At 71.6% G+C, this 103,959-nt stretch carries 81 protein-coding genes and 1 riboswitch; of the genes, 41 read left to right on the top strand and 40 right to left on the bottom strand.

What is annotated here, in order from left to right; genetic code table 11:
• Positions 1 to 197 precede the first annotated feature (197 nt).
• The 8 genes from ACGFQ9_RS36025 to ACGFQ9_RS35990 form a co-directional block, all read right to left on the bottom strand.
• A complete protein-coding gene (locus tag ACGFQ9_RS36025) occupies positions 198 to 1,007 on the bottom strand; it encodes an NmrA family NAD(P)-binding protein (RefSeq protein ID WP_393579872.1) in 810 nt (269 codons plus the stop codon).
• A gap of 164 nt (positions 1,008 to 1,171) precedes the next feature.
• Positions 1,172 to 2,581, bottom strand: a complete 1,410-nt coding sequence (locus tag ACGFQ9_RS36020) for a nucleobase:cation symporter-2 family protein (RefSeq protein WP_393579870.1) — start codon at positions 2,579 to 2,581, stop codon at positions 1,172 to 1,174.
• 342 nt (positions 2,582 to 2,923) lie between these two features.
• Entirely contained in the window at positions 2,924 to 4,327 is a 1,404-nt protein-coding gene (locus tag ACGFQ9_RS36015; RefSeq protein WP_393579868.1) for an 8-oxoguanine deaminase, read from the bottom strand.
• 211 nt (positions 4,328 to 4,538) lie between these two features.
• Positions 4,539 to 5,462: a factor-independent urate hydroxylase gene (gene pucL / locus ACGFQ9_RS36010; protein WP_393579866.1), complete on the bottom strand. Its 924-nt coding sequence runs from the start codon at positions 5,460 to 5,462 to the stop codon at positions 4,539 to 4,541.
• A 5-nt stretch (positions 5,463 to 5,467) separates the two neighbouring features.
• Positions 5,468 to 5,857: a hydroxyisourate hydrolase gene (uraH, locus tag ACGFQ9_RS36005; protein ID WP_393579865.1), complete on the bottom strand. Its 390-nt coding sequence runs from the start codon at positions 5,855 to 5,857 to the stop codon at positions 5,468 to 5,470.
• Between the two features lie 7 nt (positions 5,858 to 5,864).
• Positions 5,865 to 6,371, bottom strand: a complete 507-nt coding sequence (uraD, locus tag ACGFQ9_RS36000) for a 2-oxo-4-hydroxy-4-carboxy-5-ureidoimidazoline decarboxylase (protein WP_393579863.1) — start codon at positions 6,369 to 6,371, stop codon at positions 5,865 to 5,867.
• A gap of 176 nt (positions 6,372 to 6,547) precedes the next feature.
• Positions 6,548 to 6,931, bottom strand: coding sequence for a helix-turn-helix domain-containing protein (locus ACGFQ9_RS35995; protein WP_393579862.1), 384 nt, complete (start codon positions 6,929 to 6,931; stop codon positions 6,548 to 6,550).
• Positions 6,928 to 7,179: a thiamine-binding protein gene (locus ACGFQ9_RS35990; protein ID WP_393579860.1), complete on the bottom strand. Its 252-nt coding sequence runs from the start codon at positions 7,177 to 7,179 to the stop codon at positions 6,928 to 6,930. The genes ACGFQ9_RS35995 and ACGFQ9_RS35990 overlap by 4 nt, the downstream gene beginning before the upstream one ends.
• A gap of 125 nt (positions 7,180 to 7,304) precedes the next feature.
• On the opposite strand from ACGFQ9_RS35990, the gene ACGFQ9_RS35985 reads away from it, so the two are divergent.
• The 4 genes from ACGFQ9_RS35985 (at position 7,305) to ACGFQ9_RS35970 (ending at position 12,446) form a co-directional block, all read left to right on the top strand.
• Positions 7,305 to 8,138, top strand: a complete 834-nt coding sequence (locus ACGFQ9_RS35985; RefSeq protein WP_393579859.1) for a TIM barrel protein — start codon at positions 7,305 to 7,307, stop codon at positions 8,136 to 8,138.
• A gap of 74 nt (positions 8,139 to 8,212) precedes the next feature.
• Positions 8,213 to 9,103: a 2-hydroxy-3-oxopropionate reductase gene (locus tag ACGFQ9_RS35980; RefSeq protein WP_393579858.1), complete on the top strand. Its 891-nt coding sequence runs from the start codon at positions 8,213 to 8,215 to the stop codon at positions 9,101 to 9,103.
• A 244-nt stretch (positions 9,104 to 9,347) separates the two neighbouring features.
• The gene (locus ACGFQ9_RS35975) at positions 9,348 to 10,805 is read left to right on the top strand and encodes a catalase (RefSeq protein WP_393579857.1); all 1,458 of its coding nucleotides are present in this window, start codon (positions 9,348 to 9,350) and stop codon (positions 10,803 to 10,805) included.
• 471 nt (positions 10,806 to 11,276) lie between these two features.
• A complete protein-coding gene (locus tag ACGFQ9_RS35970) occupies positions 11,277 to 12,446 on the top strand; it encodes an MFS transporter (RefSeq protein WP_393579856.1) in 1,170 nt (389 codons plus the stop codon).
• Positions 12,447 to 12,462: 16 nt separating this feature from the next.
• On the opposite strand, the gene ACGFQ9_RS35965 is transcribed toward ACGFQ9_RS35970, so the two are convergent.
• Entirely contained in the window at positions 12,463 to 13,035 is a 573-nt protein-coding gene (locus ACGFQ9_RS35965) for a hypothetical protein (protein ID WP_393579855.1), read from the bottom strand.
• A gap of 383 nt (positions 13,036 to 13,418) precedes the next feature.
• A complete protein-coding gene (gene gcl / locus ACGFQ9_RS35960; RefSeq protein ID WP_393579853.1) occupies positions 13,419 to 15,206 on the bottom strand; it encodes a glyoxylate carboligase in 1,788 nt (595 codons plus the stop codon).
• Between the two features lie 263 nt (positions 15,207 to 15,469).
• Here gcl and ACGFQ9_RS35955 point away from each other — a divergent pair, with 263 nt between their 5' ends.
• Positions 15,470 to 16,204: a hypothetical protein gene (locus ACGFQ9_RS35955; protein ID WP_393579852.1), complete on the top strand. Its 735-nt coding sequence runs from the start codon at positions 15,470 to 15,472 to the stop codon at positions 16,202 to 16,204.
• Between the two features lie 166 nt (positions 16,205 to 16,370).
• On the top strand, positions 16,371 to 16,862 hold the full coding sequence (locus ACGFQ9_RS35950) for a glutathione peroxidase (RefSeq protein WP_393579850.1): 492 nt from the start codon (positions 16,371 to 16,373) through the stop codon (positions 16,860 to 16,862).
• Between the two features lie 96 nt (positions 16,863 to 16,958).
• On the opposite strand, the gene ACGFQ9_RS35945 is transcribed toward ACGFQ9_RS35950, so the two are convergent.
• Positions 16,959 to 18,500, bottom strand: a complete 1,542-nt coding sequence (locus ACGFQ9_RS35945; RefSeq protein ID WP_393579849.1) for an AMP-binding protein — start codon at positions 18,498 to 18,500, stop codon at positions 16,959 to 16,961.
• Between the two features lie 116 nt (positions 18,501 to 18,616).
• The gene (locus ACGFQ9_RS35940; protein WP_393579847.1) at positions 18,617 to 19,786 is read right to left on the bottom strand and encodes a winged helix DNA-binding domain-containing protein; all 1,170 of its coding nucleotides are present in this window, start codon (positions 19,784 to 19,786) and stop codon (positions 18,617 to 18,619) included.
• Between the two features lie 147 nt (positions 19,787 to 19,933).
• Here ACGFQ9_RS35940 and ACGFQ9_RS35935 point away from each other — a divergent pair, with 147 nt between their 5' ends.
• The 5 genes from ACGFQ9_RS35935 (at position 19,934) to ACGFQ9_RS35915 (ending at position 29,582) form a co-directional block, all read left to right on the top strand.
• Positions 19,934 to 21,082, top strand: coding sequence for a magnesium and cobalt transport protein CorA (locus ACGFQ9_RS35935; RefSeq protein WP_393579846.1), 1,149 nt, complete (start codon positions 19,934 to 19,936; stop codon positions 21,080 to 21,082).
• Between the two features lie 26 nt (positions 21,083 to 21,108).
• Positions 21,109 to 21,507 (top strand): hypothetical protein, encoded by a 399-nt coding sequence (locus ACGFQ9_RS35930; RefSeq protein WP_393579845.1) that lies wholly within the window; start codon positions 21,109 to 21,111, stop codon positions 21,505 to 21,507.
• A gap of 526 nt (positions 21,508 to 22,033) precedes the next feature.
• Positions 22,034 to 27,343, top strand: coding sequence for a sacsin N-terminal ATP-binding-like domain-containing protein (locus ACGFQ9_RS35925; RefSeq protein ID WP_393579844.1), 5,310 nt, complete (start codon positions 22,034 to 22,036; stop codon positions 27,341 to 27,343).
• 735 nt (positions 27,344 to 28,078) lie between these two features.
• The gene (locus tag ACGFQ9_RS35920; RefSeq protein WP_393579842.1) at positions 28,079 to 28,678 is read left to right on the top strand and encodes a DUF488 family protein; all 600 of its coding nucleotides are present in this window, start codon (positions 28,079 to 28,081) and stop codon (positions 28,676 to 28,678) included.
• Positions 28,679 to 28,793: 115 nt separating this feature from the next.
• Positions 28,794 to 29,582 (top strand): hypothetical protein, encoded by a 789-nt coding sequence (locus tag ACGFQ9_RS35915; protein ID WP_393579879.1) that lies wholly within the window; start codon positions 28,794 to 28,796, stop codon positions 29,580 to 29,582.
• Positions 29,583 to 30,352: 770 nt separating this feature from the next.
• On the opposite strand, the gene ACGFQ9_RS35910 is transcribed toward ACGFQ9_RS35915, so the two are convergent.
• The gene (locus ACGFQ9_RS35910; protein ID WP_393579841.1) at positions 30,353 to 31,258 is read right to left on the bottom strand and encodes a LysR family transcriptional regulator; all 906 of its coding nucleotides are present in this window, start codon (positions 31,256 to 31,258) and stop codon (positions 30,353 to 30,355) included.
• 139 nt (positions 31,259 to 31,397) lie between these two features.
• On the opposite strand from ACGFQ9_RS35910, the gene ACGFQ9_RS35905 reads away from it, so the two are divergent.
• Positions 31,398 to 32,228: a 3'(2'),5'-bisphosphate nucleotidase CysQ gene (locus tag ACGFQ9_RS35905; protein ID WP_393579840.1), complete on the top strand. Its 831-nt coding sequence runs from the start codon at positions 31,398 to 31,400 to the stop codon at positions 32,226 to 32,228.
• Between the two features lie 44 nt (positions 32,229 to 32,272).
• Positions 32,273 to 32,869 carry an NADPH-dependent F420 reductase gene (locus ACGFQ9_RS35900; protein ID WP_393579839.1) on the top strand — a complete coding sequence of 199 codons (597 nt, stop codon included), beginning with the start codon at positions 32,273 to 32,275 and terminating at the stop codon, positions 32,867 to 32,869.
• A 105-nt stretch (positions 32,870 to 32,974) separates the two neighbouring features.
• On the opposite strand, the gene ACGFQ9_RS35895 is transcribed toward ACGFQ9_RS35900, so the two are convergent.
• Together ACGFQ9_RS35895 and ACGFQ9_RS35890 are read right to left on the bottom strand one after the other, a co-directional pair.
• A complete protein-coding gene (locus ACGFQ9_RS35895) occupies positions 32,975 to 34,363 on the bottom strand; it encodes an 8-oxoguanine deaminase (RefSeq protein WP_393579837.1) in 1,389 nt (462 codons plus the stop codon).
• A gap of 193 nt (positions 34,364 to 34,556) precedes the next feature.
• On the bottom strand, positions 34,557 to 35,294 hold the full coding sequence (locus ACGFQ9_RS35890) for a helix-turn-helix domain-containing protein (protein ID WP_393579836.1): 738 nt from the start codon (positions 35,292 to 35,294) through the stop codon (positions 34,557 to 34,559).
• Positions 35,295 to 35,696: 402 nt separating this feature from the next.
• Here ACGFQ9_RS35890 and ACGFQ9_RS35885 point away from each other — a divergent pair, with 402 nt between their 5' ends.
• On the top strand, positions 35,697 to 35,837 hold the full coding sequence (locus ACGFQ9_RS35885; RefSeq protein WP_393579834.1) for a hypothetical protein: 141 nt from the start codon (positions 35,697 to 35,699) through the stop codon (positions 35,835 to 35,837).
• Positions 35,838 to 36,080: 243 nt separating this feature from the next.
• On the opposite strand, the gene ACGFQ9_RS35880 is transcribed toward ACGFQ9_RS35885, so the two are convergent.
• Both ACGFQ9_RS35880 and ACGFQ9_RS35875 read right to left on the bottom strand, forming a co-directional pair.
• Positions 36,081 to 36,593 carry an ATP-binding protein gene (locus ACGFQ9_RS35880; RefSeq protein WP_393579833.1) on the bottom strand — a complete coding sequence of 171 codons (513 nt, stop codon included), beginning with the start codon at positions 36,591 to 36,593 and terminating at the stop codon, positions 36,081 to 36,083.
• Positions 36,594 to 36,890: 297 nt separating this feature from the next.
• On the bottom strand, positions 36,891 to 37,484 hold the full coding sequence (locus ACGFQ9_RS35875; RefSeq protein ID WP_393579832.1) for a class IV adenylate cyclase: 594 nt from the start codon (positions 37,482 to 37,484) through the stop codon (positions 36,891 to 36,893).
• 195 nt (positions 37,485 to 37,679) lie between these two features.
• Between ACGFQ9_RS35875 and ACGFQ9_RS35870 the strand changes: the two genes are divergently transcribed.
• The 5 genes from ACGFQ9_RS35870 to ACGFQ9_RS35850 all read left to right on the top strand — a co-directional run bounded on the left by ACGFQ9_RS35870 (position 37,680) and on the right by ACGFQ9_RS35850 (position 43,820).
• The gene (locus tag ACGFQ9_RS35870) at positions 37,680 to 39,821 is read left to right on the top strand and encodes an MMPL family transporter (protein ID WP_393579878.1); all 2,142 of its coding nucleotides are present in this window, start codon (positions 37,680 to 37,682) and stop codon (positions 39,819 to 39,821) included.
• A 100-nt stretch (positions 39,822 to 39,921) separates the two neighbouring features.
• The gene (locus ACGFQ9_RS35865; RefSeq protein WP_393579831.1) at positions 39,922 to 40,608 is read left to right on the top strand and encodes a histidine phosphatase family protein; all 687 of its coding nucleotides are present in this window, start codon (positions 39,922 to 39,924) and stop codon (positions 40,606 to 40,608) included.
• The gene (locus tag ACGFQ9_RS35860) at positions 40,605 to 41,573 is read left to right on the top strand and encodes a tellurite resistance/C4-dicarboxylate transporter family protein (protein WP_393579830.1); all 969 of its coding nucleotides are present in this window, start codon (positions 40,605 to 40,607) and stop codon (positions 41,571 to 41,573) included. Before ACGFQ9_RS35865 ends, ACGFQ9_RS35860 begins: the two co-directional genes overlap by 4 nt.
• Before the next feature lie 122 nt (positions 41,574 to 41,695).
• Positions 41,696 to 42,589 carry a RimK family alpha-L-glutamate ligase gene (locus ACGFQ9_RS35855; protein WP_393579829.1) on the top strand — a complete coding sequence of 298 codons (894 nt, stop codon included), beginning with the start codon at positions 41,696 to 41,698 and terminating at the stop codon, positions 42,587 to 42,589.
• A gap of 52 nt (positions 42,590 to 42,641) precedes the next feature.
• Positions 42,642 to 43,820, top strand: coding sequence for a RimK family alpha-L-glutamate ligase (locus ACGFQ9_RS35850; RefSeq protein WP_393579828.1), 1,179 nt, complete (start codon positions 42,642 to 42,644; stop codon positions 43,818 to 43,820).
• 164 nt (positions 43,821 to 43,984) lie between these two features.
• Here ACGFQ9_RS35850 and ACGFQ9_RS35845 read toward each other — a convergent pair whose 3' ends face one another.
• Positions 43,985 to 44,425: a hypothetical protein gene (locus ACGFQ9_RS35845; RefSeq protein ID WP_393579827.1), complete on the bottom strand. Its 441-nt coding sequence runs from the start codon at positions 44,423 to 44,425 to the stop codon at positions 43,985 to 43,987.
• A 301-nt stretch (positions 44,426 to 44,726) separates the two neighbouring features.
• Here ACGFQ9_RS35845 and ACGFQ9_RS35840 point away from each other — a divergent pair, with 301 nt between their 5' ends.
• Positions 44,727 to 45,155 (top strand): protein-tyrosine phosphatase family protein, encoded by a 429-nt coding sequence (locus tag ACGFQ9_RS35840; RefSeq protein WP_393579826.1) that lies wholly within the window; start codon positions 44,727 to 44,729, stop codon positions 45,153 to 45,155.
• Positions 45,156 to 45,243: 88 nt separating this feature from the next.
• On the opposite strand, the gene ACGFQ9_RS35835 is transcribed toward ACGFQ9_RS35840, so the two are convergent.
• Positions 45,244 to 46,161, bottom strand: a complete 918-nt coding sequence (locus ACGFQ9_RS35835) for an oxidoreductase (RefSeq protein WP_393579824.1) — start codon at positions 46,159 to 46,161, stop codon at positions 45,244 to 45,246.
• Positions 46,162 to 46,454: 293 nt separating this feature from the next.
• On the opposite strand from ACGFQ9_RS35835, the gene cbiE reads away from it, so the two are divergent.
• From cbiE to ACGFQ9_RS35815, 4 genes are read left to right on the top strand one after another with little or no spacing between them, the layout of a single operon-like run.
• Entirely contained in the window at positions 46,455 to 47,714 is a 1,260-nt protein-coding gene (gene cbiE / locus ACGFQ9_RS35830) for a precorrin-6y C5,15-methyltransferase (decarboxylating) subunit CbiE (RefSeq protein WP_393579876.1), read from the top strand.
• 4 nt (positions 47,715 to 47,718) lie between these two features.
• Positions 47,719 to 48,468: a precorrin-4 C(11)-methyltransferase gene (cobM, locus tag ACGFQ9_RS35825; protein WP_393579823.1), complete on the top strand. Its 750-nt coding sequence runs from the start codon at positions 47,719 to 47,721 to the stop codon at positions 48,466 to 48,468.
• The gene (locus ACGFQ9_RS35820; RefSeq protein WP_393579821.1) at positions 48,458 to 49,291 is read left to right on the top strand and encodes a cobalt-precorrin-6A reductase; all 834 of its coding nucleotides are present in this window, start codon (positions 48,458 to 48,460) and stop codon (positions 49,289 to 49,291) included. Before cobM ends, ACGFQ9_RS35820 begins: the two co-directional genes overlap by 11 nt.
• A 21-nt stretch (positions 49,292 to 49,312) precedes the next feature.
• On the top strand, positions 49,313 to 49,999 hold the full coding sequence (locus tag ACGFQ9_RS35815; RefSeq protein ID WP_393579820.1) for a hypothetical protein: 687 nt from the start codon (positions 49,313 to 49,315) through the stop codon (positions 49,997 to 49,999).
• Between the two features lie 526 nt (positions 50,000 to 50,525).
• On the opposite strand, the gene ACGFQ9_RS35810 is transcribed toward ACGFQ9_RS35815, so the two are convergent.
• On the bottom strand, positions 50,526 to 51,272 hold the full coding sequence (locus ACGFQ9_RS35810; protein ID WP_393579819.1) for a hypothetical protein: 747 nt from the start codon (positions 51,270 to 51,272) through the stop codon (positions 50,526 to 50,528).
• Between the two features lie 781 nt (positions 51,273 to 52,053).
• Here ACGFQ9_RS35810 and ACGFQ9_RS35805 point away from each other — a divergent pair.
• Positions 52,054 to 52,413 (top strand): DUF6204 family protein, encoded by a 360-nt coding sequence (locus ACGFQ9_RS35805; RefSeq protein WP_393579817.1) that lies wholly within the window; start codon positions 52,054 to 52,056, stop codon positions 52,411 to 52,413.
• Between the two features lie 117 nt (positions 52,414 to 52,530).
• Here ACGFQ9_RS35805 and ACGFQ9_RS35800 read toward each other — a convergent pair whose 3' ends face one another.
• From ACGFQ9_RS35800 to ACGFQ9_RS35790, 3 genes are read right to left on the bottom strand one after another with little or no spacing between them, the layout of a single operon-like run.
• Complete coding sequence (locus ACGFQ9_RS35800) at positions 52,531 to 54,042, bottom strand: precorrin-2 C(20)-methyltransferase (protein WP_393579815.1); 1,512 nt, start codon at positions 54,040 to 54,042, stop codon at positions 52,531 to 52,533.
• Positions 54,039 to 54,686: a precorrin-8X methylmutase gene (locus tag ACGFQ9_RS35795; protein ID WP_393579813.1), complete on the bottom strand. Its 648-nt coding sequence runs from the start codon at positions 54,684 to 54,686 to the stop codon at positions 54,039 to 54,041. Before ACGFQ9_RS35795 ends, ACGFQ9_RS35800 begins: the two co-directional genes overlap by 4 nt.
• On the bottom strand, positions 54,683 to 56,083 hold the full coding sequence (locus ACGFQ9_RS35790; protein WP_393579812.1) for a cobalamin biosynthesis protein CobG: 1,401 nt from the start codon (positions 56,081 to 56,083) through the stop codon (positions 54,683 to 54,685). Before ACGFQ9_RS35790 ends, ACGFQ9_RS35795 begins: the two co-directional genes overlap by 4 nt.
• A 634-nt stretch (positions 56,084 to 56,717) precedes the next feature.
• A riboswitch (cobalamin riboswitch) is annotated at positions 56,718 to 56,791 on the top strand.
• A gap of 52 nt (positions 56,792 to 56,843) precedes the next feature.
• On the opposite strand from ACGFQ9_RS35790, the gene cobN reads away from it, so the two are divergent.
• Complete coding sequence (gene cobN / locus ACGFQ9_RS35785) at positions 56,844 to 60,509, top strand: cobaltochelatase subunit CobN (RefSeq protein WP_393579810.1); 3,666 nt, start codon at positions 56,844 to 56,846, stop codon at positions 60,507 to 60,509.
• Between the two features lie 142 nt (positions 60,510 to 60,651).
• Here the strand turns inward: cobN and ACGFQ9_RS35780 are convergent, their stop codons facing one another.
• The 3 genes from ACGFQ9_RS35780 to ACGFQ9_RS35770 all read right to left on the bottom strand — a co-directional run bounded on the left by ACGFQ9_RS35780 (position 60,652) and on the right by ACGFQ9_RS35770 (position 64,452).
• Positions 60,652 to 61,914, bottom strand: a complete 1,263-nt coding sequence (locus tag ACGFQ9_RS35780) for an NAD(P)/FAD-dependent oxidoreductase (RefSeq protein ID WP_393579808.1) — start codon at positions 61,912 to 61,914, stop codon at positions 60,652 to 60,654.
• Positions 61,915 to 62,227: 313 nt separating this feature from the next.
• Positions 62,228 to 63,058 (bottom strand): ammonia-dependent NAD(+) synthetase, encoded by an 831-nt coding sequence (gene nadE / locus ACGFQ9_RS35775; protein ID WP_393579807.1) that lies wholly within the window; start codon positions 63,056 to 63,058, stop codon positions 62,228 to 62,230.
• A 203-nt stretch (positions 63,059 to 63,261) separates the two neighbouring features.
• Positions 63,262 to 64,452, bottom strand: a complete 1,191-nt coding sequence (locus ACGFQ9_RS35770; protein WP_393579805.1) for an MFS transporter — start codon at positions 64,450 to 64,452, stop codon at positions 63,262 to 63,264.
• 192 nt (positions 64,453 to 64,644) lie between these two features.
• Here ACGFQ9_RS35770 and ACGFQ9_RS35765 point away from each other — a divergent pair, with 192 nt between their 5' ends.
• A complete protein-coding gene (locus tag ACGFQ9_RS35765; protein ID WP_393579804.1) occupies positions 64,645 to 66,873 on the top strand; it encodes a germacradienol/geosmin synthase in 2,229 nt (742 codons plus the stop codon).
• A 115-nt stretch (positions 66,874 to 66,988) separates the two neighbouring features.
• A complete protein-coding gene (locus ACGFQ9_RS35760) occupies positions 66,989 to 68,374 on the top strand; it encodes a S28 family serine protease (RefSeq protein ID WP_393579802.1) in 1,386 nt (461 codons plus the stop codon).
• 52 nt (positions 68,375 to 68,426) lie between these two features.
• On the opposite strand, the gene ACGFQ9_RS35755 is transcribed toward ACGFQ9_RS35760, so the two are convergent.
• The 6 genes from ACGFQ9_RS35755 to ACGFQ9_RS35730 all read right to left on the bottom strand — a co-directional run bounded on the left by ACGFQ9_RS35755 (position 68,427) and on the right by ACGFQ9_RS35730 (position 76,761).
• Complete coding sequence (locus ACGFQ9_RS35755; RefSeq protein WP_393579801.1) at positions 68,427 to 69,704, bottom strand: YncE family protein; 1,278 nt, start codon at positions 69,702 to 69,704, stop codon at positions 68,427 to 68,429.
• Positions 69,705 to 69,892: 188 nt separating this feature from the next.
• Positions 69,893 to 71,059: an XdhC family protein gene (locus tag ACGFQ9_RS35750; protein WP_393579799.1), complete on the bottom strand. Its 1,167-nt coding sequence runs from the start codon at positions 71,057 to 71,059 to the stop codon at positions 69,893 to 69,895.
• Between the two features lie 66 nt (positions 71,060 to 71,125).
• A complete protein-coding gene (locus ACGFQ9_RS35745; RefSeq protein WP_393579797.1) occupies positions 71,126 to 72,589 on the bottom strand; it encodes an NCS2 family permease in 1,464 nt (487 codons plus the stop codon).
• Between the two features lie 271 nt (positions 72,590 to 72,860).
• Positions 72,861 to 75,260, bottom strand: a complete 2,400-nt coding sequence (locus tag ACGFQ9_RS35740; RefSeq protein ID WP_393579795.1) for a xanthine dehydrogenase family protein molybdopterin-binding subunit — start codon at positions 75,258 to 75,260, stop codon at positions 72,861 to 72,863.
• Positions 75,261 to 75,262: 2 nt separating this feature from the next.
• The gene (locus ACGFQ9_RS35735) at positions 75,263 to 75,865 is read right to left on the bottom strand and encodes a (2Fe-2S)-binding protein (protein ID WP_393579793.1); all 603 of its coding nucleotides are present in this window, start codon (positions 75,863 to 75,865) and stop codon (positions 75,263 to 75,265) included.
• Between the two features lie 2 nt (positions 75,866 to 75,867).
• On the bottom strand, positions 75,868 to 76,761 hold the full coding sequence (locus ACGFQ9_RS35730; RefSeq protein ID WP_393579791.1) for an FAD binding domain-containing protein: 894 nt from the start codon (positions 76,759 to 76,761) through the stop codon (positions 75,868 to 75,870).
• A gap of 249 nt (positions 76,762 to 77,010) precedes the next feature.
• Between ACGFQ9_RS35730 and ACGFQ9_RS35725 the strand changes: the two genes are divergently transcribed.
• Entirely contained in the window at positions 77,011 to 78,714 is a 1,704-nt protein-coding gene (locus ACGFQ9_RS35725; protein WP_393579789.1) for a PucR family transcriptional regulator, read from the top strand.
• Between the two features lie 194 nt (positions 78,715 to 78,908).
• On the top strand, positions 78,909 to 79,670 hold the full coding sequence (locus tag ACGFQ9_RS35720; RefSeq protein ID WP_393579788.1) for a hypothetical protein: 762 nt from the start codon (positions 78,909 to 78,911) through the stop codon (positions 79,668 to 79,670).
• A gap of 103 nt (positions 79,671 to 79,773) precedes the next feature.
• Here ACGFQ9_RS35720 and ACGFQ9_RS35715 read toward each other — a convergent pair whose 3' ends face one another.
• The gene (locus ACGFQ9_RS35715; protein ID WP_393579786.1) at positions 79,774 to 80,442 is read right to left on the bottom strand and encodes a GntR family transcriptional regulator; all 669 of its coding nucleotides are present in this window, start codon (positions 80,440 to 80,442) and stop codon (positions 79,774 to 79,776) included.
• A 387-nt stretch (positions 80,443 to 80,829) separates the two neighbouring features.
• On the opposite strand from ACGFQ9_RS35715, the gene ACGFQ9_RS35710 reads away from it, so the two are divergent.
• Positions 80,830 to 81,882 carry a DUF2637 domain-containing protein gene (locus ACGFQ9_RS35710; RefSeq protein ID WP_393579785.1) on the top strand — a complete coding sequence of 351 codons (1,053 nt, stop codon included), beginning with the start codon at positions 80,830 to 80,832 and terminating at the stop codon, positions 81,880 to 81,882.
• A gap of 12 nt (positions 81,883 to 81,894) precedes the next feature.
• On the opposite strand, the gene ACGFQ9_RS35705 is transcribed toward ACGFQ9_RS35710, so the two are convergent.
• The 3 genes from ACGFQ9_RS35705 to ACGFQ9_RS35695 all read right to left on the bottom strand — a co-directional run bounded on the left by ACGFQ9_RS35705 (position 81,895) and on the right by ACGFQ9_RS35695 (position 85,975).
• Entirely contained in the window at positions 81,895 to 82,272 is a 378-nt protein-coding gene (locus ACGFQ9_RS35705; protein ID WP_393579783.1) for an ATP-binding protein, read from the bottom strand.
• Positions 82,273 to 82,882: 610 nt separating this feature from the next.
• Positions 82,883 to 84,004 (bottom strand): ABC transporter substrate-binding protein, encoded by a 1,122-nt coding sequence (locus ACGFQ9_RS35700; RefSeq protein WP_393579781.1) that lies wholly within the window; start codon positions 84,002 to 84,004, stop codon positions 82,883 to 82,885.
• Between the two features lie 111 nt (positions 84,005 to 84,115).
• Entirely contained in the window at positions 84,116 to 85,975 is a 1,860-nt protein-coding gene (locus ACGFQ9_RS35695) for a protein phosphatase 2C domain-containing protein (protein ID WP_393579780.1), read from the bottom strand.
• Positions 85,976 to 86,383: 408 nt separating this feature from the next.
• Here ACGFQ9_RS35695 and ACGFQ9_RS35690 point away from each other — a divergent pair, with 408 nt between their 5' ends.
• Together ACGFQ9_RS35690 and ACGFQ9_RS35685 are read left to right on the top strand one after the other, a co-directional pair.
• Entirely contained in the window at positions 86,384 to 87,367 is a 984-nt protein-coding gene (locus ACGFQ9_RS35690; RefSeq protein WP_393579875.1) for a helix-turn-helix domain-containing protein, read from the top strand.
• A 494-nt stretch (positions 87,368 to 87,861) separates the two neighbouring features.
• Positions 87,862 to 89,334 carry a DUF2252 domain-containing protein gene (locus tag ACGFQ9_RS35685; RefSeq protein WP_393579779.1) on the top strand — a complete coding sequence of 491 codons (1,473 nt, stop codon included), beginning with the start codon at positions 87,862 to 87,864 and terminating at the stop codon, positions 89,332 to 89,334.
• 124 nt (positions 89,335 to 89,458) lie between these two features.
• Here ACGFQ9_RS35685 and rsgA read toward each other — a convergent pair whose 3' ends face one another.
• Positions 89,459 to 90,568 (bottom strand): ribosome small subunit-dependent GTPase A, encoded by a 1,110-nt coding sequence (rsgA, locus tag ACGFQ9_RS35680; RefSeq protein ID WP_393579874.1) that lies wholly within the window; start codon positions 90,566 to 90,568, stop codon positions 89,459 to 89,461.
• 595 nt (positions 90,569 to 91,163) lie between these two features.
• On the opposite strand from rsgA, the gene ACGFQ9_RS35675 reads away from it, so the two are divergent.
• From ACGFQ9_RS35675 to ACGFQ9_RS35655, 5 genes are all read left to right on the top strand, one after another.
• A complete protein-coding gene (locus tag ACGFQ9_RS35675; RefSeq protein WP_393579778.1) occupies positions 91,164 to 93,653 on the top strand; it encodes a nitrate- and nitrite sensing domain-containing protein in 2,490 nt (829 codons plus the stop codon).
• On the top strand, positions 93,650 to 94,075 hold the full coding sequence (locus ACGFQ9_RS35670; RefSeq protein ID WP_365115285.1) for a roadblock/LC7 domain-containing protein: 426 nt from the start codon (positions 93,650 to 93,652) through the stop codon (positions 94,073 to 94,075). The genes ACGFQ9_RS35675 and ACGFQ9_RS35670 overlap by 4 nt, the downstream gene beginning before the upstream one ends.
• Positions 94,072 to 94,413: a DUF742 domain-containing protein gene (locus tag ACGFQ9_RS35665; protein WP_393579776.1), complete on the top strand. Its 342-nt coding sequence runs from the start codon at positions 94,072 to 94,074 to the stop codon at positions 94,411 to 94,413. Before ACGFQ9_RS35670 ends, ACGFQ9_RS35665 begins: the two co-directional genes overlap by 4 nt.
• On the top strand, positions 94,397 to 94,999 hold the full coding sequence (locus ACGFQ9_RS35660) for an ATP/GTP-binding protein (protein WP_393579774.1): 603 nt from the start codon (positions 94,397 to 94,399) through the stop codon (positions 94,997 to 94,999). The genes ACGFQ9_RS35665 and ACGFQ9_RS35660 overlap by 17 nt, the downstream gene beginning before the upstream one ends.
• Before the next feature lie 166 nt (positions 95,000 to 95,165).
• On the top strand, positions 95,166 to 95,603 hold the full coding sequence (locus tag ACGFQ9_RS35655) for a VOC family protein (RefSeq protein WP_393579772.1): 438 nt from the start codon (positions 95,166 to 95,168) through the stop codon (positions 95,601 to 95,603).
• Here the strand turns inward: ACGFQ9_RS35655 and ACGFQ9_RS35650 are convergent.
• The 3 genes from ACGFQ9_RS35650 to ACGFQ9_RS35640 form a co-directional block, all read right to left on the bottom strand.
• A complete protein-coding gene (locus ACGFQ9_RS35650; RefSeq protein ID WP_393579771.1) occupies positions 95,498 to 96,295 on the bottom strand; it encodes a helix-turn-helix domain-containing protein in 798 nt (265 codons plus the stop codon). The two genes, ACGFQ9_RS35655 and ACGFQ9_RS35650, sit on opposite strands and share 106 nt — an antisense overlap.
• A 54-nt stretch (positions 96,296 to 96,349) precedes the next feature.
• On the bottom strand, positions 96,350 to 97,585 hold the full coding sequence (locus ACGFQ9_RS35645; RefSeq protein ID WP_393579769.1) for a glycosyltransferase: 1,236 nt from the start codon (positions 97,583 to 97,585) through the stop codon (positions 96,350 to 96,352).
• 197 nt (positions 97,586 to 97,782) lie between these two features.
• Complete coding sequence (locus ACGFQ9_RS35640; protein ID WP_393579767.1) at positions 97,783 to 98,955, bottom strand: YihY/virulence factor BrkB family protein; 1,173 nt, start codon at positions 98,953 to 98,955, stop codon at positions 97,783 to 97,785.
• A gap of 17 nt (positions 98,956 to 98,972) precedes the next feature.
• Between ACGFQ9_RS35640 and ACGFQ9_RS35635 the strand changes: the two genes are divergently transcribed.
• The 3 genes from ACGFQ9_RS35635 (at position 98,973) to ACGFQ9_RS35625 (ending at position 102,926) form a co-directional block, all read left to right on the top strand.
• Positions 98,973 to 100,619, top strand: a complete 1,647-nt coding sequence (locus ACGFQ9_RS35635) for an acyl-CoA dehydrogenase family protein (RefSeq protein ID WP_393579766.1) — start codon at positions 98,973 to 98,975, stop codon at positions 100,617 to 100,619.
• A 440-nt stretch (positions 100,620 to 101,059) separates the two neighbouring features.
• On the top strand, positions 101,060 to 102,328 hold the full coding sequence (locus tag ACGFQ9_RS35630; RefSeq protein WP_393579764.1) for a GAF domain-containing protein: 1,269 nt from the start codon (positions 101,060 to 101,062) through the stop codon (positions 102,326 to 102,328).
• Between the two features lie 4 nt (positions 102,329 to 102,332).
• Positions 102,333 to 102,926, top strand: coding sequence for a GNAT family N-acetyltransferase (locus ACGFQ9_RS35625; RefSeq protein ID WP_393579762.1), 594 nt, complete (start codon positions 102,333 to 102,335; stop codon positions 102,924 to 102,926).
• The last annotated feature ends 1,033 nt before the right edge of the window (positions 102,927 to 103,959 follow it).

Here is a 103,959-nt window from a genome sequence, read left to right as displayed (position 1 = left end):
CATCGCCGGAGGCGACGCGACAACGTCGCGCCCTTGACGCCGACGGCCGGCACGGAAAGACAATCAGGACTGACGGGCAGCCCCCGGGCACCCCCATGACGCCGACCCAGCGAAGCCCCGGCACACCCCCACCCCCACCCCGCCCCACCGACCGGTCCCCCAAACCGGTCCCCAGGCGGAAGCCCCCCAGCGCCCGCCTAGCGGAAGCGGTCCGCGTGCTCGGTGGCCCACTGCGCGAACGTGCGTGCCGGGCGCCCGGTTACCCGTTCGACCGTGTCGACGACGGTCGTGGAGTCAGCGCTGGGAGCGGCGTACCAGCCGACGACGTACTCGGCGTCCGCCCGGGACACCCCTGTGGCGATCAGCCTGTCGAGGGCCTGTTCGTGTGTGATCGGGACGAAGGCGATGTCGCGGCCGGTCGTCCGTGCAAGGACCGCGATCCGTTCGCGCGGGGTCAGCGGTTCGGGCCCGGTGAGGTTGTAGGCGCGGCCCGCGTGACCGTCGTCGAGCAGCGCGGCGGCCGCCACCGCCGCTATGTCCGCCTCGTGGACGAGCGCGCTGGGAAAGTCGTACGGCTCGCGCACGACGCCCTCGGTCCGCACCGACTCGGCCCAGGTCAGCGTGTTGGACATGAACTCCTGCGGTTCAAGGCGGGTCCACTCCACCCCCGAGTCCGCCACGGCCTGCTCGACCGGTCCCACGAAGCCGCCCCACAGCACGGTGATGCGCCGCACCCCCGCGTCGACCGCCCGCCGCACCAGCTCGGGTCCGACTTCGGCGAGCCCCGCCGTGACCGTGATGTGCAGCCGGGTGGCACCGGCGAGAGCGGCATCGAGCCCCTCCGGTTCCGTGTGTGTCCCGGCCAACACCTCCACCCCGGCGGGTAAGCCGCCCGCGGCCGTGGCCGGATTCCGGGTCAGCGCCCGGACGGGCTCTCCCCGTCGGACCAGCTCCGCCACGACGTGCCGCCCGGTGTTCCCGGTGGCCCCTGTCACGAGTGTCGTCACAGTGATCTCCTTCCGTCCCCACGGACGCTAAAAGATCAACCGAACTTGAGGTCAAGCCCCTTCAGCCGCTTCCTCCGCGCATACGGATACGGCGGTACGCACGCCACGCCCGCAGTGGGTGACGTACGTACCGCCGTACGGTCTCGGCGCGCCCGCGGCGCGACTCAGTGAGCGGGCACCGCCTCGGGCACCGACTCGGACGCGGCCGCGTCCTCCCGGCTCCGGCGGCTGCCCACATGGTTGAACGCCAGGTTGAGCAGGATGGCTACCACGCACCCGGTGCTGATGCCCGAGTCGAGCACGACCAGCAGGTCCTCGGGGAAGGCGTGGTAGAAGTCGGGCGCGGCGATCGGGATCAGGCCGACGCCCACCGAGGCGGCCACGATCAGGGCGTTCTCGCCCTTCTCCATCGCGGCGGCGGCCAGGGTCTGGATGCCGCTGGCCGCGACCGAGCCGAAGAGGACGATCCCGGCACCGCCCAGCACCGGCAGCGGGACCAGGGCGATGACGGAAGCGGCCACCGGGCACAGGCCCAGCAGGATCAGGATGCCGCCGCCCGCCGCGACCACGAACCGGCTCCGCACCTTGGTCATCGCCACCAGCCCGATGTTCTGGGCGAAGGCGCTGCACATGAAGCCGTTGAACACGGGGCTGAGCGCGCTGCCGAGCGCGTCGGCGCGCAGGCCGCCCTCGATGGTCTTCTCGTCCGCGGGACGGCCCACGATCCGGCCGAGGGCGAGGATGTCGGCGGTGGACTCGGTCATGCAGACGAGCATGACGATGCACATGGAGATGATCGCGGCGACCTGGAACTGCGGGGCACCGAAGTGGAACGGCGTCGGGAAGCCGACGACGTCCGCGTCACGGATCGCGTCGAAGTTCGTCATGCCCAGCGGCAGGGCGATGAGCGTGCCGGCGACGAGGCCGAGCAGGATCGCTATCTGCTGCAGGAAGCCGCGCAGGAACCTGCGCATCAGCAGCACGATGGCGAGGGTGAGCGCCGCCATCCCGATGTTCCGCATGGAGCCGTGGTCGGCTGCGTGGGCGTTGCCGCCCTGGGACCAGTTGAAGGCCACCGGGAGCAGGGACACGCCGATCAGCAGGATGACCGTGCCGGTGACCACGGGCGGGAAGAAGCGGACGAGCTTCCCGAAGTAGGGGGCTGCGAAGAAGCCGAGCAGGCCGGCGACGATGATCGCGCCGAAGATGACGGGGATGGCGTTGTCGCCTTCCCCCTTCCCGATGGCGATCATCGGGGTCACGCCGGCGAAGGAGACGCCGTTGACGAAGGGGAGCTTGGCCCCGATCCGCCAGAAGCCGAGGGTCTGGAGGAGGGTTGCGAGTCCGGCGGTGAAGAGGGAGGCCCCCATCAGGAAGGCCGTCTCCTTCGCGGAGAGGCCGACGGCCGGACCGACGATCATGGGGGGTGCGACCACACCCGCGTACATGGCGGCGACGTGCTGGAGACCGCTGGTGAACATCTTCAGCGGCGGCAGGGTCTCGTCGACCGGATGCCTCTCCGCCGGTGGTGCCGACGCGGTGGTTTGCTTGTGGAACCTGGGTTGTGCGGCCACGGATGGCTTCCTCCGGTCGGTTAACACGTCAGCAGGTGACGCGGGTGTCAAGGAGGTGATGCGGGTGATTCAGGTGAAAGCGAGTGATGCAGGTGATGCAGGTACAGCAGCGGGCGGAGGGACGGCGGATCCTCGTGCCCTGACGTCGGATCCCGGCCTCTCGATCTGTTCGGGGCATGCCAAACACCCACACACAGCCGACAGCGTGTCCCCGCTTCACCGCCCCCGGTTCATGCCGCCTTGGAGAACTGCGGCGGCATGAACCGGGAACAGCTGTCCCGGACCCCGCTCGGGTCCGGAACCACCGGCCGGGGGCCGTCCCCCCCGGCCGGATTCTCGTGATCAGCCCTGCGCGGAGATCCGCGCGAGACGCCGGGCTTCTTCGCGGGTGGACACGGCGATGGCGTCCTCGTCCGCGGTGATCAGGCGGTTGTTCTCCACGATCTGCTTGCCGTTGACGAACGAGGCCGTCACCGGGGCCGCCGCACCGAAGACCAGAGCGGTCACGGGGTCGGCGATCGAGGAGTGCAGGAAGGTGGAGAGGTTCCAGAGCACCAGGTCGGCGAGCTTGCCGACCTCGAGCGAGCCGATGTTGTCGGCCCGGCCGAGGACCTGGGCGCCGCCGTAGGTGCCGAGGCGCAGGGCCTGGCGGGCGTTGAGCGCGGCCTCGCGGTGCACCGGGTTCAGGCGGTTGATCAGCAGCGCGTTGCGCAGCTCGGTGTGCAGCTCACCGGACTCGTTGGAGGCGGTGCCGTCCACGCCGAGGCCGACCGGGACACCGGCGGCGAGCATGTCCGGGACGCGGGCGATGCCGGCGGCCAGACGGGCGTTGGAGGACGGGCAGTGCGCGACACCGGTCTTCGTACGGGCGAAGGCGGCGATGTCGGAGTCGTTCATGTGGACGCTGTGCGCCATCCACACGTCCTCGCCGAGCCAGCCGGTCGACTCGAAGTAGTCGGTCGGGCCCATGCCGAAGAGCTCGTGGCAGAACTTCTCTTCCTCGACGGTCTCGCTGCCGTGGGTGTGCATGCGCACACCGAGGCGGCGGGCCAGCTCGGCGCCCTGCTTCAGCAGCTCGGTGGAGACCGAGAAGGGCGAGCACGGGGCGACGGCGACCTGGGTCATCGAGTCGAAGGAGGCGTCGTGGAACTTCTTGACGGTCGCCTCGGTGTCGGCCAGGGCACCCTCGAGGGTCTCGACGGCGTGGTCCGGCGGCAGGCCGCCGTCCTTCACGCTGCGGTCCATGGAGCCGCGGGCCAGGGTGAAGCGGACGCCCATCTCGGACGCGGCGCGGATGATCGCGCCGGAGAGGTCGCCGGCACCCTTGGGGAACACGTAGTGGTGGTCCATCGCGGTGGTGACACCGCCACGGGCCATGGCGGCCAGGGAGCCCTGGGCCGCGGAGTAGGCCATCTGCTCGTCGATGCGCGCCCAGGTCGGGTACAAGGCGACGAGCCAGTTGAAGAGGTTGTGGTCGGTGGCGAGGCCACGCGTGATCCACTGGTAGAAGTGGTGGTGCGTGTTGACCAGACCGGGGGTCACGAGGTGCCCGGTCCCGTCGATCCGACGGACCACGTTCTGGAGGTTCTCGGGGGCGCTGCCCGCACCGATGGCCTCGATCTTGTTGCCGGCGATCACGACGTGACCCGAGGCGTACTCGGTGTCGTGGGCGTCGACGGTGGCGATCGCGCAGTTCTCGATGATGATGCGCTCGACCGTGCTGTCAGGGGTTGCCGATGCAGCCATGGGGGCTTCCTCGTGCTTTCAGTGGCGGTGCGGGCACGGCAGGGCCCAGGAATTTGAGTACCGGAGCCGGGGGCCTTGACAGCTGACAGTACTGTCGCCCCGTGTGATACGCCGGGTGCCGATATACAGGAAGTCGGTGCGTGGGGGGCTACCCCGCCCCGGGGCCACTGCGGAGCCCCGGGACGCGGCGGGACCTTCCTCTATCGGGTGTTTAGAGGTTGGTCAGGTCCACCGGGATGCGCGCGTCGGCGCCGTCGCGGAGGATGGTGGCCTCGATCAGACCGTACGGACGGTCCGCGGCGAAGTACACCTCGTTGTCGTTCTTGAGGCCGAACGGCTCAAGGTCGACAAGGAAGTGGTGCTTGTTCGGGAGCGAGAAGCGGACCTCGTCGATCTCCGAACGGTGGTTGATGATGCGCGAACCCATCTGGTACAGGGTCTGCTGCAGCGACAGGGAGTAGGTCTCCGCGAAGGCCTCGAGCATGTGCTTCTTGGTGGCCTCGTAGGACTTCTCCCAGTTCGGCATGCGCTGCTCGTCGTCGGTCCAGTTGAACCGCCAGCGGCCCGACACCTGGGTGGCCAGGATGCGGTCGTACGCCTCCTGCAGGGTCGTGTACTTGTCCTTCACGTAGCCCCAGAACTCCGAGTTCGTGGAGTTCATGACGATCAGGTCCTTGAGGCCGGAGATGACCTCCCAGTTCTGGCCGTCGTACGTGATCTGGGTGACGCGGGTCTCCTGGCCCTTGCGGACGAAGGAGTGCTTCACCTCGTCGGCGCCGATGAACTTCGAGTTGGCGTCCGAGGTGGCGATCCGCTCCCAGGAGTACTCCTCGATGCGGATGCGCGCCCGGTGGATCGGCTCCTGGCTGTTGACGAACCAGCGGGCCAGGTGGATGCCGAACTGCTCGGCGGACTCGATGCCGTACTCCTTGGCGAACGCGTACACCGTGTTCTTGGTGGTGTCGGTCGGCAGGCAGTTGGCGTTCGAGCCGGACAGGTGGACGTCGGACATGTCGCCGGAGAGGGCGACCGAGACGTTCAGGTCCTTGATGTGGTGGGTGTCGCCGTCCCGCGTGATCTTGACGACGCGGTTCTCAGCTTTGCCGTACTGGTTCTGCCCGAGAATCGTGGTCATGTCTGCTAGCTCCCTCGGTAAACGGAGTAGCCGAACGGGTTGAGCAGCAGCGGTACGTGGTAGTGCTCGCCCGGGTTGACCGCAAACGTGATGGTCACCTCGGGGAAGAACGCACCGCTGTCCCTTACGCGGGGGGCGTCCTGCTGCGCCTCGGCTTGCTTCTTGGAAAAGTACGCCTCGGTCTCGAAGTCGAGACGTACGTGGGTGGTGCCCTCCGGCAGTGCCGGCAGGTCCTTGCAGCGCCCGTCCGCATCGGTGGCGGAGCCGCCCAGGGCCGCCCACTCCGCGTCGAAGCCGCTACGGGCCGACAGGGTGATGGCGACGCCCTCGGCGGGGCGGCCGATGCTGGTGTCCAGGATGTGGGTGGACACCGACGCGGTGGTCTCAGTGCTCATCTGCTGTTCACTCTCCTTCTGCGAGTCGGGTCAGACGGATCCGGTTGATCTTGACGAGCTCTCCGCGGGCGATCTCCCGCTCGACCTCGGCAGTGTTCTCGATCCGGACCTTGACCGCGTCCCGCATCTGCTCACCGGTGGCGCCGGTGGCGCAGATCAGGAAGACGTGGCCGAACTTCTCCTGGTAGGCGAGGTTCAGCTCGAGCAGTTCGGACTTCAGCTCCTCGGAGGCCCCGGCCATGCCGCGCTGCTCACGCGCGGAGGTCGGGTCGCCCGGCTTCGGCCGGCCGATCGGCGGGTGACCCGCCATCGCCTCTTCCAGGTCCGCGGTGGTGAGCTCGGCCATGGCGGCGTCGCTCGCGGCGAACAGGGATTCGGCGTCGGCGTACGGGCGCTGGGCGAGCAGCTTGCTGCCCCATGCCGCGCTGGCGCACACCTCGTGCAGCTCGGCCGTGGCCGCTGCGTCGTCCAAGGTGTTGAACCGGGTGAGACCCGGGGTCGTGCTCGAAGTCACGGGAAGCCTCCGTGGCCGTGTCACCGGCCTTGTTGCATTGACGGGCTGGGAGTAATTAACGCCCTCCGACAACACGGCGTCAACACTTTGTTGAAACTTCCGGTACACAAAAGCCGCCGCCCGGTTGAATCGGGCGGCGGCTCGTCACTCTAGGTGAATCGCGGGTGACTTTCAGGTCACCCGCGGGTGCTCTTGTTCGGGTTTTCCCGGTTCAAGTAGTTGTAGACCGTGAACCGGCTCACACCGAGGGCCCCTGCCACGGTCTCGACCCCGTGCCGCACGGAGAAGGCGCCGCGCGCCTCCAGTATCCGCACGACGTCCTGCTTGGACTTCCGGTCCAGCTGCGCCAGCGGCATGCCGTGCCGGCGCTCCAGCGCCGCCAGGATGTGCTCCAGCGAGTCCGACAGCTGCGGCAGGCGTACGGCCAGCAGGTCCTCGCCCTCCCAGGACAGGACCACGTCGTCGGGCTGCGCCTGGGAGGGGTCCATCAGCTCCCCGCCCATCGCGTCGACGAGCGGCTTGACGGCGGCGACGAACGGGTGGTCGCGGGGCTCGGTCATGCGCTGTCCTCCGCGACCACGTTGACCTGCAGCGAGACCCGGGTGGCCCCCGCCCGCAGGGAGTCGCGCAGCATCGCGGACACCGCGTCCAGCAGCGCGTCCGCCTCCCCCTCGGCGGTGTTGCCGAACGGGCCGACGTCCACCTCGTCCAGTTGGGCCTTGCGGAGGACCTCGCGAGCGGCCACCGCGTGGGCGGGCGCCTCGTCGAGATCGAAAGGCTCGGTCGTGAACTCCACTCTCAATCGCACGCCGTCAAGCTACCCCGACGTACGGAATTCGCGGGAGTCCCCACTTGACAAGTGCGCCGCCCGGCTTGCAACCTTCCATCAAGCAGAAAGTAACTTCCGCAATACGGAAGGAGCGCATACCCCTCATGGGATACACGGACCAGCGCTTCGATGTGAACCTTTCGATCCTCTACACGGAACTCCCGCTCCTGGAGCGTCCCGCGGCCGCCGCCGCGGCGGGCTTCACCGCGGTCGAGCTGTGGTGGCCCTGGATCGAGACCCCCACCCCCGCTCAGGAGGAGCTCGACGCCCTCAAGAAGGCTCTTGAGGACGCCGGCACTCAGCTGGTGGGCCTGAACTTCTACGCGGGTCAGCTCCCCGGCCCGGACCGCGGTGCGGTCTCGGTGCCCGGTGAGGAGTCGGACCGCTTCCGCGCCAACATCGAGGTTGCGGCGGACTTCGCCGCCTCGGTGGGCTGCAAGGCGCTGAACGCCCTCTACGGCAACCGCGTCGAAGGTGTGGACCCGGCCGTCCAGGACGAGCTCGCCCTGGAGAACCTGGTCATCGCGGCCCGCGCCGCGGACCGCGTCGGCGCGATCCTGCTGATCGAGACGCTGAACAAGCCCGAGTCGCCGCTCTACCCGCTGGTGAGCGCCCCGTCCGCGATCGAGGTCGTGGACAAGGTGAACGAGGCGACCGGTCTGGGGAACGCCAAGTTCCTGCTCGACCTGTACCACCTGGCGATGAACGATGAGGACCTCTCCGAGGTCATCGAAAAGTACGCCGCCAAGACCGGCCACGTCCAGATCGCGGACAAGCCGGGCCGGGGTGCCCCGGGCACGGGTGAGCTGCCCCTCGAGGACCTCCTCGACCAGCTCAAGAAGGCCGGTTACCAGGGCTACGTCGGCCTGGAGTACAAGGCCGCCGACGCCGCAGCGTCCTTCGACTGGCTGCCGGCCGAGGCCCGCGCCGCCAAGTAAGAGGACGAAGTCCGGGCGAACGCCCAGGCACCCGTCGCACTTTTCGTACAAAGCATCAAGAGAAGGACCTCATCATGAGCAACCTCCCCAAGATCGCGTGGATCGGTCTCGGCATCATGGGCTCCCCCATGTCCGAGAACCTGCTGAAGGCCGGCTACTCGGTCACCGGCTTCACCCTTGAGCAGGACAAGCTGGACCGCCTGGCCGCCGCCGGCGGCACCGCGGCCGGCTCGATCGCCGAGGCCGTCGCCGACGCCGACGTCATCATCACGATGGTGCCCGCCTCCCCGCAGGTCGAGGCCATCAACTACGGCCCCGCCGGCATCCTGGAGAACGCCAAGTCCGGCGCGCTCATCATCGACATGTCGTCGATCACCCCGCAGACCTCCGTCGACCTGGCGAAGAACGCCGCCGAGAAGGGCATCCGCGTCATCGACGCCCCGGTGTCCGGCGGCGAGGCCGGCGCCATCGAGGCCGTCCTCTCCATCATGGTGGGTGGCGAGCAGGCCGACTTCGACGCGGCCCTCCCGATCCTCGAGACCCTCGGCAAGGTCATCGTCCTGTGTGGCCCGCACGGCTCCGGCCAGACGGTCAAGGCTGCCAACCAGCTCATCGTCGCGGTCAACATCCAGGCGTGCGCCGAGGCCGTCGTCTTCCTCGAGAAGTCCGGCGTGAACCTCGAGGCGGCCCTGGACGTCCTCAACGGCGGTCTGGCCGGCTCCACCGTCCTGACCCGCAAGAAGGACAACTTCCTGAACCGCGACTTCAAGCCCGGTTTCCGGATCGACCTGCACCACAAGGACATGGGCATCGTCACCGACGCCGCCCGCAACGTCGGTGCGGCCCTCCCGGTCGGCGCGGTCGTCGCCCAGCTGGTCGCCTCGCTGCGCGCCCAGGGTGACGGCGGCCTGGACCACTCGGCCCTGCTGCGCGCCGTCGAGCGCCTCTCCGGCTCGCAGGTCTGAGCGGTCCGAGCGGCCTGAGCGGGCCCACCGGGCCCGCCGCCCCTCCCCGTAAGGGGAACTGAGTTTCCGGATGGTGCCGGCGCTGACACCTGTCCTGTCGCGCCCAGGCGTCGGCACCGTCCGGATCACCTCTTCTCTTCATCTTTCTTCAACAAACTGTTGACGTCGAGTTCGAGCCGAAACTAGGCTCCTCCGCATGGCGGAAAAGGCTTTCCGTCAGCAGTTACCCGCACGGAAGGTCACCATGTCGAAGCGCGTGCTTACGACCGAGTCCGGCGCTCCGGTCGCCGACAACCAGAACTCCGCCACCGCCGGCGTCGGTGGCCCGCTCCTGATCCAGGACCAGCAGCTCCTGGAGAAGCTGGCCCGCTTCAACCGTGAGCGCATCCCGGAGCGTGTCGTGCACGCCCGCGGCTCCGCCGCCTACGGTTACTTCGAGGTGACCGACGACGTCACGCAGTGGACGTCCGCCAAGTTCCTCTCCGAGGTCGGCAAGAAGACCGAGACCTTCCTGCGCTTCTCCACCGTCGCCGACTCCCTCGGTGGCGCGGACGCCGTCCGCGACCCGCGCGGCTTCGCGCTGAAGTTCTACACCGAGGACGGCAACTACGACCTCGTCGGCAACAACACCCCGGTGTTCTTCATCAAGGACCCGATCAAGTTCCCCGACTTCATCCACTCCCAGAAGCGCGACCCCTTCACGGGCAAGCAGGAGGCGGACAACGTCTGGGACTTCTGGGCGCACGCCCCCGAGGCGACGCACCAGATCACCTGGCTGATGGGTGACCGCGGCATCCCGGCCTCCTACCGCCACATGAACGGCTACGGCTCCCACACCTACCAGTGGACCAACGCCGAGGGCGAGGCCTTCTTCGTCAAGTACCACTTCAAGACGAACCAGGGCATCCGCTCCCTCTCCGGCGAGCAGGCCGCCGAGATCGTCGGCAAGGACGCGAACTCGCACCAGACCGACCTGCTGCAGGCCATCGAGCGCGGTGTGAACCCGAGCTGGACCCTGTACGTCCAGGTCATGCCGGCCGCCGAGGCCGCGGACTACCGCTTCAACCCGTTCGACCTCACCAAGGTGTGGCCGCACGCCGACTACCCGCTGCAGCGCGTGGGCCGTCTGGTCCTCGACCGCAACCCGGAGAACGTCTTCGCCGAGGTCGAGCAGTCCGCCTTCTCCCCGAACAACTTCGTCCCGGGCATCACCGCCTCTCCGGACAAGATGCTCCAGGGCCGCCTGTTCGCCTACGCCGACGCCCAGCGCTACCGCCTCGGTGTGAACCACACCCTGCTGCCGGTCAACGCCCCGAAGGCGACCACCGCGCAGAACTACGGCCGCGACGGCGCCATGGCGCTGCGCAACGGCTCGCGCCACGACAAGAACTACGAGCCCAACTCGTACCAGGGTCCGGCCGAGACCGGTCTGGCGCTCGGTGCCCCGAAGGCCGTCTCCGGCTACACCGGCACCCACGCCGCCCCGGCGCACACCAAGGACGACGACTTCTTCCAGGCCGGTGAGCTCTACCGCCTGATGTCGGAGGCCGAGAAGGAGCGCCTGGTGGCGAACATCGCCGGCGGCCTGTCCCAGGTGTCCCGCGAGGACATCATCGAGAAGAACCTGGCTCACTTCCACGCCGCCGACGCCGACTACGGCAAGCGCGTCGAGGAGGCCGTCCGCGCCCTGCGCGACGCCTGAGCCAGTCCCAAGAACGCGCCGGGGGCCTGACGGGAGGTCAGGCCTCGGGTGCCACCCGCTGCCGCGGACCCGGATGAGGGGTGGTTCACGGCAATGGGAGGACGAGGACCGCGGTGGCGTCGAGCCAGTGCGGTGGTAAAGGCCCAGCGGCCCGTCTCTTGACCTGAGGGAGACGAAGCCAAGGTGTCCTGTCGGCGCCACCGCGGTCCCAGCCGTACATCCTGTCCTCTATATACAGGGGCCACGCACAGAAGCCCCTTTGTATGAGGACGGGAACACATACCCCGCCCGGCGGAGCGAACGTCCTGTCGCGCCAGCCTCGCCCCGTCGGGCGGCAACACCTCCCGATCCAGCGCCGAGTCACGGACGGTCCCGTGACTCGGCGCTTTTCTCGTGGCGGGTCCGTATGCCTAAAATGCACCTGCCTGCCTTCGGAGTCCGCCACACCGCGGCCCTCCGGAGGCTTTTTTCATGCCTTCTTCCCCTCATGACTCCTCGTACCGGTCCCTGCTCCGCAACAGGGAGTTCACCGGCCTCTACGCGAGCTTCACGCTGACGGTGGCCGCCGGCACCCTGTCCGGCTTCGCGCTGGGCACCCTCGTCAGCCGGCAGACCCGTTCCCCGTTCCTGACCGCCGTGAGCATGTACGGCGCCACCTTCGCGACCGTGCTCGGCGCCCTGACCCTGATGTCGGTGGCGGACGGGAAGCGCCCCCGGCGGACCCTCCTCGCGCTCCAGGGCCTCTCCCTGGCCGGTGTCGCCGCCCAGGCCGTGCCCGGGCTGCCGCTGACCGCCAGGTTCGCCCTGCTGCTGCTCCTGGGGTTCTTCCAGTCCCTGGCCACCGGCACCCGGATGGGGCTGCTCACCGAGGCCGTACCGGCCTCCGCGTACGTCCCGGCCCGCTCGCTGATGAACGTCACCTCGGGCGGCACGGCGGTGCTCGGCTTCGCCGCGGGCGCCGTACTGCTGGCGCGGACGGGCCCGGAGCAGGTCTTCGCCGTGTCCGCGGCCCTGACGGCGGCAGCCCTGGCCGTGGTGGCGGCCACCGTCCGGGAGCGCACCGTCCGGCCGGCCCACCGACCCGGGCTGCGGCAGACCCGGCGCACCAACGCCGAGCTCTTCGCCCACCCCGCCAGGCGGGTCCTGCTGCTGAACCTGTGGGTGCCGAACGGCCTGGTCGTCGGCTGTGAGGCCCTGTTCCTCTCCTACGCCCCCGAGCACGCCGGCACCCTCCTGGCCGCGGCCTCGGCCGGCATGCTCCTCGGAGACCTGGCCGTGGGACGGCTGCTCACCGCCGATCAGCGCCGCCGCTGCACCTTCGCCCTGCGACTGCTGCTCTCCGTCCCCTTCCTGCTCTTCGCCCTGCACCCGCCCGTGCCGGTGCTCACGGCCGCGGTGTTCCTGTCCTCCGTCGGGTTCGCGGCCACCCTCCCGCTCCAGGAGCAGCTGCTCTCGCTGACCCCCGAGGCCGTACGGGGGCAGGTCCAGGGCGTCGAGTCGGCCGGCCGGATGACCTGGCAGGGGATCGGCGCGGCGCTGGCCGGCGGCCTGGCCCAGTGGACCGGTCCGGGCACCGCCGTCACCGTCCTCGCCGCGGTGTCCGTCACCGTCACCCTCCTGGCCCGGCGCGGGGCCGCGTGACGGCCACCGGGGGCGTTCAGCGCCGAACCGTCACACCGAGCAGGTACGAGGCGGAAGCGGTCGAGGTCGCCGACCGCACCTCGCGGACCGTCACCCACGCATGGCTGCCGTCCCAGGCCAGCAGGCAGAAACTCACCCCGGGCCGGATGTCCCGGGCGTTCAGCGTGGTGATGTAGGCCCCGGCGGTGCGGCAGGTCTCCACCGAGGCCTCCTGCGCACCGTCCATCACCGTCAGCCGGCTGCGGTTGGTCTGCAGGTCACCGCTCGCTGTGAACTCGATCCCCAGCGGGCTGCCCGAGTCCCCGTGCACCACCGCCTTGCCGTCCCTGATGTCCAGGTACCTGTTCACCGGCAGCAGCACGGAGTTCTCGCCGCCCGCCCCCGAGGCCGGCGGAGCGCTCGCGCCGTCCGACGGCGTGGTCGCGGCGCCTGACGGGGTGGTCGTGGACTGCGGGGGCGGGCTCACGGGTGCGCTGCTCGCGGTCCCGGAGGAGGACGGCGTCCCCTTCCCGGCCTTCCCGTCCGAGTCGTCCCATACCCCCAGCAGGAAGGTGATCACGGCCACGAGGGTGCCCAGCACACCTGCCACCGCGGAGATCCAGCCCGCCCGCTCCGAGCTGCTGCGCCGCCTCCGCCTGCGGCCCCTGCCCTGGCCGGGGGCTCCCCCCGTGCCCGCAGGGTCGGGACGAGTGTCCGCCTCCCGTGTGTCCGCCGCGCCCGGAGTCCCGGATTCCGGGCGGCTCACCGGCCCGTCCGTGCCCCCGCCGCCCCCTGACGTACCGGGTACCGATGTGTCCGTCATGGCCCCCCTGCCCCGCTCGTGATGCGTCCGTCAGCGGGCCCCCTACCCCGGAAACCGGGGCGGCCACACGCGACTGCCCCCGCCCCTCCGGGTGGAGGGACGGGGGCAGTCGGTGGTGCGGTGCCGCGGCCGCGTCGGCGGCCGGGCGATCAGACCTTCGGGGGCCTGGATCAGACCTTGAGGGTCTTGATGGCGGTCGGGGCGTGGCCCGGCTCGGTCGCGAGCTCTTCGAACTCGGTGACGTCGCTCATGTCGACCGTCTTGCTCATGGCGATGTTGGTGATGCGCTCCAGGATCGCCTCGACGACGACCGGGACCTGGTGCTCGGCGGCCAGCTTCTTGGCCTGCTCGAACGCCTCGCCCAGCTTCTCCGGGTCGGTGACGCGGATCGCCTTGACGCCCAGGCCCTCGGCGACCTTGACGTGGTCGACGCCGTAGACGCCGATCTCCGGGGTGTTGATGTTCTCGAACTCGAGGTTGACCTCGAAGTTGATGCCGAGACCACCCTGCGCCTGACGGATCAGACCCAGGTAGGCGTTGTTCACGAGGACGTGGACGTAGGGGACCTTGTGCTGGGCGGCGACCGCCAGCTCCTCGATCATGAACTGGAAGTCGTAGTCGCCGGACAGGGCGACGACCGGGACGTCCGGCTGCGCGGTGGCGGCACCGATGGCGGCCGGGATGGTCCAGCCGAGCGGGCCGGCCTGGCCGCAGTTGACCCAGTGGCGCGGCTTGTAGACGTGCAGGAACTGCGCGGCCGCGATCTGGGAGAGACCAATGGTGGTGACGTAGCGGGTCTCCGGGCCGAACGCCTTGTTCATCTCCTCGTAGACGCGCTGCGGCTTCATGGGGATGTTCTCGAAGTGCGTACGGCGCTGCAGGGTGGCCTTGCGCTCCTGCGCCGAGGCGGCCCAGGCGGAGAAGTCGGGGAGCTTGCCCGCGGCCTTCCACTCCTTGGCGATCTCGATGAAGAGCTCCAGGGCGACCTTGGCGTCGGAGGCGATGCCGTAGTCGGGGGCGAAGATCTTGCCGAGCTGGGTGGGCTCGATGTCGACGTGGACGAACTTGCGGCCCTTGGTGTACGCGTCCAGGTTGTAACCGGTGTGACGGTTGGCCCAGCGGTTGCCGATACCGATGACGGTGTCCGACTCGAGGAACGTCGCGTTACCGTAGCGGTGGGCGGTCTGCACACCGACCATGCCGGCGGCCAGCTCGTGGTCGTCCGGGATGGTGCCCCAGCCCATCAGGGTGGAGATGACCGGGATGTTCGTCAGCTCGGCGAACTCGACCAGCAGGTCGGAGGCGTCGGCGTTGATGATGCCGCCACCGGCGACGATCAGCGGACGCTCGGCCTCGAGCAGGAAGCTCAGGGCCTTCTCGGCCTGGGCGCGGGTCGCGGACGGCTTGTAGACCGGCAGCGGCTCGTAGGTCTCCGGGTCGAACTCGATCTCGGTCAGCTGGACGTCGATCGGCAGGTCGATGAGGACCGGGCCGGGACGGCCGGAGCGCATCAGGTGGAAGGCCTGCTGGAAGACGCCCGGGACCTGGGCGGCCTCGAGGACCGTGGTGGCGGCCTTGGTGACCGGCTTGGCGATCGTGGCGATGTCGACGGCCTGGAAGTCCTCCTTGTGGAGCTTCGAGACCGGGGCCTGGCCGGTGATGCACAGGATCGGGATCGAGTCCGCGATCGCGGAGTACAGGCCGGTGATCATGTCGGTGCCGGCCGGGCCGGAGGTACCGATGCAGACACCGATGTTGCCCGCCTGGGCACGGGTGTAGCCCTCGGCCATGTGCGAGGCGCCTTCGACGTGGCGCGCGAGCGTGTGCGCGATGCCGCCCACGTTCTTGAGCTCACGGTAGAAGGGGTTGATCGCCGCGCCGGGCACGCCGAACGCTTGGTCAATTCCCTCGCGCTTGAGGATCTCCACAGCCGCGGCAGCGGCGGTCATACGGGGCATCGGTACTCCTGCGGTCAGGCTGTTTTTCCGGGGGTTTCCGTAATCCGGAAGTTTTGTTCTGCTATACGAAACAAGCTAAGGGGCCCCCTCCCCACACGTCAAGGCGCGAAGGCACCTCGGAACCCACCAAATGCCGCCTTTCGCTCCGTGACTTGCACGAAAACCCGGGCTCTGCCACCCGGACGGCCACTGGTGGTGGAGCATGGACCTACGCACAGCGACGGTCCGGTACCGTCCGGGATCTGGGAGGGGTGCGAGCACGGATGGCGGAAGCGGTCCCGGTGCGCTGCCCGGCATGTCTGCGCGAGAACGGGTACACCGCGCCGGTCTTCCCGTGCGCCTGCGGGAGCCCGGTGGTCCCTCCGCTGGACCTCACCCGCGGCGCCCAGCCGCTGACGCACCGCACCTGGGTCGACACCTGGGTGGCGATCCGCTGCGGGAACTGCGGCCGGGAGAGCGAATGGCCGGCGCCGGAGGTGGGCTGCGGCGGATGCGGGACGGTCGCCCTGCTGCCCGTCCAGCCGCTGCGGGCCGACGTGACCGTCGCGGAGTCCGGTGCGCCCGGCCCGGCCGCCCCTCCGCCGCCCGGGACGCCGTCCGTGCCGGTGCCGCGGCCGGCGTTCCGGCCGGTCACCATCCGTACGGCCCGCGACGCGGTCGCCACGGCCGCGCTCTACCTGCGCTGGCTCGGCTTCCGCGACGTACGGCAGCCGGACGCGCGGCCGCTGCCCTCGGCGGCGGTCGACCTGCGGGCGCCCGGGCTCGTCGCCCAGGTGGACCCGACGACCTCCCCGACCGGTCTGCGGGCGGTGGAGTGCGTCTGGCTGAACGGCCTGACGCACTCGGCGGCCAGCGTGTACTTCGCCCTGGCCGGCTATACGGACGAGGCGCGGGCCCGCGCGGACGAGCTGGGCATACCGCTGTTCGTCATGGACCTCACCGGGATGCCGCAGCCGGTGAACGACCCTGCGGACGTGCTGTACGCGACGGGGGCGTGAGGCGGTCGGGCACGTGGGGCGGGCGGGCCCGGCGGGCACAGGGGGCCCGGCGGGCACAGGGGGCCCGGCGGGCACAGGGGGCCGGCGCGACCACCGGGCATGATCGCCTATGGTTCGGGGGAATTCCCCCCGGCCGCCCGGCCGCTTCTTCTGCCGAGGAGACGTCTTGAGCACCCTGTACGACATCCCGCTGGTCACCCTGGACGACGAGCCGACCACCCTGGCGCCGTACAAGGGGAAGGTGATCCTGCTCGTCAACACCGCCTCGCAGTGCGGGCTCACCCCGCAGTACTCGGGTCTGGCGCGGCTGCAGTTCAAGTACGCCGAGAAGGGCTTCACGGTGATCGGCGTCCCGTGCAACCAGTTCGGCGAGCAGGAGCCGGGCACGGCCGAGGACATCCAGACCTTCTGCGCCGCCGGCTTCGGCGTCACCTTCCCGATGCTGGAGAAGTCCGAGGTCAACGGCGAGAACCGGCACCCGCTGTTCCAGGAGCTCGTGAAGACCCCGGACGCCGACGGCGAGGCCGGTGACATCAAGTGGAACTTCGAGAAGTTCCTGATCTCGCCGGCGGGCGAGGTCGTGGGGCGCTTCCGCCCGACCACCGAGCCGGAGTCCGCCGAGGTCATCGCCGCGATCGAGGCGCACCTTCCGGGCTGAGTGCCCCACCGGCGGTCGGCCCCCACCGGCGGTCGGCGCCCATGGGCGTCCGGACCGCCGGTGACCCCGGTAGCCCCCGTAGCCCGAGTGCCCGGCTCAGTTCACCTGCCGGTCCCGCCCGGACCAGTACGGCTCGCGGAGCCTGAACTTCTGGATCTTGCCGGTGGCGGTGCGCGGGATGGTCTCGCGGAACTCGACCGTGGTCGGCGCCTTGTAGCCGGCCATGCGCGCCTTGCAGTGCGCGATGATGTCGGCCTCCTCGGCCTTCACGCCCTCGACCAGGACGACCAGGGCCTTGACCGTCTCCCCCCACTTCTCGTGCGGGACTCCGATGACGGCGACCTCGGCGACCGCCGGATGGCTGAAGATGGTGTCCTCCACCTCGATCGAGGAGACGTTCTCGCCTCCGGTGATGATCACGTCCTTCTTCCGGTCGGAGATCGTCAGGTGCCCGTCGGCCTCGTCGACCGTGCCGCCGTCTCCGGTGTGGAACCAGCCGTCCACCATGGCCTCCGCCGTCTCCTCGGGCTTGTCCCAGTACCCGTCGAGCACCACGTTCGAGCGGGCCAGGACCTCACCCGAGGCGGAGACCTTCATCTTGACCCCGAGCGCCGGCAGCCCGGCCCGGGACAGCCTGCGCGCCCGGTCCTCCGCCGGCAGCGCGGCGTCGGCCGGCCGGGTCCGGTTGAAGGTCAGCAGCGGGGAGGTCTCGGTCAGGCCGTAGATCTGGGTGAACTCCCAGCCCAGCTCCTCCTCCACCCGCTGGATCATCCGGCTCGGCGGCGGGGCCCCCGCACAGACGATCCGCACCCGGTCGCGGCCCGGGACCGCTCCCTCCCAGGACCCGGCCGCGGCCAGCACCGCGTTCCACACCGCGGGGGCACCGCACATCAGCGTGACCCCGTGCTCCTCGACCCGGCGCAGGATCTCGGCGCCGTCGACCTTGCGCAGCACCACCTGCTTCACGCCCAGGCCGGCCATCACGTAGGGCATGCCCCAGCCGTTGCAGTGGAACATCGGCAGGGTGTGCAGGTAGACGTCGCGTTCCCACACGCGGGTGTGCAGGCCGAAGGTCAGCCCGTTGACCCAGATGTTGCGGTGGGTCAGCTGCACCCCCTTCGGGCGGGCCGTGGTCCCCGAGGTGTAGTTGATCGTCGCGGTGGCGTCCTCGTCCGGGCGGGCCCAGGGGCGCGGCTCCACCCCGAAGCGCATCAGCCCGGACTCGGTCCCCTCGCCGAGCACGAACCGGTGGCGGGCGCCGATTCCGGAGAGGGCCGGTTCGAGCTCGGGGTCGACGAGGAGGACCGAGGCGCCGGACTGCCGGACCACGTACTCCACTTCCTGCGGACTGAGGCGGAAGTTGACGGGTACGCAGATCCGCCCGCTCATCGGCACCGCGAACAGCAGCTCCAGCAGTCGCGCCGAGTTGTGGCTGACCACCGCCACCCGTTCGCCCTCGCCGACCCCCAGGGCGTCCAGGCCCGCCTGCCAGGCCCGGACCCGCTCGCCCAGCCGTCCGTAGGTGGCCGCCGGTACCGGCGGTGCCGGCTGGTCGGGTTCGTCGATCACCCCCGGGCTCGACGCGAAGCCGAGCTCGGCCCGGTCCAGGAAGTCGGCAACAGTCATGGGTACCCGCATACGTGTCTCTCCTGAGTCCGGAGCGATGAGAACGGCGGAACAGCCGGAACCATCGTGCCCAACGGGACGCACGCGTCACCAGTGCCGCGTCAGTCAGCCCGGCATTGACGGGAACGTCAGCGGGCGACGGTCCCGAACCGGACGGCGGTCCGCCCCGCACCGGTCATGCCGGCGAGCAGCGCCTCCCCCTCGGCAACGATCTCCTCGGCCCGTCCCCTCCCCGCCCGCTCGAACAACTCCACGGTGAGCTCGGCCCGCCCGTCCCCCGCCGGCTCCTCGTCGAGCCGCCACAGCCCGGCCAGGAATCCGTCGACGAGCAGCGTGCAGTAGGCCTGGTTGCCCTTCCACATACGCCCCTTGTGGCCGGCGGGTACGACGCGGGTGCGGTCGGCGTGGGAGAGGAGCAGGTTGTCGAACTCGGGCAGGAAACGCGGTGGGGCCGGAGTGTCCTCGTCGGGCCGCGGCGCGCCGGGCAGGTCGAACAGCTCGGTGCCGGCCTCGTCACGGAAGGAGACGAGCCGCGGCCGCAGCCGTTCGAAGACCTCCTTCAGCCGGGTGATCCCCGCCCAGGTCTGCATGTCCTTGACGGAAGCGGGCCCGAAGGCATTCAGATACCGCAGCACGACACCCTCGACACCCTCGACACCCTCGACAGCCCCTACAACCCCGACAGCCCCCTCCTCCCTGCCCTCTGTCGCTACGGTGGCCTCCCCCAGCCACTGCTCCAGTGGCGCCAGCCGGACCTGGCCGCTACGCCCCCACAGGCCCCGCGGTGTCACCTGGACCAGCGGCAGCCGGCAGCGGGCGGCGACCGAAAGGGCCTGCGGATCGGCCTCGGGCCAGTGCACGGCCAGCGCCGCGCGGATCTCCGCCATGGTCCGCGGCCGCTCGCCGACCAGCTCCCGCGCGATCACGGCCAGCCGGTCCAGGTCGACACCGACAAGCCCCTTCCGAAAGTAGGCGACCTCCCGGTCCCGGGCCGGCTGGACCAGGGCCCGGAGGGCCACCGCGTCCTCGGCGGTGTGGGTGTGGATGGTGGAACGCATGGTGACCATGCGCACCACCTGCCGGGACTCCATCAGCCCGGAGAGCTGCTCGGGCCGGAAGCCGTCGAGCCGGGCGTGCAGCTGGAAGTACGGCGGCTTCACGTTCTGCGCCTGGAGCCCGACGAGATGGGCCACGGCATCACGGGCGGACATCCCGGACCTCCGCAGGAGCAGCTGCCGGGCGAGGGTGGCGCGGTTCAGCGCGCGGGGACCGAGTACCGGATTCGTCCTGGAGGCCATACCCGAAACGCTACCGACCATTGCGGTCGGCATCTGTCCTCAATGCCCGGAATCCCGGAAAGCCTGCCGCCCCCCGGCCCCGTATCCTGCTGCTGCGTACAGCAAGGCAGAACGAGGGAGATCCCGCAGGGAAGGAACCGGGCAGCAATGTCGGAGCGCCGAGAGCACCGCCCCGCGACGCCGAACGGAAAGCGGACGGCGTGGCGCCGCCCCGCGCCCCCCGCTGCCACACCCCCGGCACCGTCGGCCGAGACCTCGCCCGCCGATCCCGACCTCACCAGCGTGATCGACTCCGCCGTCTACCGCGACGGCCGGCGGGTCGCCTCCCCCACCACCCTCGCGGAGACCTTCCGCGTGCTCCGCGAAACCCGGGGCGGTATGGCCTGGATCGGCCTGCACCGCCCCACCGAGCCGGAACTCCACTCCCTCGCGGGCGAGTTCGACCTCCACCCGCTGGCCGTCGAGGACGCCCTGGAGGCCCACCAGCGCCCCAAGCTGGAACGCTACGGCGACACCCTGTTCGTCGTCCTCCGCGCCGCCCGCTATCTGGACGCCCCTGAGGAGGTCGAGTTCGGCGAACTCCACGTGTTCCTCGGCCCGGACTTCCTCATCACGGTCCGGCACGGCGCCGCCCCGGACCTCTCCGCGGTCCGCCGCCGCATGGAGGATTCCCCGGACCTCCTCTCCCTGGGCCCGGAGGCCGTCCTCTACGCCATCCTCGACGCGGTGGTGGACGGCTACGCCCCGGTCGTCGCGGGCGTCCAGAACGACATGGACGAGATCGAGACCGAGGTCTTCCGCGGCGACCCCGAGGTATCCCGCCGCATCTACGAACTCTCCCGCGAGATGGTCGAGTTCCAACGCGCCACCCGCCCCCTGGTCGGCATGCTCCACGGCCTGATGGCCGGCTTCGCCAAGTACGGCACGGACGAGGAACTCCAGCGCTACCTCCGCGACGTGGCCGACCACGTCACCCACACCAGCGAACGCGTGGACGGCTTCCGCCAGGCCCTCACCGAAATCCTCACGGTCAACGCCACCCTCGTCTCCCAACAGCAGAACGCCGAAATGCGCGCCCTGGCCGAAGCCGGCTTCGAACAGAACGAAGAAATCAAGAAGATCTCTGCCTGGGCAGCCATCCTGTTTGCACCCACCTTGGTGGGAACGATCTACGGCATGAACTTCGCGACCATGCCGGAGCTGAAGTGGGCGGCCGGCTACCCCTTCGCGATCCTGCTGATGGCGGCGGTCTGCGTGAGCCTGTACGTGATCTTCAAGAAGCGCGACTGGCTATAGCCAGTACGTCAGGATGATTGACCAACTTGGCTATCGCGAACGTCCAGAAGTGCCCTGCCGAGCCCCCCGCCGGAACCTCTGGCGCGCACCTGCTTGGGGCCGGCCATTTCGCGTTCGTGGAAGGTCTCGACAACACCAGCTGGTTGGACCGCACCTTGCGCACCGTGACGATCAACCCGGACATCGCGTTTCCTGGCAGGGTCGCCGCCCGGGCTGCGAAAGCCCCTGGCCACCCCGCTGCCCGGAAAATCCTGCCGACCCTCGTTGACAGCCTTGTGCACGCCGCGGATTACCGGATGGCTGGCGTCGTCCAACAGGCTCAGGCCGTTCTGGAAGCCTCCGAAGCGGGCAGCGAAGGCCGCGCCGACCTCGGGCAGGCACTCGCCCGGCACGCCGACGACGTTGAGGCCGCCACCGCGGAGTGACAACCTCACCGTGTCGTGGGCCTGGGGTGATCCCGTGGGTACTGGAATGATGTTGGGCTGGTGACCGGGTGTCTCTTCGATGGCGGGCATCGTTGTGTCCGTCGTTCGGGGGAAGACCGAGGGCCGGTCCCTCCTGCTGGTACCGGCCCCGCTGTTTGGTATTCCGCGTGCCAACGCAGGTGGTGCCGGTGTTCCAGTACAGCATGCTGGTGCAGCCAGTAGCCGTCCCAGACCGACCTCCTCGAAGAACTCGCTGGCGTCCGCCGCCTCGATCTCGACAAGCTGCGTGACCGTGAGGTCCTGGGTACGCGCCCCACACCCGCCCTCCCGGCCGAAGCGCCACCCGGCCGACCGTCTCACTCCCTCTCCTCGGCGACACTGACGCCGCCGAACGCCCAACCAACATCAGTCGACCGTGCGGTGCTTCCGTCCCGCAGCCCAGAATGCGGATATCTCCAATGATGTGATCCGCAATCAGCTTTGATGGCACCACCGGGTTCAGCGCCCGGCAGGTACACACAGGGATGTGCCTGGGGGAACGAGGGGAACAGCCATCACAACGACGCACGACACCGCGGGCGGCGACTTCCGAGACATCGTGATCGCACTTACGCGACGGCGGATCGAGATCTACCAGAGCGCTGGCGAGGAGTGGCGGTTCGCCGAAAGTCTGAAGTCCGTCAGCGAGGACACCGCCCAAGAGTACGAGGGGCGCACTGTGCTCGAACTCGTCCAGAACGGGCACGACGCACTCGGCGGTGACCGTCCGGGGCGCATCTCCGTCCTAGCAGTCTCCGAGGAGACCGGCGGCGTCCTGTACGTCGCCAACGAAGGTGCCGCCTTCGGCGAGAAGAACTTCCGTGCCATCACCGAGGTAGCTCTATCGAGCAAGACAGCAGGCGAGGGAATCGGGAACAAGGGGCTCGGATTCCGTAGTGTGCTGCAGCTGACGGACTGGCCAGAGATCTATTCGAAGGCCTCCCCAAGCTCCCCGGTCTTCGACGGCTACTGCTTCCGGTTCGCGCGCCCCGAGGACGTCCACGCCCTGGTAAAGGATCCGGCTCTCGCGTCCCGGGTGATCGAAGACATCTCTCCCCTCGCGCTGCCCGTGCCGGCCGACGTCACGGATCCCCTACTCAAGGAGCTGGCAGCGGAGGGGTTCTCTACGGTTGTACGCCTGCCGCTGCGGGACACACACTCATGGGAACTCGCCGTCGCACAGATGAGCGACATGGTGGACGGCGAGGCGCCCCTCCTGCTCTTCCTCGACCGGGTGGCCGCACTGGTCGTAGAGGTTCGCGACGACTCCCCGGATGCATTCACACACGTCCTGTCGCGTTCTGAGCGTACCTCGGGGCTCGTCGCGACCCACGACACCGACTGGGTCACGGAAGTCGACCTCGCCGGGGCCGGCCGCTACCTGTTGGCGCGCCGCTCTCTGGAGGCCGCCGCCCTGCGCGATGCGGTCAGCCGCAGTGTACGAGCCCGGCAGATCGACTCCGCCTGGGAGAACTGGAACGCTGAAGCGTGGGTAGCAGTGGCCCTCCGGCTGGACACCCAAATTCCGCACGGCCGCATGTACACGTTCCTCCCCATGGCCGCTGCCGTCCGGTCCCCCTTCCCCGGTCATGTCCACGCCCCCTTCTTCACAAAACTGGCACGACTCGACATCAGCGAGTCGGTGGCCCTCAACGACCACCTCCTCACGCAGGTCGCAGCCCTGACGGTGGAACTGAGCCGGCGCATTCGCTCGGAGGCACCGCACCTTGTAGCCGCCGACCTCGTCGTAGACCTCGTCAGTTGGGACGTGCCGCACCGGCTGAACGCAGCTCTGGACGGGAAGCTCGACACCGAACCGGTCGTCCCGCTGCACGGTCAGGTGGCCTGGGGTTCCCTCAGGGATTCCTATGCGTGGCCGGAGGGAAAGCGCCCCTGGCGGGTACTGACCGCAGACGCACTCGCCGAGGCAGGGGCGCCCCTGCTCGGCACCTCTGTCGGCCCCGTCCGCCAAACGCGACTCGACAAGCTGTGCAGGACACTCCTGTCCACACCGTTCCGGGCACCGGCACAGCTGACGGCCGAATGGGTGGAACGCGTGGCCACGACGCTGCCGCGCGAGGACGAGATGACCGCCGGCCCTCTGTGGGGCGACTTCTACGGCGACATCGCCGTCGCCTTCGCGAGGGATCCGGAAGCCCTCCGCGGACGCCGCATCCTTCTCGATCAGAGCATGCGACTGCGAAGCACCCTCAACGGCGTGACCGACTCGCCCCAGAAGGGCGAGATCGTCTTCTTCTACCCCGACACGACAGGCGGCAACTCCGCGACCCAGGTCCCCAGCGACCTGAAGGCTCTGCGGCGTCGCATCGCCTTCACCCACCCGGCGATCGCCTGGGACGTCCTCGGGCGCGACTTCCTTCAGCGCCACCGGCTCGTGCGCCACTACGAGTCGGACCGGGTTTTCGACGCGTTGCAGGACCTACTGTCCGAGCATATTTCCGATGCGCTCAGCCGCGATGTGCTCACGTTCGCCTTCCGGCAGTACCCGGTCCTCACCGAGGCCCAGAGAAAGCGGCTGCCCCGTATTCCCTTCCGGGTCCCGCTGGCCACCAACGTCTGGGGCAAGGCGGTGCAGTGCTCGTTCCCGCCCACCTGGGGCACTGAGGGAGCGTTGAAGTTCGACAGCTTCCTCAACGAAGGAGGCACCCGGATTCCTGCCCTGGCCTCTCAGAGGGACTCGTGGATCAGCGGGCCGGATGACTGGCCCATTCCCCTCCAGGACAGGACCAGCTGGGTCGAGTTCCTCAAGGCCTTGGGTGTGTGCGACGGCCTTCGGCCGACCCGCGTGGGCGAGAGGATCAAGCCTTGCTACGGCAACGACCTGGGGCCCTCGCGCCTCGCGGTCCGGTTTGGACTGGGGGACCGCGTCGCCGCCGCCTGGGTCGCCGACGTCCAAACACGATGGACCAGGTTCGCCCACCCATGGACGCCCTACGAGTTCACGCGGGCACCTGTCCATCTCACTGGGGGAAGCGAGGCCGCCGCGCTGACCGATGCCGCACGGCGTGAGTTTGCAGAACTGCTCATCCACGGGCTCCGCACCTGGGGTCAAGAGATGTTTTCATTCTCCGTACACAGGCCCACGTATTCCTTCAAGGACGAAAACGTGTGGCCGACTCCTCTCGCCTCATTCCTCCGGGACCTGGACTGGCTCCCGGTCGAGCACTCGAGCGGCCCCGTCTTCACAGCTCCCCGCCAGGCGTGGTTCAGCACCGACGGTGAACTCCCCGCCTTCATCCCCGCGCTGCCGTTGTCGATTCGACGGCTCCTCGCCGACAAGGTGGTCGCCGAGCGCCTTCTCCATCTCGGCCTGCGCAGATGGGACGATCCGCAGCACGCAGGGGCGGCGGTGCGTCAGCTCGGGGTCGTGCTCGGCAAGGGCGAAGTCCCCGAATACCTCAGTGTCTCCTTCAAGCGCCACTATGAGCGGGCTTGGTCACAGGTTGCCCAGACGGGAGTCTGGCCATGGGCACCCGGAGAGGACGTCCAGCTGGCCGTTAGCCGGACCAACGCCCTGGGCACCCTGATGTCCTCCGCCGCCTCCGTTGGTGTAGACACTCTCTACGTCCGCGACCAGGAGGACCCCCTCAAGGAGGCGCTCATCGAGCTGGCGGGTCACCCCGTCCTCGTCGCCCCCGCGGAACACGGTGGGGTGATCGTCCAGATGGCCGAACGAAACAAGCTCAGGGTGGAGCGCACGTCTGCCACCCACGTTCAGGTCAGGCACAGCGACGGCGTCCCGATCACCCCCGCCGGAGAGGCTGCTGCACTCGTCCAAGGCAGGGAATGGCTGGTCACCGTCGTCGCACTCGCGATGGAACTGAAGTCCGGAGCATTCGTACGACGCAGCGAACGGGGCGTACGCGCCGCACTCGAGCGGCTACGCACCATCCGCGTCGTTCAGGCCGACGATGTGGAGATTGCCATTGCAGGTACCCCGACCGAACCCCCGTCGACCACCCGGGCGCTTCCGCTGCCTGACGAAGACCACCCCACCGTGGTGGTCTGGAGGAGTACCGAGGGCTGGGACGAGCTCCAAGCGGCGACGCCCGCCGTCGCCCAACTCCTCGGCCGCCCCTGGCTGCAGGACGCCCTCGAGCTCATCCTGGTGAAACTTGAGCGGTACTTCAACGGCCACCTGCCCAGCCAGATCGACGACAGTGCCCTCGCCCATGCCCTGGACACGACCGAGGCGAAGGTCACCGAGATCAGGCGCCACCTCACTGACGACGTGCAGGAAGCCATACGGCTGATCCGTCCCGTGCTGGCCTGCGTCGCTGCTTCCAGCTGGGACGAGGAGGCAGAGCACCTGCTGGCTCGCGCCGCGAACGACTCCGAACTCCGAACGATCGTCGAACGGTACGCACCAGACCTGCCCATCCCGTCGGACGACCTCGTCGCTCTGGCCCGCACCTCCACCACGCCCGCCGAACTCCGCGACGAACTGCGCCTCGATTTCAGGCAGTTCAACACCGCACTCGCCATGCTCGGCCCCGGATACTCCCCCTACACCTACCCAGAACGCCACGAACAGGCCTTCGGTGACTTCGTACGCGCCCACACCGACGCACTTGTCGAACGATTGCGCGAGCGCTATGCCGTCATAGTCGAGGAGGACGGCGACTTCTCTCCCTACGTGGCGGCCCGCGGGCTCCATAGCCTCAGCCCAGACAGGGACTGGCTGGACCTTTACATGACTCCGCCGCTCGAGGTGATGCGCGCCAAGGCACAGGAGTGGCTACGCAGGCACGGTGCCGAAGACGACTTGGACAGGCCGGGACTCCTCCAACCCCTTGGTGTGCTTCGCGAGCTCAACGCTGCGGCGATCTCCGCTCTCGTGGGGCGACTGATCCCGCTCGTCCACGCGTGGTGTCATCAGCATGGTGTCGAGGCTCCCGCCGGGTGGCGCAACGCCGTACTAATGGAGTCCAAGAACGGCATCGACAAGACCGGACTGAGCGACCTGGTGGAGCTGAACGAGGAACGGCTTCTCGATGCCGTGCAACACGCAGTCGGGTGGCCGGACGGCATGCCGAAGACTACGGAACTTGCCCGATTGGGCCTGACCCAGGCGCATCTGGCCCACGCGACCAAGCGGACCCAGGGCTCTGGCGGTCCGAGCAGCATTCCGCCGCGCACGATCACCATCGGGGACGACGAGGTCACAGTGGGACGCGACCATCTCTCCGTCATCGCGGACCTCGCGGCAAGGACGATCGGCGAGACCTTCCTAGCCCAGAGTGGCAGGGTGCGCCTGGACTCCGTGGTCGACGTGCCACGACCGCGCACCGGCCAGGGTTCCCGGAAGCCGCGCATTGTCGTGGCAAAGATGACTCAGACCAACGAGGACCAGCGATCGGCCATCGGCCTCGTCGGAGAAGTGGCGGCCCGCGCATGGCTCCAGCGCCGGTATGGCAACGTGCGCTGGACATCCGGGTACGCCGCGGTCCTCAACGGCGCTGGCGAAGCGTCCGACGCCCTTGGGTACGACTTCGAAGTCGAGTGGCGCGACACGAGCCGGTTCTTCGAGGTGAAGGCCCTCAGCGAACCCGCCGCCGATCGAGTTGAGTTCGAGTTCGGACCCTCCGAGCTGGAAACAGCCCGCCGCCACGCGCGTGGAAGTCGCTACCGCATTCTGCTCATCACCTCCGCCCTCGCCCCCTTGGACCGCAGGGTCTTCGAGCTGCCGAACCCCTTCTCCGCACAGGGCCGTGACCGGTTCAGGATCGCGAGCCGAGGGTTGCGCTACCAGTGCTCCCCGCTGGGAGGGGGTTAGACCGAATCCTGTGGAGGACTACGCCGTCTCCTGGCAGTCGGGCAACACAGGTAACCTCCTCAGCTCTCAGATGTTGGCGGCACGCCTGCACCGTGCCGCCCGTTTCTGGCGCCGTAACGAGCTAGCGAGGCGCACCCTCGAACACCGTGCCAAGCACCGCATCGACTGCCGCGCGGCCCTTGCCTCCGGCCTCGGGCATGAGACGGGCGTACCCCATGCCCGTTATCACGAGGCCCCGGCGGCACAGACAGCGCCAAGTGCGCGCACCGATGTTGGGGTTCTGGAGCCGCGCAGCATTGTCTGGCGGCTGTCACCCTCACAACCACGCAACTTGCCAACGGATTAGATGCTTCAAGGCCGACGGTTTAACGTGTCAGACAGTCAGCGGCAGACCCTTCCTAGACGCGTCAAGGCGCAGCAAGTCACCCAGCAGAATGTCCCAGGCTCCTGCCGGAAACCCCGGCGGCGGTCGTGGGACCTCCCCGGCACCTACGTGCACTCGCGGGGCGACTGGCAGTCGGAGGAGAGCTCGGCGGTCGGGGATCGCCGCTGTTACGGACCCCTCCTTCCCTCAGTTGCCCACCGATCGAGGTGCAGCTGGCCGACACCATGGAAGCGCCTGGCGTGGGGACGTTAGGATCACGGCCTCCTTCGCGAGCCGCTCACGGCTCCATCCTCTGGCCTCTCGGTGGGCGCGTAATTGCTCGGCCAGGTTCCGGGCCCTGTCGTGATCCGGTGTGTACTCAAGAGACGGCGCAGCCATGGGCCGGCGTCCAGCCGAGAACCCTCGCCCGGGTAGAGAGCGGCGGCGCGATCCAGCCAGGTTTCTTCACCATCGGCGCCTTGGCCGCGGCCCTGGAAGTCTCCCTGGACGACCTCTTCTGTCCGCCCAGACTCGCACCTGGACTGTGGTCCGCCGGCTACGAAGGTCGGGACATCAGTTCCTTCGTCGCCTCCCTCGTCGAGAGCCGAATCGACGTCGTGGCCGACGTCCGGCTGACCCCGATCAGCCGCAAGGCAGGCTTCAGCAAGACCCGCCTCGGACACGCACTCGCCGAGGCTGGCATCGAGTACACACACTTCCGCGCCCTGGGGAACCCCAAGGACAACAGGGCACCATTCTGGGATGGCCGCCTCAGCGTGGGCCGGGCCCGCTTCCGCAGCCTGCTGCGGTCAGACGCTGCCCAGGCGGACCTGGACCACCTGACCGAGCGGGCGAGTCGTTGCCGCGTAGCCGTGCTGTGCTTCGAACAGGACGAAAGCCGCTGCCACCGCCATGTGGTGCTGACTGCGATCCGCAAGCGCATCGACGTAACTGTGATGCCGTTGGCCTGACTTCGCCCCTCCGCCCTACACGCACCCTTGCCCAAGGCGACGGCCTCCCGTCCAATCTGACGAAGTGTTGGGCGAAGGGGGCGCCGTGACCGGAGCATGGCAGCGCGCACGCATCATGATCACTGTCAAGACCTATCCCGAACTGTCCACCAAGTACCGGGAGACCAGCTGCGTCGCCGGCATACGACTGGACCAGGATGAACCACAGCACGTACGGCTCTTCCCGATCCCCTTCCGGCTGCTGGCTGAGGAAGCACAGTTCGCCAAGTACTCGGTCGTCGAGGTCGACGTCCGGACACATCAGGGCGACCGACGCCCGGAGAGCCTGCGTCCGAACCTCGACACGCTTAAGGTGCTCGACCGGATACCGCCCTCCCCCGGCTGGCGGCAGCGGTACGCACGCGTGGAGCCGCTGGTCGCACCCTCACTATGCGCCATCAAACGAGACCAGGAGACGAACCGGACCTCACTCGGCGTCTTCCGTCCGGCTGAGATCACAGGCTTCCGGCTCGCCCCCGCTGAGCCTTGGCCCGCCTCCAAAACCGCCATGGCCGATCAGATGGACCTTCTGGACCAGGGCCTCCGACACCTGGAGTGGGTCCCCTTGGAATTCCGCTACCGTTTCCGCTACGCGGACGATAACTGCCCCAGCCACGACATGGCCCTCAGGGACTGGGAGACTGGCGAGTCCTACCGGAAGTTCCTACGCAAGTACGGTGAGGCCGACGTCCTCGAGAAGCTACGTGAGTGCTGGTACGAGCGCATGGTGACGCCGAAGCGCGCCGTACACCTCTTCGTCGGCAACATCGCCGCCCATCCCAGGACCTTCATGCTGCTCGGCCTCTTCTACCCCGAACGATCGGTGGTCGCGGGCGGGATCCAGGAGGGCTTGTTCTCCCTGTAACGAGCTGTCGCACCCAACCGCGAGCACCGCCGGAGCAAGCCGCGGCCTGGCCTGCTCCTACCCCGCTGCCACTACGTCGCATAGCCTGTCATGACGCGCAGCTCACGGTCCCGACCAGCGGCGATCCCCCTTCCGGGGCGGCCTCCACTGGGGAGAATGAAGCCCTGTTGGGGAGCGGTTGGGGAGGATCGACCGCATCAACCGGACGTACGGAGAAGGGGCCAGAAAGGCGGATCATCGCAGGTCAGAGCACCTAATCAGTCGGTTTCCGCAGGTCAGCAGCTTGAAGGCTAGGACTTCAAGAAGATCTCGGCCTGGGCCGCCAGCCCTTCGCGATCCTGCTGATGGCGGCGGTCTGCGTGAGCCTGTACGTCATCTTCAAGAAGCGCGACTGGCTATAGCCGGCCCAGCGTCCTCGCTCCCGTGAACGCCAAGAACCGTCAGACCTCCTGCGGAGAATCAGGTCAGCCCGGAAGACCAGCATCGCCACGAGACCACTCACTTGCGCGATGCGGTCTCAGCTCCGTCCTTGGAAGGCGTCTTGGGAGCGACCCTCACGAGTTCCAATCTCGGCTCCTCCGCCGGCGCCCTCACCGGGCGCCTTGTCGGTGTCGGTGAAGTTCGTGGCGGCGATCCACTCGGCAGGTGGTCTTGCCGGAGAGGCCGCCCCCGGTGGGTGGCCGGCTGCGTGCTCAGGGAGTGACCCGGCCGGGCTGTGGGGTGAGCCTGGAGTGTGGACGGGTCCCGGTGAAGCGGCCGTGCGGCGTCGGCTATGACGCTCCGCATGTGGCCAGTGCGGTTCGCGCCAGTGCGCGCAGCCAGGTGTGGGCGTGGTCGGTGTCGTAGCGCTGGTGCCATGACAGGTACACCGGTGCCGAGGGGAGTTCGAGCGGCAGGGGGAGTACGGCCAGGCCCAGGCCGGCGGCCGCGGTGCGTGTGGTGATCTCGGGGACGGTGATCAGGAGGTCGGTGCCGCGCGCGAACTCCAGCGCGGCTGCTTCCGTGGGGGCGGCCGCCACCACGCGGCGGGTGAGGCCGAGCCGAGTGAGGGCGTCGTCGACGGCGTTGCTGAGGTTTCCGCGTCGCGAGACGGTGACGTGTTCGGCGGCGGCGTACTGCTGTGCGGTGACGGTTCGGGCGCGGGTGAGGGGGTGTCCCTGCCTCACGACGGCGACGAGGCGGGTCTCGCCCACGTGCTCGGCGCGGATGTCGGGTGCGCTCGGGCGATTGGCGTTCGCCTCCAGATCGACCTCGCCGCGTCGCAGTTCGGGGGTGTCGGTGCTCGATTCCGCGACGAAGCGCAGTCGCACGCCGGGCGCCTGTCCGCGTACGGCCGCGAGCAGTGCGGGGCCGCTGAGGGCGACCAGGGAATCGTGCCAGCGGAGTGTGAAGGTGCGTTCCAGCGTTGCCGGATCGAGTTCACGGCTCGGTGCCAGCACACCCCGGACCTGGTGCAGCAGCTCGTGCACCTGTTCCCGGACGGCGATCGCATAGGGCGTCGGGGTCATGGTGCGGCCGGTGCGCACCAGGATCTGGTCCCCGGTGGTGCGCCGGATACGGCCCAGACTCCGGCTCATCGCGGGGGCGGTGACGTGCAGGCGTGCGGCCGCCCCGGCCACGCTGCCTTCCTCCAGCAGCGCGTCGAGCGCGGTGAGCAGATTCAAATCCAATTGCATGGGAGTAATCCCAGCCGTGCTTGACATGCATTTGATGTTAATGGAGGGGGTGCGTAGCGTCGTCACCACGGCGCAGGACGGAGCGCACGGCCTGGCCGAAATCCTCTTCATCACCCCTTGCTCAGACGGGAGTTCCACCATGTCCGAAACGCTTCAGAGCACTGACGTCACCGTCACCGTCCCCGTCTCCGACGCCGACCTGCTCGACCAGACCGCGGCCGCCGTGCGTAAGGCCGGTTCGGCACTGCGCGAGCGGTTCGGCGAGGTGGTCCCCTACCAGACCCGCGAAGAGCTGATGAGTGCGCTCGCCGCCAACGACGACACGGCCCTCGGCATCCTGCGCCCCCGCCTCACGAGCCTGCGCCCGGACGCCGGATGGGTGGAGGACGAGCTGGACGGCGGGGCGCTGCCGTCCGGCGAGTGGTGGGTCGTGGATCCGGCCGAGGGCAACGTCAACCACCTGCACGCCCTGCCCGAATGGGCGGTGACGGCCACCCTCGTGCGCGACAACCAGCCGGTGCTCACCGCGGTCCACCTGCCGCTGACCGGCCAGACCTACACCGCGCTCACCGGCGCGGGCGCCCACCTCGACGGCCGGCCCCTGCACGTCTCCCGGACCGCGGACCTCGGCCTGAGCGTCGTGGCCACCAGCCAGGCCCGGCCCGACGAGGACGAGAACGTCGTCCGGCGCGTCGGCTCCTCGATCACCGCGATGCTCTTCGGCGCACTCGTCGTCCGCGTCGCCGTGCCCGCGACCCTGCACCTGCTGAACGTGGCCGCCGGCCGGCTCGACGCCTTCTGGCAGTTCGCCGGCGCCCGCGCGGACCTGCTGCCCGGCGCGCTCCTCGTCACCGAGGCCGGCGGACGGATCTCCGACGCCGAGGGCCGCCCCTGGACCCCGAAGAGCGCCGGCTTCCTGGCCGCCGCACCCGGCGTCCACACCCAGGCCGTCGCCACCCTTTCACGCTGACCGAACACCACCCACCCGCACACACGACAAGGGACCACACCCTCATGACCGCCATCGCAGTACTCGGAAACGGCCGTGTCGGCGGCAAGCTGGCCGCCGCCCTCACCCGCGCGGGGCACGAGGTGACCGTCGCGGACCGCACACCGGGCGCCGCCGCCGACGCCGCCCGACGCGCCCGGATCGTCATCAACGCCACCCCGGGCGCCGGCTCCCTGGAACGGCTCGCCGCCCTGCGCGACGAACTGCGCGGCACCCTCCTCGTCGACGTCTCCAACGCCACCACCGACGGGCCGGACGGCCTGCCCGCCGACCTGCTCTACCCCGGCTCGAGCCTCGCCGAGCAACTCCACGAAGCACTCCCGGAAACACATGTCGTCAAGACCCTCAACACCATGCTCTTCCCGGTGATGACCGCCCCGGCCGCGCTCACCCAGACGCCCACCGTGTACCTCTCCGGCGAGGACCCCGGGGCCAAGCGGACCGTCCGCGAACTCCTCACCGACCTCGGCTGGCACGACGAATGGATCACCGACCTCGGCGGGATCCGGACCGCCCGAGCAACGGAGGCCGCGATCCTGTTCGTACCCCACGTGATCCGCTCCAGCGGATTCGCCCCCTTCGCGATCTCGATCACCCGCTGACCGGACCCCGCACCCCAAGCTCCGGCAGGCCCGGGCCCTCGTACTCACCGGATTCTCCCCAGCCGCGGCCGTCCCCGAAGGAACATCGCCGCTGGTTGATGCGGTTCAGCCCAGGGCGGCGGTACGGGCGAGGCGCTGGGCCTCGTGCCGGGTGGAGCGCGCGATCGCGTCCTCGTCGGCGGTCAGCAACCGCCCGTTCTCGACGATCTGACGCCCGTTCACGAACGACGCGGTGACCGGGGCCGCGGCGCCGAAGACGAGGGCCGTGACCGGGTCGGCGATGGAGGCGTGGGCGAGGGTGTCCAGCTTCCACAGCACCAGGTCGGCGAGCTTGCCGGGCTCCAGGGAGCCGGTCTGGTCGGCGCGGCCGAGGACCTGGGCACCGCCGTAGGTGCCCAGACGCAGGGCCTGGCGGGCGTTGAGAGCGGCCTCGCGGTGGGCTCCGAGACGGTTGATGAGCAGCGCGTTGCGCAGTTCGGTGTGGAGCTCGCCCGACTCGTTGGAGGCGGTGCCGTCGACGCCGAGGCCGACCGGCACGCCCGCCGTGAGCATGTCGGGGACGCGGGCGATACCGGCGGCGAGCCGTGCGTTGGACGAGGGGCAGTGGGCGACGCCCGTCCCCGTACGGGCGAAGGCGGCGATGTCGGAGTCGTTCATGTGGACGCAGTGGGCCATCCACACGTCCTCACCGAGCCAGCCCGTCGACTCGAAGTAGTCGGTGGGACCCATGCCGAACAGTTCGTGGCAGAACTTCTCCTCCTCCATGGTCTCCGAGCCGTGGGTGTGCATCCGCACCCCGAGGCGGCGGGCGAGTTCGGCGCCCTGGCGGAGCAGTTCGGTGGAGACGGAGAAGGGGGAACAGGGGGCGACCGCGATCTGGGTCATCGAGTCGAAGGAGGCGTCGTGGTGCTTCCTGACGGTCTCCTCGGTGGCGGCGAGGGCATCGTCCAGCGTCTCGACGGCGAAGTCCGGCGGCAGGCCGCCGTCCTTCTCGCTGCGGTCCATGGAGCCGCGCGCGAGGGTGAAGCGGACGCCCATGTCGCGGGCGGCGCCGATGATGGCGCCGGACAGGTCACCGGAGCCGTGCGGAAAGACGTAGTGGTGGTCCATCGCGGTGGTGACGCCGCCACGGGCCATCATCGCGAGGGAGCCCTGGGCCGCCGCGTACACCATCTCCTCATCGATGCGCGCCCAGGTGGGGTAGAGGGCGACGAGCCAGTTGAAGAGGTTGTGGTCGGTCGCGAGGCCGCGGGTGATCCACTGGTAGAAGTGATGGTGGGTGTTGATCAGGCCCGGGGTGACGAGGTGGCCGGTGGCGTCGATGCGCCGCACCACGTCCGTGAGACCTTCAGGAGCCTTGCCCAGGCCGACCGACTCGATCCTGTTGCCCGCGATGACGACGTGGCCCGAGGCGTACTCGGTGTCCAGGGCGTCGACGGTCGCGATCGCACAGTTCTCGATCACGGTGCGCCGGGCTGCTGACGATGGTGCCATGACGGTGTGTCCTTCTTCTTCGGATGTTCGGATATGACGGGAGGGCACGGCAGGCCCCCGGGAGCAGGTGAGTACCGCGGCCGGTCGGGCACGGGTGCCGAGAGAGTGAAGGTGTGTGTGGGCGGACGAGCCGTCCGCCCGGACCCGCCGAAGCGGGATGCCGGCCCGGTCAGCGGCTCACAGGCCGGTCAGGTCACCGGGATGCGGACCCACGGCCTGACAGCACGGGGAGAGCGGCGACGTCGGCGTGGCCCACCAACTCCCAGAAGTGCTCCGGCAAGCGGGTCAGCCATCGGGCGCGTTCGTCGGCGATCTCCCGCAGTCTTGCCTCTGCGCTGCCGGCCACCACATGGCCCATGTAGCGCTCGGTGATCCGCGTGTACTCCTGGCGCAGCACTCCCAGCGCGTACTGGACCCGTCGCTTGTCGACCTCGGCGAGTTCCGCGAGTGGCGCGAGCCGGCTCTTCCAACGGCTCTCCACGGCCTGCGCCAGCAGTCGGATGACTTCGGCGATCCGGCCGATGGTCTCCCGCAGGTGTTCGGGAGTCGTCCCCAATGCCCATGCCAGGGCCCGGGTCTGGCGCTCTTCGCCGTGCCGGCGCCGTTCTGTCTCCGCCCTGGCGTACGCGTGGATCTCCATCCCGATCCGGTGGGCCAGCCGTTCCCGGGTGAGCTGCCTGGGCAGGCGGTGGTGCCCAAGTGTCCTGGGACGTAGGGACATCAGCACGGGGGTCGGACACCACAGTACGTCGGCGAGGGCGAAGAGCTCGGTCTCCGACGGCACTCTTGTGCCCAGCTCCCATGCCTTCACCCGCTGCGGGCGAAGCCATACTCCCAACTGGGTCATTTCGGTTGCCACTTGTTCGCGGGTCATCCCCATCCGCAGGCGCGCCGCGCGGGCCTCGGCGGGAGAGAAGGGGGGTGTGGACATGCGGGGGTCACCTCAGTGGGGCCTCGCAGAGCCACGGAGGCTCCGCGGAACGGCGGTCTGGTCGAATCCGGTCGGCGGACGGTGCGGTTCCCCGGTCTCCCTCGACGTCCGCGAGGCCTTCCCGGTCGACGGCATCCAGCTCCGTGCGATCGGTGAGCCGGAACAAGAGGTTCGACAGGATGGCGGTCGGACCGCCGGGAGTGATGCCACTGCCCAGCACCGCCGGGACCGGCGGGGGCACGTGGCGAAATGCCGGGGAGTTGCTGACCGAAGTCAGCTCACGTCCTTCACCTGCTCGGGGGCCGCGATCGGCTCTGCTCCCCGTGGCCGGCCGGCTTCAGCGGCCCGGGCGCGGTCGAGACATCGCGCTCGTGGCCTATGTGGTTGAAGAGCAGATTCAGCGTGACCGCCACCAGGCAGCCCGCCGAGATACCCGAACTCGACACGGTCGCGAGCCGCTCGGGAAGGGCCTGGCAGAAGCGCGGGAAGGCGGTCGGAAAGATCCCGACCAGGCGGCAGCACCTCGTCTACGGGATGACGTGACGTCTTGGACTCGACTGACATCTGGCGTTCCACCTGCTGGCCCTCCACATCCGGCTGTGGCTTCGGGCCCGGGAACGCCGACCGAGCTGTGAGACGAGCGCGGTGACGCTGGGACGACCCTGGCGGACGACGGCCGTCGTCCACCTGCCGGAGCTGAGGTGACAGGTCCGACCCATGAGGGGATCCATGATGCGGAATCGAATTTCCGCGTTGAACGGAATGTAGAAAGCGCCCCGCGCCTCGTCAATCCCTCCCGCGCGATCGATGCGCGTGAGCCTCAAATCTGGAGCTTCCTCCAATTGCGAGTCGATCCGAAGCGCCGCCGGCCGCGCCCGCCGACGCCCGACTCGGCCGGAGACAGGCCCACACCCTCTTGCCCCGCCCGCCCCCACCCGGCCCATACGCCCACCGATCGGCCAGGACGGCCACCAGGCCAATCCCGCGGCCGGATTCAGCCAATGCCCCGGATTCGCGTGGTGCGGGTGAGTCGGGGGAATCATCCTCGACCTCGATGACGAGAACGCCTGACGGCTGCCACCTCAGGCGCAGGCGGACGGACTCGTCTTCCGCCCCGGGTACCGCGCGGCCATGGAGGACGGCATTGGTGGTCAGCTCACTGCAGATCAGGACGGCATCGTCCTTGAGATCGGCACAACCCCACGCGTCGAGATTGGCGGCGGCGAAGCGGCGGGCCGCACCGGCGGCTCTCTCATCGCTGCGGATCTCGACGCAGGCGGACACTGCCCGGTGATGCATCTGTCGGCCCTCCACACACCTGACGGTGGCTTCGGGCCCGGGAGCGCCGACCGAAATGCGGTGAGCATCGTGACGCTGGGACGACCCTGCCGGGCGGCGGAATCGTCGCCCGACCGACGGATCCTGCAAGAACAGGTCCGCCCCATGTTTCCGCTGGATGGAATCAAGATTCCATAAGCGGCCTACCAAAAATGTAGGAACTCCGCCTCCATTCGTCAACAGCCACCCGTCGATCGACCCGTGCAGATGGCTTTCCGGAGGTTCCTCCAGGTTCCCGCGAACCAGCCCCGATCGCCTTCAGGTGCCGGCACCGGCCTCCGCCCCTGGGGTTCGGCCGGCCTTCTCGGCGTCCGGGAAGAGGAGGGCGGGTTCGGCGAGGATGTCGCGGCCGGCCTCGCTCTTGTAGATCTCGTCCACGCTGCCGAACCGGGCTTCGGCGTAGTCGAGTTCGAGCAGGGCGGCGGCCCGGCGGACCGAGGCCTCGTCCGGGCCCTCGATCTCCAGGAAGGTGGGGAGGTCCGGCCAGGTGTCGAAATCGAAGGCGACTTCGCCCAGGTGCCACTCCTCGCGGTAGTTCTCCTGGTAGCGGACCTCACGCAGTCCGAGCCTCCGGAGGATGTCCGCCATGGCGTTCGGGTCGGCGATCTCGGTCTCGATCTCGGTGGTGCCGTCGATCGCGGTGGAGTCGGTGACCTGCTTGAGCGTGAGCGTGGACCGGGTGCCCTCGTCCCGCAGGCGGAGCCAGGCACCGTCGTCCAGGTGGTCGTTCTCGAAGATCCTGCGGGTGAGGAGGGTGCGGGGGAACGCCTGGACGGCGCCCAGCCCGGTGAGCCTGTCCTGGAGGCCGGCGACGTCGACGGCCAGGAACTTCGCCTCGTACTCGTGTTTCATCAGTCCTTCTTCCCTTGTCGGTGAACGGAGGGGCACGGCCGGCCGGATGTGAGACGTGGGTCACAGTTCGGGAAGTGGTGTCACACTCCGCGGGCCTGCGGCCTCTGCGCTGTGAACGCATCCACAACGGGAGGTCCTCCGATGTACCACCCTCCGGCCGACGCCCAAGCAGACTCGGCCACGCAGAAGTTCACCATGGTGCGCAGGCTGGCTGCCCTGCCCGCGGGCAGGGTGACGAAATGGGTCGTCCTCGCCCTCTGGGTGGCGCTGTTGGTTCCGGCCCTGCTGCTGGCCGGCAAGCTCGGCGAGGTGGAGGAGAACGACAGTTCCGCCTGGCTGCCCGGCAACGCCGAGTCGACGAAGGTGGTCGAACGGGCCCAGCGCTTCCTGCCCGCGGACACCCTCCCCGCGATCGTGGTCTACGACCGGCCCGAGGGCATCACCGATGCCGACATGGCCAAGGCCCGGGCGGACGCCGCGGCCTTCGGCCGGATCGGGAACGTCGTGGGGCAGCCGCAGGGACCGGTGAAGTCCCAGGACGGCAAGGCCATGCAGACCGTGGTCCAGATACGCAAGGACCGGACGGGCTGGGAGGGGATCGGCGAGGTCGTCGACGCGATGGGCAAGGTCGGCGCCGGTGAGCCGGCCGGTGCGGGCGGCGGCACGGACGGGCTCGGGTTCCACGTCACCGGGCCGGCCGGGAACGCCTCCGACGCCATCGACGCCTTTGCCGGCGGGGGCGGGCTGACGGCGATCACCGCGGCCGTCGTGGTCGTGATCCTGCTCGTCACCTACCGCAGCCCGGTGCTGCCCCTGCTGCCGCTGCTGACCGCGGGCGGTGCCCTGGTCACGTCGGAAGCGGTGATCTACCTGCTGGCGAAGCACGCCGGACTCACCGTCAACAAGCAGACGGGCTTCGTCCTGACAGTGCTGGTGTTCGGCGCCGCCACCGACTACGCGCTCCTGCTCGTCTCGCGGTACCGGGAGGAGCTGCGGCGGCACGAGGACCGGCACGAAGCGATGGCGGAGGCCCTGTACCGCTCCGGTCCCGCGATCGTCGCGAGTGCGGCGACCGTCGCGGTCAGCCTGGTGCTGCTGATGCTCGCCACCCTCAACTCCACTCAGGGGCTGGGCCCGGCCTGCGCCGTCGGCGTGCTCGTCGGACTGCTCGCCATGGTCACCCTGATGCCGGCCCTGCTCGTCGTCTGCGGCCGTTGGATCTTCTGGCCGGTGAAGCCGTCGTACGGATCGGCCGGCGCGGACGGGGGCGGCGTCTGGGCACGGGTCGGCACGGCCGTCGCCGCCCGGCCGCGGGCCGTGTGGATCGGCACCGCGCTGGTGCTCGGGGTCATGGCGACCGGGGTGTTCGGGCTCACGGCCGACGGGCTCTCCAGCAAGGACCAGTTCACGACGAAGCCGCAGTCGGCCGTCGGCGAGGAGATCCAGTCCCGCCACTTCCCGGCCGGGTCCGGCGACCCCGTGCACGTCGTGGCCGGAGCCGCCGCGGCGGACCGGGTGAGGACCGTGCTGTCCGCCGTACCGGGGGTCGCCGGCGTCTCGGTGCCGGTGGTCAAGGACGGCGAGGCGCTCATGCTCGCGGAGCTGAAGGACACTCCCGGCAGCACGGGCGCCATGCGCACCGTGGAGGCCGCGCGGACCGCGGTGCACGGGATCGAGGGGGCGCGAGCCCAGGTCGGCGGGAACACGGCGGTCATCCTCGACACCCAGGAGGCGGCCGCCCGCGACTCCAGGGTGATCATCCCGTTGGTCCTGCTCGTGGTGTTCCTCGTCCTCGCGCTGCTGCTGCGGGCGATCGTCGCGCCACTGCTGCTGATGGCCACGGTCGTGCTGTCCTTCGGGGCGGCCATCGGCGTGAGCAGCGTGGTGTTCGAGCACGTATTCGGCTTCGCCGGGGCGGAAGCGTCGTTCCCGCTCCTGACGTTCGTGTTCCTGGTCGCCCTGGGCATCGACTACAACATCTTCCTGGTCACGCGGGTGCGTGAGATGACCCTCGTGCACGGCACGCGGCAGGGTGCGCTGCTGGGCCTGTCCGCCACGGGCGGTGTGATCACCTCGGCGGGTCTGGTGCTGGCCGGCACCTTCGCGGCGATGGCCTCGCTGCCGCTGGTGTTCGCGGCCGAGCTCGGGTTCGCGGTGGCGTTCGGCGTACTGCTGGACACGATGGTCGTCCGCTCGGTGCTGGTCACCGCGCTGACGCTGGACGTGGGGCGCTGGATGTGGTGGCCGAGCAGGCTGTTCAGGCGCCATGACGACCACCTGCCGCCAGCCGGCGAAGCCGGCGCCGACCGGGACCTCACCCCCGTCCGGGCCGTATGACATCCATCCGGGCCGTATGACCCCCCAGTTCGTCCGACTGCCCCACCCGTCCCGGTCTGTCGGCCGGGTCGGGCCGGGGCACGGCCGTTAGCGTGGGGCCATGGGTGATCTCCTGCTGGTCCGGCACGGTGAGACCGAGTGGAGCGCCGCCGGGCGGCACACCGGACGGACCGACCTGCCGCTGACGGCCCGCGGGGAGGCCCAGGCCAGGGCGCTGGCGCCGTACTTCGCGGGCCGCGACCTCGCGTTCGTACTGATCAGCCCCTTGCAGCGGGCCCGGCGGACGGCCGAACTCGCCGGACTGCACCCCACGCAGGCCGACGAGGACCTGTGTGAATGGGACTACGGCGGCTACGAGGGGCTGACCACGGCCGGGATCCGGGAGTCCCGGCCGGACTGGTCGCTGTGGCGGGACGGGGTGCCCGCGCAGGCGGACGGCCGCCCCGGGGAATCCGCCGAGGACGTGGGGCGTCGCGCCGACCGCGTGCTGCGGCGGATCGGCCCGGCGCAGGCGGTGCCCGGCTCGGCGGACGGGGTCCTGGTGGCACACGCCCACCTGCTGCGCGTGCTCACCGCCCGCTACCTGGGGCTGCCGCCGGAAGACGGACGTCTGTTCCTGCTCGCCACGGCCACGGTCGGGCGGCTGTCGACCGAGCACGGGCTGCCCGTGATCGCCGGATGGAACCAACAGGTCGCCCCCGGGCCGGGAAAGGGAACGGCGACGGGAACAGGGACCGGGACGGGAACGGGGACGGGGACGGGCAATGCCGTCGGGAAGCCCGAGTGAGCGCGCCCGGCCCGTACCTATGGGCGGACGTCCCTCCGGTGGCCGGTTCCGTGGTGATGGCCACGGGCATCATCTCGATCGGTCTGCACCTCATCGGCCACGAGGCCTCCTCCGTGGTCGTCTTCGCCCTCGCCGTGCTGGTCTGGGTCCTGCTGGCCATCGGCTTCGTATCCCTGCTGCTCCAGGACCGGCGCAGCTGGCGGGCCCGGGCGGACACCCCGCCCGCGCTCACCTCGGTCGCGGCCACCTGTGTGCTCGGCGTCCGCTTCGAGCTGCTGGGGGCGGCCCCGGTGGCCGTGGCCCTGCTCGTGTTCGCCGCCGCCGTGTGGCCGGTGCTGCTGACGACCGTACTGCGGCACCTCGGGCGGCGGATGCCCGGCGGGGTGTTCCTCGTCTGCGTGGCGACCCAGGCCCTGGTGGTGCTGTCCGCCGTGCTCGCGCCCGGGTTCGGAGACTGGCTCGCGCGGGCGGGGCTGGTGCTGCTCCTGCTGGGTCTGGCCCTGTACGGGAACGCCCTGGCGCGCTTCGACCTCCGGCAGGTGCTGACCGGGGCGGGCGACCAGTGGGTGGCGGGCGGGGCCGTGGCCATCTCGGCCCTGGCCGGCTCCAAGCTGCTCGCCTCGGGGGTGTGGTCGGGTACCGCGTACACCGCGCTGCGGACGGTCACCCTCGTGCTCCTCTGGGTGTCCCTGGCCTGGTACGCCGTACTGGCGTGCGGTGAGGCCGTACGGCCCCGGCTGGACTACGACGTACGCCGCTGGGCCACGGTGTTCCCGATGGGCATGACGGCCGTCGCCTGCCTGTCGACGGCGGACGCGGCGGGAGTGTCCTGGCCGAAGGGGCTCGGGCAGGTGCTGTTGTGGGTCTCCTGCGCCGCCTGGCTCGCCGCCGCGTACGGCCTCGTCCGGTCCCGCCGGAACCGCACTGCCCCGGCGGCGGCCGACCGGACGCGTCCCGGCACCTGAGCCGGGACGGCGGCCCGGCGGGGGTAGCGGGCGGAGCGTAGGGCAGGTCGTGACATCCTGTGACGTATCAGCGCGCCGGAACAGGACGGCGGTGTCCGGGGGTTCGGCGGGACGGGATGGTCATGAAGCTCTGCTTCCTGGTGGAAGAGCACTACCGCCACGACGGCATGCCGGTCGAGGTGATCGGGCGGCTCAGGGAGTGGGGACACCGGGTCGACATCGTCCGGCCCGGCGGGTCGCTGCTGCACATGACGGGCGCGGTGAACGCCGGCAGCCATGACGCGTGGGTCCTCAAGACCGTGTCCGGCGGGCCCGGGCTCAGCCTGCTGGAAGCCGCCGCGGCGGCCGGGGTCACCACGATCAACGACGCCCGGGCGATACGCGGCGTACGGGACAAGGCCGTTGCGGCCGCCGTCGCCCGCGACCGGGGTCTGCCGGTGCCGCCGACGTACGCGGCGGCCGATCCGGCGCTGCTGGCGGAGATACCCGCCTCGCAGTACCCGCTGGTGGTCAAGCCCGCCGAGGGCAGCTCGGGCCGCGACGTACGCCTGGTGCCTTCGCCGGACCGGCTGCGCGAGCTCCCGGCCGGTCTGACGGGAGGTCCGACGGGCGGTGGGGGGCTGCTCATCGCCCAGCCGTACGTGCCCAATTCGGGCATCGACCTGAAGGTGTACTGCATCGCGGGCGAGGTGCACGCGACCGAGCGCCGCTCCCCGCTCCACCCCGACCATCCGGTCCGGGAACGCCGGGTGCCGGTTTCGGCGGAGATCGTCGACCTCGCGCACCGGGTCGGCCGGGTGCACGGGCTGGATCTGTACGGTCTCGACGTGCTGCTGGGCCCGGACGGGCCGGTCGTGGTCGATGTGAACGACTTCCCGAGCTTCCGCCAGGTGCCGGACGCGGCGGGCAAGGTGGCCCGGGCCGTACTCGGGCTGGCAGCGCGGGTGCCCCCGGTCCGGCCGCCGGAGCAGCGCGTCCCGGCCGGCGGTCCGGTGCGAGAGGTGGCGGGGGCGTGAGCGGCGGCAACCGCGGCCTCGGCGGCGACCGGGGCACGGGCGGCGACCGGCCATGAGGACCATCGGGCTGATCACGGCCGACCCGGAGCACCCCCTGCTCGCCGCCACCTCCGCGCTGCTCGGCGGGGCGCACCGGGTGACGGTGCTGCACCCTGAGCAGGACCCCGCCGACGTCCCGGGGCCGCTCGCCGACGTCTACCTGCTCAAGGCCCGGACGTCCGGCGCGCTCGCGCTGGCCCACTCGCTGGAGCTGCGCGGGTCCGTGGTCCTCAACTCGGCCGAGGCGACCCGGCTGTGCCAGGACCGTACGGCCATGGCGGACACGGCGCTCGCCGCCGGACTGCCGTTCGCACCGACGCTGGCCGCCGGTCCGCTGGGCCGGCTGGCGGCCGGGGACGGGCCGGTGGCGACCGGCCCCGTGGTCGTCAAGAGCCGGTACAGCCGGAAGCACGACCTGGTCGCCCGGGTCGTCGACGGGACGGAGCTGCGTGAACTGGCCGCGGCCTGGCCGGACGAGCCGGTCATCCTCCAGGACCTGGCCCCCGGCACCGGGTGGGACCACAAGCTGTGGGCGGTCGGCGACACGTACTTCGCGGCCCTGCGCCGCTCCGAGCTCTCCCCCGGCGGCCGCGGCCCCACCCTGTCGCTGGCCCTCGCCGACCTCCCGCCGGGCTGGCTGGACCTCGTCCGGACGGTCGGCGAGACGTTCGCCCTGGACGTGTTCGGGGTGGACGTCATCGACACGGGCGGCGGCCGCCCGCTCATCGTGGACATCAACGCCTTCCCCGGCATCCGCCACCAGCCCGGCGCCCCGGAGTCCCTGGCCGCACTCGCCCTCCGCAGCGCGCGCCCGGAGACCTTCTCCCCCCGGCAGCGGCTGATCGGCTCGCTGGCCGCCCTCGCGGCCGATGCGACTGTCCAGCAGGCATGGCTCACGCAATACGACGTGCCGACGGACGAACTCGCGCTCGAGTTCGACGACGCGCTGTCGACGGCGACCTGGCCGGCAGCGGACGGGCGACGGCTCGCCGAGCCCGTCATGGCCCGGCTGGGGGAGATCGGCGATCTCCTGACCGGGATGGGCGGGCCCGGGGATGCGGACCCCTGGACCGCGCAGGCCCTTGCCTCGGACGGCGGCTGGCAGCAGGTCCGCGACCTGAGCCGGCGGCTTCTGCACGAGCTGACCGGAAGGTGGGATCACCCGATGCCGAAGATCACCGTGCTCCGCTAGGTCGATGGACTGCGAGGCGCCGAGCCCAGGCGTGGAGATCGTCGGCCGTCCCGGGCTGCTCGACGGAGCACGGCCGGCCCACTGGTCCCGCGGTGCCCGCAAAGGCACCGGAACTCCCCTCAGGGTGTCGCCCGCATGCGGGTGACACCCCCTCGTCGTGCGTCCTACATGGAGGAGTCGTCGAACGGGTTGATCATCACGGTGGATGCCTCGCAGCTCGCGATCGCGCCGCTGCTGGCGCCGATCTTGCAGACCTCGAAGTAGGCGTTGTCGATCCAGCCGGCCTCCAAGTACGTGGTCCACGAGGCGGTCGTCTGGCCGCTGGGCACGGTCCGCATCTTCCAGACCTTGTGGCCGGCTTCACCGTTGGTGATGAGGCGGATGCCGATGACGTAGCCGTCGGTCGCACGGTCCTGGGCGGTGATCTGGATCGGGTCGAGACGGTAGGGGTTGATCTTCCAGCCGATGACCATCCGCCCGTAGTACCAGTTGGTCGAGACCGTCGCCTCGGTACCGGACGCCGCGGCCGCGGGGCCCGCGAGGAGCGGAGTGACGATCGCGGCCAGGGCCGCGGCGGTGACGACGAGGCTGCTCTTGAGGCGCAAGGATCCCCCAGGGAGAATGTGTTGGCTGGAAATGCCTACTCTAGCTCGAATCCGACCGTGCCTGACCGTGCCTCAGTTTGCGTCATCCACAGTGCCGTTCGGCCCTCCGCGGGCTCCTCGCGGGTAATCGGCACGCAGGCCCGAACAAGCGTGTGACTGCCTGCCGAGGCGTTCCCGAGGTCTGCCGGCCGGGTACCGCGACCGCCGCTGAACCCAGGCGTCTTCGACCCCGCCGTGCGCAAGTCGTGCGCAGCAAGTCGTGCGCGTCAAGACGAAGGCCGCCCGACCGTACGCTCGCACCGTGACCACGACATGGGAACCCACGATGGCGGGCGTGCTGCGACTTCCCTCAGGCCGGCTCGTCCGCGGCCGGGGATTGAGCCGGCCGCTCCCGCAAGGCCCGCAGCCCGCCTTCGCGCTCTATCTGCTGGGCCACCGGCCACCGCCGGTCACCTGGGAAAGCCTCTGGCTCCGCTGGCCCGACTTCTGGCTGCCGTCCGACCGCGCCACGACCGCCGACGCGCTGCGCGAGGCGTGGACACGCGCCGAGGCCGAACGCGTCGAGATCGCCTGCGCCGGTGGACACGGACGGACCGGCACCGCGCTGGCATGCCTTGCCGTCCTTGACGGGGTACCCAAGCGTGAGGCTGTCGCCTACGTCCGGGAGCACTACGCTCCACGCGCCGTCGAGACCCCTTGGCAGCGCCGCTTCGTCTCCCGCTTCCATTAGCGGCATCACCCATCAGCCACAAGCACAAGACGCTTCACCCACCCGGTGAACCTGCTCCCGGCCCCTCCGTCGACCACTCGGCGGCAGGTCAAGCAGCCGGGAGCGCAGGGAAGTCGTAGGCGACGCCAGTGAGACGTTCGGACGCCTCCCACAGGCGGGCGGCGGACACGTCGTCCAGGGTCCACCTGGCGCGCCGGGAGCGGACCGGGGCGCCGCGCCAGCCGAAGCGGGGGCCGATGAACTCGTCGGGGCGGACTCCGGGCGCGGTGGCGGCGTAGAGGGTGGGCAGGGCGCCGGCGGAGGCGGGCTGCGCGACGATCCGGTTGGCGAGCTCCATGATGCGTTCGGCCGAGCGCCGGCCCTCCTGCCGGGGGCCCGCGGTCTGGAGGTTGGTGGCCGCGTAGCCGGGGTGGGCGGAGGCCGCGACCATCCCGGACCCTGTGGCCGCCAGCCGGCGGGCCAGCTCGTGGACGAACAGCAGGTTGGCCGTCTTGGAGCGGCCGTACGCGACCCAGCGCCGGTAGTGGCGTTCGCTGTTGAGGTCGGAGTGGTCGAGGTCGGCGATCGCGTGGAAGCTGCTGGAGACGGAGACGACGCGGGCCGAAGGGGCGGCCAGCAGCCTGGGCAGCAGCAGGCCGGTGAGGGCGAAGTGGCCGAGGTGGTTGACGCCGAACTGGGTCTCGAACCCGTCGGCGGTCCGGCCGTACGGCAGGGCCATCACGCCCGCGTTGTTCACGAGCAGGTCGAGACGGTCGCCGTGCCGCTCGGCGTAGGCCGCGGCGAAGGTGCGGACCGAACCGAGGTCCGCGAGGTCCAGGGGCATGAAGTCGACCTCGGCGGCGGGGAGCCTGCGCCGGATCAGGGCCTCGGCGGCCCTGCCGCGCTCCGCACTGCGGCAGGCCAGCACCACCTGCGCCCCGTGCCGGGCCAGCTCGCCGGCGGTCACCAGTCCGATCCCGCTGTTGGCCCCGGTGACCACCGCGATGCGCCCCGTCTGGTCCGGCATGTCCACTGCGCTCCAGCCCGCCACGGCGGTTCCTCCTCGTGTCCGTGCGCCGGTGTCCCAGTGTGTCCCGTCGCCGTGCCCTTGCCCGCGCCACCCAAAGCGTTACCGATGGTAACTCCGGTGGCCCGGGGAGATCCGCCACCCGAACGGTAGAGTGCGGATCCGCCCCCCGTCCGGCCGGACCGTCCCCGAGGAACCGCGCAGTGAGCTCCGCACCACCCCCCATACCCGAGACGGACGAGACGGTTCCGACGACCGAGACGGTGGAGACGGCCGTGTCGGCCGTGTCGGCTGTGACGGTCGTCGGCATCGGAGCGGACGGCTGGGCCGGGCTGACCGCCGCCGCCCGCGACGCGCTGACCGGAGCCGAGGTCCTGATCGGCGGAGCCCGCCAGCTGGTGATGGCACCGACGAGGGCGTGCCCCGGCGAACGGGTGTCCTGGCCGAGTCCGCTGCGTCCCGCCGTGCCGAGGCTGCTGGCGCAGTACGCCGGCCGCCGGATCGTGGTCCTGGCCAGCGGCGACCCCATGTTCTACGGCATCGGCCGCGCCCTCTCCGAGGAGATCGGCCCGGACCGCCTGCGGATCCTGCCCCACCCGTCCTCCGTGTCGTACGCCTGCGCCCGGCTGGGCTGGCCCGTGGAGGACACCGAGGTGGTGACCGTGGTCGGCCGCCCCCTGGCCCGGCTGGCGGCCGCGCTGCACCAGGGGCGGCGGGTGCTGGTGCTGAGCGCGGGCTCCGGCTCCCCCGGCGAGATCGCCGCTCTGCTCCGTGAGCGGGGCTTCGGGCCGAGCCGGATGCGGGTCCTGGAACAGCTGGGCTCCGAGGACGAAGCCGCGTACGAGGGCACCGCCGACGCCTGGCCGCACCCGCCCGGCGACCCGCTGAACGTCGTCGCCGTGGACTGCCGCCGCGCCCCCGGCGCACTGCGGCTCGGCGCCACGCCCGGCCTGCCGGACGGCGCGTACGAGCACGACGGCCAGCTGACCAAGCGCCACGTACGGGCCGCGACCCTGTGCGCGCTGGCGCCCGCGCCCGGCGAACTGCTCTGGGACGTCGGCGGCGGCTCCGGCTCCATCGGCATCGAGTGGATGCGCACCCACCCGTCCTGCCGGGCCGTCTCCGTGGAACGCTCCCCCGAGCGGGCGGCCCGGATCACCCGGAACGCAGCCGCCCTCGGTGTTCCCGGCCTGCGCGTGGTCACCGGCGCGGCCCCCGAGGCGCTCGCCGGACTCCCCGCTCCCGACGCGGTGTTCATCGGCGGCGGGCTGACCGCGCCCGGACTGCTGGACGCCGTGTGGGCGGCCCTGCCGGCCGGCGGCCGGCTGGTGGCCAACACGGTCACCCTCGAATCGGAGGCCCTGCTCGCACGCTGGTACCGCGAACACGGCGGTGAGCTGGTGAAGCTCGCCGTCTCGCACGCGACGGCGGTCGGGGGCTTCACCGGCTGGCGGCAGGCGATGCCGGTCACCCAGTGGTCCGTCACCAAGGGCGCGGCGGGCGGCGAGGACGCCCCCGTCACCACCGCCCAGGTCACCAAGGAAGGCGTCTGACGACATGACCGTGTACTTCATCGGAGCCGGCCCGGGCGCCGCCGACCTGATCACGGTGCGTGGCGCACGCAGGCTCGCCGCGAGCCCGGTCTGCCTGTACGCGGGCAGCCTGGTACCGCGCGAGCTGCTGGCCGAGTGCCCGGAGGACGCGCGCCTGGTGGACACCTCGCAGCTGAACCTCGACCAGATCATCGCCGAGATGACGGCCGCGCACGAGGCCGGACAGGACGTGGCCCGGCTGCACTCCGGCGACCCGTCGGTGTTCAGCGCGGTCGCGGAGCAGATGCGACGGCTCGACGCGGCCGGGATCCCGTACGAAGTGGTGCCGGGTGTACCGGCGTTCGCGGCGGCGGCCGCCGCGCTCAAGCGCGAGCTGACGGTTCCGACGGTCGGCCAGACCGTCATCCTCACCCGCATCGCCCAGCAGGCCACGCCCATGCCGGAGGGCGAGGACCTGGCCACCCTGGGCCGCAGCGGCGCACTGCTGGTGCTGCACCTGGCGACCCGGTACGCGGAGCGGGTGGTCGAGGAACTGCTGCCGCACTACGGGGCGGACTGCCCGGCAGCGGTGGTGGCGATGGCGTCACGCCCGGACGAGCTGATCCTGCGCGGCACGCTGGCCGACATCGCCGGTCAGGTGAAGGCGGCCGGGCTGGTGCGGACGGCGGTCATCATCGTGGGCCGCACGCTGGGCGCGGAACAGTTCCGCGACAGCCACCTGTACTCGCCGGAGCGCGATCGGCATGTCTGCTGACCCCACCGGCTCCGGCGGACGGCCGCACGTCCTGATCCTGGGCGGAACGACCGAAGCCCGGCGGCTGGCGGAGGCCCTGGCCGGCGACGAACCGGCCGGGGCGGGGGGCGAGGGAATCTCCCACGCCCTGCACGACTCCCGTGATTCCTTCCGGGTCCGGGTCACTACCTCGCTGGCGGGACGGGTGGTGAACCCGGTGCTGCCTCCGGGCGAAACCCGCATCGGCGGCTTCGGCGGCCCTGAGGGCCTCGCCGCCTGGGTGCGCGAACACGGCGTGACCCACCTGATCGACGCCACCCACCCGTTCGCGGAGCGGATGAGCTTCAACTCCGCCGAGGCGGCCCGCGCTGTCGGCGTTCCGCTGCTGGCGCTGCGCCGCCCGGCCTGGGAGCCCGTATCCGGCGACGTGTGGCACCGGGTACCCGATCTCGGGGCGGCGGCGAAGGTGCTGCCGGACCTGGGCACCCGGGCGTTCCTGACGACCGGGCGGATGGGGCTGGCCGCCTTCGCCCACCTGGACCGGACGTGGTTCCTGGTGCGGTCGGTGGACGCACCGGAAGCACCGATGCCGAGGCACACGGAAGTCCTTCTGGCCCGGGGGCCGTTCGGGCTGGCGGACGAACGCGAACTGCTCCGCGCCCACCGCATCGACGTCCTGGTCACCAAGGACAGCGGCGGCTCGGCCACCGCCCCCAAACTGACCGCCGCCAGGGAGGCTGGCGTTCCGGTCCTCGTGGTCGACCGTCCGCCGGTGCCGGACGGCGTACCGGAGGCTCCGTCGGTGGTGGAGGCGATCAACTGGCTTGCCGGAGCGCTGTCATAGGCCCGGGCTAGATTCGGCCGCATGAGCACCACGACCCTGATGATCCACGGCGGTTCCGCCGATCCCCACGCCCCGGTCACCCGGATCGGAGGGCTGCCGCTGGCACCCGCCGGGACCGAGTGGCCGATGTGCACGACCTGCTCCGGACCGCTGCGATTCATAGCCCAGCTGGTCCTCGGTGAAGGACACGGGGTGATGTCCGTCTTCATGTGCGGCAACGACCCCGGCGGCTGCCAGGAATGGAGCGCCACGTCCGGCGGCAACCGAGCCTTCCTCTTCCCCGCCGAGGGGCTCGTCCCGCTGCCGCTGCCCGCCGACGACAGCGCGGGCGCGGACTCGGACTCGGACTCGGACTCGGACGCAGATGAAGACGAGGACGAAGACGACGAGGACTACCTGGAACTGGGCGCTGTTCGGACCGTCGAACTGGTGGAGGCGGCCGGCGCGGACTACCGGGAGGCGTACCTGGCCTGGTCGGCGCAGACCGGCCGGTCCACGTCCGAAGTGCTCGGACAGCTCGGCGGCACTCCCGGCTGGCTCCAGTACGAGCAAGTCCCCGACTGCCCCGCCTGCACCCGACCCATGGCCTTCGCCGCCCAGCTCAAGGAGGGTCCCGACCCCCTGACCGCGCCCAATTTCGGCTCCGGTCAGGCATACGCGTTCGCCTGCGAGCCCTGCAGTGAGGCTGCCTTCCTCTGGCAGTGCTGAGCGGCCGGGCGGGGGCGCGGTGCGCCAGACACTCCTGGGCGGAATCAGGAGGTGCCCGGGGGCTGCCCGTCAGTCCCAGTGTCATTCCGTGCCGGCCGCCGGCGTCAAGGGCGCTCCTTCGTCGCGTCGCTTCGCGATGGCCCGTTGGGCCACCCTTGACACCGACGTCCGACACGAAACGACAAGGACTGTCGGGCGGCCCCCGGGGGATGGCATGGAGGGACCGAGGCCGCCCTGGCCGTGGCGTTGGCGGGCACGGGCGGCGGCTGCCGCTCGGCCAGCCGCCCGCAAGCGGGCGGAAGCAGGATCCCAGCCGACGGGATCACTGCAATCCAGGCCGCCCCAGGCGCATCAGATCGCTACGCGCTCCCGCCGTCTCAGCGAATACGGGCCGCCGGGGGCCGGACATAGACCGCCCACGATCGCTACGCACCGGCTGCCGGTATGGCGGCCAACGGATGCATGGGGCCACGATCGCTACATGGTCCTGAGCTCTCCGCCGGTGCAGTTGCTCAGGGCGAGGTCATCACGTGAGGGGGAAATGGGGGTCTTCCCAGCGCGCAGCACCGGTCAGGCTGAGCAGCCTCACGCAGTGGAGGACATCCTCCGGGGCACCGGAGGCCCGCAAGCGGTCCTGGCCGTTCAGGGTCAGCCAGGTTGTGAGCTCGGCGGCCGCTTCTTCGTTGTCGAGTTTCCAGGCAAACCACGGAAGCACGCCCGTCAGCAGGTCGTACGACCACGAGTCCACGGCATCCGCCAGACGCCGGTCCGCCACGGGGTGGGAAACGCCCTCCCAGACGGCGAGCCACGGGGCGAGCGCACCGGACGCCTCTGAGCAGACCACGAGCACCTCGTGCGCGGGCACGACCGCATCCGGTTCGGTGAGGGTGTCCATCCACCAGGCGTCCAGGAACTCACGCACGGCCGCGGCTTGGTTTGGAGGCCACTGCCACCACTCCCCGGAAAGGAACAGGCGGCCCGCCGTCACTCCATCCCAGCAGAGACCCTTCACGAGGGCTTGGGCGAACTGCGGCAAGATGCGTCGCAGCACGGCGTCGGGGTAGCACCAATCGGTCGCCTGCCACGTGCGAGTCAGAAGGTCGCGATCCAGCTCGACATCCGGGACCTTCAATTGGGCAAGCTCTTCCGGGCTGCCCCAATGACATTCGCAGTTGCTCTCATCGGGCCGCGCGGTCATTCCGCGGAAGGTCACCGCCACGCCTTCCAGAGCTGCCTGCAGTCTGGCGCGTGCGGGAATCCCGTCGTGATTCATATCGTGGTTGACTCCGTGGTACTCCGGGCGGCCTCAGCCATCCGAAGATCCGTACGATACAGGCTTCCTTCCGGCCTCCCGAGCCGACCCGACTGCTGACGTGCAACAGATGCGATCCGGCAGGAGCGCGTGGCACCGACGCCGTCCGCCCCATGCGGGCGTGTGGAGACCCAGGCGGCCTGGTGGCCGCCGTTCCGACGGAAGCGCGTAGCGATCGGTGGCGGCCTATGTCCGGCCCCCGGCGGCCTGTACTCGCCGTCCGGCGGGAGCGCGTAGCGATCGGCGGCGGCCTATGTCCGGGTCCCACCGGCCCGGATTCGCCATCGGGCAGGAGCGCGTAGCGATCTGATGCGCCTGGAGCGGCCTGGATTGCAGTGATCCCGTCGACTGTGACCCTGCTTCCGCCCGCTTGCGGGCGGCTGGCCGAGCGGCAGCCGCCGCCCGTGCCCGCCAACGCCACGGCCAAGGCGGCCTCGGTCCCCCCTGCCATCCCCCCGGGGGCCGCCCGACAGTCCTTGTCGTTTCGTGACGGACGCCGGTGTCAAGGGTGGCCCAACGGGCCATCGCGAAGCGACGCGACAACGTCGCGCCCTTGACACCGGCGTCCGTCACGGAATGACACTGGGACTGACGGGCAGCCCCCGGGCACCTCTCGCTCCCGCCCCGGCGGAGCCCCCGCACACCCCGGCCCCTGCGGGCGGGTGGCCATGCCTCCCCGGCACGAGTCAGCACACCGGAAATCCGCATGCACAATGCACCCGCCTCGGCCTAGCCTGCCTGGATGAGTACCCGCACCTTCCGGATCACCGTTCGCGGCTCGTTCGACGCGCTCACCACCGAACAGCGTGCCGAGCTGGTGGCCGAGGCCGCCGAGCACCACATCCTGACCGCCGAGTTCCGGCCGGAGGGACACCTCTCGTACGACCTCGCCACCGGGGACTTCTTCACCTTCCGGTTCCTGGACTCGGGCGAGGCCGAGGAAGACATCCTGGAGGCGTCCGCCCGCGCAGAACTCGCGGCCGAGGAGTGGCTGACCGAGCGCGGGTACGGCTACAAGCGCCTGAAGTCCCAGGCCCTGGACCTCTCCCAGGCACCGATGGGCAAGCGGCAGCGCCGCGAAGCCGCCCGCCGCGCTTCCTGACGGCCTGACCGCCGCTGATGTCCCGTCCGGACGGACGGACGGGACAGGACAGCAAGACAGCAAGACCGCCGGACAGCCGGACACCCGACTATTCGTCGGCCTGCCCGGCACCGGCCGTCACCCCTCCGGATAGCGCCGAGGCGTCCAGGCGATTCGGGTGCCGTCGCCCCGCTCCGTGACCTGGGTCTGCGAGGACCCGATCAGCAGGATCGTCCGCATGTCGACCTCGGACGGCTCCAGCGTGGCCAGTGTCAGCACCCGTACCGACTGCTCCGGGCCGCCGACGTCCCGGGCCACCACCACCGGGGTGTCCGCGCCGCGCAGTTCCGTCAGCAGGTCGCGGGCCTGTGCCACCTGCCAGGTCCGGCTGCGTGAGCCCGGGTTGTACAGGGCGAGGACCAGATCCGCGGCGGAGGCGGCGCGGAGGCGCTCCGCGATCACCTCCCACGGCTTGAGGCGGTCGGACAGCGAGATCGTCGCGTAGTCGTGGCCCAGCGGAGCTCCGGCCGCGGCGGCCGCCGCGTTCGCCGCCGTCACGCCCGGCAGGACCCGTACGGGCACGTCCTTGTACGTGTCCTGGCCCGCGACCTCCAGGACGGCCGTCGCCATGGCGAAGACGCCCGGGTCGCCGCCCGAGACCACAGCGACCCGCTTGCCGCGGCGCGCCAGGTCCAGGGCGAACTCGGCGCGCTCTGACTCGACCTTGTTGTCCGAGCCGTGCCGGACCTGACCGGGCCGGGCCGGGACCCGGTCCAGGTACGTGGTGTAGCCGATGAGGACCTCCGCGTCGGCCAGCGCCCGCTTGGTCTCCGGGGTCAGCCACAGCGGGCCGGCCGGGCCGGTGCCGACGACCGCCACCTCACCCGGCCCGCCGGGCTTGGCGCCCGGGTTCCCGATCCGGCTCGGTACGACGGCCACCGCGAAGTACGGCACCGACTCCGGGTCGGTGTCGGCCAGTTGCCCGGTCCGCTCGCCCGCCATGGTCGCGCGTTCGACGTAGCGCGCCTCCGACAGCCGGCCGGAGGCCTCCATCGCGCGTCGTACGGCCGGGAAGGTGCGGCCGAGCTTCATCACCACCGCCGAGTCGGTGGCGGCGAGCCGGGCCGTGAGCTCCTCCTCGGGCAGGGTGCCGGGCAGGATGGTCAGCACCTCCTCGCCCTCGACCAGCGGGGTCTGCAGCCGGGCCGCGGCGGCGCTCACCGAGGTGACGCCGGGGATCACCTCGGTCTCGTAGCGGTCGGCGAGCCGCTTGTGCATGTGCATGTACGAGCCGTAGAAGAGCGGGTCGCCCTCCGCGAGGACGGCGACCGTACGGCCCGCGTCGAGGTGCCCGGCGAGCCGGGCCGCGGACTCCTCGTAGAACTCCTCCATCGCCCCCTGGTATCCGCCGGGGTGATCGGTGGTCTCCGTGGTGACCGGGTAGACCAGCTGCTCCTCGACGTGGTCGGCGCGCAGGTGTGCCTGCGCGATGGAGCGGGCGATGGACCGGCCGTGGCGGGCGCTGTGGTAGGCCACCACGTCCGCCTCGGCGATCACCTGGACGGCCCGGAGGGTCATCAGGTTCGGGTCGCCGGGGCCGAGTCCCACTCCGTACAGTTTGCCCGTGCCGGTGCTGCCTGCCGTGCTCATTCTTCCTCGCTCGCTATCGCGTTGACCGCCGCGGCCGCGATGGCGCTGCCGCCCCGCCTACCGCGCACGATCAAGTGGTCCAGGCCGGAGGGGTGCTCGGCCAGGGCGTCCTTGGACTCGGCGGCACCGATGAACCCGACGGGGACACCGATGACGGCGGCCGGGCGCGGAGCGCCCTCCTCGATCATCTCCAGCAGCCGGAAGAGGGCGGTGGGGGCGTTGCCCACGGCCACCACGGAACCCTCCAGAAGGCCGCGGTCACGCCACCGTTCGAGGGCGGCGGCGCTGCGGGTCGTGCCCATCTTCCGGGCGAGCTCCGGCACCGAGGGGTCGGAGAGGGTGCACAGCACGTCGTTGTCGGCGGGCAGCCGCTTCCGGGTGACCCCGCTGGCGACCATCTGTACGTCGCACAGGATCGGCGCGCCGGCGTGCAGGGCCGCCCGGGCGCGCAGCACGACCTCGTCCGTGTAGCCCAGATCCCGGGGCAGGTCGGTCATCCCGCAGGCGTGGATCATGCGGACGGCGACCTGGGCCACCGAGGCGGGCAGCCCGGAGAGGTCCGCCTCGGCGCGGATCGTGGCAAAGGACTGGCGGTAGATCGCGGCGCCGTCCTTCTCGTACTCGAACACGGTGTAGTCGCTCATCTCTCTGCTGGGGTGTTCCGGGCGGTGGTGAGGGAGGCAGCCAGGTCGGGTCCGGACGGCACCGGCCTCCCGTGGACGGACAGTTCGTAGCCACGGCCGGTGGCGAGCGCGTCCACCCAGGCGGTTCCCCTGGGGTGGCCACAGCGCCGCGCACAGCCGGAGAAGTGGACCGGCAGCACGGGGAGCGTCGCCGGCAGCGGGGCGTGCCGCTGCGCTTCGGCGGCGATGGGTCGTGCGCCGGCCCGCGGTACGTCGGCCCGCGCGAGCGCGGACAGTGCGTCGGCGCGGACGTCCGCGAGGGACTTCGCGCAACCGGGCCGTCCGGCACAGGCCGTGACCCCCTCCGAGGGGTGGCCGGGCTCGGTGACCAGCCCGGCGGCGGCCAGCGCGGCGGCGGCCGCCGGGAGGGTACGGGCGGTCAGGCCGGTGAGGACGAAGCCGCGCCATGGGGTGGCGCGGAGCCGCCCGCCGCCGTCGCCTCCGCCGTCGCCGCCGCTCGCCTCGGCGAGGGCGCGGAGCTGGGTGGCCGTCAGGCGGCCGAGGGGAACGCCGACGGCCAGCGCCTCGCCGGCCGGGCCGGGGCGCGGCGGCTCTGCGGCCGGCCTGGTCGGGGCCGGGACGACGCGGGCCGCCGGGATGCCGTCGGCTCGCATCAGCGCTGCCAGCCGGTGGGCGTCGAGGGCGTGCTCCGGGGGCAGTTCACGGATCTGCCAGGCGCGGGTGCCGGCCACGCGAGCGGCGTCCAGGAAGGCGCGTGCCACGAGCAGGGCGGCTCGCGGGGCGTCGGCGTGGGCGACTTCCACGGCCTCGGCGGCATCACCGGCACGGACCAGGGCCCGGCCCGCGTCGGCGTCGGTGTCGGCGTCGGTGGCCTGGAGCAGGACGTCGGGGGCGAGCGCGGCGACGTCACCGCGGCCGTCGTCGCAGGCGAACAGGAAACGGCCGGACAGCGCGGCCGCCCAGTCGGCGGAGCAGAGCAACCGGTCGAGTTCGCGGACCCAGACCTCCGCGTCGGGTGGCCCGCCGGGGCCCGAGCCCGAGCCGGCCGCTGTGCCGGTCAGTGGTGACATGACGATGTTGCGCACCCGCTCGTGCGAGGGCGCGGGCAACAGCCCCGCGTCCGTGAGCAGTTGGCCGAGGTCGCCGCCGCATCCCGCACCCAGTCCGCGGAGCTGGACGTTGCCGCGCGAGGTCAGGTCGAGGTGGCCGTCGCCGAGCCGGTCGGCGGCGTCGGCGAGCGCGAGGGCCGCCGCGCCGGTGAGGAGGCCGCCGGGGATCCGGACGCGCGCGAGATGGCCGTCGTCCGCCGCGTGCAGGCGGAGTGCACCCGGGCAGGCGTCACCGCGGTCCCGTATGACGGGTTCGTCCCGGGGGGCGGCGGAGGGATGCGGTGGCATGGCGGCGAGCATACCCACCCGTACGCGGGCCCCACCCCTCCCCGCCCTGCCCCTGCCGGGGGCGGGCCACACGTCTCACCTGCGCATCACCGGCCCCCGCCACCCCGGCCTGACGCCACGGGCGATCACCGTTCGGCGATCACCGCCCTCGCGGCCACCCAACCACCAGGCCCGGCAGGCCGGCCGATCCAGGTCCTCCCCGCGCTCCGGGGACCGCCGCGGGCTCTCCCCCACCCACCGGACCGGATCCCGAGCAGACGCGCCCGCAACGGCTGCCGGGCGGCGGCCCGCGCGCTGCGCGGCGGCGAGAAGCGCGCGAGGCGAAGCGCACCCCGCCGGAGCGGGACGCCCTTGCCCCCCTCCCCGGTCACCCCGGCCGCGCGGCCGCGAGAACGCCGAGGTCCCGTGCGGGATCCGGTGCGGGATCCGGTGCGGGAAGGGCAAGCCCGCCGCACCGGCCCGGACCTCGGAGATCCGGCAGCCGCGGCCCGTGCGCCCCCCGAACAACCGCGCGCCGGGGGCGCAACCGCGACCGGGCAGGACCGACGCAACCCCCCTCACCAGCACCGCCCCGCGCCGCTTAGGATGCATCCGGCGGGTCGACTGGCCCGCCGTCGCCAGGACGGCGACATGGGAGGAAGCCCGGTGCGATTCCGGCGCGGTCCCGCCACTGTGAGCCAGGCCCCGGGCCGGGCAAGTCAGGAACTCCCGCCGTCCGCACTGCCCGGGGCGCGGAAACCCCGAGGAAGGCTGCCGTCGCATGATCCTGCTGCTGTCGACCTCCGACACCGATCTGCTGAGCGCCCGAGCGGCCAACGCCGCGAACGACGCCGGCGCCGCCAACGCCGCGGGCGACGCGAGCGCCGAGGGAGGACCCGGGCCGTACCGGTTCGCGAACCCCTCCCGGCTGCCCCTCGACGACCTGCCCGCGCTGCTCGACGGCGCCGACCTGGTCGTCGTACGCCTGCTCGGCGGTCTGCGGGCCTGGCAGGAGGGTCTGGACGTGCTGCTCGCCCCCGGGCAGACCCGGCCCGTGGTGGTCCTGACCGGCGAACAGGCCCCCGACGCACAGCTGATGGAGGCGTCCACCGTCCCGATCGGCATCGCAGCCGAGGCGCACGCCTACCTCGCGCACGGCGGCCCGGCCAACCTCACGCAGCTGGCCCGCTTCCTCTCCGACACCGTGCTGCTCACCGGCCACGGCTTCGAGCCCCCGGCAGCCGCCCCCACCTGGGGCCGGCTGGACCGCGACGACGCGCCCGCGAGCAGCGGGCCGACCATCGCCGTCCTCTACTACCGCGCCCACCAGATGAGCGGCAACACCGCCTTCGTGCACGCCCTGTGCGACGCGATCACCGAGGCCGGCGGGACGCCCGCGCCGCTGTACGTGTCCTCGCTGCGCAGCCCCGAGCCGGAGCTGCTGCGCGAACTCGGTGGCGCCGACGCCATCGTGACGACCGTCCTCGCGGCCGGCGGCACCCGGCCCGCCGACGCCTCGGCCGGCGGAGACGACGAGTCCTGGGACGCCGGTGCGCTCGCCGCGCTGGACGTGCCGATCCTGCAGGCGCTCTGCCTCACCGGTTCGCGCAGCGCCTGGGAGGAGAACGACGAGGGCCTGTCGCCGCTGGACGCCGCCAGCCAGGTCGCCGTGCCCGAGTTCGACGGCCGCCTGATCACGGTGCCGTTCTCCTTCAAGGAGATCGACTCCGACGGCCTCCCTGCGTACGTCGCCGACCCCGAGCGGGCCGCCCGCGTCGCCGGCATCGCCGTCCGCCACGCGCGCCTGCGGCACACCCCCAACGCCGAGAAGAAGATCGCGCTCGTGCTGTCGGCGTACCCGACCAAGCACTCCCGGATCGGCAACGCGGTCGGCCTGGACACCCCCGCCTCGGCGGTGGCGCTGCTGCGCCGGCTCATCGAGGAGGGCTACGACTTCGGCCCGGTCGAGGAGATCCCCGGGCTGGTCTCCGGCGACGGCGACGAGCTGATCCGGGCCCTGATCGAGGCCGGCGGCCACGACCAGGACTGGCTGACCGAGGAGCAGCTGGCGAGGAACCCGGTCCGGATCCCGGCCGCCGACTACAAGCGGTGGTACGGGCAGCTGCCGGACGGGCTCCGCGAGGAGGTCGAGGAGCACTGGGGTCCGGCGCCCGGCGAGATGTTCCTGGACCGGACGCACAACCCGGAGGGCGACATCGTCCTCGCGGGGCTGCGCCGCGGGAACCTGCTGATCCTCATCCAGCCGCCGCGCGGATTCGGCGAGAACCCGATCGCGATCTACCACGACCCGGACCTGCCCCCGTCGCACCACTACCTGGCCGCCTACCGCTGGATCCAGGCCGCGGCCGCGGACGGCGGTTTCGGCGCCGATGCGATGATCCACCTGGGCAAGCACGGCAACCTGGAGTGGCTGCCCGGCAAGAACGCCGGCCTGTCCGCGGCCTGCGCGCCCGACGCCGCGCTCGGTGACCTGCCGCTGGTCTACCCGTTCCTGGTCAACGACCCGGGCGAGGGCACCCAGGCCAAGCGCCGGGTGCACGCCACCCTGGTCGACCACCTGGTGCCGCCGATGGCCCGCGCCGACTCCTACGGGGACATCGCCCGCCTGGAGCAGCACCTGGACGAGTACGCCCAGATCTCCTCCATGGACCCGGCGAAGCTGCCCGCGATCCGCGCCCAGATCTGGACGCTGATCCAGGCCGCGAAGCTGGACCACGACCTGGGGCTGGCGGAGCGCCCGGACGACGACGGCTTCGACGACTTCCTGCTGCACGTCGACGGCTGGCTGTGCGAGGTCAAGGACGCCCAGATCCGCGACGGCCTGCACGTCCTCGGCGGGGCTCCGGCCGGCACCGACCGCGTCAACCTGGTCCTGGCCATCCTGCGGGCCCGGCAGATCTGGGGCGGTACGACGGCCCTGCCCGGGCTGCGCGAGGCGCTCGGCCTGGACGAGTCCAAGGCCACCCGTACCTCCGCCGACGAGGCGGAGGAGCAGGCCCGCGCCCTGGTCGAGGCGATGGAGGCGGCGGGCTGGGAGCCGGCAGCGGTGGCGGACGTGGCGTCCGGCCACGGGCAGCCGGTCCACGACATCCTGCGGTTCGCCGCCACCGAGGTGGTGCCGCGACTGGCGGCCACCACCGACGAGCTGGCGCACTCCGTGCACGCCCTGAACGGCGGCTTCGTCCCGGCCGGTCCGTCCGGTTCGCCGCTGCGCGGCCTGGTCAACGTGCTGCCGACGGGCCGCAACTTCTACTCCGTGGACCCCAAGGCGGTGCCCTCGCGCCTCGCCTGGGAGACCGGCCAGGCGCTGGCCGACTCCCTCCTGGAGCGCTACCGCACCGACAACGGAGAGTGGCCGGCGTCCGTCGGCCTGTCCCTGTGGGGCACCAGTGCGATGCGCACCGCCGGCGACGACGTCGCCGAGGCCCTCGCCCTGCTCGGCATCCGCCCGGTGTGGGATGAGGCCTCGCGCCGCGTCACCGGCCTGGAGCCGATCCCGCTCGACGAGCTGGGCCGCCCGCGCATCGACGTGACCCTGCGCATCTCGGGCTTCTTCCGGGACGCGTTCCCGCACGTGATCGGCCTGCTGGACGACGCGGTACGGCTGGCCGCCTCGCTGGACGAGCCGGCCGAGGCCAACTTCGTACGGGCGCACGCCCAGGCGGACCTGGCCGAGCACGGCGACGAACGGCGTGCGACCACGCGCATCTTCGGCTCCCGGCCGGGCACGTACGGCGCGGGCATCCTGCAGCTGATCGACAGCCGGGACTGGCGCACCGACGCCGACCTGGCCGAGGTGTACACGGTGTGGGGCGGTTACGCGTACGGCCGCGGTCTGGAAGGCCGTCCGGCGCGTGCCGAGATGGAGTCGGCGTACAAGCGGATCACGGTGGCCGCGAAGAACACCGACACCCGTGAGCACGACATCGCCGACTCGGACGACTACTTCCAGTACCACGGCGGCATGGTCGCGACCGTGCGCGCGCTGCGCGGCACCGCGCCCGAGGCGTACATCGGCGACTCGACGCGTCCGGAGACGGTCCGCACCCGCACGCTGGTGGAGGAGACCAGCCGGGTCTTCCGGGCCCGGGTGGTCAACCCGAAGTGGATCGAGGCGATGCGCCGCCACGGCTACAAGGGCGCTTTCGAGCTGGCCGCCACGGTCGACTACCTGTTCGGCTACGACGCCACGACGGGCGTGATCGCGGACTGGATGTACGACAAGCTGACCGAGACGTACGTACTGGACCCGGAGAACCAGGCCTTCCTGAAGGAGGCCAACCCCTGGGCCCTGCACGGCATCGCGGAGCGGCTGCTGGAGGCGGAGTCGCGGGGACTGTGGGAGAAGCCGGACCCGCAGGTCCTGGAGGCGCTGCGGCAGGTGTACCTGGACACGGAGGGCAACCTGGAGGGCGAGGCCGAGTAACGGACACCGGCCGCGGCCGACACCGCCCTGAGGGCTCCGGGCCGGGACGAACCCGGCCCGGGGCAGCCCGCCGGTCGGGGCCCGCGCACCGGTCGGGGCCCGCGCACCGGTAGGCGGGGCGCGGAGGGTCCGGCAGTGCCGGTCAGGGTCGCCGCGCGGCTCCCGCGCCGGCCCCGGCACCCGCCGCGGCACCCTCCGCAGTCGCGGCCGCGGTCAGCCGCGGATCGGAGAAGAACTCACCGGGCGTCGTCAGCCCCGCGTTCACCCGGATGAACCCGTCCATCGTGTCCTGGCTCTCCGCCGCCTTCGCCAGCACCCGCTGCATCTCGGGCGGCGGCGGCTCCAGGGTGGCCAGTCCGGCCGTGAACTCGTAGAGCTGCATCACCCGGGAGTCGCGGGCCTGCTGGTAGTCGCCCATGGCCTCCTCGAAGGGACGCCGTCCGCCGAACGTCTCGTCGAGCGCGCCGGCGCACAACTCGGCGTCCCGGAAGGCGTCCTGGATGCCCTGCGCGGTGATGTAGTCCCGCTCGTAGCCCGCGTCGCCGACCAGGGCCCAGCCCGGTCCGAAGGGCACCCGGAAGTAGTTGGGCACGGCGGTGCCGACGAGCCGGGCGGTGCGGGTGGCCCCGGCCACCCGCTCGGCGAAGGAGGGCACCAGGCCGATCGTGGCCATGTACCCGCCTTCCACGTCGGCGCGGTTGGCCTCGAACTCCCGCATCGGAAGCCCGCAGATCACCATCGTCCGGCCGTCGTTGGTCGGCCACGCGGCGAAGGCCCGGTTCCCCCGGATGTACGCCTCGAACCTGCCGTTCATCGGCAGGCCCTCCCAGTACGTGTAGTAGCTGACCTCCAGCTTGGGCTTCTCGGCGTAGGACCGGGCCCGTACCTCCCGGGCCACTTTCGAGTGGACCCCGTCCGCCCCGATGACGATCCGGGCGTGCTCCTCGACCGTGCGGCCGTCCCGGCCGTGGCCGCGGATTCCGGTGACCGTGTCGCCGTCGCGGGTCAGCCCCTCGACGGCGAACCGTTCCCGTACCTCGGCGCCCGCGCTGTCCGCCGCGTCGACGAGGATCTTGTCGAGCACGGTACGGCGCGGCGCGTACGACCCGGCGAACCCGGCGCCCGCGGGCGATCCGGAGAGGACCACCGGTCCCAGGTCGAAGGTGTAGTTCGTGATCTCCGGGCACCCGGTGGCCACGACCTGCTCCAGCAGGTCCCAGCGACGCAGCGCGGCGAGTCCCGGAGGGTGGATGAGGTGGGTGGAGAGGGTGTCGCTGGGGAACTCCGCCCGGTCGACGAGCAGGACCCGATGGCCCTGCCGGGCGAGCAGCATCGCCGTGGGCGACCCGGCGCACCGGGCCCCGACGACGATCGCGTCGTAGATCTTGGGTGTCTTGGCAGCCATGGCGTCACCTGCCCGGTGTGTTCCCTGCCCCTCCAGCCTGCCCCCACGAACACCCACCCGCCTCCGCTGCAGGCAGGCTCCCGCCCCGGTGTGGGCAGGCGTCCCGCCCCGGTGTGGGCAGGCGTCCCGCAGGGCGATGGGGGTCCCCCTGCTCGAGCGAAGCCGAGAGCTTGGGGGAGGGTGGGCACACCGGGACACCCCTGCCCAGCGGCCGCACTCCCGCCCGGCCACAGCCCCGCCCAGGACCCCGGCCGCAGCCCCGCCCAGGGGCCAAGGCGCACAGCGCGGCAAGCGACCCCGAGCCGTAGCGGAGCTACGGCGCGATCGGCAGCTGCCGCTTGTGCGCCGTCGCCCCGTACCGGCGGGCGATGATCCCGAAGGCCCGCTCGTCGACCGGCTTGCCCTCCAGGAAGTCGTCGATCTCGTCGTACGTGACGCCCAGCGCGTCCTCGTCGGCCTTGCCAGGGTCGAGGTTCTCCAGGTCGGCCGTCGGCGTCTTCCACACCAGCTCGGCGGGAGCGCCGAGGAGGTCCGCGACGGCGCGTACCCGGCGCTTGGTCAGGCCGGTCAGCGGAACCAGGTCGGCGGCGCCGTCGCCGAACTTGGTGAAGAAGCCGGACACCGCCTCGGCGGCGTGGTCGGTGCCGACGACGAGGCCGTCGTGCGCGCCGGCCACCGCGTACTGGGCGATCATGCGCTGGCGGGCCTTGACGTTGCCGTGCACGAAGTCCTGGTGGTGGGCGTCCCGGAAGACCACCCCGGCGGCGAGCGACGCCTCCAGCGCGGCGTCGGAGGCCGGCTTGATGTCCACGGTCAGCACGTGGTCGGCGCGGATGAAGCCGAGCGCGAGCTGGGCGTCCCGCTCGTCGGCCTGGACGCCGTACGGCAGTCGCATCGCGTGGAACTCGGCCTGGTGACCGGCGGCCCGGGCCCGCTCGACGGCGAGCTGGCAGAGCCGCCCGGCGGTGGTGGAGTCCACGCCTCCGCTGATGCCGAGGACCAGCGACCGCAGACCGGTCGAGACGAGCCGCTCGGTGAGGAAGGCCACCCGGCGCTCGATCTCCCGCTCGGCGTCGAAGGTCTCGGCGACCTCCAGCTCGCGGGCGATCTGCTGCTGCAGGGCGATGGACGCCGACTGGCTCACGGCTGCTCCTCGTGTGGTCGTTCCTGACGGGTGCGCACACACGTACGGCGTGCGCGCGTACGTGTCGCCCCACCCTACTGAGGTTTTTCCGCCCCGGGCGTCGCGCCCGGTCGGCTCAGAGGACCGAAGGGGGGACCGCCGGGGGACCGAAGGAGGACCGCCGGGGAACCGAAAGGGGACCGGCGGCCGCCGCCACGCAGCCGTCAGTCCCCCGCGCGCACCGGTCGGCGGAGCAGGTATCCGGCCGCGGCGCAGACCAGGACGGCCATGCAGGCGATGAACACCAGACCCGCGCCCTCCAGGCCGAGCGGGCCGACGAGCAGGCCCACGCCGATCACCGGCACCGAGATGCCCGCGTAGGCCACCACGAACAAGGTGGAGATCACCGCGGCCCGCTGGTCCTCCGGCGAAGCCTGCGCGACCGCGGCCAGCCCCGCGCGGAAGGCCAGACCCTGCCCGGCCCCGCCGACCAGGGCGCTCAGCACCACCAGCGCCAGCTGTTCCCGGTACAGCGCGCCCGCGAGCAGTGCCAGCCCGGCCAGCAGCCCGGCACAGCCCACCTGCAGCGAACGGGCCGTCCCCACCGGACCGACCGCGAGCTGTCCGGCGGTGGAGGCGAAGAAGGCCAGGGCGACCACCAGCCCGCTCACCGCGTGGTCCTCGACGTGCAGGGAATGGGCGAGGAAGGCCGGGCTGACCGAGGTGAACACCCCGAAGAGGGCGAAGCCGGCGAAGGAAGCGGTCGCGGCGGGCCCGAACACCGGGCGGACCGGTGCGGGCAGGGCGGGCCGCTGTGGCCGTACGGCGCTCGGCGGACGCCGGTCCCGTACGGTCTCCGGGAGCCGCCACAGCACGGCGGCCGAGCTCGCCACCAGCACCAGGTGCACGGCGAACGGCAGGGTCAGCGGCCCGGGGGCGTACTCCGCGAGCAGGCCGGCGAGCAGCGGACCGCAGCCCAGGCCGCCCATGGTGGCGGCGGTCGCCACGAAGGTGGCGCGGGAGCCGCCGCCGGGCGGTGCGAGCTCCATCACGTACGCGGTGGCGGCCCCGGTGAACAGCCCGGCGGACAGCCCCGAGAGCAGCCGCCCGGTGTAGAGCCAGCCGAGCCCGGAGGCGAGCAGGAAGCAGACGGCGCTGGCGGCCGCGCAGACCAGGCCGGCGAAGAGCACCGGGCGGCGGCCCACGACGTCCGAGGCGTTGCCCGCGAGCAGCAGCGCCCCGATCACCCCGAAGGCGTACACGGCGTAGACGACCGTGACGGTGAGCTCGGAGAAGCCGAATTCCTCCTGGTAGAGGGGGTAGAGCGGGGTCGGCAGCGTGGTTCCGGCCATGCACACCGCGAACACCGCGCCCGCGAGCAGGCACCGGCTCCAGCCGCGGCGATCACCGTTCATGGCGCTGACGCTTCCCGCGGGTCGAACATCCGTCACGCACCGCGGCCGGCCGTCACCTGAACCGGTGAACTCCCCATGGTTCCGGGCGAGCCGGGAGAAGGGCCCTGCTGATCTCTTACGGGGGCCCGGTGTGTGCGCCGGGCCCCCGCTCCCCGGCTCCCCGCCGCCGTGCGACGAAAGGCATGCCCCGCCGTGACCCAGCCGTTCCGCCTGCCGGACTTCTATGTGCCCCATCCGGCTCGACTGAACCCCCATCTCCAGGAGGCCCGCACCCACAGCAGGCAGTGGGCGCGGGACTTCGGGATGCTGGAGGGTTCGGGCGTCTGGGAGGAGAGCGACCTCGACTCGCACGACTACGCGCTGCTCTGCTCGTACACCCACCCCGACTGCGACAGCGAGGCGCTGTCCCTGGTCACCGACTGGTACGTGTGGGTGTTCTTCTTCGACGACCACTTCCTGGAGACCTTCAAGCGCACCCAGGACCGGACCGGGGCCAAGGAGTACCTGGACCGGCTGGCCGCGTTCATGCCGATGGACCTGGCCGCAGGGTTCCCCGAGCCCACCAACCCGGTGGAGGCGGGACTCGCGGACCTGTGGGCGCGGACCGTGCCGGCCATGTCCGCCGGCTGGAGGGAACGGTTCTCCGAGAGCACCCGGAACCTCCTCCACGAGTCCATGTGGGAGCTCTCCAACATCAACATCGGCCGGGTCGCGAACCCGCTCGAGTACATCGAGATGCGCCGCAAGGTGGGCGGCGCCCCCTGGTCGGCCGGCCTGGTCGAGTACGTGTCGGCGGAGCTGCCGGCCCGGGTCGCGCACACCCGGCCGCTGCAGGTGCTCCGGGACGCCTTCTCCGACGCCGTGCACATCCGCAACGACCTCTTCTCCTACCGGCGCGAGGTCGAGGACGAGGGCGAGCTGTCCAACGCCGTCCTGGTCCTGGAGACCTTCCTGGGCTGCTCCACGCAGGAGGCCGCCGACCTCTCCAACGACCTGCTGACCTCACGGCTCCACCAGTTCGAGCACACGGCACTGGCCGAGGTGCCCGCCCTCGCCGCCGAGCACGGGCTCACCCCGCACGAGACCGCCGCCGTCCTGGCCTACACCAAGGGACTGCAGGACTGGCAGTCCGGCGGCCACGAATGGCACACGGTGTCCAGCCGGTACATGAACGAAGGGGCCCGCACCACCGCACCGCTCACCCTCCCCTTCATGCCGACCGGGCCCGGCACCGCGGCGCTGGACCCCCGCTCCCTGTTCACCCCGCGGTCCACGGCCCTGCGCCGGCGCAGCTTCACGCACGTGCCCTTCCGGAAGGTGGGGCCCTCGCTGCTGCCCGACTTCCGCCTGCCGTTCCCGCTGACCCTCAATCCGCACCTGGAGCGGGCCCGCCGGGAGACCGTCGAATGGTGCCGGCGGACGGGGATGCTGGAGCCGCAGCCCGGCGACCCCGGATCGGACATCTGGACCGAGAGCAAGGTGACCGGCTTCGACTTCGCGCTGTGCTCGGCGGGCATCGACCCGGAAGCGATCGCGGAGGACCTGTCGCTGAACGCCCAGTGGCTGGCCTGGGGCACGTACGCGGACGACTACTACCCGAAGGTCTTCGGCGCGGCGAAGGCACCGGACGCGGCCCGTGCCGCCACCGCCCGCCTGGGCTCCATGATGCCGCTCGGCCCCGGGGAGGCGCCGGAGCCGTCCACCGTGATGGAACGCGGTCTGCGGGACCTCTGGGCGCGCACCGCGACCCGCATGCGCGAGCCCGTGCGGGCCGAGTTCCGGCAGACCGTGACGGACATGCTGGACAGCTGGGTCTGGGAGATCGACAACACCTCCGTCCACCGCATCCCCGACCCGGTCGACTACGCGGAGATGCGCCGGCTGACCTTCGGCTCCGCCCTGACGATGTTCATCGCCCGGCTCGGCCACGACGGGCGGGGGCTGCCCCCGGAACTCCAGCGGAACGGGGTGATCCGCTCGCTGGAGAACGCGGCCTCGGACGTCGCCGTCATCATCAACGACCTGGTCTCGTACCAGAAGGAGATCGAGGTGGAGGGCGAGGTCCACAACCACGTCCTGGTCACCCAGAACTTCTTCGACATCGACTACCCCCGGGCAGTCGGCATCGTGGCGGACCTGATGCGGCGGCGCACCGAGGAGTTCGAGCACATCCGCGACCACCAGCTCCCCGTGCTGTGCGAGGACCTCGGCCTGGACCGGGAGGCCCGTGCCGCGGTCGACGCGTACGTCGGGGAACTGGAGGACTGGCTGGCCGGCATCCTGCACTGGCACGTGAACGTACGCCGCTACCGGGACGAGGACCTGCACCCCCGCCCCACCGGCCTGACCCCCGGAGCCTGGTCGGCCGGCTTCGGCATGTCGGCGGCGAGACTCCCCTTCGCGGCGGCGCGTCCGTCCTGACTCCCGGCCGGACATCCCAACACACCTCGTGGGCCGCCGTCTTCCCCCGCGCGGGGGAGACCTTCTCCTCGCTCGGGGGATCCGCAGGGCACGGCCCCTGCGGTTGCCTGGGTGTATGAACGAGACGTTGAAGCGCCTGCTGATCGCACCGCTGCTGAGCGGAGTGCTGACGGTGACCGGGCTGTCCGGCCCTGCCGTGGCCTCGGCTGCCGGCCCGACCTCGGACGCGGTCGCGGCCGCGGCCGGCGGTCCGCCGCCCGCCGAGGACATCCGCGCCCGGATCGGGGCCCTTCCCGGTATGCGGCTGCTGGGCGAACGGCCGGCCGCCGCCCCGGGACAGACCGTCCTGGACCTGTCCTACCGTCAGCCGGTCGACCACCGCCGCCCCGGCGGCGACTCGTTCGAGCAGCGGCTGACACTGGTCCACAAGTCCGTGCGGCGGCCGGTGGTGCTCTATTCCAGCGGCTACGACCTCGGGTCGGCGCCGCAGCGCCCGGCCGAGCCGACCGAGTTGCTGGACGCCAACCAGATCACCGTGGAGCAGCGCTTCTTCGGCACCTCCAAGCCCGCGGTGACCGACTGGTCCAAGCTGACGATCTGGCAGGCGGCGAGCGACCACCACCGCATCATCGGCGCCCTGAAGCGGGTGTACGGGGGCCCGTGGATCTCCACCGGAGGCAGCAAGGGCGGGATGACGGCCGTCTACCACCGCCGCTTCTACCCGGACGACGTGGCCGGCACCGTGGCGTACGCGGCGCCCAACAACACGGACGACCGGGACGACAGCGCCTACGACGCCGCCCTGGAGCGGGTCGGGACCGCCGAGTGCCGCGCGGCCCTGAAGACGGCCCAGCGCGAGGCGCTGATCCGGCGGGCGGCGATGACCGAGCGGTACGCGCGGTGGGCGGAGACCGGGAAGGCCGGCTTCGAGATCATCGGCGGTGTGGACCGCGCGTTCGAACTCGCCGTCCTGCGACTGCCGTTGATGTTCTGGATGCACCAGCCCGCGGGCGGCTGCGCCGCCGTGCCGACGACTGCGGCCACCGACGACGCCCTGTATGCCTGGGTGGACGGGGTGACCCGGCTGTCCGTGTACGCCGACCCGACCCTGGCGGCGTACACGCCGTACTTCCACCAGCTGGGCACCGAGCTGGGGTACCCGCACTTCGCGGCCCCGCACCTGGAGGGCCTGCTGCGGTACCCGGGCATCCAGGAGGTCCGTTCCTACGTGCCGCGGGACATCCCGTTGCGCTTCCGCCCCGCCGCGATGGCGGACGTGGACCGCTGGGTCCGCCACCGGGGCGGCTCGCTGATGTTCGTCAACGGCGAGAACGACGTGGCGGTGGCGGAGCCCTTCCGGCTGGGCCGGGGCACCCGTGACTCGTACGTCTTCACCGTGCCGGAGGCCAACCACCACCTCTCCATACGCAGCCTGCCGCCGGCCGACGCCGCCCGGGCCACCGACGCCCTGCGCCGCTGGGCCGGCACAGGACGGGGTTAGCCCGGAAGGGGACGGGGTTGGCCCGGGACGGGACGGCGCCGGACACGATGGCTCAGGATGCCCCCGCGGAGGGGCCGGTCCAGTCCGCCGGGACGTGGCCGAGGCGGACGCGCTGGGGGTGGTCGCCGACGGGGACGGAGACGCGCTTGGCGCCGGTGGCGAAGTCGATGGCGGTCACCCGGTCGGTGCCGCTCTCGGAGATCACGCAGGCGGTGCCGTCCCCGTTGACGGTCGCCCAGTACGGCTTGGACGCCGGGACCAGCGGCCCCTCGGTCAGGGTGGCCCGGTCGACCACCGTGACGTAGTCGTCCATGGTCCCGGCGATGCACAGCTTGGCGCCGTCGGGACTCATGGACATGCCGTGGTGGCGGGAGTCGTTGACCCAGGTGGTGCGGTCGCCGCTGGTGGCCGGGTTCTTCGGGAGGGTCTTGATGCGGGTGATGCGGTCGGCGGCGACGTCGTACTCCACGAAACCGTTGAAGAACGACACCTGGAAGTACAGCGTGGACTCGTCGGGGGTGAAGGCGTTGGGCCGGATCGAGTCGGACAGGTCGGAGCGGCCCGCCGCGTCCAGCCGTTCGCGCATGTCGACGACCTTGACGGTGCGGAAGGTCTGCGCGTCCACCACCGTGAACTTACGGTCGCCCTTCGTCCAGTCCAGCCAGGGCGCGTCCAGGGCGGTGTTGACCTCGCCGATCGAGGCGTTCCAGATCAGCCGTCCGTCGCGGGAGAAGGAGTTCTCGTGCGGCTTGTCACCGGTGGCGAAGGAACCGATCTGGCGGCCGCTGGTGATGTCCAGCACGTGCACGGTGTTGGCGGTGGAGGCCGATACCGCGACCCGGGTGCCGTCCGGGGAGACCGCCATGTGGTCCGCGCGGTATCCCGAGACCGGGAAGCGCCAGTTGATCCGGCCGGAGGCCAGGTCGATGGAGACCACGTCGGCGAAGGAGGGCCGGGAGACGACCACCGCCGAACCGTCCGGGGTGGTGTACATGTCGTCGGCGAACTGGTCGTGGCCCTCGCCCGCGGTGGTGCGGATGCCCAGGAAGTAGGCGAGCTTGACGGGGTTGAGGTGGATCTCCCGGAGCCGCTCGGCCTTGTCTGGGATCACGTTGATCCGGCCGATCCTGGCCATGCCGCCGGTGGCGGCGAGCACGTCGGCGGTGCCGTCCCAGTTGTTGCCCACGAACAGCACCTGGCGGAGCCCGGCCGGCCCGGTGTCCGGTGCGGCGTCCGTCGGAGTGTCGGCCGCCGCCGGGGCGAGGGCGGTGAGCAGGGCGGCCGCGGTCAGCGCACAGACGGCGCGCAGCGGGCGGGGGCGTCGCAGCATCCGGTCAACTCCGTTGGGGGGAAGGAGTGTTACCGGCCGGTAAAAGTAGACGGCATGCGAAAAGGGCGCAAGCCCTTCGGCTGCGCCCTTCGTGGGGTTCGGGGATCGTCCGCGCGTGCGGTCATCCCCGTGCGGTCATCCGCGTGCGGTCATCCCGCGCGTGGTGGTCTCCGTGCGTGGTTGCCCCGTCACGCCTCGTCCCGCCAGGGGGCGGCGCCCATGCGTCCGGGCGCCGGCTCGGGGAACTCGCGGTGGATCGGGGTGTGCGCGCCGGTCAGGGCGATCCCGCTGCCGCCGCGCCGGTTGGCGACGATCTCGGCGGCGATGGAGATCGCGGTCTCTTCGGAGGTACGGGCGCCGAGGTCCAGCCCTATCGGGGAGCGCAGCCGGCCGAGCTCCAGGTCCGTGACTCCGGCGTCGAGGAGCCGCCTGTTGCGGTCCTCGTGGGTCCGCCGGGAGCCCATGGCGCCGATGTAGGCGACCGGGAGGCGGAGGGCGAGCCGGAGCAGCGGGACGTCGAACTTGGCGTCGTGGGTGAGCACGCAGAGCACGGTCCGGCCGTCCACCTCGGTGGACTCCAGGTAGCGGTGCGGCCACTCCACGACGATCTCGTCGGCCTCGGGGAAGCGGGCCTTGGTCGCGAACACCGGGCGGGCGTCGCACAGCGTGACGTGGTAGCCGAGGAACTTGCCGACCTTCACGAGGGCGGAGGCGAAGTCGATGGCACCGAAGACGATCATGCGCGGGGCCGGGACGCTGGACTCGATCAGCACCTTCAGCGGCTCTCCGCAGAACCGGCCGTCCGCACCGATGTCGAGCACGCCGTTCCGGCCGGCGTCCAGCATGGCGCGGGCCTCGGCGGCGATGGTGCGGTCCAGTTCGGGGTGTCCGCCGAAGCCGCCCTCGTGGGCTCCTTCGGGGCGGACCAGGACCGGGCGGCCCATGAGCTCGGCCGGGCCGGACGCGATCCGCGCCATGGCGGCCGGCGAACCGGCCGCCGCGGCGGCTATCGCGGTCTCCAGGACGGCCCGCTGCGGGCCGTCGGCGAGGACCGGCGTGACCAGGATGTCGATGATGCCGCCGCAGGTCAGGCCCACGGCGAAGGCATCGTCGTCGCTGTACCCGAAGCGCTCCAGGACGGTTTCGCCGTCCTCGATCGCCTGCCGGCACAGCTCGTACACCGCGCCCTCCACGCATCCGCCGGAAACCGAGCCGATGGCCGTGCCGTCACGATCGACGGCGAGGGCCGCGCCGACTTCCCGGGGCGCGCTTCCGCTGATCGCCACCACGGTGGCGACTGCGAAGTCGCGTCCCTGCTCGACCCACCGGTTCAGCTCTTCGGCGATGTCCAGCATGTCGGCTCCTCTGAGTTTCGGTTCCAGTATCGGACGCGCGGAGGGTTCACGCGTTATGGATCAGGCTCAGGCGACGCCGAGCCAGTGCTCGATCGGGTTCAGGGCGAAGAAGACCAGGAAGATGGCGGTCAGCGCCCACATGAAGGCACCGATCTCCCGGGCCTTGCCCTGCGCCACCTTGATCGCGACCCAGGCGATCACACCGGCGGCCACGCCGGCCGTGATCGAGTAGGTGAACGGCATGATCACGACGGTCAGGAAGACCGGGATCGCGGTCGCGGCGTCGGCCCAGTCCACGTGGCGGGCGTTCTGCATCATCATCGCGCCGATGACGACCAGGGCCGCGGAGGCGACCTCACCCGGGACCACCTGGGTGATCGGGGTGAAGAAGAGGCAGGCGGCGAAGAAGAGGCCGGTGACGACGGAGGCGAGACCGGTACGAGCACCCTCGCCGACACCCGTGGCCGACTCGACGAACACGGTCTGGCCGGAGCCACCCGCGACACCACCGATGGCACCGCCGGCGCCGTCGATGAACAGCGCCTTGGACAGGCCCGGCATGCGGCCCTTGTCGTCGGCGAGCTTGGCCTCGGTGCCGACACCGATGATGGTGGCCATCGCGTCGAAGAAGCCGGCGAGCACCAGGGTGAAGACGATCATGCCGACGGTCATGTAGCCGACGTCGCCCCAGCCGCCGAAGCTGACGTCACCGAAGAGCGAGAAGTCGGGCAGCGAGACGGCGGAACCGTTGAGGACCGGCGGGCCGTTCTTCCACGCCTTGTCGTCGATGTCGACGATGGCGTTCAGGATGGCGGCGAGGATGGTTCCGCCCACGATGCCGATCAGGATCGCGCCGGGGACCTTGCGGGCCTGCAGCATGAAGATGGCGAGCAGGGTCACGCAGAAGAGCAGGACGGGCCAGCCGGACAGCTCACCGACGGCACCGAGCTGGACCGGGGGACCGAACTCCGGGCCGCGGCCGACGAAGCCGCCCTTGACCAGGCCGATGATGGCGACGAACAGGCCGATGCCCATGGTGATGGCGTGCTTGAGCGCGAGGGGGATCGCGTTCATGATCATCTCACGGAGGCCGGTGACCACCAGGAGACAGATCACGACACCGTAGAGCACACACATGCCCATGGCCTGGGGCCAGGTCATCTGGGGGGCGACCTGCGAGGCCAGCACACCCGAGACCGAGAGGCCGGCGGCGAGGGCGAGCGGCACCTTGCCAACGAAGCCCATGAGGAGCGTGGTCACGGCGGCCGCGAAGGCGGTGGCCGTGATGAGAGCCTTCTGGCTCATGGTGTCTCCGGCGACGTCCTTGCCGGAGAGCAGCAGGGGGTTGAGCAGAAGGATGTACGCCATGGCCATGAAGGTCGTGATACCGCCACGAACCTCATTGCCGACGTTGGATCCTCTGTGGGTGATGTGAAAGTACCGGTCGAGCCAAGACTTACCGGAGGGCTGACGCGAGCCCTCGGCCGCATCTTCCGCGGTGGTCTTGGGCTCCACAGACGACTGGGTCATGGTGCCTAACTCCCAAGGTTCATAGGGGCACCCGCATGGGGGCTTTCGGGGTTACTGCGGGATTTGGGATGAAACGTTTGGCCGCACGACCCGGGGGACGGCCCGAGACGAAGCGTTCAGTTACTACTGGCACTGCTGGTTCTGCTGGTTCTGCTGGTACTTCTGGTACGGCAGGGTGAAGCGGTCCGCGAGCGGCGGGACTTCGTACTCCGGGCGGTGTGACCGTGAAGTGTGACGTTCCCTGTCACACCGCCCGGAGAGCTTTTCGGTCCTAGAGGGTGCCGGTCAGGGCCTCAGGACGGATAGGCGTCTTGTTGAGCTCCAGACCTGTCGCCTGCCGGATCGCCGCGAGGACGGCCGGGGTGGACGACAGGGTGGGGGCCTCACCGAGACCGCGCAGACCGTAGGGCGCGTTCGGATCGGCGAGTTCCAGGACATCGACCGGGATGGTCGGGGTGTCGAGGATGGTCGGGATCAGGTAGTCCGTGAAGGAGGGGTTTCGCACCTTCGCGGTCTTGGGATCCACGATGATCTCTTCCATGACGGCCACACCGAGACCCTGGGTGGTACCACCCTGGATCTGGCCGACCACGGAAAGCATGTTGAGCGCCTTGCCGACGTCCTGAGCTGTGGCCAGTTCGACGACCTTGACGAGGCCGAGGTCCGTGTCCACTTCGACGACGGCTCGGTGCGCGGCGAAAGTGTACTGGACGTGGCCGTCGCCCTGGCCCGTGACCAGGTCGAACGGGACGGTCGGGCGGTGGCGGAACTCGAGTTCAAGGTCGATCGCCTCGTCCCCGAGGACATCGGCGATGTCCGCGAGGACCTCGCCGCCGTCGGTAACGATCTTGCCGCCTTCGAGGAGCAGCTCCGCGTGGGCCCACGCCGGGTGGTACGAGCCGTTCTTGCGGCGGCCCATCTCCAGCAGTGCCTCACGGACGGCCTCGCAGGTGTTCTTCACGGCGCCACCGGTCATGTACGTCTGCCGGGAGGCGGACGTGGAACCGGCGGAGCCGACCTGCGTGTCGGCCGGGTGGATGGTCACCTGGGTGACGCCGAGCTCCGTACGGGCGATCTGGGCGTGCACGGTGACACCGCCCTGGCCGACCTCCGCCATGGCCGTGTGGACCATCGCGACGGGCTCGCCGCCTATGACCTCCAGGCGCACGCGGGCGGTGGAGTAGTCGTCGAAGCCCTCGGAGAAGCCGACGTTCTTGATGCCGACCGCGTAGCCGACGCCGCGGACGACGCCCTCGCCGTGGGTGGTGTTCGACAGACCGCCCGGCAGCGCGCGGAGGTCCGCGGCCTGGCCGGCGGTCTCCCACTGGCGCTCGGGCGGCAGCGGGCGGGCCTTGACCCGGCGCAGCAGCTCGGCGACCGGGGCCGGGGAGTCCACGACCTGGCCGGTGGGCATGATCGTGCCCTGCTCCATGGCGTTGAGCTGCCGGAACTCGACCGGGTCCATGCCCAGCTTCTCCGCGAGCTTGTCCATCTGGGCCTCGTAGGCGAAGCAGGCCTGGACGGCGCCGAAGCCGCGCATGGCACCACACGGCGGGTTGTTCGTGTAGAGGGCGATGGCCTCGATGTCCACGTTGTCGACGACGTACGGGCCCACCGAGAGGGAGGACGCGTTGCCGACGACGGCCGGGGAGGCGGAGGCGTACGCACCACCGTCGAGCACGATCCGGCACTTCATGTGCGTGATCTTGCCGTCCTTGGTGGCGCCGTGCTCGTACCGGAGCTTCGCCGGGTGGCGGTGCACGTGGCCGAAGAACGACTCGAACCGGTTGTAGACCATCTTGACCGGCTTGTTGGTGGCCAGGGCCAGGAGGCACGCGTGGATCTGCATCGAGATGTCCTCGCGGCCGCCGAAGGCACCGCCGACGCCGGACAGCGTCATGCGGACCTTCTCCTCGGGCAGGCCGAGGACCGGGGCGATCTGGCGGAGGTCCGAGTGCAGCCACTGGGTGGCCACGTAGAGGTCGACACCGCCGTCCTCGCCCGGAACGGCCAGGCCGGACTCCGGGCCGAGGAAGGCCTGGTCCTGCATGCCGAAGGTGTACTCGCCGGTGACGATGACGTCGGCCTTCTTGGCCGCCTCGGCCGCGTCGCCGCGGATGATCGGCTGGCGGTGCACGATGTTCTGGTGCGGGACGTGGCCGGCGTGGTGGTCGTTCCGGTCCGGGTGGATCAGGACCGCGTCCTCGGCCAGAGCGGTCGCCTCGTCGGTGACGAGCGGGAGCTCCTTGAAGTCGATCTTGATCTTGGCCGCGGCACGGCGGGCGGTCTCCGGGTGGTCGGCCGCCACGAGGGCGATCGGCTCACCGTGGTGACGTACCCGGCCGTCGGCCAGGACGGGGGTGTCCTGGATCTCGAGGCCGTAGTTCTTCGTCTCGGTCGGCAGGTCCGCGTACGTGAGCACGGAGTACACGCCGGGCACGGCCAGCGCCTCGGAGATGTCGATGCTCTCGATCTCCGCGTGGGCGACGGGGCTGCGCAGGGTCTGGCCCCACAGCATGTCCTCGTGCCACATGTCCGAGGAGTACGCGAACTCACCGGTGACCTTGAGGGTGCCGTCCGGGCGGAGCGTGGACTCGCCGATGCCGCCCTTGGTCTTCTGGGTGACGTTCGTCGGCGTACCGGAAGGTGCGTGACGGGTGGGCTGAGCCATGATCACACCCCCTCTTCCTGCCGGGCGGCCGCCAGGCGCACCGCGTCGAGGATCTTCTCGTAGCCCGTGCAGCGGCAGAGGTTGCCGGAGAGGGCCTCACGAATGTCCTGGTCGGACGGGGACGGGTTGCTCTCGAGCAGCGCGTCGGCCTGGACCAGGAGGCCCGGGGTGCAGAAACCGCACTGGACGGCGCCGGCGTCGATGAACGCCTGCTGGATGCCGGAGAGCTCCGCGCCCTCACCGGTCCGGGAGTCGGTGCCCCGGGCGGACCACCGCCTGGCCTCGTCCATGGTGACGCCGCCCTTGCCGCCGGTGCACGCGCCGGTCCCGCAGGCGTGGCCGTGCTCCTCGCGCTGCTTGGCGAAGTCGGCCAGACCCTCGACGGTCACGACGTCGCGGCCCTCGACCTGGCCGGCGGCGACCAGACACGAACAGACCGGCACGCCGTCGAGACGGACCGTGCAGGAACCGCATTCGCCCTGCTCACAGGCGTTCTTCGAACCGGGAAGACCCAGGCGCTCACGCAGGACGTAGAGGAGGGACTCGCCCTCCCAGACATCGTCTGCTTCCTGCGGGCGACCGTTGACGGTGAAATTGACGCGCATGGTTATGCAGCCCCTTCGAGCGGGCGGCCGTTCGTGCCGCGGTACTGCTCCCACGTCCAGACCAGCTGACGGCGGGCAAGAATGCCAACCGCGTGGCGGCGGTACGCCGCCGTGCCACGGACGTCGTCGATCGGGTTGCACGCGGCGGACGCGAGCTGACCGAACTGCTTGGCGATCGAGGGCGTGATGACCTTGCCGCTGTCCCAGAAGCCGCCCTCTTCGAGCGCGGCGTTCAGGAACTCCTCGGCGGCCTCAGCGCGGACCGGGGTGGGCGCGGCAGAGCCGATGCCCGTGCGTACGGTGCGGGTGTCGGGGTGCAGCGCCAGGCCGAAGCCGCAGACCGCGATGACCATCGCGTTGCGGGTGCCGACCTTGGAGTACTGCTGGGGACCGGTGGCGTTCTTGATGTGCACCGTCTTGATGAGCTCGTCGGCGGCGAGCGCGTTGCGCTTCACGCCGGTGTAGAACTCGTCGATCGGGATCAGCCGGGAGCCGCGGACGGACTCGACCTCGACCTCGGCGCCGGCGGCGAGGAGGGCGGGGTGGGAGTCACCGGCCGGCGAGGCGCAACCGAGGTTGCCGCCGACGCCGCCGCGGTTGCGGATCTGGGGGGACGCGACCGTGTGCGAGGCGAGAGCGAGACCCGGCAGGGTGCCGCGCAGGTTCTCCATGATCTGGGTGTACGGGACGGACGCACCCAGCCGGGTGACCTTCTCGCCCACCTCCCACTCCCGCAGCAGCCCGATGCGGTTGAGGTCCAGCAGGTACTCCGGCCGACGGTGGTCGAAATTGATCTCGACCATGATGTCGGTGCCACCCGCAATCGGCACAGCCGTGGGGTGCTCGGCCTTGACGGCGAGCGCCTCCTCCCAGCTGGCGGGGCGAAGGAAGTCCATGTGCGGCCCTCTTCTTTGCGTGGATGGATCATTTCAAGCCAGGAGTCCCGGGTCCTCAGCCGGTCGTTCACGTGTTGTTAATGCGGTGTGGAGCCAGTACACAAGCCGCGCGTCCCCCGGGTGCAGTCACCGAAACCATGAAGCAGTTGGCTGACGACCTCGTTCGTCTTGTAGATTCGTATGAAAGGCAGGATGCGACGACCTGCCCGATTTTCAACGGCAACATCGAGACAGATCGGCGGCGACATCATGCGGCTGCGCGCACTGCTGGAGACCGAGGCGCTGGGGCTGCGGCTGCTGGGCGGCGAGGAAGAACTCGACCGTACGGTCCGCGGGGTCATGACGACGGACCTGAGAGATCCCAGCCGATACCTCTCCGGAGGAGAACTTGTCCTGACCGGACTGGCCTGGAGACGAAATTCAGCCGACTCCGAGCCCTTCGTACGAATCCTCGCCTCCGCCGGAGTGGCCGGGCTCGCGGCGGGCGAGGCCGAACTCGCGGACATCCCCGACGATCTCGTTTCGGCCTGCGTGCGGAACCGTCTTCCGCTGTTCGCCGTGAACGAGAACGTTGCATTCGCCACGATCACCGAGTACGTGGTGAGGCAGGTTTCGGGGGAGCGCGCGGGCGATCTCGCGGCCGTCGTCGACCGCCACCGCCGGCTCATGACCTCGGGTCCCGCGGGCGGCGGACCGGATGTGGTGTTGGATCTGCTCACCACGGACCTCGATCTGCGTGCATGGGTGCTCTCCCCCACGGGCAGGCAGATCGCCGGGGCCGGAGAGCCGCTCACGCCGGGTGTCTGCGCGGCGTTGGCGAGCGAGCACATGGCGGCGGTCCGGACCGGCCGCCGGGGCCCGCACCGGATCTCTCTCCAGGGTATTACCTACTCCCTCTTCCCGATCAGGGGTGTGGGCCGCACCACCGCGCCGGGCGCCCGTGACGTGCGCGAAAGCGTGCTCTCGGACTGGCTGCTGGCCGTCGAGGCCGACGCCGGCGACTGGCCCGCCGAGCGCCTGGACCTGCTGCAGGGCGTCACCCAGCTGATCGCGGTCGAACGGGACCGCCGGGACGCGGCCCGCACGGTGCGCCGCCGGCTGGCCCAGGAGGTGCTGGAGCTGGTCCAGACGGGGGCGCCGCCCGCCGAGATCGCCGCGCGCCTGCGCGTCGCGGCCCCGGTGCTGCTGCCGGGCCTGGGCACGGCCCCCCACTGGCAGGTCGTGGTGGCCCGGGTGGACTGGGAGGGCGGGGACATCCCCGGCGGCCCGGTGGCCCAGTCCCTGCTGGAAGAGATTTTGGTCGACCCGTCCGTCTCCGGCCCGGAGCCCTCCGACCGGATCGCCGTGGCCCACGCCGGTGACGAGGCCATCGCCCTGGTCCCGCTGCCCGCCCCGGCGGCCGACGCGGGCGCCGGCGTCGGCACCGGCCTCGGCGGGGAGGAGCGCGGCCCGGACAACGCCCTGCACGCCGACGCGCTGCTGGCGGCCGTACGGGAGCCGCTGGCGGCCGGTCTGGCCGAGGACGGGCGGCTCACCCTCGGTGTCAGCGCGGCCGTGCACTCCGCTGAGGGCCTGCGCGGGGCGCTGGAGGAGGCCCGGCACGCCCGCCGGGTCGCCGCGGCCCGTCCCGGGCGGGTCTGCGCCGCCGGGCACCACGAGCTGGCCTCGCACGTGCTGCTGCTGCCGTTCGTGCCGGACGACGTCCGGCGCGCCTTCACGGCGCGGCTGCTGGACCCGCTGCGGGACTACGACCGGCGGCACCGGGCGGAGCTCATCCCGACCCTGGAGGCGTTCCTGGACTGCGACGGGTCGTGGACCCGCTGTGCGACGCGGCTGCACCTGCACGTCAACACGCTGCGTTACCGGGTCGGGCGAATCGAGCAGTTGACGGCCCGGGACCTGTCCCGGCTGGAGGACAAGCTGGACTTCTTCCTCGCACTGCGGATGAGCTGAGGCGATGCCTCTGGGGCCCGCCCGCAACCCGCGGGCCCCCGGCTGATGAGGTGTCCGAACTTTGTGAAAGAGTTCACCCGACCCCTTGGCCGATCACGCAGATTCGTGCTGTCATTTCGCCCCAGGGCTCAATGACGACGTGATGACGACATGCTGCTCGGTTGCTTGGGGAGGGCAATGTGGCGGATACCGCCATGTCGGGTGCAGGGTCCACCGGGGGCGACGACCCCCTCCAGCGGGCGATATGGCGGCTCAGATCGCGCGGCTGCTGGACCGACGCGGCGGCGCTGCTGACCGCCCGCGCGGACGACGCCGGGGCCGCGGTGCAGCGCACCGCGCTGCTGGTGGAGCGCTGTCTGTTCACCGGCGTGGGCTGGGCCGAGGCGGAGGACGCCCTGCGCACCGCGGAGGCCGTGGCCTCGGACGACGACCAGCGGGGCGCCGCCGCGTGCGAGCGCGGGCAGCTGGCGTACGCGGCGACGGTGCTGGGCGTCCGGGACCGGTCGGACGAGGCCCGCTCGGCGCTGGGGCGGGCGGCGGCACTGCTGTCGCCCTCGTCCCGTACGAGGCCACTGCTGGACTTCCGCCGCGGGCTCGTGGCGGAACACCTCGCGGACTCGCCACAGGCCGCCAGGCCGGCCTACCGGAGGGCGCACGCCGCCGCCGCGGCGGGTGGCGACACGCTGCTGCTGTCGTTCACCTGGCGGCAGCTGGCGGGGCTGGCGCTGCGGGACGGGGAGCTGGCGGAGGCCCGGCACGGCTTCGCCGAGTCGCTCCGCATCCGCGAGGAGCTGGGCTTCCTGGTGGGCACGGCGCCGGCGCTGGCGGCGCTGGCCGACGCGGAACCGGAGCCGGAGGCTGCGCGGCTGCGGGCGGAGGCGCGCCGCCTGTTCCATCTCCTGGGCGGCATCCCGACCTGGCTGGCGGACCACCTCCAACCGTCCCCGGCCACCTGACGCCCCGGCTCGGCCGAGGTGTGGGCAGGCGTTCCGCAGGACGGAACGCCTGCCCACACGGCGCGGGCCGCGGCTCCGTGGAGGGGCGGCGCAGGGCTTGGGGTCAGGCGCCTGCGAAGTGTTCGCGGACCAGTGCCTCGACCGTTCCGACCTCGCCGGCGACCAGCGCCTCCAGCAAGGCCGAGTGCTCGGCCGCATCCGCCACCAGATCGGCCCGCCGCAGCCGCGGCACACCTGCCGACGGCCACTGTGCCCGCCGGTGCAGGTCGTCCGCGACCTGGAGCAGCTGCCCGTTGCCCGACAGGGACAGCACCGCCCGGTGGAACGCGCGGTCCGCCTCCGCGTACCCCGCGAGATCGCCGGACGCCGCCGCCTCACCCGTCGCGGCCGCGGCGGGCCGCAGGGACTCCCACGCCTCCGGCGGGACCGTACGGGCCAGCCGCAGCATGACCGGAACCTCCAGCAGGGCCCGTACCTCGGCCAGCTCCGCCAGCTCCCGCGGGGTCCGGACGACCACCCGGAAGCCGCGGTTCGGCAGGCATTCCACCGCGCCCTCCATCGCCAGCTGCTGCATGGCCTCGCGGACCGGTGTCGCCGAGACCCCGAACCGCTCGCCCAGGGCCGGCCCGGAGTAGATCTCCCCCGGCACCAGCTCGCCCTCCAGCAGTGCGGCGCGCAGCGCGTCGAGGACCTGTCCCCGGACGAAATGGCGCGCCACCTTGGGGCCCGGCTGCCGGGGCCGGGGCAGCCGCGCCTGAGCCGCGTCGTGCATCCGGTCCTCCTGGCTGGTCTGGGGTCCGTCAGAGGATAGGCGGAGCGGAGGTGACAGAAAAGGCAGGCCAGGGGGGTGGGCGCGCACCGGATTCAGGTAAGGGCACCCTTAGGGCACTCTGGTTCCAGGGTGGGGTGTGGCGCTCGCCGCCGGCCCCGGGCCGTGCCTGGCGGCGAGGCGCGCCCGCCCAATCCGCCCGTTCGAGTGCCTTCGATTCGAACTCGAATTCCCTTGATCGGGCGTGAGTTCGACCCACAACACCCTATCCGGAGGGCGCCAGACCTCATCAGTGTCCTCTTGCCCCGAAACCCGCGTGCGCCCCGGCCGGCTTCCGCCACTATGGCGCGCGAAAAGCCGATGGGCGCGACGCGACTGTAGGGACACCGGATGAGACTGACCGACATATCGCTGGACTGGCTGCTTCCCGGCAGCCTGTTGATCCTGGGCGTTCTTGCGGCAGTGGCGGTGGTGGCCCGGGGCAAGCGCGAAGGCGACAAGGCGGCGGACGACAGCTGGGAGCGGAGCGAGGAGCGCCGGCGGCGCAAGGAGGCCATCTACGGCATCGCCTCGTACGTCCTGCTGTTCTGCTGCGCGGCCGTGGCCGCCGCGCTCTCCTTCCACGGGCTGGTCGGCTTCGGCCGGCAGAACCTGAACCTGTCCGGGGGCTGGGAGTACCTGGTTCCCTTCGGGCTCGACGGGGCCGCCATGTTCTGCTCGGTGCTCGCCGTGCGGGAGGCCAGCCACGGCGACGCCGCCTTCGGTTCCCGGCTGCTGGTGTGGACCTTCGCGGGGGCCGCCGCCTGGTTCAACTGGGTCCACGCGCCGCGGGGGATCGGCCATGCCGGAGCACCGCACTTCTTCGCCGGCATGTCCCTCTCGGCGGCCGTCCTGTTCGACCGCGCGCTCAAGCAGACCCGCCGGGCCGCGCTCCGCGAACAGGGTCTGGTGCCCCGCCCGTTGCCGCAGATCCGGATCGTCCGCTGGCTGCGGGCCCCCCGGGAGACCTTCGGCGCCTGGTCGCTGATGCTGCTGGAGGGCGTACGCACGCTGGACGAGGCGGTGGACGAGGTCCGCGAGGACAAGCGGGAGAAGGAGCAGGAGCGGCTCCGCAGGCGCGAGCAGCAGCGCCGGGAACGTGCCCACATAAGGGCACTGGGCCGCCAGAACCGGGCCTTCGGCCTGCCGCGGGCACGCGGCAGGCAGGTGGAGGTACCGGGTCTCGCCTCGGGGTCTGGCTCCGCGCCGGTCGGCGCGGAGCCCGCCATAGCGGAAGCGGAGCAGCTGCCCGTTCTCCGCAGGCCCTCCCTGCAGGCCGTTCACGGCCACGAGGCGGGTGAGGCCCGCACCGTGGACCTCACCGCCGAGGACGACACCCAGACGATCCCCCGGCTCGACTCCCTGGAGCGGAAACTGAAGGACCTGGAGCAGCAGTTCGGCTGAGCGGCCCCGGGGTCAGACGGACACGGTCCCGGGTTCGCCCGGGTCCAGTTCGAACCAGACCACCTTGCCGCCGTGCACGGGGTCGACGCCCCACGCGTCGGCCAGCGCCTGCACCAGCATCAGCCCCCGGCCGTGCGTACCGTCGTCGGCGATCGGTACGTACGGCCGGGGTTTGCGTGCGGCGCCGTCCCGGACCTCCACCCGCAACCGGGTGTCGGCGAACCGTAGGCTGACCTCGGCCCCGTGGTCCGTGTGGACCAGCGCATTGGTCACCAGCTCCGTCGCCAGCAGCTCCGCCACGTCCGCGGTGTCCGCCCGGCAGCGGTACCGCAACATCTCCCGGAGGTCCCTGCGGACCTCACCGACCGCCTTCAGATCCGCCCGGCGCACCGTCCGCGTGATCTCGGTCCTCGCCCCCGCCCGCACGGCGATCTACCTCCCGTGTCGCGTCGTCCCGTATCTCTTCGAACTGGTCTACGGGATGCATGCCCCCGGGACGTAGCCACACTCCTCCAGGCCTGTAACAGAGTTACGGACGCGGGATGCCGAGACAGACCGGATCAAGCCATCCGGAGCCTCCGGCCCACCCCGCCCGCCGACCCGGTCCCACTGGCGGAAAGCGCGAAGCCGGTCGCTGTTTCAACGCCGATCTTCGGTGGAAAGGACAGCGGGCGGGGATCGGCGACCGCATCCGGCAGGGCCGTCCCGGTGGCCGGAACACGCCCTGTGGAGCCCCCTGAGCTGCTCGTGCTCCTCCGCTCCGGCCCCGCCGTCGCCGGCGGCGCGGCCGATCCACGGCGAAATTCAGGCCGCGGCTTGTCATTACGTACAGGACAAGGCCGGAAACCGGCATTTCCCACCCGCCCGCGCCCGGTGGGGAGTTATCGAAGAGAATCACTTTGACGGGCGGGCCGTACTGCACCGGGGCGAGTAAATCTCCCCTCCACACCGGGAATTCGCCGTCATCGCACATCGGCGGCACTTGACGGCCCGTGCGCTTTCAGCCGGTGTGGAGGATCCGGAAGCGACCGGGTTCCGCGGGATCCCGGTCGACGACCTGGACCGGCGGCCACGCCCATTGCCGCACGCTGATGCCCTGCGTGCGGGAGAACCGGATTTGCCCGCGGGTGCCTTCGACCTCGATGCGCGGCCAGGATCCGGCCGTCCGCGCCCGGTCGGCGCCGTCCGTGCCGTGGGAACGCAGCACCTCGGCAAGGACGGTGACCGTGTCGTAGCCCTCGAAGGCGACGAAGGAGGGGGCTTCGGCCAGCCGCTCGCGAAGGGCCTTCTCGACCCGTACGCCAAGCGGGCCGAAGCGTTCGGGCAGGTAGCGCAGGAACGGCACCGCGGCACCGTCATCACCCAACAGTGCCGCCCATTCGGCGAACTCCGGCTGCCCGGCCGGAGCGCCGATCAGGAGTCCGGCGAGGCGCGGGTCCCGCCGGGCGGACCTGACGATCGAAACGGCGGGCTCCGGGTGACCGACCAGGAGGAGCAGCGCTGTCGCCCGGTGGGCGGCGAGCTCGTCGCACACGGCCGTGGCGGAGAGCGTGCGCATGTCGAGTTCGATGACGCTGCCGCCATGTCGTGCGAGGTGATCCCGCAGGATGCGGGTCCCCGATTCCCAGTAGACGCTCGGGGCGACTGCCACGGCGATCCGGCTGTGGCCCGCGCCGAGCAGGAAGTCCGCGTAGATCCGCCAGCCGTGGGACTGCGCCGGGGCCAGCCGCGCGACCCATTCCGTCGGCTGTTCGGTGAGCGCGTCGAGAACCGCCGACGAGCACAGGAAGGGCAGGCCGAGGGCGTCGGCCCTGGCGGCGGCGGCACGGGCGACGACGCTGTGGTACTCCCCCGCCACGGCGGCCACGCCCAGTCGGGCCAGGTCGTCCACGGCCGCCGCGGCCCGCTGCGGATCGGCCGCGGTGTCCCTGACCACCAGTTCGAGCGGCCTGCCGAGGACCCCGCCGGCGTCGTTGACGTCGCGAACGGCGAGTTCCAGTCCGGCGAGCAGGTGGCGGCCCGCCTCGACCCAGCCGGGCGGGGTCAGCGGAACGAGAGCACCGATCCGGACGGATGACCCGTCAGTCGGCTCCGCTCCGGAGGGCGATGGTGGCGTGTTCATGCGCTGGCGTCTCCCGGGTGGCGATTCGGTGGCAGGTCGCCCGGATCGCCGGTGACCATGCCGGCCATTGCAACCACCCGCGTCGGGGACGGGCAACCGATTATCCGTTCGTCACGCCTCCCAGACCGCGGCGGCCGTCCGGTCGTCGGCGTAGCCCTTGAGCCGGAGTTGGGTGTCGGCGAGGAAAGCGGCGAGGCCGGGGGGCTCGGTGGCGGTCCAGCGGACCGCGAGCTCGGCGGGCAGGAGGGGTTCCTCCCGCATCGGCGCGGCCAGACCGCCCGAGCAGAGCAGCAGGGCGTCGCCCGGCCTGGCCACGGCGGCACGGAACCGGAACCCGCCTTCCGCGGCCGGGCCGGCCGTCTCCAGGTCCTCCCACTCCCCCGCCCGGAGACGGAAGAGTCCGCCCGGGCCGCTGCCGAAGCTCACCCGGGTCCGGCACTCCGGGTCGATGGGCAGCAACAGGCAGCGCAGCCCGGCCGTGTACGCGGCCTCGTCGAGCCCGAGCTCGGCGGCGCGGGCGCGCAGCCGGCCGTAGCCGCGGTCGGTGAGCCGGTGGAGGCCGGAGCGCAGGGCGTCCCGCCGGCCGGACCGGATGTCCTCGCCGAGGCGGCCCTGGCTGCGCCCGATGGCGCCGGCGACCCAGCGGCACAGCTCGGCGGCGGCCTCCTGGGCGCCCTCGGCAGCCCGGTCCCCGCCGGCGATGGCCACGAGCACCAGGGAGTCGTCCCCGGTCCCGAAACGGGCGGTGAGCAGGAAGTCCCGGCGCGCCTCCCCCCGGTAGCGGGCGGAGTCGCCGCGCACCGAGCCGGCCCGCAGGGTGCTCCCCCCGTACCGCGCTCCCTCCAGCACGGTGTCCGGCACCAGTGCGTCCAGCGCGGCCGGGTCGGTGACGGGCAGGGCTCCGGGCTCCGCGGCGTAGGTGGGCGCCCGGTCCCCGAGGTGCCGCACCGCGGGCCGTACCGCCCCTGCCTCCCCGAACGGGTCCTGTACGGGCGGCACGCTGAGCGCCCCGAGCGCGTACCCGGTGGCCCCGGGCTCGCCCCGGGGGTCGGACGCGTCCCGCCACCCTTGCTCCGGCGCGGCCACCGGCCCGCCGTCGGCCGCCCCCGGCCCGGGAGCCGCGGGCTTCCGCACGGAAGGTGTCCCGCCGTCGGCCGACTCGGTCGGCACCCACTGCTCCCCGGCCGGCCGAACAGTCCGGGGATCGGCAGGGCCCGCGGGCAGCGCGCCGGCTGCCGCCTCCGCGGGGTCCTTCCGCCCGGACGCCGCGGCCGGCCCAGCCGGGGACTCCGCCGGAGCCGACCGCGGGTCGGTGACGCCCCGGCCGGGCTCCGGCAGGGCCGTGCCGGCGTCGGCCTCCCGTCCGGCCGGGTCAGGAGCGGGCACGCCCCGGCCCGTCTCGGGCCCTTCCGGGGCCCGGCCCGAGGGCGGGAACTCCGCCGGGGACGGCCCAAAGGCCCGCGGCTCCGCCGGGACCGGCCGGACTCCGGCCGAACTCCGATCCGGCTCCCGTACTCCCGCCCCGCTGTCGGTCTCCGACCCGAGCGGGTCCGGACCTGCCTCAGCCGGCCACGGCTCGTCGCCTTCCGGGGCCTCCGGCACCGCGCTCCGCGGGAGCGGCTGCCCGGTCGGGGTCGGGCCGGAGGACGGGGCCTGCGGGCCAGGGGCGCCGTAGAGCATGGCCCAGGCCGAGCCGAAGCGGGTCTCCAGGGTGTCCGCCGGGTCGTCGTCGGCGGCGGACCTGGGGCCGGGGAGCAGGGGCGCGCCCGGTGGGGCGGCCCATCCGGCCATCTCGCGCGGATCCGCCCGACCAGGCGCGCCGCCCGGCACCTCCGGCGGGTCCTCGCCAGGTCCTTCGGGCGGGTCCTCGCCGGGTCCTCCCGGACGACCCGCGCCGGGCGGTGCCTGCGCCGGGTCCTCGTAGAGCTTGTGCCACCAGTCCTGTGGGTCCGCGTCCCCCTGCTGACTCATGCCCCCCAGTTTCGGCCGTACGGGGCGTCCGGCACACCGGAACGGCGGAAAGGGGTCCCGATGGGCGAACGCCCGTCGGGACCTCTCCCCCCACCTCACCAAACAGATCCACGAATGCCGCACACCCGCACGATCCACCGCGTCACCGGCGCCCCGTCCTCACCCCCGGCGGTGGCCACACCGAGCACCACTCGATATCGGGCGCATCGCCCCCCTCAGATGAATTCCTGCCAACAACCCCATTGCGCGGCAAAGTTGCCGCATGAACGACTGATGACCGGCCGATGTCCGGCGCCGCGGTCCCGCGACCTTGTCAGAGGGGCGGGGGGTGCGGTGATGATGTCGGCGGCGGGTTTGCGCCGTGGCCGCTTCCCGCCATCAGGGCGGGCCGGATGTGGGGTGGACGGATTGCTGGGTGCGATAGGTCTGGACGATGGCCAGGAGTCGGCTTACCGGGCACTGGTGGCGCTGGGCGCGGCGGAGGTGCCGGATCTGGCACACCGCCTGACCCTGCCGGTGCCGCAGACCGAGCGCGCGTTGCGGCACCTGGAGCGGCACGGACTGGCGGCACGTTCCTCCGCCCGGCCCGGCCGGTGGGTGGCGGCCCCGCCGGGGGTGGCGCTGGCCGCACTGCTCACCCGGCAGCGGCTCGAGCTGGAGCAGGCGGAGCAGGCCGCGGCAGCGCTGGCCGAGGAGTACCGGGCGGAGGCGACGGAGCCGGCCGTGCACGACCTGGTGGAGGTGGTGACGGGCGCGAGCGCGGTCGCACACCGCTTCGCACAGCTCCGGCTGGGCGCGGCGAAGGAAGTCTGCGCGCTGATGACCGACCGGCACCTGGTGTCCGGCCCGGACGACGACGGCGCGGAGGACCGGGCCGCCGACCCCGGGGTCCACTACCGAGTGGTCATCGAACGGAACGTCCTGGCCGACCCGAGCGGCCTACGCGAAGCACAGGTGGCCCTGACCCGCGGCGAGCAGCTCCGCGTGGTCCCGCAGGTCCCCACGACACTGGTGATCGCGGACCGCTCCCTCGCGATGGTGCCGCTGACCGACCGCGACACGGAACCCGCGGCGCTGGTGGTGCATGCCTCGGGCCTGCTGGAGTCCCTGCTCGGCCTGTTCGAAGCGGTATGGCGGGACGCGCTCCCGCTGCGGCTGGGCGGCCCGGACGGCACGGTCGCGGAGTCCCCGGCCTGCCCGGACGGGACGGACCTGGTGATCCTCTCCCTCCTCCTGGCGGGCATGACGGACGCGAGCGTGGCGAAACACCTGGAACTGGGCCTGCGAACGGTACAGCGCCGAGTCAAAAGCCTGATGGAACTGGCCGGGGTGACAACCCGCCTCCAGCTCGGGTGGCACGCGTACGAGCGGGGGTGGGTGGCGCGCCATTGAGGGACTCTCTCCCCCCACACACAGCCGCATCCGCCGTCCGGCAGGAGCGTGTAGCGATCTGACGCGCGTGAGACCGAGCCGGATTACGTAGATCCGATCAACTTCGACCCCGCGTCCGCCCGAACGGGCGGCTGGCCGAGCGAAGCTGCGGCTCGTGCCCGCCGAAGCCAGAGCCTCACGACCCGTAGGTCCCCCTATGCCGTTCCCCCGGGGGCCGCCCGACAGTCCTTGTCGTTCCGGGACGGACGTCGGGGTCAAGGGTGGCCCGAAGGGCCATCGCCGGAGGCGACGCGACAACGTCGCGCCCTTGACGCCGACGGCCGGCACGGAAGGACACTGGGACTGACGGGCAGCCCCCGGGCACCCTCTCGCTCCCGCCCCAGCGAAGCCCCGCCAACCCCCACCCCCGCCCCACCCCCACCCTCCAAGGTGCGCGGCGCCCGCCCTCCGCCCACGCTGGGTACACGGACACGGCGGGAGGAGACGGCATGGCCATGGCCAGTCCTGCGGAACGGGCGCAGCTGGGCCGGGCGACCCGCAAGCAGGTCAGCCGGCGCTCGCACGCCCGCTGGTCCCCCGCGGCGGATCGACCCGATCCGATCGGTGTGCTGGTGCGGCAAGGCGCGGACCGGCTGCCGGACCTGCTGCCCATTCGGTACGGGCGGATGTCTGCCTCACCGTTCGCCTTCCTGCGCGGTTCGGCCGCGGTGATGACCGCGGACCTGGCCGCCGTCCCCCACACCGGACTGATCGTCCAGCTGTGCGGCGATGCCCACCTCCTGAACTTCGGCGTGTTCGCCTCACCCGAGCGGACATTGCTCTTCGACCTCAACGACTTCGACGAAACGCTGCCGGGGCCGTTCGAGTGGGACGTGAAACGGCTCGCCGCCAGCGTCGCGGTGGCCGCCCGGGAGAACGGGCACGGCGACGAGGCCGCCCGCCAGTCCGCCCTCGAAGCGGTCCAGGCCTACCGGCTCTCCATGCGGCGGCTGGCCGGCCAGGGCGAACTCGAAGTCTGGTACGGGCGCATCGGCACCGACGAGCTGTTCGCACTCGCCGAGGGCGTCGCGCCGCGCGAGCGGATCGAGGCGACCCTGAGCCGCGCCCGGCGGCGCACCAGCCTGCAGGCCCTCGCCAAACTGACCGAGAAGAGGGACGGCAGGATCCGCATCATCAACGATCCGCCGCTGCTGCAACCGGTGACCGAGGACGAGGCCAGGATCGTGGACCAGACGTTCCGCCAGTACCGCGACACACTCCCGGAGGAACGCCGGATGCTGCTCGACCGCTACCACTACGTCGACGCGGCGCGGAAGGTCGTCGGAGTGGGGAGCGTCGGGACCCGCTGCTTCATCGTGCTGATGAGCGGCCGCGACGACGGCGACCCGCTCTTCCTCCAGATCAAGGAGGCCGTGCCGTCCGTCCTGGAGCCCCACCTGCCCGCCGACCAGGGCAGCCAGGGCAACCAGGGGAAGGACGCGAAGGGCGACCAGGGGAAGGCCACGAAGGGCGACCAGGGGAACGCCACGAAGGGTAAGGACAACGAGGGTAAAGACGAAGACCGCGGATACCGCCACCCCCGCTACGACCATCAAGGCCACCGGGTGGTCGCCGGCCAGCGCCTGCTGCAGGCCGCCGGCGACATCTTCCTCGGCTGGGTGACCGGGCCCGCCGGCCGGCACTTCTACACCCGGCAGCTACGCGACATGAAGGGATCGGCCGTGGTGGAGGCCATGGCCCCGACCAGGCTCCGCCGGTACGCCGCCCTGTGCGGTATGGCGATGGCCCGGGCCCACGCCCGCTCCGGCGACCGGATCGCCCTCGCCGGCTACCTCGGCGCGTCCGACGTCTTCGACCGTTCCGTCGCCGACTTCGCCCTGGCGTACGCCGACCTCACCCGCACCGACCACGCCCTGCTCACGAAGGCCATCGCCGACGGCACGGTCCCGGCCACCCCGGGCGTCTGACCGGGGCGGCCGGGCCGGCCGAACAACAGCCACGAGGCGCGACGGACGACCGGACAACCCGAACGGCGACCCGAACCGCGACCCGAACGGCGACCCAGCCGCCCCCCAGCCGCCCCCCGACCGGTCAGCTCCGCCCGCCGCCGCGCTTCGCGTCGTGGTTGGCGCGGCCCTCGGCGCCGCGGAGGCGCCATTCGCGGCGGATCTCCGCCCTCAGGCGGGCGTCCGTCTTCGCCACGATCCACTGGTTCTCGCGCTGCAGCTTGCGGTAGCTGTCCAAGCGCCGCTGCGCCAGCTCGCCGCGGTCCACCGCGTCGCGCACCGCGCAGCCCGGCTCCGCCTGATGGGCGCAGTCGTGGAAGCGGCACTGTTCGGCGTAGTCCTCGATCTCCGAGAACACCTGGCCGACGCCGGTCTCCGCGTCGTACAGGCCGACGCCCCGCAGCCCGGGAGTGTCGATCAGCACGCCGCCGCCCGGCAGGAGCAGCAGGTTACGGGTGGTCGTGGTGTGGCGGCCCTTGCCGTCCACGTCGCGCGTGGCCTGCACCTCCATGACGTCCGCACCGAGCAGCGCGTTCGCCAGGGTGGACTTGCCCGCGCCCGAGATGCCGAGCAGCACGCTGGTGCCGCCCGCCACCACCGTGCCGAACACGTCCATGCCCTCACCCGTCAGCGAGGACACCGTCAGCACCTGTACTCCGGGGGCCGCGGCCTCCACGTCCTGGACGAGGTGCGCGAGGGTGACCGGGTCCGGTACGAGGTCCGCCTTGGTGAGCACGACCAGCGGCTGGGCACCCGATTCCCAGGCCAGGGCCAGGAACCGCTCGATCCGCCCGAGGTCCAGCTCCACCGCGAGCGAGACCGCGACGATGGCGTGGTCGACGTTCGCGGCGAGGATCTGGCCGTCGGACCGCTTGGAGGAGGTGGACCGGACGAACGAGGTCCGGCGCGGCAGGTACGTCCGTGCGTACCGGGGGTCGCCGGCTCCGTCCGGGTCGACGGCGGCCCAGTCCCCGGTGCAGATGACCCGCAGCGGGTCGTGCGGGGTGACGAAGGCCGTGTCCGCGCGGACGATCCCGTCCGCCGTCATGACGTCGCACAGCCCACGGTCGACCCGCACCACCCGGCCGGGCACCAGGCCCTGCGCGGCGTACGGGGCGAACTCGGCCGCCCAGCCTTCGTCCCAGCCACAGCCGGCGAGGACGTCCTGAGCATCAAAGGCAGACGACGAGTTGATGGACGACGTGCTGAGTGAAGCGTTGAACAAGGGGAACCCTTCGAAGGGTGGCCCCGGCGGCGCGCTCTGCGCGCGGAAGTCGAGTGGGTGTCAGCCGGAGACCACAGAGGTGGGAACGATGAACTCCTGAGTGCGGGCAGCGCCCGTCGCCATGACAGTCATCAATGTCCTCACCTCCTGCTTCTTCTCCACGAACCAACACCGCTCACTCGTGAACGGATGAGCAGAACCATAGCCCCGCCCAGGGCACATCACCACCGATTAAAAGCCGTCCACGGCGGCCCGGCGCCGCTCGGCCATCCGGCGTCCTCCCGGTGAAAGTTGTCCAGGATACGGACCTGACGCGATGCCGGGACCGCGGCAACCGCCTTTTTTCCGCCGGCCCCGGCCCGGTCCGCCGTGCCCGGACCTGCGAGAACGCCCGGCGACCGGCCCCTGCCGTCCGTACCACAACCACATCATCATGTGACCGGGTGTGCCGCGCCTCGTTGGGAATTGACGCTGGTCTGATTCAGCGTCAGAGCAATCCCCTGCCGAAAGCCCAACCATGGATACAGAGAACCCGTCCACCCGGCCCGGCCGCTTAAGGGCCCTCATGACGACGGTCGTCACCCCACGGACGATCCGCGCCAAACTAGTCCGCATCCTCGTCGTGGCAGTCGCCCTGCTCCTCACCCTGCTCGGCTTCTCGGCCGCCCAGCAGGCGGGCGACTACCGCAACGCGGCAAGCACCGCGTCAAATGCCGAACTCGCCATCAGAGTCCAGGACTTCATCCACGAACTCCAGAGGGAACGCGGCCTCACCGTCGGACACGTCGCCGGCATCGACCGCTTCCGCGCCATGCTGCCGGCCCAGCGCGCCGCCACCGACGCCGCCCGGCGCAGCCTCGCCGCCCACGAACACGACGGCGACAGCGACTCCGCCGCGGCCGTGCGCACGGCACTGAAGCGACTCGACGGGCTGGCGGCCATGCGCGCCTCCGCCGATCGGGACACCGTCGACGTCAACCGGACCATCGGCTACTTCACCGACGTCATCGCCTCCCTCAACCAGCTCGGGCTCGGCCTCCACGAGGTCCGCGACAACGAGCTCCGCTCCGCCTTCCAGGCACTCCAGATCCTCGGCCTCGCCAAGGAGTACACCAGCGAGGAGCGGGCGATCGTCCTCGGATCGGTGCGCGCGGGCCGCTTCCGCGGCGATGCCTACCCCCGTTTCCTGGCCGCCCGCGCCGCCCGTCTCGACGAACTGCTCGTCTACCCCCAGTGGGCCACCCCCGAGGAGGAGCGCCGCCTCGACGAGGCAATGCACACGCCCCAGGCGCTCCGCTTCCTCGCGCTGGAGAAGACCGTCGCCGACGGCGTCGGCCAGCTGCCGGCCGAGAAGATCACGCCCACGGCGTGGTGGGACACCTCGACCGCCACCATCGACGGCATGCGCACCGTGCAGAGAACCCTCGGCGCCGACATCCAGGCCCGCGCCGACAGCGCGGAGCAGGAAGCCACCCGCGCCCTCGCACTCTTCGCGCTGCTCGCCCTCGGCTCGATCCTCCTCCTCGGCGGCCTTGCCGTCAGCTGTACCCGCGCCGTGTCCCGGCCGCTCGCCGGCCTCACCCGCCAGGCGCGCGACATCGCCGAGAACCGCTTGCCGGCAGCCGTCGCACGCGTACAGGCCTCCTCCGGGCGTCGGCCGGAACCGCTCGCCCCGCTGGATCTGCCGCCGAACACCGGCACCGAGATCGCCCTGGTCGCCGAGGCCTTCGAGCAGTTGCAGCAGGCGGCCTACGATCTCGCGACCGAGCAGGCCGTGCTGCGCCGCAACGCCACGGAGTCCCTGGTCAACCTCGGCCGCCGCAACCAGAACCTCGTACGACGCCAGATCAGCTTCATCAACAAGCTGGAGCACGAGGACGCCGACCCGGCCACGCTGGGCAACCTCTTCGAACTCGACCAGCTCGCCACCAGGATGCGCCGCAACGCGGAAAGCCTGCTCATCCTCGCCGGTGAGGCCAGCCCGCGCCCGTGGTCCACTCCGGTGTCGGTCACCGACGTCATCCGCGCCGCACTGTCCGAGGTCGAGGAGTACCGGCGGGTGACGCTGCGCCGGGTGGACGCCGCGCACATCAGCGGCAGCGTGGTCGCCGAGGTCGCCCACCTGCTCGCCGAGCTCGTCGAGAACGCGCTCAGCTACTCGCCGCCGGTGACCGACGTCGAGATCGAGGGCCGCCGCACCAGCGCCGGATACCTGGTGGCCATCGTCGACCACGGCACGGGCATGGAGCCCCGCGCCATTGCCGAGGCCAACGTCCGGCTCTCCGGGTCCGCCACCTTCATGGCCGAACCGACCCGCTTCCTCGGCCACTTCGTCGTCGGTGCGCTCGCACGCAAGTGCGGCATCGAGGTCCGGCTCGGCGAGGCGCCCGCCGCCGGGACCGTGGCCCGCGTGCTGCTGCCCCACGGCCTGTTGAAGGATCCGGCGCCCGCCGCCGCCCCGCAGCCGGACCCGGAGGAGAAGGGGAACGGGACGCGGAACGGGAACGGAACCGGGAACGGAACCGGGAACGGGAACGGGAAGCGGAAGGAAGAAGCCGACGCCACCGTGTCGGACAAGCCGACCCGAGCCGTACCCCTACCCTCGCCCCGCTCCGCCCCTGACGCCGCACCGGCCGCCGCACCGGCCGCCGGCCGGCCCGTGGCCGGCACCTCGGAGGACACCCCGGCGGCACCGGCCCCGGCAGGGTCCGCCACCGCCCCGGTCCGGGACGTCCCGGCCGCCGGCGACCCCACCTCCTCCCCCACCCCCTCCCCCGCCTCCGACCCCGCCCCCCGCGGTACGCGCGCCGCGCGCACCCGCAACGGCCTCGTCAAGCGCCCCAAACGCAGCGCCATCCCGTCCGCCGTCAGCGAGACGGCACAGCCGCGCTGGCAGCAGGAGTCCGAGCCGACCCCGGACCGCACGCCCGACCAGGTATCCGGGATGCTCTCGACGCTCCGCAGCGCGCACATGCGAGGGGCGATCAGCGTCGAGAAGGAGAAGCAGACCGCGCGGAAGCCGGAGCAGCGCGCCGGGAAGGGTGATGAGAAGTGACCGTCGACCTGCACAACGACACGCAGACCTTCAACTGGCTGCTGGCAAACTTCGTCCGCAAGACGGACGGGGTCCGTGACGCCGTGGCGGTCTCGTCCGACGGCCTCCTCATCGCCGTCTCGGACGGCCTGGGCCGCACGGACGCCGACCATCTCGCCGCGGTCGTCTCGGGCCTGTCGAGTCTCGCGCGCAGCGCGTCCCGGCGCTACGACTTCGACCGGTTCAAGCTGATCATGATCGAGATGGGGCGGGGCTTCCTGCTCGTCTCGGCGATCCGCGACGGCAGCTGCCTGGGCGTGCTGGCCGACAGCAGCGGTGAACTCGGCCTCGTCGGCTACGAGATGGCCGTACTCGCCGAGCGGACCGGTGACCTGCTCAACCCGGCCCTCATCGCCGACCTGCGCCAGGGCCTGCCGCGATGAGCCGGGAAGCCGATGACGACGCGCTGTTCGTACGGCCGTTCATCATGACCGGCGGCAGGGTGGAGCCGCTGCACGACGGGCTGCGGCTGGAGACGCTCGTCGTCGCCGCGCCCGGCGCGCAGACCGAGATGCTGGAGTTCGAGCGCCGGCGGATCGTGGCGCTGTGCGCCGAGCCGGCGACGGTGGCCGAGGTGGCCGCCCGGATCGGCGTACCGCTGGGCGTGGTGAAGGTGCTCATCGCCGACCTGGTGGTCGGCGGACTGCTGGTCTGCCGGCAAACCGAGGAGCTTCCGCTCCATGTCCTGGAAAGGATCAGGGACCATGTTCGGGCGCTCTGACAAGCCTGTGCCCCTCGCTGTGAAGATCGTGGTCAGCGGCGGACTCGGCGTCGGGAAGACCACGTTCATCGGCGCGATCTCGGAGATCGAGCCGCTGGACACGGAAGCCGCGATCACCCAGGTGTCCGTGGGTGTCGACTCCCTCGTCGGGGTGGAGAACAAGACCACGACGACCGTCGCCCTCGACTTCGGGCGGATCACCCTCGATCCGTCGATCGTGCTGTACCTCTTCGGCACACCCGGGCAGGATCGCTTCTCCTTCCTGTGGGACGACCTCGTCGAGGGCGCCCTGGGCACGATCGTCATCGCCGACACCCGCCGTATCGAGGACTCCTTCCCCGCGCTCGACTTCTTCGAGGAACGAGGCACTCCGTTCGTGCTGGCCGTCAACCACTTCGACGGCGCACACCACTTCGACCTGGAAGAGGTGCGGGAGGCCCTCGGCCTGGGCGACGAGGTGCCGGTGCTCGCCCTGGACGCCCGGAACCGCGACTCGGTCCGGGACGTCCTGGTCGCCCTGATGGACCTCGTCGTGCGACGGCATTCGGCGGGCACCGCGCGCAGATCGCGGGAACTCGCCCGCTGAGTCGGCGCAGCCCCGGTGCGACACCAACGGCACGCCGACGCTGGTGCGACACCAACGGCACGCCGACGCCGGTAGCCGACGCCGGCCCGGGAAGCGTCCCCGGGCCGGCGTCGTCACGTCCGATTCCTTCAAGACCGGACCGGCTGGTGCGGCCTAGCCTGCCGCCATGACTCCTCGACTCGACATGATCGGCCTGGTCACCGGTGACATGGCCGCCTCGCTCGCCTTCTACCGCCGCCTCGGCCTGGAGATCCCGCCCGGGTCGGAGGAACAGCCCCATGTGGAGGTCACGCTCCCCGGCGGGCTGCGGATCGCGTGGGACACCGAAGAGGTGGTCCGCTCCATGGACCCGGAATGGACCCGGCCCACCGGGGGTCAGCGCCGTGAGCCGGCGTTCCTGTGCGACTCGCCCGCCGAGGTCGACGCCCTGTACGACGAGCTGACCGCGGCCGGGTACGGCGGGCACCTCAAGCCCTGGGACGCGTTCTGGGGGCAGCGTTACGCGGTCGTGCTCGACCCGGACGGCTGCGGGGTCTCTCTGTTCGCCCCGTCCACCCCGCCCACTCCGTCCACCCCGTCCGCGCCGTCCACCCCCTCCGCCTGACCGCCTGTCGCCGCCGCCGTATAGCCGGTCAGGGTGGTGCCGGCCAGGACGCGGACCTCGCGGGCCAGGTGGGCCTGGTCGGCGTAGCCGGTGCTGTGGGCCACCTCCGCGTACGGGTCTCCCGCCCGGACCCGCGCCAGGGCGTGCTGCATGCGGAGCACCCGGCCCAGGGTCTTCGCGCCGTAGCCGAACGCCGCCATTGAGCGGCGGTGCAGCTGCCGCGGGCCCAGGCCCAGCGTGTCCGCGATGCGGGCAACCGTCTCACCCGCGCGCAGACGGGCCACCACCTCGGCGATCAGCGGGTCCGGGGCCACGACCCGGCTCCGGGCCAGCGCGTCGAGGCCGGCGAGCGGGTCGGCGTATGAGGCGACCCGGCCGGCCAGGGCGCGGACCTCCCGCGCGGGCCACAGTCCGGAGAGTCCGGCCAGTTCGACGCGCCGGTCGCGCAGTTCGTACGCCGGTACGCCGAGCAGCGCGGGCGCGGCCCCGGGTGCGAAGCGGATCCCGGCGAAGCCGGAACCGGGCACCTCCCGCGCGGGGTGTGCCCGGGTGTCGGGGCCGGCGACCAGCAGCCGCCCGTCCACCCAGAGCAGATCCATGCACCCGTCGGGCAGCACCGTCCCGGCGGGCCCGTCGGCCCGCCACAGCACCGCGCCGGGGACGAGCCCGGAGGGCCGTTCCGTGTACGCCACGTTCCCAGCGTAGGCGTGCCCTGAGCGGGGGGGGGGCGCCTGACCGGCGGTGGCTCAGTCCAGCCGGGAGAGGGCTTCGAGGACCCGTGCCGCGCCGTCCTCGGCGGCGAGGGCGGCCGCCACCCGGCGGGGCCGCTGCGGCGGGATCGCCAGGGCGCTCCGGATCGCGGCGGCCAGGGAGGCGGCGGTGAGGCGCTGGTGGCGCAGTGGGCGGGGAGCGGTGCCCAGCCGGTGCAGGCGGGCGGCCCAGAAGTGCTGGTCGAGCTGGACCGGCACGGGGACGGCGGGTACCCCGGCCCGCAGTGCGGCGGCGCTGGTGCCCGCGCCCGCGTGGTGGATCACGGCGGCGGTGCGCGGGAACAGCCACTCGTGCGGGGTGTCGCCGATGGTCAGCAGGTCGTCCCCGGAGACGTGCAGGCCGGTCCAGCCGGACTGGACCAGGCCGCGGACACCGGCCAGCCGGAAGGCCCGCGCCAGCAGTGCGGAGAGGCGGTCCGGGTCGGGGGCCACGAAGCTGCCGAAGCCGGCGAGGACCGGGGGCGGGCCGGCGCCGAGGAAGTCGAGCAGGCGGGGCTCGGGCCGCCAGCCGGGCGGTGGCGCGGGCCACCAGTAGCCCGTCACCCGGTGGCCGCCGGGCCAGTCCGCCGGGCGGGGCACCACGGACGGGCTGTAGCCGTGCAGCACGGTGCGGTCCCGGGACAGGCCGAGGGGGCCGGTGAAGCGCCGGGCCGGCAGGCCCAGTTCGCGGCGCAGGGCGCCCACGGCGGGGGCGAACAGCCGGTCGGCGCCGGCCCACAGGGCGTACCCGGCGAGCCGGTTGAGGGGCCGCCCGTACGAACGCGCCCCGGTGACCAGCGGCGGGAACTCTCCGGTGGGGAGGACCGGTTGGAGGTACACCCCGAGGCAGGGGATGCGCAGGGCCTCGCCGAGCGCCGAGCACATCGGATCGGTGAGGGTGGAGGCGAGGACGACGTCCGTGCCGTCCGTGACGGCGGTGGTGATGCCGCCGGCGAGCCGGGGCATGAAGGTGCGGGCCATCCGGACCGCGTGCGCCATGGCGACGGGCGGGGCGGTCGCCCGCGCGAGGGACCGGCCGAGGGCGGAGGCGAGTTCCTCGCGGGGGTCGACCGGCAGCGGGCGGAAGCCGAGGCCGTGGGCGGCGACCTGCCCGGCGAACCGGGTGTGGGTGGCCAGGGACACCTGGTGCCCGGCGGCAGCGAGCCGGGCGCCCAGCCCGGTGTAGGGGGCGACGTCACCCCAGGAGCCGGCGGTCACGATCAGTACGCGCACGGTGGCATGGTGTCAGGTTCCGTCGCCCGTGGCCACGGGCGACGGAACCCGCAGCTCAGGGCCCCCGGACCCGGGACGCCGTACGGGGAACCCCGGACACCGCTCGCCCGGACACCCCGGACGAACGGACACCCCGGACGAACGGACGCCCCGGACGAACGGACGCCCCGGACGATCGGACCGCCGGGCTCCGCCCGTCAGGGATGCGGATGCCGCTCCCGGTGGAGCCGCGCACGGTAGTCGTCGGGCGGCAGGAAGTTGGACCAGCGCTCCGGGAACTCGGAGGGCATTCCGGCGTCCTCGTCGTCCTCGGACTCCCCCTCGGCCAGGGCCCGCCAGGCCGCCGCGCGGGCGATCAGCTGGGCGGCCTCGGCCTCCCGGGCCCGCTCGTTGTCCTCGCGGGCCGCGGCGGTGGCCACGGACGGCCAGACCCGGTCGATGGCCGCGTTCACGGCGGCTCCGACCAGCACCGCGAAGGCGGAGATGCCGATCCACAGCAGCACCGCGACGGGCGCGGCCAGCGAGCCGTAGATGGTGGGGCCCTCGACGGTGTTGGTGAGGTAGAGGCGGAGCAGGAACGATCCGAGCACCCACATCGCGAGGGCCACCAGAGCGCCCGGCACGTCCTCGATCCACGGCGACCGCACCGGTACGGACACGTGGTAGAGGGTGGTCAGGAAGGCGATCGAGAGCAGGGTGACGGTCGGCCAGTAGAGCACCGCGATCACGCTGGTGCCCCAGGGCACCAGGCGGACCACGGCGTCCGGGCCGACCACCATCAGCGGCAGCACGACCGCGCCGATCAGCAGGGCGATCACGTAGAGCAGGAAGGCGAGCAGCCGGGTCTTGACGATCCCGCGCCGCCCGTCGAGCCCGTACATCACCGTGATGGTGTCGATGAAGACGTTGACCGCCCGGGAGCCGGACCACAGGGCGAAGGCGAAGCCGAGGGAGATGATGTCGGGCCGGCCCCGGCTGGTGACGTCGTCGAGCAGCGGTCTGGCGATCTCGTTGACGCCGCGGTCGGAGAGGACCGTGCCGACCGCCGTGAGGATGTTGTCCTTGATGCTGGCGACGGTGGTGGTGTCGGTCCAGTCGTCCACGTAGCCGAGGAGGCCGATCAGGCCGAGGAAGAGCGGCGGCATGGACAGCAGGGTGAAGAACGCCGCCTCGGCCGCGAGGCCCAGGATGCGGTACTCGATGCAGGAATTGACGGTGTCCTTGAGCAGCAGCCACGCCATCTTGCGCTTGGAGACGTTGCGGTAGAGGGCACGTGCCCGGTGGAGCCGCCCGTGGGGTAGTGCGGGACGCCGGTGACGTCCGGTGGGTCCGGGGGGCTGCCCGGGGGGTGTTTCTTTTGCTGGCTGCACGTCTTTACGGTATCCGCATGGCAGCCACCACCCACACAGTGAGCAACCAGGCCCCACCCCTTGTGGGGTACGACGTCTACGGCGGCGACCGCGCCCTGACCGAGGGCGTGGAGCGGCACCTCGCTCCCGAACTCCTGGAGCAGGCACGGCAGGAGCTCGGCGAACTCGGGCGCGCCGCGGGTTCGGCGCAGGCCCAGGAATGGGGCGCGCAGGCCAACGAGAATCCGCCGAAGCTGCGGACGCACGACCGATACGGACACAGGATCGACGAGGTGGAATTCCACCCGGCGTACCACCGGGTGCTCGGCAAGGCGGTGACGGCGGGTCTGACGGACGCCTGGGGGCGTCCGGGCGGGCATGTGCGGCGCGCGGCCGGGTTCTTCGTCTGGTCGCAGGCGGAGGCGGGGCACGCCTGCCCCGTGTCGATGACGCACGCTGCGGTGCCGGCGCTGCGCGTGGATCCGGACCTGGCCGCCGAGTGGGAGCCGCGGCTGACCTCGCACGTGTACGAGGTCGGGCTCCGGCCGGCCGCCGAGAAGGGCGGCGTGCTGTTCGGCATGGGGATGACCGAGAAGCAGGGCGGCAGCGACGTACGGGCGAACACGACGGCGGCGAAGCCGCTGGACGGGGCCGGGGAGTACCTGCTCACCGGGCACAAGTGGTTCTGCTCGGCGCCGATGTCGGACGGCTTCCTGGTGCTGGGGCAGGCGCCGGGGGGTCTGAGCTGTTTCCTGGTGCCGCGGGTGCTGGCGGACGGCACGCGGAACGTGTTCGCGATCCAGCGGCTCAAGGACAAGCTGGGGAACAAGTCGAACGCCTCCGCGGAGGTCGAGTTCGACGGGACGTGGGCGCGGCTGGTCGGCGAGGAGGGCCGCGGCGTCCGGACCATCATCGAAATGGTCGCGGCGACCCGCCTCGACTGTGTGATCGGTTCGGCGGCGCTGGTCCGGCAGGCGCTGACGCAGGCCGTGCACCATGCGGAGCACCGCTCTGCTTTCGGAGCGAAGCTCATCGACCAGCCGCTGATGCGGAACGTGCTCGCCGATCTCGCACTGGAGTCGGAGGCGGCGACGGTTCTGATGCTCCGGCTGGCGGCCGCGTACGACGCCGTGCAGGACTCCGGCGACGAGCAGGAGCGGGCCTTCCTGCGACTGGCCGTTCCGGCCGCGAAGTACTGGGTGACGAAGCGGTGCACACCGGCCGTCGTGGAGGCCCTGGAGTGTCTGGGCGGCAACGGCTACGTCGAGGAGTCCGGGCTGCCGAGGCTGTTGCGCGAGTCCCCGCTGAACTCGATCTGGGAGGGCTCCGGCAACGTACAGGCACTGGACGTGCTGCGGGCGCTGCAGCGCGAACCGCAGGCGCTGGACGCGTTCCTGCGGGAGATCGGACGCGCCCGCGGCGCGGACCACCGGCTCGACGCGGCCATCAAGGACCTGCTCACGGAACTCGCGGACCTGACGGGTCTGGAGGCCCGCGCCCGCCGCGTGGTGGAGCGGATGGCCCTGGTGCTGCAGGGCTCGCTGCTGGTCCGCTGGGCGCCGCCGCAGGTCGCGGACGCGTTCTGCGCCTCCCGCCTGGGCGGGGACTGGGGGGCGGCCTTCGGCACGCTGCCGCACACCCTGGACCTCGGGGCGGTCGTGGAACGGGCCCGGATCACGGGCTGACGGCGGGCGAGAGCCGACGCGCGGAACGGGCACGCGCAGGTCGGACACGTGCAGATCGGGCACGCACGGGACGGGCACGGATCGCGGGCAGGGGAAGTCCCCAAACCCCACCGAGCCCGGATCCGGCCCGTCACAGGATGGGGGTGGCGCCGCGCCGACTCGGCGCCACCCCTGTTTTTCCGAAAAAGCCCCGAGGAGGAGCCGAACGCCGCCACGCGGGCGGCGTCGTGCACAGTTTCGGTCGCACGAACGGGACTTGGCGAGAGTTGCATACCGTTGCAACCTAGGGTCCTGGATCCGGCCGCGCACGCGTGAGCAGCAGGGGTGAGCCGTAGGGGAAGCGGCGGCCCGGCGGGCAGGGCGGATCCGGTGGTAGGTCCTGCTTCTACGGGGAGGCTCCGGTGGCCCACACCGCAGTTGATTTGGCCCGGCTTTCGGCCATGAACGCGCGCGAGGCCACGCGCCTGCTGAAGGGGGTACGGGCGGCCACGCTGGCCGGGGACCGGCCACCGGCCGTGCCGCGGCCGGAGATCGCCGAGTCCTGGCGGCGCATGCTGGCCGGCGGGGTGCATCCCGACCGGGACACGCGGTCGCGGGTGCTGACGGTGGCGGAGACCGAGGAGCGGCGGCACGTATCGCCGCTGCGGCAGATCCTGCCGGTCCTGCGCGAGGGCCTGCTGCCGGCTCTGGACGGCTCCCTGCACATCATGGTGGTCGCGGACGCGGACGGCCGGCTGCTGTGGCGGGAGGGGGCGTCCTCGATCCTGCGGAAGGCGGACCGCCTGGGCTTCGGGGTGGGTGCCGACTGGGACGAGTCGGTGGTGGGCACCAACGGGGTCGGCACGGCGCTGGTGACCGGCCGGCCGGTGCAGGTGTTCTCGGCGGAGCACTTCGTCTCCTCGCACCACGACTGGACGTGCGCGGGCGCGCCGGTGCACGACCCGCGGGACGGGCGGCTGCTCGGCGTGGTGGACGTCAGCGGCCCGCTGGCCACGATGCACCCGGCGACGCTGGCCTGGGTGAGCTCGGTGGCCCGGCTCGCGGAACAGGACCTGCGGATCCGGCACCTCGAATCACTGGAACGGCTCCGCTCGGTGTCGGCGCCCCTCCTCGCCCGCCTGCCGGCCGGGGAACGGGCACTCACCGTCGACCCGCACGGCTGGACGGCGGCGGTGACGGGCCTGGCACCCTCCGACCGGATCCCGCTCCCGAAGTCCTTCGGCCCGGGACGCCTGTGGCTGCCGCAGCTGGGCGACTGCGTGGCGGAGCCGCTGCCCGGCGGCTGGCTGCTGCGGATCGGCGGAGCCCGCACGGGCGCCCCGGTGAGCCGGGTCGTCCTGGACCTCAGCCGCCCGCGGTCGTGGTCGGCGACGGTCTACGGGGCGGCCGGCAGCTGGTCACAGGACCTCAGCCCGCGCCACACGGAGCTCCTCTTCCTCCTGGCGGAGCGGGCGCGCGGGTGGTCGGCGGCGGAACTGGCCGCGGAGGTGTTCGGCGACGCGACGCGCACGGTGACGGTCCGCGCAGAGATGTCCCGGATCCGCCGCAACCTGGCGGGCGTGCTCGCGCACCGTCCGTACCGCTTCGGGGACGACGTGGAGATCGAACTGATCCGCCCGGCGGAGGGCGTGGACCTGCTGCCCCACTCCACGGCCCCCACGGTGGTCAGGGCCCGGCTGGGCCGTCCGGGTGAGGGCGTGATTCCCTGAACGCATGAGCGACCCCACCACCATCACTCTCACGACCTGGTCCCTGGAGATGACCTCTCCGGAGGACCTGGTCCCCGCCTCCCGCCGACCGGGCCCCGAGGTCACGATCATGCGGGCGGAGGTCCCGTCTCCGGAGTTCAGCCGCTTCCTGTACGCGTCGGTGGGCGGTGACATCCACTGGACGGACCGGCTGTCGCTGACCCGGGCGGAGTGGGTGGAGCAACTGCACCGTCCCGGGGTGGAGACCTGGGTCGCGTACGACCGGGGCACCCCGGCGGGGTACGTGGAGCTGGACCCGCAGCCGGAGGGTGCGGTGGAAATCATCTACTTCGGCCTGATTCCGGACTTCCGTGGCCGCGCCATCGGCGGCTGGCTGCTCACGGAGGGCATCCGCCGCGCCTGGGACCTGGCCTCCCGCTGGCCGGACCGCGAGCCCACGCGCCGCGTCTGGCTCCACACCTGCAGCCAGGACGGCCCCACGGCGATGGACAACTACCTCCGCCGCGGCTTCAAGGTCTTCCACACCGAAACGGAGGAGAAGCCACTGTCCCCGACGCCGGGACCGTGGCCGGGGGCGGAGGCTGAGGCTGAGGCCTGAGGCCTGAGGCCTGAGGCTGAGGCTGAGGCCAGTGCGGCGTGCTCCGACCAGGCGCCCTTCCGCGAAGCGGGCGGGGTGGGGTGGGGGTCGCCGGGGCTCCGCCTGGTCGGCGTCTGGGGGGTGCCCGGGGGCTGCCCGTCAGTCCCAGTGTCTTTCCGTGCCGGACGTCGGCGTCAAGGGCGCGACGTTGTCGCGTCGCCTCCGGCGATGGCCCTTCGGGCCACCCTTGACCCCGACGTCCGTCCCGGAACGACAAGGACTGTCGGGCGGCCCCCGGGGGAATGGCATGGGGGGACCAAGGCTCCCTTGGCCGTGGCGGTGGCGGGCACGGGCGGCGGCTGCCGCTCGGCCAGCCGCCCTTCCGGGCGGACGCAGCGGTGAAGTCGATCAGATCTACGCAATCCAGCTCGGCCCACGCGCACCAGATCGCTACGCGCTCCGGTCGGATGGCGGATGCGGGCCGCCGGGGGCCGGACATAAGCCGCCCACGATCGCTACGCGCTCCTGACCGACGGCGAATGCGGGCCGCCAGGGGTCGGACATAGGCCGCCACCGATCGCTACGCGCCCCTGGCCGACGGCGGGCGCGGACTGCCGGGGGCTGGGCGGATGACGCCAACGATCGCTACGCGCTCCTGCGGGACGGCGGATGCGGTCCGCCGTGGGCGGGGCGTGGATCGGCATCGATCACTGCGTGCTCGGGTCGCGATCACCGCACGCGCTGACCGTCTCGGCGGGCCGAAGGCCGCCCGGACACCCGCCACCGTCAGGCCATGACGGCGATGACCGTCAGGTACATCACGCCTTCCCCGCCTGCCCAGAGGCCCCGGCCATCGGCCCGCCCTAGCAGCGATCGCACCCCACGCACCTGCCGGAACAGCGGACCGCCAGAGCCGACGTCCCGCACCCGCCGTCCCGCAGAAGCGCGTAGCGATCGTTGGCGGTCTATGTCCGGCCCCCGGCGGCCCGCATCCGCCGAGAAAGAGAAGCGCGTAGCGATCTGGTGCGCGTGGGCCGAGCTGGATGACGTAGAT

Source organism: Streptomyces sp. NPDC048603 (assembly GCF_043199475.1).
In the GTDB taxonomy this organism is placed as follows: domain Bacteria; phylum Actinomycetota; class Actinomycetes; order Streptomycetales; family Streptomycetaceae; genus Streptomyces.
This window is presented reverse-complemented; position numbering and strand designations above follow the sequence as displayed.

What these genes read in the sequence shown, in the direction of transcription:
- ACGFQ9_RS36015 (WP_393579868.1), bottom strand. Translation starts at nt 4,327, where the DNA reads ATGGCTGCATCGGCAACCCCTGACAGCACGGTCGAGCGCATCATCATC.
- pucL (WP_393579866.1), bottom strand. Translation starts at nt 5,462, where the DNA reads ATGACCACGATTCTCGGGCAGAACCAGTACGGCAAAGCTGAGAACCGC.
- uraH (WP_393579865.1), bottom strand. Translation starts at nt 5,857, where the DNA reads ATGAGCACTGAGACCACCGCGTCGGTGTCCACCCACATCCTGGACACC.
- ACGFQ9_RS35995 (WP_393579862.1), bottom strand. Translation starts at nt 6,931, where the DNA reads ATGACCGAGCCCCGCGACCACCCGTTCGTCGCCGCCGTCAAGCCGCTC.
- ACGFQ9_RS35985 (WP_393579859.1), top strand. Translation starts at nt 7,305, where the DNA reads ATGGGATACACGGACCAGCGCTTCGATGTGAACCTTTCGATCCTCTAC.
- ACGFQ9_RS35980 (WP_393579858.1), top strand. Translation starts at nt 8,213, where the DNA reads ATGAGCAACCTCCCCAAGATCGCGTGGATCGGTCTCGGCATCATGGGC.
- ACGFQ9_RS35975 (WP_393579857.1), top strand. Translation starts at nt 9,348, where the DNA reads ATGTCGAAGCGCGTGCTTACGACCGAGTCCGGCGCTCCGGTCGCCGAC.
- ACGFQ9_RS35970 (WP_393579856.1), top strand. Translation starts at nt 11,277, where the DNA reads ATGCCTTCTTCCCCTCATGACTCCTCGTACCGGTCCCTGCTCCGCAAC.
- gcl (WP_393579853.1), bottom strand. Translation starts at nt 15,206, where the DNA reads ATGCCCCGTATGACCGCCGCTGCCGCGGCTGTGGAGATCCTCAAGCGC.
- ACGFQ9_RS35955 (WP_393579852.1), top strand. Translation starts at nt 15,470, where the DNA reads ATGGCGGAAGCGGTCCCGGTGCGCTGCCCGGCATGTCTGCGCGAGAAC.
- ACGFQ9_RS35945 (WP_393579849.1), bottom strand. Translation starts at nt 18,500, where the DNA reads ATGCGGGTACCCATGACTGTTGCCGACTTCCTGGACCGGGCCGAGCTC.
- ACGFQ9_RS35940 (WP_393579847.1), bottom strand. Translation starts at nt 19,786, where the DNA reads ATGGCCTCCAGGACGAATCCGGTACTCGGTCCCCGCGCGCTGAACCGC.
- ACGFQ9_RS35935 (WP_393579846.1), top strand. Translation starts at nt 19,934, where the DNA reads ATGTCGGAGCGCCGAGAGCACCGCCCCGCGACGCCGAACGGAAAGCGG.
- ACGFQ9_RS35915 (WP_393579879.1), top strand. Translation starts at nt 28,794, where the DNA reads ATGATCACTGTCAAGACCTATCCCGAACTGTCCACCAAGTACCGGGAG.
- ACGFQ9_RS35910 (WP_393579841.1), bottom strand. Translation starts at nt 31,258, where the DNA reads ATGCAATTGGATTTGAATCTGCTCACCGCGCTCGACGCGCTGCTGGAG.
- ACGFQ9_RS35905 (WP_393579840.1), top strand. Translation starts at nt 31,398, where the DNA reads ATGTCCGAAACGCTTCAGAGCACTGACGTCACCGTCACCGTCCCCGTC.
- ACGFQ9_RS35900 (WP_393579839.1), top strand. Translation starts at nt 32,273, where the DNA reads ATGACCGCCATCGCAGTACTCGGAAACGGCCGTGTCGGCGGCAAGCTG.
- ACGFQ9_RS35895 (WP_393579837.1), bottom strand. Translation starts at nt 34,363, where the DNA reads ATGGCACCATCGTCAGCAGCCCGGCGCACCGTGATCGAGAACTGTGCG.
- ACGFQ9_RS35890 (WP_393579836.1), bottom strand. Translation starts at nt 35,294, where the DNA reads ATGTCCACACCCCCCTTCTCTCCCGCCGAGGCCCGCGCGGCGCGCCTG.
- ACGFQ9_RS35880 (WP_393579833.1), bottom strand. Translation starts at nt 36,593, where the DNA reads ATGCATCACCGGGCAGTGTCCGCCTGCGTCGAGATCCGCAGCGATGAG.
- ACGFQ9_RS35875 (WP_393579832.1), bottom strand. Translation starts at nt 37,484, where the DNA reads ATGAAACACGAGTACGAGGCGAAGTTCCTGGCCGTCGACGTCGCCGGC.
- ACGFQ9_RS35870 (WP_393579878.1), top strand. Translation starts at nt 37,680, where the DNA reads ATGGTGCGCAGGCTGGCTGCCCTGCCCGCGGGCAGGGTGACGAAATGG.
- ACGFQ9_RS35865 (WP_393579831.1), top strand. Translation starts at nt 39,922, where the DNA reads ATGGGTGATCTCCTGCTGGTCCGGCACGGTGAGACCGAGTGGAGCGCC.
- ACGFQ9_RS35855 (WP_393579829.1), top strand. Translation starts at nt 41,696, where the DNA reads ATGAAGCTCTGCTTCCTGGTGGAAGAGCACTACCGCCACGACGGCATG.
- ACGFQ9_RS35850 (WP_393579828.1), top strand. Translation starts at nt 42,642, where the DNA reads ATGAGGACCATCGGGCTGATCACGGCCGACCCGGAGCACCCCCTGCTC.
- ACGFQ9_RS35835 (WP_393579824.1), bottom strand. Translation starts at nt 46,161, where the DNA reads ATGCCGGACCAGACGGGGCGCATCGCGGTGGTCACCGGGGCCAACAGC.
- cobM (WP_393579823.1), top strand. Translation starts at nt 47,719, where the DNA reads ATGACCGTGTACTTCATCGGAGCCGGCCCGGGCGCCGCCGACCTGATC.
- ACGFQ9_RS35820 (WP_393579821.1), top strand. Translation starts at nt 48,458, where the DNA reads ATGTCTGCTGACCCCACCGGCTCCGGCGGACGGCCGCACGTCCTGATC.
- ACGFQ9_RS35815 (WP_393579820.1), top strand. Translation starts at nt 49,313, where the DNA reads ATGAGCACCACGACCCTGATGATCCACGGCGGTTCCGCCGATCCCCAC.
- ACGFQ9_RS35810 (WP_393579819.1), bottom strand. Translation starts at nt 51,272, where the DNA reads ATGAATCACGACGGGATTCCCGCACGCGCCAGACTGCAGGCAGCTCTG.
- ACGFQ9_RS35805 (WP_393579817.1), top strand. Translation starts at nt 52,054, where the DNA reads ATGAGTACCCGCACCTTCCGGATCACCGTTCGCGGCTCGTTCGACGCG.
- ACGFQ9_RS35800 (WP_393579815.1), bottom strand. Translation starts at nt 54,042, where the DNA reads ATGAGCACGGCAGGCAGCACCGGCACGGGCAAACTGTACGGAGTGGGA.
- ACGFQ9_RS35795 (WP_393579813.1), bottom strand. Translation starts at nt 54,686, where the DNA reads ATGAGCGACTACACCGTGTTCGAGTACGAGAAGGACGGCGCCGCGATC.
- ACGFQ9_RS35790 (WP_393579812.1), bottom strand. Translation starts at nt 56,083, where the DNA reads ATGCCACCGCATCCCTCCGCCGCCCCCCGGGACGAACCCGTCATACGG.
- cobN (WP_393579810.1), top strand. Translation starts at nt 56,844, where the DNA reads ATGATCCTGCTGCTGTCGACCTCCGACACCGATCTGCTGAGCGCCCGA.
- ACGFQ9_RS35780 (WP_393579808.1), bottom strand. Translation starts at nt 61,914, where the DNA reads ATGGCTGCCAAGACACCCAAGATCTACGACGCGATCGTCGTCGGGGCC.
- ACGFQ9_RS35770 (WP_393579805.1), bottom strand. Translation starts at nt 64,452, where the DNA reads ATGAACGGTGATCGCCGCGGCTGGAGCCGGTGCCTGCTCGCGGGCGCG.
- ACGFQ9_RS35760 (WP_393579802.1), top strand. Translation starts at nt 66,989, where the DNA reads ATGAACGAGACGTTGAAGCGCCTGCTGATCGCACCGCTGCTGAGCGGA.
- ACGFQ9_RS35755 (WP_393579801.1), bottom strand. Translation starts at nt 69,704, where the DNA reads ATGCTGCGACGCCCCCGCCCGCTGCGCGCCGTCTGTGCGCTGACCGCG.
- ACGFQ9_RS35750 (WP_393579799.1), bottom strand. Translation starts at nt 71,059, where the DNA reads ATGCTGGACATCGCCGAAGAGCTGAACCGGTGGGTCGAGCAGGGACGC.
- ACGFQ9_RS35745 (WP_393579797.1), bottom strand. Translation starts at nt 72,589, where the DNA reads ATGACCCAGTCGTCTGTGGAGCCCAAGACCACCGCGGAAGATGCGGCC.
- ACGFQ9_RS35740 (WP_393579795.1), bottom strand. Translation starts at nt 75,260, where the DNA reads ATGGCTCAGCCCACCCGTCACGCACCTTCCGGTACGCCGACGAACGTC.
- ACGFQ9_RS35735 (WP_393579793.1), bottom strand. Translation starts at nt 75,865, where the DNA reads ATGCGCGTCAATTTCACCGTCAACGGTCGCCCGCAGGAAGCAGACGAT.
- ACGFQ9_RS35730 (WP_393579791.1), bottom strand. Translation starts at nt 76,761, where the DNA reads ATGGACTTCCTTCGCCCCGCCAGCTGGGAGGAGGCGCTCGCCGTCAAG.
- ACGFQ9_RS35725 (WP_393579789.1), top strand. Translation starts at nt 77,011, where the DNA reads ATGCGGCTGCGCGCACTGCTGGAGACCGAGGCGCTGGGGCTGCGGCTG.
- ACGFQ9_RS35720 (WP_393579788.1), top strand. Translation starts at nt 78,909, where the DNA reads ATGTCGGGTGCAGGGTCCACCGGGGGCGACGACCCCCTCCAGCGGGCG.
- ACGFQ9_RS35715 (WP_393579786.1), bottom strand. Translation starts at nt 80,442, where the DNA reads ATGCACGACGCGGCTCAGGCGCGGCTGCCCCGGCCCCGGCAGCCGGGC.
- ACGFQ9_RS35710 (WP_393579785.1), top strand. Translation starts at nt 80,830, where the DNA reads ATGAGACTGACCGACATATCGCTGGACTGGCTGCTTCCCGGCAGCCTG.
- ACGFQ9_RS35700 (WP_393579781.1), bottom strand. Translation starts at nt 84,004, where the DNA reads ATGAACACGCCACCATCGCCCTCCGGAGCGGAGCCGACTGACGGGTCA.
- ACGFQ9_RS35695 (WP_393579780.1), bottom strand. Translation starts at nt 85,975, where the DNA reads ATGAGTCAGCAGGGGGACGCGGACCCACAGGACTGGTGGCACAAGCTC.
- ACGFQ9_RS35685 (WP_393579779.1), top strand. Translation starts at nt 87,862, where the DNA reads ATGGCCAGTCCTGCGGAACGGGCGCAGCTGGGCCGGGCGACCCGCAAG.
- ACGFQ9_RS35675 (WP_393579778.1), top strand. Translation starts at nt 91,164, where the DNA reads ATGACGACGGTCGTCACCCCACGGACGATCCGCGCCAAACTAGTCCGC.
- ACGFQ9_RS35665 (WP_393579776.1), top strand. Translation starts at nt 94,072, where the DNA reads ATGAGCCGGGAAGCCGATGACGACGCGCTGTTCGTACGGCCGTTCATC.
- ACGFQ9_RS35660 (WP_393579774.1), top strand. Translation starts at nt 94,397, where the DNA reads ATGTTCGGGCGCTCTGACAAGCCTGTGCCCCTCGCTGTGAAGATCGTG.
- ACGFQ9_RS35655 (WP_393579772.1), top strand. Translation starts at nt 95,166, where the DNA reads ATGACTCCTCGACTCGACATGATCGGCCTGGTCACCGGTGACATGGCC.
- ACGFQ9_RS35635 (WP_393579766.1), top strand. Translation starts at nt 98,973, where the DNA reads ATGGCAGCCACCACCCACACAGTGAGCAACCAGGCCCCACCCCTTGTG.
- ACGFQ9_RS35630 (WP_393579764.1), top strand. Translation starts at nt 101,060, where the DNA reads ATGAACGCGCGCGAGGCCACGCGCCTGCTGAAGGGGGTACGGGCGGCC.
- ACGFQ9_RS35625 (WP_393579762.1), top strand. Translation starts at nt 102,333, where the DNA reads ATGAGCGACCCCACCACCATCACTCTCACGACCTGGTCCCTGGAGATG.